Consider the following 84670-nt stretch of genomic DNA (forward strand, 5'->3'; position numbering starts at 1 on the left):
TTTGAAGACGGAGTGCAGGTTGTTGAACAATCGGACTGGAAGGCCGCTTGATGATATTTTGCTCATACACCAGAATTGACAATAACTCCCTTTGTGTTCAGGCACTTCATCTTCAATATCTTCGATATAGACAACGTCCGGGTTATCGGGATCTTTATTAACCCAGTAACCGCGTATGCCAAATTGCTCGCCTGAGTGAACTTCAGTACCTTTCGCTGCGTTGGTATGCATCCTTTATCCTTAAAAGAAATATTACCGTTTAAAGATAGTATAGTTTTCGCATTAATTCCTGGGTTGATTGGTTTCTATTGTCTGATTTCATTAGCCCTCGACTGCCTGTCAAAGCAGCCTTTCCATTGCATCCTGCTCGATTTGGGTTTACCGGATAAACCAGGCGAGAGTTGCTTCCTTTGATTCGTAGTAATCCCTTAAATGGCAATACACCGGTGATTGTTATTTCCGCACATGTGGATGAGGCGTTAGGTCAGCAATGTTTGGCTTTAGGGGCGAACCCCATTTATGTAAAAGCAGTACTTCCTGCGATGTTGCGGCGAATGGTGGAGAGTGCCTTGTTGCATTAATGAAGTTGGGCGATACCGGGCGTGACTGCATCTGTTTTTTTGTTAATGAAGAGTGGTGTTCATTATCGTTTTCTATTCATAAAATAAACAATATTTTCAATGAAATTTTATGATGAATAAGGGTTGCTCTGCGTTAAATAACGCCAAAGCCACGGGTCGGGTCTTCAATTTAAGGTTGGATCGGACTTTGGTATGTATTATCGTTATCTACAGCAAATATGTCATTAATCCACTCTCTCTTTATACGCAGATCAGTACATTTACGTAATAAATTAACGACCAACGAACAGGCATTATCATATTTAGTAAATAGCGATGCTGCACCTAACATGTCACTCTCAAGTGAATCAGCACATAGATCATCTATCTCAGCCGTTTTTAATAGTTTACCTTTAGCGCTTTGTTTGGCGATATCCTCGCCGGTAAATATTTCAATGTATAATTGGTAAGGGTTGAGGTTTGGGACGGGTTGGGGTTTTTGAAAATAACTAAAAATGTTAAAAAAGGAATAATAAGACAATGGAGGTGCTGGTACTGGTGGCCTTGCCGCTGTTACCTGAATTATTTTATCGGATCTTTCCAATGCTAGCACGGGTTCCAGAGTGCTATCCGATGTTAATAAGCGGACGATAGATTTTCCTGGAGCCACACCACTATCACCATGAACTTCAACTACACTTCTCATGAATTTACCTCATTTTAAGTTATCGCTTTTTTCTTATAGCTTAAGGCTGATATCCCTAAAACACTTATTCACACACAATAAAATATTGATAAACGACCTATCTGAAGTACTGTGTTGGAAGACGGCTGTTTTGAATCCTGAATTGCGCCATTGCGCCACGATGCTTTTATAACATTGATTAGAAAAGAAGGGGAGTAGGACACAACAGAAAATCAAATTTGGCGGAGAGGCAGGGATTCGAACCCTGGGAAGGTCGCCCTTCAACGGTTTTCAAGACCGCCGCTTTCAACCGCTCAGCCACCTCTCCGACAGGGCAGAATAGTATCTTAACAGTCTGCGCTTTGCAAACGATTTTTAACCCATTTTCAATTTGTATGTCTTTTCCTTTTTACAGTTCGCAAAATCCTTATAGATGAGTATAATGTGCCACATTTGCAAGGTTGTTGTGATATGGTTTCTTTGATAATAAGTCAGGCGCTTATTAGGTAAGAGAGCTATGTCGTGATGGATTAGAGCACTCATAGTTGACAGGTGTTTTTTTATGAAACAGATTCGAGCGTTATTCCTGATAGGGCTTTTGCTTTCTTTGACTGCTTGTGCCAAGTGGTGGAATAAAGATGATGACGATAACAGTCCTTTCCAGGGCATGACTGCCAAACAGTTGTTTACCGAAGCTCAGCAGGCGATGGCTAAAGAACAATACGAGAGTGCGGCTAAGCGTTTGGAAGCCCTCGAATCCATGTATCCCTTTAGTGATTATGCTGAAAAAGCACAGATGGATTTGATCTATGCCTATTACAAGAAGCAGGATTATCCTTCTGCGGCAGCTACAGCAGAGCGTTTTATCCATCTTTACCCACGAGCCAAAAATGTGGATTACGCGTATTATATGAAAGCATTGGCGAACTTCCAGCAAACACGAGGTACCTTTGCTAACTTCCTGCCACTGGATGAATCCTGGCGCGATCCTGGCACACAAAGCCAGGCTTATGCCGATTTTGCCATTTTGATTCAAAAATTCCCGAATAGCCGTTATAAGGCAAATGCTTTGCAGCGCATGATTTATTTGCGCAATATGTTTGCCCAGCGTGAATTAAATACTTCACGTTATTATTACGATCGGAAAATGTACGTCGCTGCTGCGGAGCGTGCTAGCTATTTAGTGAAAAACTATCCACAAGCACCGAGTGTGCAACAAGCCTTGATTCTTATTTATTATTCCAATAAAGCGTTAGGTTTGAAAAAAGCGGCTGATGATGCGCTGGCTGTTTATCAGTCCACTTATCACAAACAAATGCCGGAAACTGTTGTATAGGTTTTTAACGTCGTGAGCAAATTAGGGTGTCGCTATTGTTTATTTTTTATACTTTATTTGCTCCTTCCTTCCGCCCATGCCTTAACGATAGAAGATGCTCGCTTATTGCAGAAGGAGTATCAGCAATATAAAGCTTGGGTATTGGGCCGTAATTATTTTTTTGGTACTACCGTCAAACAAGACCGCATCAAGGCCCTTGCCTGGCAATTGATCTATGTTGAGCAATTGCCTGCTTCCTATCCTGAAAAAGAAAAGCTGCTCAGTTTCTACAGCCAGGGATTATCCGTTGGGCAAAAAGAAGCAGCCAGCAAACTCTCCGCTTTGTTGCGGGCGCAACATAATTTACTGCCTCCTTTTAACGAAGACGAATTGTATCGTGTGTATATTCTCCATGAGGAAAAAATTTCCTGGCGTACCCTACAGCCTGTGTTGCCGCCTGCGAAGGTATGGAACAATTTTAATGCCTGGTTAGATTGGCTGGCAAAGACCAATAATCCTGCGTTAGCAGCAACGCTTGAGCAACGTATGCGCGATTTAATCGCTGCCAAACAATTCCCCATTGTCTATGGGCAGGTTATCGCAAAGGGGCCTGAACCCCTGACTCTGGTTGATTCAGAACTGGAAATTCTGCCGGGTGGTTTTTTCATTGGCCATCCCGACAATAAGACGATTTCTTTTGCTTTACCCGGTTATAAGTCGGCGAGTTTTGGCATCAATACCCGTTATGAAATACAGGCGATTCCACCCATTATTTTAGAACCGGAAGGGGGGACTAAACCAACCGGCGTCGTAGGGCGGGTTTTACCTTGGGGTGGTGTTGAACTGTCGAATATGTTATTACAAAGGGTAGTTGGAGAGGGTAAAGCGAGCAAGGATCCCTGGTTCAGGCCAGCGATACCTTTAACGGTAACAAATGGTGGTGAATTTTATACCACTGGTTTAAGCCCGGGACGCTACGAGCTTTTCATCAATACTGCTGGATTAAGTACTTCAAAGCAATTTAGCGTGCGTGATGGGGAAATCCGGGGCTTGTCCTTGATTGATTTACGCCAGAAAGTGGCCCATTAAGCTGGGCTACCTTCTAGTTCTACTGCGGGACTGGGCGTTGTTTTTGTTTGCTCGCTTGTTGCATTGAGTCCTGCCAGCAAATCATTAGTCAGATGACGTAATTCTCCACTGAGCAAGGTAAGGGCTGCATCACGCTGTAGGTATTCTTCTTCCAGTTCTTGGATTTCGTTAAACTCATCGATAAGGTAATCAAGGCTTTTGAGGCGTTTGAAGGTTAAATCCTGAGTCAGAGTAAATTGAATGCGCTCATTCCATACCAGGGAAATTTCAGCAACACCTAATCCTTGTGCCAAAAGTGTCAAAATTTCCTCTGCAGGTAATTCATAGCCTTTACAATTGACTCGTTTCTTTTCATTATCGAGGGAAAACAAGAGGCAATCAGAGGCTAATTGAAATGAAGGCGGAAGAAGCTCTGGATTACTAAGCCATTGAGCGAAGCGCAAGGCTAAATTTTCATTGAGGGGCAGGGGCTCAAGGTGAAGGCCGGGTAGTGATTTCCGTAATAGGGCAGTCAATTGTGAGGCTTGGTTGTTGCTGGAGGAATTAATAATCAACCGATTAGACACGGTATCCAACATGGCAAATAATCTTTTTTGGACGCAGAATGATTTCGGCAATAATTCAAACTCCAAATCTTCGGCAAGTTGCGCTTTCTCAGCTCTTTTTATAGTCCGGCCTTGCTGTGTTTCGATCGTTTGAATGCGCTCATCTAACATGCGCTTAATGACCCCTCGCGGTAAAATCCGCTCTTCTTTACCAAGGCAAATCAAGGAACAACCAGCCACTTCTTGCACCAGTTCATCAGCGTAAGCTGGTAGCCAGCCATAAATAAAGCGTGCATGGGGAGGACAGGGTTTAAGGATTTCCTCGGCCATAGAGGTCATTAAATCGGTCTGTTCTTTGAATTCGTAGTGATAAATAAGTGCGTTGTTAAACCACATGATACATCCTCGATTAGCAAAAAAGGGATGCTAACATGTTTCCAAATTGTCTGCGATTACTTAAGGCTTATAAAATGAAATTGCTTTGGATTTATGACCTGGGAGAGGGGGCGGAACTCGCAATCTGGCAGTATCGAAGTTTTTCCATTCCCCCCGCAGGGTGGGAAACCCTATAATGGCTAATAATCAGTTTGACTTGCTATTCACTAGGGCGAATTCGGGGAAGTTGGGGCAGGAGAGTATTCCTCTGGGGAATGTTGTATAGTTTCCTTCCGCTTTTGCGCCAACACGGCATTGACTTTCCTTAGTTCATTGGCGAGGGCAGTCACTTCTTGCTGGATCCTTTCTAATTTCTTTTCACTTGCCTTGATGGCGAGAGTGAATGTTGTAATTTGAGCACTTAGTTCTGGCGGGTTGTGGATTTCCTGGTGTGAACGCAGGGTAGTAATTTCCCGGCGATAGTCAGCAAGGTTTCTTTCTTCTTGTGCTTCCCGCACTCCCAGTTGCACAAACTCAGGTTCATAACTGCGATTTAATTCTTCAAGTTCTTCAAGAGTCATTTGGTATAAGGTTTTATAGAGTTGGAGAGGGGGTAGTTGTGAAAAAAAGCGCATGATGTTTTCTCTGTAGTCTTGATTGAGCGATTATATTTCAAACTGATTTTCATATAAAGGATGTGATTTTGGTATTCACAATAGGTATTGTCTTTTTACAACATGCCTGGCAGCCACTAGAGTAGGCTCACCGGGCAAGGATAGAAATACAGTATTAGTTACGCAAAGTAGGCGAACTGGAGGAGGAGAGTTCCAAATGATCTGTCTCGACTCTTTTGCGTTTTAGAGCGAGGACTGAGTTGACGATGATTAATTCATCCATAGACGCTTTTTTTTCTTCTATTAAGTCACTTAGCTGCGTTTCGTTGTTTTTAATTCGTTCTTTAATCTTTTTAATTTCAATTGATACCTTTCCTTGCTGGCTATCAGCAACAGAAAAAACACCAAAAAAACCCAGCTGTAAATAACGTTCAGCACCATTGCCGGGAAGACTGGCAAATGCTTCTTTTCTTTTTTCTGCCTCGGCTATACTTTGGCGTTCAAGTGCATCATAGCGTTCTTGCAAAGCAACCAGTTGCTCCTGATCGCCCCTGATATCTTGTTCTGTTCTCTCTATTTTGTCTTCCAGTGCTTCAAAGTGGGGGCCATAGCTGTGATTTAATGCGACAAGTTCGTGGAGGAGCATATCATTTAAGAATTCAAAGAGTTCGTCAGTTTTTTTGTCGGGGTAAAAAGGCATTAATTTCTCTTATAAAAGGTCAATGAGGGCGAAAATAATATAATTTGTTAATAACAACAGCAAGAAATTTTTACCAGTAAGCGTTAAATGCGAGCACATAGGATGTAAAATCAACAGTCTCGCGTCCAGCTACGGTAAACCATGGGCCGGCAATGATGCCTACATTGGAAGAAAAATTATATTCTATAGCGGGTGCCAGGGTGATTTTATCAACAGCCCCATGGCCTATCGTGCCAGGCTTTCCCATCGCATCATTGCCTATAATGCCTCTAAATCGAGTTTTTTGCCGATTGGCAATATAAGTTTCCATCACTGCAACCCAGTTTTGGGTTAAGGTTAATTCTGCTGCTGCATCCAAACTCACCAGATCGCCGGGTCGAATGTTGCCATCTGTGTCAGGAGTCCCGCCATAGCTACTTAAACCTTGAATGGATACAGGACTGGCATAAACGTAGGCCAGACTTAAACGCGAACGAAAATAATGAACGTCAGTCAGGTGAAAGAGATGTTGAAAATTAAGGGAAAAAACGGTTTGGTAACTGCCTAAACCGGTTGCATCAACACCATTACTGGTGGGATCCAGCTTTTTATAATTTCCTGTTGGAATAATTTCTTGCACCAAAAGGCGCAGATCTGGGCGCCAGAGTTTATCTTTTTGTTCTATTAACTGTAAGCCCAAGCCAGCAGAGGTATCACCGATGCCAGTCGAATTGGCGCCTAACAAACGGTTATAGACATAAGGCAGACCAAATTGCACATCCATTCGATCGGTTATGCCATGAGTAAATATCGGGTTTAAAACCTGACTTTGGCCGGTTGGTACATGAATTAATTTCCAATGACGACTAAAAATGCCATCATTGATAGTATCGAAACCGTAGATTTCAAGGTTAGTATGGCCATTAGGCACCGTATGCCCAGCGGGAGCTAATAAAGGGCCAGTAAACCAAGGTCCTGCAGCAGAAACTTGGGCATGGGAGAATAGAAGGGCAAGCGTGCATATTATGAAAAATCTGCGCATAAAGTCCTCTACCTTGCGATACCACAACACAGTAGTGTAGATTAGCCGACTTTTAGTGTTTCGGAAATAGCCATGAAACCTGCTGTATATCTTCATAAAACTAAACAAAATGCGTTGTTACGCGGCCATCCCTGGGTTTTTCCCAAGGCAATCAGTAAAACAACTGGCAGATTGGTGACGGGTGATTTAGTGGATGTCTTCAGTGAGGAAAAGGAATTCCTGGCAACGGGTGTTTATAATGAACATTCGCTCTATCGTGTACGTGTTCTTGCGCAAGCCAGAGAAATGAGTGATAGCAATTCATTGGCGGCGATTGTCTTACAGCGCTTAAAGCAAGCTTTAACCATTCGGCAAAGCCTTAATTTACCTAACGAAATGACAACAGCTTACCGCTTGTTTAATAGCGAGGCCGATGGTTTGTCCGGGTTAACCATCGATCGTTTTAATCAGGTTTGTGTCGTAGCCAGTTCAGCCTATTGGGTTGAGGCAAATAAGGAGATGATTAAAAAGGCTCTGGGTGAACTTTTACCCAATGATAACATTGTTTGGCTGGCACAAAAAAAACCCCTGGCCCAAGATGGTTGGAAAGAAAACACGGAAGAACCAGCCGCAGAGACTGCGCAAGTGCTTGAAGCCGGTGTTATTTATCAGGTTGATTTTTCTCAGGCACAAAAGACAGGCCTTTTTCTTGATCAGCGTGAAAATCATCAGCGTATTGCAGCGTTGGCGAAAGGCAAGAAAGTATTGGATCTATATTCCTACACAGGCGGGTTTGTCTTACATGCGGCGAAAGCGGGAGCTAGTAAAGTAACGGCTGTCGATAGTTCTGCACAAGCGATTCTCCAGGCGAAACAAAATGCAGTATTGAATAATCTTGATACGATCGAATTCATTGAAGCAGATGCGCGTGATTATTTAACCCATGCAGGTGACTATGATTTGGTCATCCTTGATCCACCAAAACTGGTTCCCTCGCAGCAACATTTACAGCGTGCTAAAAACTATTATCGCTTTTTGCACCGGGAAGTATTCAAAGCCATGCGCTCTGGCGCTTTGCTGATGACCTGTAACTGTTCATCGGCCTTATCTACCCAGGAATTTTCTGCCTTGGTGAGTAGTCAAGCTGCGGCAGTAGGAAAACAAGCTCGTATCCTTGGCATTTTTGGGCCATCGAGTTGTCATCCTACTTTGGCAGCTTTTCCAGAGGGAAATTATTTAACGGCTATTTTGCTGGCCGTAGTCTGATACCTTCAGGACTTACACAAAACGTCGATCTCTTCGTTGAAAAAAGTTTTTAATTCGGTCATTTAGTCGTGTCTAAACTCCCTCATTAAAAACTTTTTTCGCCTCGACCTCGACGTTTTTCGTAAGTCCTGTATGCCGAGTTTGTAAACATTGTAATACGTCATAAAAACTAAGTTCACAGGCTTGCAGCAGGACTAACAAGTGAAACAATAAATCCGCTGTTTCGTTCATCAGTTCGTCCCGATTATTACTCACTGCCGCAATCACGGTTTCAACCGCTTCTTCACCTACTTTTTGTGCACAGCGAGAAATGCCTGTTGCCAATAATTGGTAGGTATAACTGCTTGTTGCTTTCTTGTCTGCGCGGTCTTGAATCAGGTGAATCAAGTTAGCTAAAAAACTCAGCAGCGCTGGTGTGGCTGGTTGAAAACAGGTAACAAAACCTAAATGACAGGCAGGGCCTGCAGGGAGTACCTGCACCAATAAGCTGTCGCCATCACAATCCGTAGCAATGGATTGTAGGATCATGGTGTTTCCTGAGGTTTCACCTTTACGCCACAAGCGTTGTTTGCTGCGGCTATAAAAAGTGACTTGCTTGGTGTCCAGGGTGATTTGTAAGGCTTCCTGATTCATATAACCCAGCATGAGGACCTCAGCCGTTTGGCTATTTTGAATAACGGCCGGAATAAGGCCATTCATTTTTTGCCAATTCAGATCCCCGATTTGTAAATCGTTCATAATCTTACCTCAATGTGATTGGCAGCGAGTTGTTGCTTGACGTCAGTGATACTTAAAATGTTATCGTGAAAAACACTGGCAGCCAACGCTCCGGCAACCTCTGTGAGCAGAAAAACCTGCACGAAATCAGCTGCTTTTCCGGCACCACCTGAAGCAATCAATGGCACTTTGCATAACTGGCGAATTTGCGCTAATTGCTTCAGATCATAGCCTTCACGTACGCCATCGGCTTGCATGCAATTCAAGACAATTTCACCGGCACCACGGTCTTGGACTTCCTGAACCCAGTCGCGTGTTTTGCGTCTTGAATTTTTACTTTTACTTTCATCGCCAGTGTATTGATAGACATAAAAATCATCTTCTACCCATTGACTATCAATACCAATCACGACGCATTGACTGCCAAATTCACTGCTTAGCTGATTAATTAAGTCGGGATTTTCCAAGGCTGGACTGTTGATTGACAGTTTATCTGCCCCGGCATGCAAAATAGCTTTTGCTGTTTCCATGTTGCGGATTCCGCCTGCCACAGTAAAAGGAATATTGATTGTTGCTGCAATTTGGTTAACCCAGTTGGGACAAACACTACGCTGATCACTACTTGCTGTAATATCATAAAAAACCAGTTCATCAGCACCTTGTTTGGAGTAGCGGGTAGCCAGAGGTAAAATATCACCAATAACCCGATGATTACGGAATTTAACCCCCTTCACAACTTTATTATCATGAACATCGAGACAGGGAATAATACGTTTACTTAACATTTTTTTGCCTCGCTAAATAAGCTGCAAGTTCAAAATCACTTTCATAAAGCATGCGTCCCAGGATGGCTGCTGTTACGCCCAGGGAAGATAAAAGAGCGAGGTCATCCACGTGGCGAATGCCACCGGATGCTTGCCAGTGGAGGGTTGGAAAGCGGTTAATCGCCTCGGAATAGAGCATAAAATTCGGGCCATTCATCATTCCATCGCAAGCAATATCGGTACATAAGATTGTTTTAATGCCCAATTTTTGGTAGTGATTGACCACGTCCCACAAATTATCATCGGTGGTCGTTTGCCAGCCATGAATAGCTGGCTTTGGCATCCCTTTGTCGGTGTGGACATCTAAGGCCAAAACAATTTTATGCGCACCTAACTGGTTGATAATTTCTGCTGTAAGTTCGGGATTGGTGATCGCGATACTTCCTAAAACCAGCTTATTGATCCCTGCATTAATACAAGCGGTTGCACTTTCAAGGCTGCGAATTCCGCCACCAACCTGGACAGTTAAGGTCGGTGTTTGCATGCTTTTTATGAGTTTCAATTGCTGGATTTTTCCCGTTTTGGCACCGTCCAGATCAACGATATGCAAATGAGCCGCACCTTGCAGGGCATAGTGTTGTGCCAGCGAGACGGGAGAGTAGTCGTAAACCGATACGTCTTCAAATTGTCCTTGGCGTAAGCGTACACAACGACCTTGTTGTAAATCAATCGCAGGAATAATTAGCATGGTTCCTCCAACTGTAAAAAATTGTTGAGTAGTTTCAGTCCGGCGTCTGCTGATTTTTCCGGGTGAAATTGCATCCCGTAAATATTTTTATACTGCACAATGGCTGTAAAATCCCGGCTATATTGGCAACGAGCCAAGGCATGCTCATCACTCAGCAACGCATAACTATGGACAAAATAGACATAATCGTCAGCAGCCAAGCCTTTTGCCAGCGGAGTAGTTTTCATCCAGTGTAATTTGTTCCATCCCATGTGGGGGATAGGATGTTCCTTTGTTGGCGATAAACGTTTGATGGCACCAGGAAGCACGTTTAAACAGGGCACATCACCTTCTTCACTGTGGGCAAACAGGAGTTGCATGCCAAGGCAAATCCCTAATAAAGGCTGAGTTAGCTGCTGTAAGACTTCAATTAATTGATAGTCACGTAAGGCACGCATAGCACTTGCTGCAGCACCGACTCCAGGCAAAATAACGTGACTTGCCTGGATGAGATCTTCTGCCTGGTGTGTTAATTGATAGTTATAGCCCAAGTGTTTAATCGCATTCGTTAATGAGCTCAGGTTATTCCCGGTAATATCAATCACAGCAATCATAAAACCCCCTTGGTGGAAGGCAAGTTATTATCACATCGCATACAGGCCTGGCGTAGCGTCCGACCCAGTCCTTTGAAGCAGGCTTCTATCATGTGGTGATGGTTTTGTCCCGCCACTTTGATGTGCAAAGTAGCGCCCAAGCTGCTGGCCAGGGAGTGAAAAAAATGCGGCACCATTTCAGTGGCCATGCCCCCAACAAATTCACGTGTAAATTCACCTTCAAAAACACAATAACTACGGCCGCAAAGATCCAAAGCAACTGTAGCCAGTGCTTCATCCATAGGTAGGGTAAAGCCATAGCGGGCAATGCCCCATTTATCACCTAAAGCCTGTTTAAGCGCTTCGCCCAAGGCGATAGCGGTATCTTCAATTAAATGATGTTCATCAACTTCAATATCGCCTTCAGCGTGTACTTGCAGACCAAAACCACCGTGCTTGGCAATTTGTTCCAGCATATGACTGAAAAAACCAATCGGTGTGTGGATCTTGTTTTCTAGCTCGGCATCCAGATTGACTCGCAATTCAATCGCTGTTTCTTTGGTTTGGCGTTGAATGGCTGCTGTTCTTTCCTGTTGTAAAATGGTCTGTACAACAGCTTTCCAACCGTGGTTTATCTGAATTGGTAAAAAGTCAATCCCTAGATTTTGAGCTAACTCTTTATCGGTTTGGCGATCGCCAATGACCCAAGATTGCTTTCGATCGATCGCATTTTGTTGTAAGAAGGTATCCAGTAAGCCCGTTTTCGGTTTGCGGCAATTGCACTGATCACTGTCTCTGTGAGGGCAGATAAACACGTCGCTAAAATAAATACCTTGTGTAGCGAATAAGGAGAGAATGAAATCATGACAGCGTTGAAAAGATTGCTGCGGAAAACGGTCAGTTCCCAAGCCATCCTGATTACTAACCATTACCAGACGAAAGCCAGCCTGTTGTAAAGAGAGGAGGGCGAAGATAACATCAGCACACAAGCGAATCTTCTCTAAGGCATCCACCTGGAAATCGTCAGGCTCTTCAACCAGAGTACCATCTCGATCAATAAAGAGAATTTTTTGCATTGTTATTCTCCCTTAAACGTGTTCAATGCCATTAACAGGCGTTGATTCTGGGATTCATCGCCTACACTAATACGTAAGTAGTTTTGCAGCAGAGGAGAGCCAGCAAAATGACGGACCGCAATGTCCTGTTCAGCAAACCAGGTAACCAGCCGGGATGCGTAGGTGCTGCGTACCAATATGAAATTGGTACGGCTTGGGTAGACAATGTCTATCCAGGGTGATTGTTTCAGTTCAGCCATTAATTGGGTACGGGCATTAAGTATTTGCTGTACATTCTGAGCGAACCACTGTTGATCAGTTAACGCTTTGTTAGCCAAAGCAAGCACCACACTGGATAAGGTATAGGGGGGCATAATATTTTTCAGGGCCTGGATAACCTGGGGTTGGGCAATCACAGTCCCCAGGCGTAATCCTGCCAGGCCATAGGCTTTTGATAGTGTACGCAGCACGATCAAATTATCAAAAGAAGCAAGCAAACTTGCAGCACTGGGACATTGAGCGAAATCAATATAGGCTTCATCAACCACCACCACCGCTTTATCTTTGAAGTGTTTACAGAGGTGTGAGACAGCGTCTAAATCCAACAAATTCGCTGTTGGGTTATTGGGCTGGCAGAGCATAATAATTTTGCAATCGGGTTTCCAGTGGGATAATAGTTTTTTGAGATCCAGACTAAAGCTGTTCTCTGCATACAATGGGCAATTAATTATCTCAGCCTGCTGTAGACGGGCATAAAAAGCGTACATGGGGAAAGTGGGCGGGCATTGTAAAATACTGTCTATTCCGGCACGTAGGAATAAACGCATTACCAGCTCAATCCCATCATCGCTGCCACGAGTCAAGACCATTTGCTCACTACGGATTTGATAGTGTTCAGCGAGTTGTTCCAGCACCAATTGTTGCTGTCGAAAATCCGGGTAATGATTTACAGGAATATCCATAAACGGTATTGGTGATTCGGGTGATTCATTGGCATGTAAGCGGCAATTCAACTCATCACCATTGGGGACATAAGCTTTCATAGTGACCAGATCAGGACGAATTAAATTTAAGACTGACATATCAAGACTCCAAGGTGTTTAACCGTAATTCAATGGCTTTGGCATGGGCGTCCAAGCCTTCAATGTGAGCAAGCGTTTGTGCTGCTTCCCCCAAGGTCCTCAGTCCTTCGGCTGTAATGGACTGTACGCTTAGCGTTTTTAGGAAATCGAGAGTACAAAGGCCGCTGTGATTTCTGGCATAACCATTGGTCGGTAAAACATGGTTAGATCCGCTTAGGTAATCGCCCATCGTTTCTGCAGCCCACGGACCGAGAAAAATAGTCCCTGCAGCGCTAATCTCTGGTACCCAATTAACAGCATCAATACGATTAATAATTAAATGTTCGGGTGCATAGCGATTAATGATATCCAGTTGTTCGCTACGTTCTTCGCACACGAGAATAATGCTATGTTGTAAAGCCTGCTTAATGATGGCCTGTCTTGATAAGGCAGCGAGTTGCTGGCTAATTGATTGATTGACTTTAGCAGCAAAATCCTCACTTTCACAGAGTAAAATCACCTGTGAATCGATACCATGCTCGGCTTGTGCCAATAAATCGGCGGCGACGAAATCAGGATTAGCCTGATCATCGGCCGAGATCATCACCTCGGATGGACCAGCAGGCATATCGATTGCGGCCCCGTAGGGGTCGGCAGCCACTTGCGCTTTTGCTTCTGTTACATAGCTATTACCTGGACCAAACAGTTTATCCATTTTGGCAATTGATTCGGTGCCATAAGCCATGGCTGCAATCGCCTGGGCACCGCCAATTTGATAAATCGTGTCAATATCACAGAGACGCGCCGCCACTAAAAGATGGGGATCAATTTCTCCGCGTGCGTTGGGTGGAGTACACAAGATTTTGATTGGGCAACCTGCAATTTTGGCTGGAATTGCTTGCATAAGTAAGGAAGAAACCAGGGGTGTACTATTTCCACCAGGTACATATAAACCTACTTTATTGATGGGTCTGTGAGTACGGGCAATAGAAATCCCTTTTGCGGTTACTACTTGTCTTGCTTGTGGCATCACTGCCTGGTGGTAAGTGGTAATAGTCTGTATTGCGGCTGTTAGAGCTCGCAATGCCTGTGCGCTAATTTCTGCTTTCTTAATGGTGTCACTTGCAACTTGCAAGGTACTTAATTCGACTCGATCAAATTCCCGCGTAAAAGCAAATAAAGCGTCATCCCCTCGTTGTTGTACGGTAGCAATAATGTCTTCGACCTGTTTGCGGCAGTGATTATTGATTCGTGGTCTTGTTAGTTGTTGTTGCTTTTCTTCCAGGGATAAATTTGGCCAATAATTGATAGTTAACATCTGAGTCACTCCAGCATTTTTTCAATGGGTAGTACCAGGATTGAGCTGGCACCCAGGGATTGAATCGTTTCCAGGGTATTCCAGAAAATACCTTCACTGGAAACAACATGTACGGCTACTTTGTCAGGACTGGCTGGCAAAGGCATAATGGTCGGTGATTCCGCACCGGGAAGCTGTTCACAGATACGCTCCAGAGCCATTTTGGGTGCATGAAAAAGAATGTATTTTCGTTCACTGGCTTGTTGGACAGCCTGGATCCGCCTTTGCAACATGGCAAATAAATCGTGGAAAGAAGGATCCATAGAGTGCTCGGCTTGAATAAAAACAGCCTGGCTATGCAGCACAATTTCAACTTCAACTAATTTATTATCTTCCAGGGTTTGACCAGAGGAGACCAGGTCACAAATGACATCGGCCATTCCCATACGGGGAGCTACTTCAACTGAACCTGACAAAACAAGACTTTCGGCACAGATTTGTTCTTTCGCTAAATATTGCGCTAACAGCAGGGGATAACTGGTAGCAATACGTTTACCATCCAAGCTGCCTGGACCATGATAGTCAAACGTTTCGGGTACCGCAATGGATAATCGGCAACGGCAATTCCCTAAGGTTAAAATGGTTTGATAGGATTTATTCGTTGCACTTAGAGCGGCTTCCAACAAAACATTCTCGCCAACAATGCCGCCATCACAGAGGCCGTCAAAAACGAGGGTGGGGATATCATCGTCACGGACAAAAAGCAGATCAATGGGAAAGTTATCAACGTGGGCAAGGAGACCATTCTCTTTAATACGAAATTTTAAACCACACTTCTGCAACAAACTTAGGGATTCTTGCGCCAAGCGCCCTTTTTTCTGCAAGGCTATACGTAAACGTTTTTTCACGACTGCTCCAAGCGTTCAGCAATTAAGGAATAGCCGCCACTGCCAAAACTTAGGCAACGGGCGACACGAGTTATCGTTGTTACACTGACTCCTGTCTGCTCATGAATACTGCGGTAGGGAACTCCTTGCCGCAACATCGGAACAACTTCCCAGCGATCCACCATGGCCTCAAGTTCAGCGGGTGTGCATAAATCCGTAAAGAAGGCTAAAGCCTCATCCGCATTGTTTAGCAGACTAATCGCATGCATGAGTTGATGAGTAGCTTGTTGTTTGTTGCTATGATGTGCTTTCATAATAATGTATTAGCGTAATATAACATTGTTACAGTGTATTGATTTCATTCTCCGCTGTCAAATAAATTTGACAGCACTGTGGGTTTGCGTTGAGATGTTGTTTTTCTGAGGGAGAAAGGAATGCTGTTAGAGAAAGAAACGTCCTGTGTTGTATTGATTGATGTGCAAGAAAAATTAACCCCCTTTGTTCAGGAAGCAGATGCATTGGTAGCGAGATGCCAATGGGTTATACACCTGGCGAAAGAATTGGGAATCCCTTTGTTAGTGAGTGAGCAATACCCTAGTGGCTTGGGTGCCACTGTCGAGCCATTACATTCCCTGCTTGCTCAAGGTGAATGTTTTGAAAAAGTACACTTTTCCTGTTTTCGCCAACCCGTTTTTAAGCAAAGCCTAAAAGCGCTTAATAAAAAGCAACTTGTTTTAATCGGTATCGAAGCCCATGTTTGCGTTTTGCAATCAGCAATGGAAATGAAGGCGGCTGGTTACGAAGTCTATATCGTAGTCGATGCTGTAAGCAGCAGAAGTCAACTTGATTATAACTATGGCCTTAGACGTATGGAGCAAGCCGGTATTCATTTGGTGACTTCAGAAATGGTATTTTTTGAATGGGTTGGCCAAGCTGGCACACCGCAATTCAAAGCCCTAAGCAAAGCCTATTTACAACAAAAGGATAAACAATGAATTTAGATAATCAAATCGCTGTTATTACCGGTGGTGCTTCGGGAATGGGTAAAGCCTGTGCGCAAGCATTAACTGCACGTGGTGTAAGGGTTGTTATCTGGGATAAACAGATAGAGGCTAGTACTGCCAAAGAATTTGCTTTTGCCGTGACTTGTGATGTGAGTTCCGCCGAGGATATTGAGCAGGCACTGCAAAAAACGATCGCCCAAATTGGTGTGCCAAGAATTTGCATCAATTGTGCTGGGATAGCACCTGCTAAACGGATGGTAGGTAAGGAAGGTGCAATGCCTTTAGCTGCTTTTAAGCAGGTGATTGATATTAATCTGGTAGGAACTTTCAATGTAATGCGAGTAGCCGCTACTGCTATGGCTGGTTTGGAACTTGAACCTGGCTCACAGGAACGAGGGGTCATTATTAATACGGCGTCCATTGCTGCTTTTGAAGGGCAAATTGGCCAGACTGCTTATAGTGCTTCCAAAGGCGGAGTTGTCGCAATGACCTTGCCTGCGGCACGAGAACTGGCGCAACATGCCATTCGCGTAAATACAATAGCGCCGGGTTTAATTGCGACTCCAATGCTGCTAAACATGCCGCAGGAAGTACAAGACAGCTTGGCAGCTACGGTAACTTTCCCTAAACGGTTAGGCAAGCCAGAGGAATTTGCGGCACTTGTGCTACATATTATTGAAAATTGTTTTATCAACGGTGAAGTCATTCGCTTCGATGGTGCTCTACGGATGCAAGCGCGTTAAGAGAATAAGTTCGACAAACCCTTTTTGGAAGCTTAGGTTTCTAAAAGAGGCTTCGTAAATTTAGCAAAAGCTGAACTTGCGAAGCTCTGGCGAGATTTCTTCGGCGTCAGCTGCTATAAAAATTAAATTAAAATTTATTCTTATTTGCTGTTAACACGAAAGTACGCTGGTTCTTATGATGAAGTAATCTGTTTTTGCAAGAGCAAGCCAGTAAGCCTCTAAGAGGCTTACTGAAGTATAATTAGCCGCGTCCTTGCCCTTTGGCATTGCTGGTAAAGGAAGGGTCTCTTTGGGTTAGTCCATTTGCTGTATCGGTTTCCCTACCAACGCTTAGAAGCGGTGCAAACATATTATAGATAGTGTTTACGTTGCTAGTCCCTGACAATGTTTCTTCTTGTACTCCTTGATCGTTTACTTCCCTCTCATCTGTGTCAGGTTCAGAAGTAAAGTTGAAGTCACTCGGAACTAAAGAAGCTAGTTGGCGCAAAGATTTCAAAGATTCCGTAATTTTATTAAATTGGCTAGAAAGCGCAGTCAAATTTTGAAGATCAACATCCAATTTTTTTATTTCCTCTATGTCTTTTACGGCATATTTATTTTCCATTTCTGCTATTTCGTCCAGTAATAGTTTCTGTTCATTTAACATTCGCTTATAGCTGGAGGGAGCCTTGCCTGACTTGAGAGGAAAACCGCGAATCTTTTTTTGTAATTCAGCTAATTCCGATTGTTTTGCAATCAGTGCTAAAGAATGCTGAAGAAATTCCATTGTCAGTTGTTTCAATTCGTCAAAGTCGTCAAACTTAACTCCGAAATACTCCAGGGCTTTATCGACATTGCTTAAGTTTTGTGAACTTGCTTTGGCGAATGCCATGCGTTGTCTATAGTCCAACTTCTTGTGGAAGTCATTGGCTGCTTTTTGTACTTTTTTCTGTAAAGCGATTACTTCTTTATCTTGACGAATTCTTTCCATAACCTCTGTGTCATGTTTATCCGTAAAAGCATCCAATTGACTTTTTAACTTTCTCTCGCTGGAGTTAGTAGGAGGTTCTATCCGTTGGAGTCTTTCGATGTTGGTTTGGTAGTATTCGATTGCTTTTACAATAGAGGTGTCTGTGCTGGAAGAGGGTTGCTCTGCTAAATAGAGTTCAAGGGTTGATATTAATTGCTTATAGAAAGCAATGGAGTCTATCGTTTTGTCGCGATTGGCAGTGAGTGCTTTTTTAAGTGGGTGATTATGTGTTGATAAGAGAGTATGGGCAATTGGTAAACCACTCTCATCGCTTCCAAAAAGAGAAGCACCATGCCTTATCAATACAGATAAACAATCAGCCATTCGGTTTTCTCTGATATCAGAGCCTAGACAGCAATGTACGGCAGAAGGATAAACGCTCCCTTGGAGAGTAACTTCCTGGTTATTAATATTAATGTCGCCATGTTTCAAAATAAAATCTAATAACTGATGATTTCCGGTCTCTAAAGCCATATCCAGGTAATTATCTAAAAGATAATAAAAAGATGGCATTTGCTCTGCTACTTTAAATTCACCTTTTATCACGAGTCGCGTAAATAATTTTTCCCCTTCGTTCTGTACTTGTTGCTGTAAATTTTTTAATTTGGTTAATGAATCCAGAGAGACGAGGGTTTTGCTGTCCTCTAATGTTAAAGAGAGTTCATTGATTCTTGCCAATAAATCAGCAAGTTTGGTGGCGTAGATCTCATCACTCTCTTTAGCCAACTTGTTAAATTCTGCAGCTATCCGCTGAACTTTTTTATCAAATGGGGAGGGGGTAACGCTTATTTGTTCCTTTTTGGAGGGTCTTTTTTTCCTCGGAGCTAATGGTTTCACCTCGCCAGAATGGCTCACTGTTTCTTTGCTGGTTTTTTCACCCTCTACAAGAGGTGAAGAGGGCTTTTCTGTGGCGGTCTCTAAGGGTTTATATCGTTCTGTAACCACCGTAATCATGCGCTGTGTAAATCGATAGATACTTTGATAATGATCATGCCTGACTAAAAGTGCCAGGCGTTTTGCTATTTCAGCACATTCCCTTAGTGTAGCAAGATAATTTTCATGATTATGAGCTATCGATGTGGATAATAGAGATGCCTCTCTATCCCATTCACTATATTGTGTTTCTAACGCTTTAACCGTATCAGTCAGTTGCTTCCTAATATTTTTAATCAGTGGTTTAGCATAAACACGGGCCAAATTAACAAAGTCTTCATTTAACTGCTCGCTTTCTAAGGGAATGAAACTGTTGTCAGTTTCATTCTGGATAGAAAACACAGGTTTTACTGTCATTTCATTTTGATCATTATAATAGACATGTAATTGATATCTTGTTCCATCTGGCCCTTTGAAATAGGCAGTGTAGTGATATTGACTGAGGAAAGGGTTTGCCTGGTTTTCGGTTTGGTAAACACTAACATGGTGATCGAGTAAAATATACTCGTCATCTTGAAGTACAACCGGGTGAGTATGTTCTAACTCAAAGCGGTAGTACAGGCGCCCCTCCTTAGTGGAGTCCAACTTGACAGACTGGCAATTAGGGAGAGAGGCTTCTGAGGTAGCAAGATAAAGATCAACGAAGTTAAAAAGAACATTTTTTGCCATAATCAGTCTTTTCCATGATAAAAAAAGAACAAATTATATGTTTTAAGTTAAAAGTGATCAATTAAAGATGATTTTTAATAAATTATTGTTGCTGTGAATGAAATTTAGGCCTCTTGATGTCTGCTTGTCGCTGTAGTGATTTGTACATCTCCATTGGCTGTGTAAAGGTTGGTTGCATTGACCTGACTTTTTCCTGTTAAGGCACCAATGATTTCTTGCCTCGTGTTGAGATTACTTGTAATCACTTGCCCATTAACGGCATTCAATTCGCGGCAGGAAAGCAATTTTTCAGCAAGTTGATTATTTAATTGTTGAATTTGATTGGCTTCTTCGACTGTGCATGATCGCAAAAGTGCTTGTAAAGCTAATTTAGGTTGATTGTCATGCAGATTCATTGCGAGCAATTCAATACGTTGCTTGGCGCTTTGTTCAAGCTGCTCGGAAAGCGCTTGTTTTTGTTCCGATAATGACTCTAAGGCATCGAATTGACGCTGGATGAGGACGTTTTTTTCTTCAGATAACAGAGCAATCAGTGAATCAAGCCATGTCAGTTCTTGCTGGAGTAAATCAACTAATTGGGCGGCTTTGGATTGAGTCATTTTTACGTCCTTATAATTCATATTAGGCAAGATTTACATAGAAGGTTGTTGCCCACTATTCAATCAGGCGCAGTGTTGATCAATTTACTTCAAGATCAGCCATCATTTTTTGAGCAATATTGTCGCTGCGGATGTGGTATTGTCCTGCTGCAAGTTCTTCTTTAAAAAAGGCTACTCGCTCTTGATCGATCTCTTGGGCATCGCGAATAAATTCTTTGAGCGCATCTATTTGTTTTAAGGTATCACTTCGACTAACAAGATTAGTTTCTTCGGCATGACTTTCTTTAGCAGCAGGCTGTGTACGCTGCTGCGGACGAGAGTCTGCCTCTAATCGTTTGAAATTGCCTGACTCATTAATTGGGTTGACCATAACATTACTCTCAATTGCACTCATGATTGTTATCGGCTCCTGTAGTGAAATCTTTAGTAATTTTCGTTTAATTTTTAACCTATATCATATTTTTAAACAGAAGTCACTATGATTTTAATAACATTTTTAAATGGCAACCCTAACCTGTTTTTTAGCCTGGATCTGCGCCTCAATAATTCGTTTGGAAGACAGATTTTTCACTTTAATAATGTCCCCTAAACTACCATCATTCAGGGCTATTCCTTCCATACTTACACTAAGCATTTCACCCACTGCCTGGATACTCACTTGCTCGCCTTTATGAATGATTACCGCTGTTTGTAAAATTGCAGGATTAAAAGCACTGCCCTGAATTAGATTTTGTTTACAAACAAGACCAATAATATCTTCCATTTTAGTAAAATAGCCTTGTTTTAGCTGACTGACATCCACAGTAGCGATTTCAATGTCATCTTTACCAATTTGGGCTCCTTTAAGTAAAGGACGTTTAGCGACGAGGATGGTTTTTTGTACACTTATTTTTATTGGTACATAGAGTGTCCAGTGTTTGTCAGGTTCTTGACACCTAATTCCCATGGTGGTGGCATTTAATATTGACGTTTGATAGGGGTTAAAGACTTCAAGTTTATCGGTATCACAAGCACGCAATTTTAATCTTGCGTCGATTTTACCAGTTGAGATATGGACATCTTTATGATCGGAAGCGCTTAAGGCATTAAGTATATGCTGGGTGATGCGTTCTTCAATGATGGTTAATGATTGGATGGCTTCTGCTTGTAATAAAGGGCTTGCAAAAATTAGTAAAAAAACTAGGATACTGCGTTTTAGCATGAATTGTTCTCATTTAGACGAATTCTGCTTTTAAGCAAATTACGGGCCAACTTTCAGGGGGAATGGTGAGTTTGCATTATAAACTGATAATGATTGTATTGTGTGGATGGTTTACAACGACGTTTTCCTGTGCGGAAAGCCATCATCCGCAAGCCTTTCTAAACTCCATCAAAGGCAGTAAGAATGAAGGTGAGCAAATCGTGGAGCATTTTTGTAGCAATTGTCATGCAGTAAAGCCTTTGATCCCTCTTGGTGCTCCTGGAATGAAACAGAAAGCGGATTGGGAGGCTCGTATTAAAGGTGGGCTAAAGCAACTAGTAGAACATACCGAAAACGGATTTAATGCCATGCCTCCTCGGGGCGGCTGTTTTGAATGTACTGATAAACAACTTACTTTAGCTATCTTGGCAATGCTTCCAGATGAGTTTGCAAAAGAGCTTTTAATTGATCGGAAAGTTTATAAAAAAAACAAATAGTTAAATTTTTTTATAAAAAAGACTAAATTTATTCAAAATTCTCCCGATAACATAAAAAAAAGAGGGAGGGTTCACCAATGAAAAAACAACTAATCATTGGACCGTTGTGTGTGTTGACGGCCGCCTGTTCCACGATGGGGGGGCGTGATTCAATTGTGGATGATGCGGGTTATACGCATTACACCATAAGTTACCTGTCTGATTCAAAAGGATCAAACTATTTCCCGGAAAAACGACCAGCGACGGGTAGAAAAGTCTTTATTTTTGACCCGAAAGCCACCGCTTGGGCTGCCTATGACGCGCAAGGAAATCGCGTTAAAACAGGAAGTGCCTCTGGTGGTAAAGACTATTGTGAAGACGTTGGTCGAGGATGCCGTACAGTCACAGGTACTTTCAGGGTATATTCCAAGAAAGGAGAGGAGTGTACTTCGAGCATTTACCCAATTGAAACGGGCGGTGGTGCGAGAATGCCTTATTGTATGCATTTCAATGGCGGTTATTCTATTCATGCTGCTTATGAAGTGCCTAACTATAATGCCAGCCATGGTTGTATAAGGGTTTTACCAGGCGCTGCAAAATGGTTGAATCAGGAGTTTATGGATGTTGGTTCAACAGTGATTGTGAAGCCCTATTGATAAAAGAGGGACAACCCGCTCTTAAAAGCGGGTTGTCGTTTAGTTATCTTGCGACAGGTATGTTTTTAGCAAATGATTGATTTGCTCAGGACTAGCCTGGCCTTTGGTTTGTTTCATCACTTGACCAACAAAAAACGCCAGTAATTTTTCTTTGCCAGCACGGTAATCTGCTGCTTGTTGAGGATATTCCTGGACGATTGTCTGAACAAGTGCTTCAAGCTGGTTGTTACCAACTTGCTCGTAACCTTCTTTCTTGATGATGTCTTCAACACTGTCTTCCCCCGTCCATAATTTGGCAAAAATTTCCTTGGCTATTTTGCCTGATATTTTTTGCCCATGAAGATGATTGAGCAAAGAGGACAGGGCTTCTGCAGAAACTGGTGGATTATCGAAATCAAGATTTGCTTCATTAAGAGCAGCTGCATAATTACCTTTAAGCCAATTAATAATGGTTTTTTCATCTGCATGACAGAGTTGTTTTACTGTGTGGAAAAAATGGTAGGTGGCTGGCGTGGAGAGTAAAAAATAAATATCATCAGGATGCAGTGATTTATTTTGTCTTAGCGTTTGTTTAATTTGTTCAGGCAAAGGGGGCATGCTTTGCTTCATTTCCGCCAGATTTTTAGCTGTTATGTGAATTGGTAATAAATCTGGATCAGGGAAATAACGGTAATCATTTTCATTTTCTTTTGATCTTAAAACTTGTGTAGTCTCTGTAGTTGGACAATAGAGTCGTGTTTCTTGTTGAACTGCTTGCCCACTCTCGAGTAAATCCTGATGTCTGGCTTGCTCGTAGGCGATTGCTTTCTCGATGAAGCGGAAAGAATTAAGATTTTTTAGTTCTGTGCGGATACCAAGCTTGTTTGAACCAGCAGGCTTGAGAGAAATATTCACATCGCAGCGAAAAGAGCCTTCCTGCATATTGCCGTCACAAATTCCCAGAAAGCGAACTAATTGATGCAGGGTCTTAAGGTAATTCACTGCTTCTTCCGCAGAGAAAAGACAGGGAGTAGTTACAATCTCCAGCAGCGGGATCCCAGCGCGATTCAGATCTATCCCGGTATACTGCAGGTGAGCGTCGTGCAGTGATTTACCTGCATCTTCCTCCAGATGAGCTCTGACGATAGTCACTTTTTTCGTACTCCCGTCATTCATTTCGACCAGGAGAGAACCATTACTAACAATAGGTCGTTGGAATTGGCTTATTTGATAACCTTTGGGTAAATCCGGGTAAAAGTAATTTTTTCGCTCAAAATAGGAGTGATCATTGATTTCAGCATTAATAGCCAAGCCGAACTGAATGGCCATTTCCACTGCTTTCTGGTTCAGCACAGGTAAAATGCCAGGTAAACCAGCATCTATAAAACAGGTTTGTGAATTAGGTTGCGCGCCAAAACGGGTTGCTGCACCTGAAAAAAGTTTTGACTGCGTTTTTAATTGCGCATGAACCTCAAGGCCAATAACAGTATCCCATGTCATAAATATCACCCTTTATAGGTTGGTCTGGCTTGGTGCCAGTTGGTGTCTTGTTGATAAAAATAAGCAAGATTAAGTAATTGTGCCTCGCTAAAATGGTTGCCGATTAATTGCATACCAATAGGTAAACCTTGACTGAACCCTGCAGGAATAGAAAGGGCAGGGAGACCAGCCAAATTCACTGCGACCGTAAATACATCGGCCAGATAGTTTTGTATAGGATCTGTTTGTTCACCCAGCTTAAATGCGCAAGTGGGTGTAGTAGGACCAAGTATGACATCAACCTGGCGTAAAACGTCTTGTAATTCATTTTGAATTAGACGCCTGATTTTTAGAGCCTGCAGGTAATAATCGTCAAAATAGCCTGAGGATAAGACATGGGTACCAGTAAGGATACGACGTTTAACTTCCATACCAAATCCTTCGCTTCGAGAGTTCGTAATTAACTCTTTTAAGGTATTCCCTTTACTGCTACGGTAGCCAAAGCGTATGCCATCATAGCGTGACAGATTAGAGGATGCTTCTGCGCAGGCAATGACATAATAGCAAGGCACCCATAAAGGTTGTAGGGTTAAATCAATTTGCACAATTTCTGCGCCTGCATATTGCAAGAGTTTTATTGCATCATGTATGGCTTGTTGAATATCAGATGCAACTTCTTTCTGGAAAAAACAGGAGGGTAAACCTATACGTAAGCCTTTGATGGGTTGGTTTAAGGCTGCGGAAAAATCAGGAATGTTGCAGGAGACCGACGTGGAATCGTTAGCATCGAAACCTGCCATGGCTTGTAAAACCAAGGCTAATTCTTCCGCACTGCTAGCCATTGGCCCGGCCTGATCCAGGCTTGAGGCATAAGCTACCATACCGAATCGGGAGACTAGGCCGTAGGTCGGTTTAATACCTGAAATACCACAAAAAGCAGCAGGTTGCCTGATAGAGCCACCCGTATCAGAGCCGGTTGCAAAGGGGATAAGTCGTGCCGCAACCGCCGCTGCGGAACCACCCGAAGAGCCGCCAGGTACTCGTTCAAGATCCCAGGGATTTCTTACTGCACCAAAATAACTGTTTTCATTGGTAGACCCCATGGCAAACTCATCCATATTGGTTTTACCTAAAACAACAACACCTTCGGCTTCCAGTTTTGAAACAATGGTGGCCTGATAGGGGGCATGAAAATTGGCCAGCATCTTTGAACCGCAGGTGGTGGGCAATGATTGCGTACAGAAGATATCTTTATGCGCCATTGGAATGCCAGTCAGTAACTTGGCTTTCCCGGCTTGTAATTGTTTATCCGCTTTAGCTGCACTGACCAGAGCAGATTCTTCATTAATACTAATAAAGCTATTGAGTTCTTTGTGTTGTCGAATCCGATTCAAATAATGTTGGGTTAACTCAGTGCTGGAGAATTCACGTCGTTGTAAACCAAGAATTAATTCACGTAAAGAATGCTTGTGCATAAACTTATTGTCCTGAGTCGATTACTTTGGGAACGAGATACAAATCATCCTCAAACAGTGGTGCAATTTCTGCTAATTGCTTACGGCAATCTTCCTCACTGATTGCATCCTCTCTCAGCCACTGGTGTAAATCAAAAGGATGAAAAAGGGGGGCTATGCCTGTTGTTTCGACTTGGCGTAACTGTTCGACAAAATCCATAATCGCACCAACTTCTTCAGCGAGTTGTGCGTGATTATCAGCCTCTGGATCGAGGTAAGCAAGGTGTGCAACATTTTCTAAATCAGTTTCTTTAAACATCATTTTTCCCACAAGAGTGAAAAAAAATTATACCCTGCTGCTCGCAAGATACAATCCCCTTCCTACTGAGTTTTCCTATAAAAAAAACCTGGTACCCGCTTTCAGTGATAACAGCCAGTTTACTTGGTTAGATGTGTCCACTTTTATCCTTAACTATATGATGCCTTTTCTTTTGCAGCAGTGAAGTTGCCTGATGATTTGGATTCCTCGTTATTTCTTGCAGAGGCTGGGTTTTAAAGTAGAATGGATGGAACCTATTATTGTTTTTTAATTGAGTGTATTAGCGATGTTACAGCAGGTAAAAACCACGGGTGGAATTCATATCGAGTATGAAGAGCATACTTTAGCCTATGAAAATGCTATTGAGCCTCTTCTCGAGCGGCTTGATACGCATCGAGGGGCATTATTTGCCTCGAGTTTTGAATACCCCGGTCGTTATACCTGTTGGGATATCGGTTTTTATAATCCGCCCCTGGCAGTCACTTGTAAAGTAGATGAAATTTGTTTGGACGCTTTGAACAAGCGCGGTGAAATTTTATTAGCGATGATTTTGCCTTTATTACAAGCAAGCAAGGAATTAATAATTTCTGAACAGTCCCTGCAATGTTGCAAACTCAAAGTGCAAGGAACGCAACAAATTTTTAGTGAGGAAGAGCGTAGTCATCAGCCTTCCATATTCACAGTATTACGTCAGTTAATCGCTTTTTTTAAATCGGATGAACCTTATTTAGGTTTGTATGGTGCTTTTGGTTATGATTTGATTTTTCAATTTGAAAAATTGCAGCAGCATAAAGAACGTTCCCCCGAACAGCGGGAAATGGTTTTGTATCTTCCTGATGAAATTTATGTAGTTAATCATCGCAAGGAAATTGCTTTTATTCGACGTTATGATTTTCAATACCAGGGAAAGTCTACTCAGTCTCTGCCGCGAGAAGGCGAATTTAAGTCTTATGAGCCCAGGTTTAAGCCGGAAAAAGAGTGTGATCATGCCCCTGGTGAATACGCTAAACTGGTTGAGATCGCCAAGGAACGTTTTGCTCGTGGTGATCTTTTTGAAGTGGTTCCCAGTCAAACTTTTTATGCCCATTGCTCGGAACAACCTTCGGCGATTTTTACCCGTATGCGTCGCATCAATCCATCGCCTTATGGTTTTTTCCTTAATCTGGGTAAAGATGAATATTTAGTTGGTGCTTCCCCTGAAATGTATGTTCGAGTACAAGGCAGACGTGTCGAAACCTGTCCGATTTCAGGCACTATCAAGCGCGGGGCTGACGCGATAGAGGATGCTCAGAATATCCAGCTTTTGTTGGATTCAGAGAAAGAAGCATCCGAACTGACAATGTGCACTGATGTTGATAGAAATGATAAGTCAAGAATTTGCGAAGCAGGGAGCGTTCGTGTAGTAGGACGTCGTCAAATCGAAATGTATTCCCGTTTGATTCATACGGTTGACCATGTGGAAGGAATTTTGCGGCCGGATTTTGATGCTGTGGATGCTTTTTTAACGCATATGTGGGTGGTTACTGTGACTGGGGCTCCCAAGTTATGGGCAATGAATTTCATTGAGCAATATGAAAAGTCACCACGTAGATGGTATGCCGGTGCCGTAGGTTGGTTGGGTTTTAATGGGAATTTAAATACAGGACTTGTATTAAGAACGATGCGTATTCAACAGGGAATAGCTGAAATTCGGGTAGGAGCAACTTTACTTTATGATTCAGAACCAAAGGCTGAAGAACAGGAAACAAGATTAAAAGCCTCTGCGTTTTTGGATATTTTGCAAAAGCCGCATGCTAAAGCCGGGCTGACTAGTTCAATACCGCAAAATGGGGTTGGCAAACGCGTATTGCTGGTTGATCATCAAGATTCTTTTGTTCATACCTTGGCGAATTATGTTCGTCAGACTGGGGCAGAAGTTTTGACTGTTCGCAGCGAATATGCTCAGGATTATTTGCAACAACAAGATTTTGATCTGGTCCTTCTTTCACCTGGTCCTGGAAAGCCGGTAGATTTTAAATTAGAGCAGACTATTACAACAGTACTTGAACGACAGATTCCTTTGTTTGGCGTCTGTTTGGGTTTGCAAGGCATAGTCGAATATTTTGGTGGTAAACTGGGGGTTTTGACTTACCCGATGCATGGCAAGGCCTCTGAAATTGATGTTAAGGATGAAACCGGATTATTTGCAGGTTTAGGTACTTCTTTTACTGCAGGAAGATATCATTCACTTTACGCAATACTGGAGCAGGTACCGGAACAATTACGGGTAACAGCCTTGAGCCGTGATGGTATCGTTATGGCTGTTTCTCATAAAACACTACCAGTGCATGCTGTGCAATTTCATCCGGAAACCATTCTGTCTATGCCTAATCAAGCTGGATTACGCATTATAGGGAATTTAATGAACATGGTGGAGAGCAATGCGCGATAAAGTTTTAGTCATTTATGCAACCGCTATCTTATTAGGAATTCTAACAGGTCTGGTTGGTTCTTTCTTTCAAATAGTGATTTCTTATGGCAATCAGTTAATTGAGGCGTTCTTCCGTGTCACTGCGGCTCAAGGCGTGCCGGTTTGGTTAATTTCGGCACTGGTTTCCATGATGTTGGTCTTTGTTGCCTGGTTTTTAGTAAGAGGTTTTGCACCAGAAGCATCCGGCAGTGGTGTGCAGGAAATCGAAGGAACTTTATTGCATGAGCGTGAAATTTTTTGGCGCCGATTATTGCCGGTGAAATTCATTGGTGGAGTGATGGCCATTTGTGCAAAAATGGTTGTGGGTCGCGAAGGGCCAACTATCCAAATGGGAGGGAATCTTGGCGCTATGTTGGGAGATTACTTGCGCCTTTCACGTGAGCGTTGTGATACATTGATTGCAGCTGGTGCTGCAGCGGGTTTGGCAACAGCTTTTAATGCGCCCTTGGCTGGTGTGCTTTTTGTCCTGGAAGAAATGCGCAGTCAATTTAATTTTTCGTTTACCAATTTTAAAACAGTAGCGATTTGTTGTGTAATAGCCACTATAACCTTGCATTGTATTATTGGTTCGCAACCAGCAATCGCGATGGATATTTTTACCTTACCCAGCCTGCAATCATTATGGTTCTTTTTCATTTTTGGTATCGTTGTGGGCTTCGTCGGCTTACTATTTAATATAGTCTTGATGAAGACGTTGTCTTTAACAGATGGATTAACATTTCGCACACGGATTGTTTACGTGCTGTTCATAGGGCTGTTTGTCGGTTATCTTGCTTATTCTTACCCGCAAACAGTAGGTGGCGGCTACGATATTATCGAACGCTCTCTAACCTTATCACCACCGTTCTCAGCATTATTAATATTATTTGTGATTAGGTTTTTTACCACCATGCTTTGCTATTCATCGAGTGTGCCGGGAGGTATTTTTGCTCCTATGCTTGCATTGGGGACCTTACTTGGTGTTGCTGCATCGTACCTGTTTGAAGCATTCAGCCATGATGCAACTATCCATCCAGGGATGTTTGCTGTAGCTGGAATGGGTGCGTTATTTTCTGCAGCCGTCCGTGCACCGATTACCGGTATTATTCTCGTGGTAGAAATGACGCAAAATTATTTATTGATATTACCATTAATGGTTTGTTGTCTGACTTCAACAACGGTAGTGCAATTGGCTGGTAATGAACCTATTTATACGCAGTTGTTACACCGCACCTTAAAGATGCAACGTAAGGACGGTTAATATTTCTACTATCTTGGCACTTATGGCTCGATTTTCTGCGCTTCGCTGCTCGAAAATCAAGCTATAAACTGGTAGCCCGTTTGCTTGCAAACGGGATTGATTTCAATCAATACGCACAATGATCTTGCCAAAGTGGGCGCTATTTAACATACGGGCATGGGCCGCTTCAATGTCTTCAAACTTGAATTCAGAATCGATTACGGGAACGATATGCTTATTAAGTAGTGCTGTAGGCCATTGTTGCTGAACTGCTCTCCATAACATGGCCTTTTCATAAATGGATTGGGAACGTAAAACAAAACCATGAATCTCTAGCCTTTTTCTCATGAGAAGTGCCAGATCACATTCGGCCTTATGGCCATCCATGCAAGAAATCTGGATTAATTTTCCTTGTGGCTTCAAGAGCCTTAAGTGTTTGGGAAAATAGCTTCCGCCTATAAAATCAACAATAACATCCACTGACTCAGGGCCAAGGACTGCCTCGAAATCTTCTTGATTATAATTAATAAGGGTTGATGCTCCCAAGTGCAAGGCTTTGTCCATTTTTTCTTGGCTACTGATGGTACTAATGACCTTGGCACCCAAATGTCTGGCCATTTGAATAGCAGTTGAAGAAATACCGCTACCGGCTGCATGAATTAATAGGGTTTGTCCTTGCTTTAATTGTCCAATTAGAAAGATAGTGGCATGTGCTGTCATTAACGATTCGGGGAGGGCTGCTGCATAACTAAAATCCCAGGGCTGTGGAATAATTGCAGCAAGATTTTGATGCACACAACAATATTCAGCATAACCTCCACCTGCTACTAGACCATAAACGCGATCACCTGTTTTAAATTTTTTTACAGCAGAACCTACTTCAACCACTTCCCCCGCAACTTCCAGCCCGGGAATAGTTGATTCACCCGGTGGTGGAGGATATTTGCCACGACGTTGTAGTAAATCAGCACGATTTAAAGCAGTTGCTTTTACCTGTATTAAAATCTGTTCTTTGTCGCAGATTGGCTTTGCTTCTTCTTTGATAAGCAAGCGGCTTTCAGGGCCTGGATTCTCTATGGTTACGCAGCGCATAAGTGACTTTCTTATTCTTATTGGCTAGTAGAAACAGTACTATAAAGCTTCTCAAAAACAGATTCTAGGGTCTGTTGGCATTTCTACTCTCCAGGCCCAAAAGCATTGATTTACGAGCAGCGAAGCGCAGGAAATCAATGCTTTTCGACTCAAGCTAGCGAAATGTCAACAAACCCTGGTTACTTACAATTTCTTAACTTATTAAGACTCGCAAAATGAAAAGTCTTCGTTATATACTTGCGGATTAGCTAGAAATTTGGTGGTTGATGGCAAAATATACGCAGCATAAGAAAGTAGCGTTGATGTTTATACTACCTCAACTGCTTATTACTCTGTTATTTTTTATCTGGCCTGCCTGCAGCGCGCTGATTCAATCAGTTTTTTTTAGTGATGCTTTCGGCTTGCATAACCGTTTTGCTGGCCTCGCTAATTTTTTTGATTTATTCAAAGATCCTGGCTACGGCAAAGCAGTTCTGGTAACCATAGTCATCGCTTTCTTTGTAACGCTACTGACAATGAGTTCGGGTTTGTTATTAGCAGTCCTTGTACAGAGCCGAAAAAAGAGTCAACGTATCTATAAAACCTTATTTCTTTGGCCTTATGCTGTTGCTCCTGCGGTAGCGGCCATATTATGGCGTTTTTTGTGTCAGCCTACGATTGGCTGGTTGGCGCATGGTTTACAAGCGTTAGGGATTAATTTTAATTATTTGATTAACGCCAAACAGGCTTTACTCGTTGTGGTATTGACAGCAAGCTGGCAACAATTGAGTTATAATTTTCTTTTCTTCTTTGCAGCGCTTAAGGCAATTCCCCCTACTTTGATTGAAGCGGCTATCATTGATGGTGCTTCAACCTGGCGGCGATTTTGGCAAATTGTTTTTCCTTTATTATCGCCAACCACTTTTTTCCTGCTAGTCATGAATTTGATCTATGCCTTCTTTGACACCTTTGGCATTATTGATGTGATGACTAATGGCGGGCCGGGCAGCAGTACCACAACCTTAATTTATAAAGTCTACAAAGATGGTTTTGTCGGTATGGATCCAGGTAGTTCATCAGCTCAATCGGTGATGCTCATGTTAATGGTTGTCGCTCTCACTCTGATCCAATTCCGTTACCTTGAAAAAAAGGTGCATTACGAATGAAAACATTAAATCGCCTGCTTATTCATGGGTTATTGTGTTTAGCAATCGCTGTTTTATTCATACCTTTATATCTGGCTTTGGTAGCAGCTAGTCACGAAGGGACTGCTATGATGCAGGCGCCTTTGCCTATTTGGCCTGGTACTGCTTTTTTTCACAACCTCAAAGCGGTGCTTACTGAGGGATTGGTAGTGACAGGCGGTCAACCAGTTTGGCAAATGTTGCTTAATAGTTTGTTAATGGCAATTTTAATTGCTGGAGGAAAAATTATTTTGGCTCTCGGCTCAGCCTTCGCACTGGTTTATTTCGAATTCCCTTTAAAGAAGCTATGCTTCGCATTAATTTTCTCCACTATGATGCTGCCTGTCGAAGTAAGGATAGTGCCAACTTTTCAAGTCATTGCTTCTTTTGCCTGGTTGAATACCTTTACCGGCCTAACTTTACCGCTAATGGCTTCTGCTACAGCTACTTTTTTGTTTAGACAGTTTTTTAAAACGATTCCTAAAGAGCTTATTGATGCAGCTAAACTTGACGGCGCGGGGCCCTTGAGATTTTTTTTAGATATTCTTTTGCCTTTATCCAAGACACAGATTGCTGCTTTGTTTATTATTCTTTTTGTATATGGCTGGAACCAATATCTTTGGCCGTTGGTAATTACCACAGATACGAATATGGCAACGATAGTGATGGGTATCCGTTATTTAGCCGGAGTGGCAGATCAGATCCCTCAATGGCATTACATTATGATGGTTGCCTTGATTGCTTTGTTACCACCTTGCCTGGTAGTACTTACCATGCAACGTTGGTTTGAAAAGGGGTTAACGCATTAATGGCAACAGTAAATTTAGTGGATGTCAGCAAATTCTATGGTCAACAGCCTATTCTCAATAAGGTGAGTTTAAGTATCGAGAAAGGAGAGTTTGTCGCTGTTGTTGGGCCTTCTGGTTGCGGCAAATCAACCTTGCTGCGTCTTGTTGCAGGTTTGGATACCGTCAGTACTGGCAGTATTCTTATTAATAATCAATGTGTTAATAAAATTCCTGCTTCCAAGCGTGATATGGCAATGGTTTTTCAAAACTACGCGCTTTATCCGCATATGACTGTTTACGATAATATGGCCTATGGCTTGAAAATGCGTGGGATGAAGAAGAATCAGATCCAGCAAAGAGTACACGAGGTTGCTGCAATGCTGCAGCTCTCGGATTATTTACTGCGTAAACCCCAGGCACTTTCCGGAGGGCAACGCCAACGCGTAGCAATGGGACGTGCTATTGTTCGTTCACCAGCTGTGTTTTTATTTGATGAACCTCTTTCTAACCTGGATGCAAAATTGCGGGCAGAAATGCGCTATGAAATTAAAAAACTGCATCATCAACTGCGCACTACCTGTTTATACGTAACGCATGATCAGACTGAAGCAATGACAATGGCGTCAAGGGTATTGGTTTTAAATAAAGGGCAGGTTGAGCAGATCGGTTCTCCGCAGATGCTGTACCAACAGCCGGCTTCACTTTTTGTGGCTAGCTTCACTGGGCATTACCCAATTAATTTTTTACCTGCAAAAATCGATCTCACGAGACAGAAAGTAGTCACGGAAATGGGTATTGAGCTATGCTTACCTGTATTGAAGGAATCTCTGACCTGTGGGACGGAGGTGGTAGTAGGAATAAGGCCTGAGCACTTAAATCTTACTGTCAGGAATAAACCTGGGGTAATTCCAGTAAAAATAGAATTTATTGATGATATGGGTGCCGACAAACTGATGCAAGTGATGAGTTACTGTGGAAAAGCCCGCTTTTCAGTAAAAATTTCTGCTGATACTGAGATAGTTGAGGAGCAACTTGCCTTGGAAGTTCTTGTAAATAAAGCTAATCTATTTCATCAAAAAACCGGATTGCGATTGGGAGGCTGGCATGACTGAGCAAAAGAAGACATTACGCGAAATTGATACCCCTTTCTATAATTATTGGCAAGCGCTCTATCTTTCTTTTTTTAGTAGCCGTCTTTATGTCGACGTGGGGAAACGATGGAAGGGGTTTGGCCTTCTTTACCTTTTGCTGCTGATGTTTATTGTTTCTATTCCCTTTGCCATGCGGGTTACATCTGATTTTAATCGTTTTATTAACGAAGAGATGATTCAACCACTTGAGCAGTTGCCCTCAATTTACATTCAAAATGGCAAAGTGTCATTCGATAAGCCGATGCCTTATATGGTAAAAAATAAATCCGGCCAGGTTGTTTTGATTGTTGATACGACAGGTAAGGTACAAACTATTGATAAGACTTATCCCCATTTGACGACCCTCATTACAAAAAATAAATTTATGTACCGCTTTCCTTCCCCACAATTCTTTTTTTCCAAAGAGCCTGTTGATTCAGAGAGCAGCCTTTTTGTACAAACAATCAGTGAACAAGTTAATGAGGTTTTCGATGGTAAGCGTTGGGTGAAATCTTCCGGGATTGAACGAGTTAAATATCTTTCTGCTGCGATTATCTATCCTATGGTGGCATTGATTTTCTTTGCCATGTACCTTGTTTTTTTTCTGGCCTTTGCTCTCATGGGACAATTTGTAGCAAAACTCTTTCTTAAATTATCACTTGGCTATAAGCAAGCCAGTCGATTATTGATAGTCAGCTCAACACCTCAAATTGTATTGTTGTTGTTTATGTTAACAATGGGTTGGTTATTTAATTGGTTTGGTATAGTCTTGCTTATCGTTTTATCTATTTATTTTACTTATGCGATTATTTCATTGAAACGAGAAAGCCATAAACTGGTGGTTTCGTGAAGGAATTGATTCATTTTGCTCATGGTAACGGATTTCCTGCGCTTTGTTATAAGCAATTATTGGACAAGTTAAAAGAGCAATATGATTGTTGTTACATCGATAGGATTGGCCATAACCCTCAATTTCCTGTCACCGAAAATTGGCATTATCTGGTTGAAGAAGTGATTGCCAGCATCAAGAACCAGGCCAGTCAACCTGTGATTGGCCTTGGACATTCTCTTGGCGGTGTATTGAGTCTCTTGGCAGCGATTGAGCAGCCGCAGTTATTCAAAGCGGTTATTATGGTGGATTCACCGCTTCTGGGGCCTTTTAAATCAAGCATGGTACGTCTTGCTAAAGCACTCGGGGTAATTGACAGGATAACCCCGGCTGGTCGTACGCGTGGCAGAAGGGAATATTGGCAAAATAGAGAGCAATTGTTGGCTTATTTGAAGGGCCGGGAATTGTTTCAAACTTTTACTGACGCTTGTTTGCAAGACTATATTGATTATGGCTTACAACAAACAGACCGAGGATATGTACTACGTTTTGATCGCCACATTGAATATTTGATTTATCGTACGATCCCGCATATCTTGCCTGCTTACGCTGGAAAAGCGAAAGTTCCTGTCGCTTTGATTTATGGAAATAAAAGTACTGTGGTGGACAGACTCGATGTACGCTATATGAAAAAACATTACCATATTTTATGTTGTAAGGTAGAGGGGACACATATGTTACCCATGGAGTATCCAACGCAACTGGCAACGCAAATTTCCACCTTACTTGATGCTATACTGAAATGACAGCATTTATTACATAAATAGGGTATTGGCAAATATTGCCTTACTCTGTTTTTTGCTGCACATTAGCTTGTTGTTGAAATTTTAATTGAAGGATTGTTTACTGAAAGGAGAAAACAGTGTTGCATAGTCTGATTGTTCTGGCGGTGGTTAGTGGGGCTCTTTTATTACTAGCCAGGCAAGCTTCCCTTGCTGTATGGGCTATAAGTTATGCTTTGTTTGCGTTATTGCTTGCACGCTATGGTTCCCCCGGTCTTGTAGCACAGTTCTTTTTATGGGCTGTTTTGGCAATATTTGTTCTTTGCGCAATCAAACCATTACGGAGAACATTGTTATCTCGCCGCATATTTGCTGTCGTCAGTAAAGCAATGCCAGCTATGTCTTCCACTGAACGCGAGGCCTTGGAAGCTGGTACAGTAAGTTGGGAGGGAGATTTATTTAGCGGTTCACCTGATTTTGATGCCTTGCTTCGGGCACCCGTTGTTAAATTAACAGCGGAAGAACAGTCTTTTATTGATGGTCCGGTCAATGAATTGTGCCGTATGATTGATGATTGGGATATTACCCATGTAAGAACGGATATGCCTCCTGAGATGTGGCAATTCATTAAAGAAAAAGGCTTCCTGGGGATGATTATACCCAAAAACTTTGGTGGCCTTGATTTCTCTGCAACGGCACAGATGACCATTTTAGCCAGAATCTATGGCCGCTCAGTGACTGTTGGCAGTACTATTTCCGTACCAAACTCATTAGGTCCTGCAGAATTATTATTGAAATATGGTACTCAGGAGCAAAAAGAATTTTATTTGCCGCGGTTAGCAGACGGCCGGGAAATTCCCTGTTTTGCGTTAACAGGTCCTAATGCAGGTTCTGATGCTGCATCTATCCCCGACAAGGGTATTGTTTGCCTTCACGAAGTTAATGGCCAAGAGGTTTTAGGAGTACGTTTAACCTGGAGTAAACGGTACATAACGCTTTGTCCGGTAGCAACCGTGATTGGTTTGGCATTCCGTCTCTTTGACCCTGATAATTTACTGGGTAAAGGAACTGATGTTGGTATTACTTGTGCCTTAATTCCTGCCAGTACACCCGGCGTTATAAAAGGACGTCGTCATTTCCCATTAAACACCGGATTTTTGAATGGACCGACCCAGGGAAAAGATGTTTTTGTACCGATTGATTGCCTCATTGGCGGTGCCGAAATGGCTGGTGCTGGCTGGCGCATGTTAATGGAGTGTTTAAGTGCTGGCAGAGCGATTTCTTTGCCTTCAAGCGCTGCGGGCGGATCACAAGCAGGGGCCCTGGTAAGTGGTGCCTACGCTAGAGTGCGTAAGCAATTTAACCAGGCAATTGCTAATTTTGAGGGCATAGAAGAGCCGTTAGCCCGTATTGCTGCTAATACTTATCTTATTGATGCCGGGTTAACCATGACTGCAGCAGCGATAGATAATGGCGCCAAACCTTCCGTTGCTGGTGCTATCTTGAAATACAATACGACAGAGAGAGCGCGTCAATTAGTGATGGATGCCATGGATATTCATGGCGGAAAGGGGATCTGTCTTGGACCTAATAATTACCTCGGTCGTGGTTACCAAAATGCACCTATCAGTATTACCGTTGAAGGTGCCAATATTTTAACTCGTAGTCTCATTATCTTTGGACAGGGGGCTATTCGCTGTCATCCTTATGTATTTCGCGAATTGGAAAGTGTACGGGAACATAATCTTGCTGCTTTTGATAGTGCTTTTTGGGGGCATGCAGGATTTGTACTGGCTAATTTAACCAAATCGCTAATTTTTGCATTCACTGATGCGCGTTTTACTGCTACACCAAGAAGCTCAGTAGGGCGGTATTATCAACTAGTACATCGCTATAGTACTAATTTAGCTTTCCTTGCTGATTTTTCGATGGTAGTAATGGGCGGGGAATTAAAGCGTAAAGAAAAAATTTCAGCGCGATTAGGTGATGTGCTTAGCAATTTATATTTAATTTCTGCGGTATTAAAGCGCTTTCATGATGATGGGGAACCTGAGGCTGATATCCCTTTGGTGGAGTGGAGTTGTCAACAGTTATTTCATGAATGTGAATTGGCAATTCATGGGGTAATAGCGAATTTCCCTGCGCGATGGGCACGAATTGTGTTGAAATTGTTGCTGCAACCTTTGGGTAGTCAGCGACACAGGCCTTCTGACAAATTGGGGAAAAAGTTGGCACATTTACTCACTGAACCCAATGAAGCGCGAACACGGTTAACCCGATTTGTATTTGTTGAGCCGCTGGATAATTGTCCTTTAGGGCGTTTGGAAGAAACTTTCCATAAAATATGCGCTGTTGAGGAGCTTGAGAGAAAAGTTGGTAAGGCAGTGAAAGAAGGAACACTGACTTCATTAACATTACTTGAACAAATTGATGAAGCTGAGCATGTCGGTATTTTGGATGCCAAGCAGGCAGCGCAACTTAGAGAAGCTGAGCAGGCAAGACAGCAAATTATTGCTGTTGACGATTTCAGCGACGACGAATTGCGTCGACAGCCAATAGATAATCTGTTTAATCAATCCAAGAAAAAAATCCCCACTCAGGATGGTCTAGCGACTGAAGTAGTTTGATGATGTAGTCATTGACGTGCATCCCACCCGTTTTTGGGATGCCGCCTCCAGAATACTAGCGTATTTTATTTCAGGTCTTCCTCCTGCGAGGGGAAGCAACAAAGCCTAAAGAGTTACAATCTGTTCTCTAACGGCAAGTATTATACCGGTTAAAATTATAATACCTCCAATAAGTTGCGCGATTCCGGGGACTATCCCTAAGATCAAATAAGAAAAGAAAATTGATGAGACTGGGACGAAGGATCCGGCTATAACATCATCCACTACTTTAATTCTTTGCATTCCTAAATCATTAAAGAGCATTCCCAGTGCCACAATGACATTGCCATAAAGTAGCATCCACTTCCAGAGAAAGGGAGAGAAAAGATCAGCGAAATGGGACCACCCAAACATCATCACAGCAATAAAAAAGAAAAAAACAGCCCCTAGTCCCATCCTTAGCGTATTAAAAATTCCCCCTGGAAGTACTTTAATTGCATGAAAACTGATTAACGTGGAGAGGCTGCTTGAGACAACGCCGAGTATCACGTAAATTTCCCCAAGGTGAGGCGTGGATGAGAGGTATACTGGTTTTTTGATAGACAGCCATTGTTGAAGTAAAACAATAGCAGCACACCCGCTCATTGTAATTGCTGAAGCGATAACCAATCGAATGGTTGGTTTTTCGCGAAAACAAAGCCATCCAGCAAACAAGGTCAAGGGGGGTTGAAGGGTCGAAAGAAGGATAACATTAATTACGTTTGTATACATAATGCCAAAGAAGAAAAAGGTTGGCGTAAAAAAACCCATCAGAAGGGCGCTCACAAGAATCCATAGCCATTCTATGGTGGTTAATTTTCTGAAATTAAACGCTTTAAAATTTTTATACTGCAGGATGAAGAGCGTTATTGCACCAATTAAACTTCCTGCAAATAATAAATTACAAAATGAGATCGGGTTATGGCCATGTATTGTATGATTTTGGCCAAGCTGGATAAGTTTGGCAATTACTGCTTCATCCGCACTGAAGATTATATAGCTGATGGCTATATAAATTATTCCCTTAGTCCTGGCAGTAACAGCCATCCTTTTACTCAACTAAATATAATTTAAATAAATTAGAGAGTATCTGAAACTGCATGAATCTAGCAAGAATCCGTTGAAAGTAGAAAATTTTTCTGCTTTTGTAATGAATGGAAAGAAAAACCAACGCTCACCTTGGTCAAACAGTTGGCGCAATTTAATTATTCAGGGTTAGGAAGAGAGTTGGGAACTTTACGTGCCCCTTATTGATCAAAGGAGCAGGCCATGAACTTTGTCCCGGGAAAGGAGTAGAATAAGCAAGCAGTAAAGACTAGTCGAAGCGTTTTCTACGCCTCATCAGGCATAGTAACGTTTAATTCCAGCACGGAATTATCACCCATACGTTCTAAATTCACACTGACTTGATCCCTGTTGATACGAATATATTTGGCAATGACTGCCAGAATTTCTTCTTGCAGTTTAGGCAAATAATCGGGTGTACTTCGCTGAGAGCGCTCATGTGAAATGATAATTTGCAGGCGCTCTTTAGCGACTGAAGCAGTACTGTTACGTTTTCTCAGATAGTTAAATAGGCTCATGCTGGTACGTCCTCCTTGTTTTTACCGAACAAGCGTCGCAATAGGCCTTTGCGCTCACTTTGAACAAAACGCATAGGTCTGTTTTCCCCCAGAAAGCGTGCTATTGCATCCTGGTAGGCAAGGCCAGCGTCACTGGCTTCATCAAGAATAACCGGTGTGCCCGTATTAGAGGCTTTAAGGACAGCTTTTGATTCAGGAATAACACCCATGAGAGGAATCGCGAGAATCTCTTTAACGTCTTCAACAGATAACATATCACCTTTTTCGACACGCTCGGGATCATAGCGAGTCAACAACAAATGTTCCTGAATCGGCGTGCTATTTTCAACGGCACGCTTGGTTTTACTGGCTAGAATACCCAAAATCCGATCGGAGTCACGTACCGATGATACTTCAGGATTTGTCACAACGATGGCATGATCAGCAAAATACATTGCCATATGGGCGCCTGTTTCGATACCAGCTGGTGAATCACAAATGATATAATCAAATTCATTGGCCAAATCGTTTAAAACTTTTTCAACACCTTCCAGTGTTAATGCGTCTTTATCGCGAGTTTGTGATGCTGGCAGAATAGATAAATGAGGTAGGCGCTTATCTTTTATCAATGCCTGGTTCAGACTTGCTTCTCCATTAATAACATTAATAAAATCATAGACAACTCGGCGTTCGCAGCCCATGATAATATCGAGATTTCTCAAGCCTATATCAAAATCGATAACAACTGTTTTATGGCCTCGCATGGCAAGACCGGAAGACAAAGCTGCGGAAGTAGTCGTTTTACCTACACCACCTTTACCTGATGTGACAACAATAATTTTAGCCAACGCTGAACCCTTCCTGTTAGTCGACCAGTTAAATAATTTAGCCCAGTTTACACGTTATTGATTGTTCAGTTCAAGCTCAATCATGGCTTAGAGAAAATTAATTTATACAAACAGTCGGGACAGGTTTTATAGTGCATTGTTCAAGACAAGAGAACTTCGATTTCATCCTTGTTTATAAAGGAAATTTAGTTATGGGTAAGAGATTTGTATCAATCATGTACAAGAGAATGATGGCTGCTTTTCATTAATCAGACAAGGCAGCCATTCTTAATCTTTTAAGCCGTTCAAACAGATACGCTGGAATCAGCTATTAATACCAACCATTAGAGCCACAACAAGTTGATGTATATTCACAAGGGCAACTGGTTGTACAGCTGAAAGTCCCGCATCCACAGCCAGATAGTAAAGCAAATGAGCCGACCACCGCTACTATGATTAACATTTTTTTCATGATGCATCCTTGCTAGTTTGGATATAAGTAAGTATAAGCACTGTTTTTATATTTAACAAATTGGTCTTTTTGTTGATATGTGGAGTGGTTTGGCCCATTATTTTATGGGCAGTTATTTATCATTTTCCAGAATGCTTGTATAATATCCGGTTAATTTAATTGTTGGAGTGTGGTATGTCTCTTTCTATTGCGCAACAAGCACTGACTTTCGATGATGTATTATTGATTCCCGCCCACTCAACAGTTCTGCCAAAAGAGGTTGCACTCAAAACCTTCCTCACCCGCGAAATCGAATTAAATATCCCTTTAATATCAGCCGCTATGGATACGGTGACGGAAGCCCGATTGGCGATTGCTATTGCCCAAGAAGGGGGGATAGGCATTATTCACAAAAATATGAGTATCGCTGATCAAGCCGAGGAAGTACGAAAAGTAAAGAAATTTGAAAGCGGGATGGTCAAGGATCCAGTCTCTGTCACACCTTCAGTGACGGTTGGTGAGTTGCTAGAGGTAATGACCAAGCATAATTTTTCCGGCGTTCCTGTTGTAGAGGGTGATTTATTGGTTGGCATTGTCACCTCCAGAGATATTCGATTTGAAACTAACTTGGGTTTACCGGTATCGGCCGTCATGACTCCACGCGAGCGTTTAGTCACAGTGAAAGAGGGGGCTGGACGCGAGGAAGTACGTAGTCTGTTGCACAAACACCGAATTGAGAAATTACTGGTTGTCAATGATGCGTTTAATTTACGTGGTCTGATTACTGTAAAAGATATTCAAAAAGCGAAAGAGAATCCTTTTGCTTGTAAAGATAGTTCCGAACAATTGCGGGTAGGGGCTGCAGTGGGTGTTGGTGAGGGGACCGATGAGCGGGTGGCTGCCTTGGTTGACGCTGGTGTTGATGTTCTTATTGTTGATACAGCCCATGGTCATTCCCAAGGTGTTTTAAATCGTGTGAAATGGATAAAGAAACATTTTCCCCAGGTTCAGGTCATTGGTGGAAATATCGCTACTGCCTCCGCTGCTCTTGATTTAGTTGCTGCTGGTGTGGATGCAGTTAAAGTGGGTATTGGCCCCGGGTCCATATGTACTACCCGGATTGTTACAGGAGTTGGTGTCCCACAAATTACTGCTATAGCGAATGTTGCAGCAGGACTTAAAGGTAAAGTGCCTCTTATAGCAGACGGTGGTATCCGCTTTTCCGGTGATATCTGTAAAGCGTTAGCAGCCGGTGCTTATACTGTCATGTTGGGAGGAATGTTTGCTGGTACGGAAGAATCTCCTGGCGAGATTGAGCTTTATCAGGGACGTACTTATAAAAATTATCGTGGCATGGGATCTATCGGAGCTATGGCACAGGCACAGGGATCAAGTGATCGTTATTTCCAGGACACTAGCCAAGGTGCTGAAAAATTGGTACCTGAAGGTATTGAAGGCCGCGTTGCTTATAAAGGCCCTGTACAAACCATTATTCATCAAATGATCGGTGGCTTGCGTTCATGCATGGGGTATACAGGTTGTAATACAATTGCTGAGTTGCATGAAAAGGCTGAATTTGTTCAAGTGACCAATGCGGGTATGCGTGAGTCACATGTACATGATGTAAGTATTACTAAACAGGCACCTAATTATCAGGTTGATAATTGATTATGATGAAAAATATAAAAAAGCGTCCGCTTATTATTCTTGATTTTGGTTCTCAGTATACGCAGTTGATAGCACGACGTGTGCGCGAAATAGGGGTGTATTGTGAAATTCATCCTTTTGATGTTGAAAAGAATGCGCTGGAGGCTTTGGAGCCTTGCGGTATTATTCTTTCTGGCGGTCCCTCTACAGTGACTCTTCATACGAACCCGCGTGCATCTGACTGGTTATTTACATCCGGGGTACCCTTGTTAGGTATTTGTTACGGCATGCAAACAATGGCAGTGCAACTGGGTGGCGAAGTGCAATCTTCGACTATTCGTGAATTTGGTTATGCTGAATTGCGCCTGCATGGGCATAGCCAATTATTGGATAATATTGAAGATCGAGCGACATCAGAAGGTGATGCTTTGTTGGATGTGTGGATGAGTCATGGGGACAAGGTGACGGCTCTTCCTCCTGGTTTTAAAGTTATTTGTGAAACACGGAATGCACCAATTGCTGGTATGGCGAATGAAGAAAAGCATTGGTATGGTTTGCAATTTCATCCTGAAGTGACTCACACTTTACAGGGCTTGCGTATTTTGCAGCGTTTTGTAGTCGATATTTGTAAGGCTGAAACCAATTGGACCGCTGATAATATTATTGAGCAAGCCATAACGACTGTTCGGCAGCAAGTTGGTGATCAGCACGTTTTATTAGGGCTTTCCGGCGGAGTGGATTCATCGGTAGTTGCTGCTTTATTGCATCGCGCTATCGGTAAGCAATTAGTCTGTGTTTTTGTTGATACCGGCTTGCTACGATTAAATGAAGCAGAGCAAGTTATGGCTATGTTTGGCCAACATATGGGAATACGGGTTATTGCTGTCAATGCAGAAAAAAGATTTTTAAAAGCCTTAGAGGGAGTTGATTGTCCTGAGAAAAAGCGAAAAATTATTGGACATACTTTTATTGAGGTTTTTGATGAAGAGGCACAACGCATACCTGAAGTGAAGTGGTTAGCTCAAGGCACTATTTATCCTGATGTTATCGAATCAGCTGCCACAAAAACGAATGGTGCAGCTGTCGTGATTAAGTCTCATCATAATGTGGGTGGGTTACCAGAAACGTTAAATTTACAGCTATTGGAACCGATCCGCGAATTGTTTAAAGACGAAGTACGCAAAATTGGGTTGGAATTGGGTTTACCCTACGAAATGGTTTACCGCCACCCGTTTCCTGGACCAGGGCTTGGCGTTCGGATTTTAGGTCAAGTTAAAAAAGAGTATGCGGATATTTTACGCCAGGCGGATGCTATTTACCTTGAAGAGTTGCATGCTGCTGATTTATACCACAAAGTTAGCCAAGCTTTCGCCGTTTTTTTACCAGTGAAAAGCGTTGGTGTAATGGGTGATGGTCGTCGCTATGATTATGTGATTTGTTTGCGCGCTGTTGAAACCATTGATTTCATGACTGCGCACTGGGCCCAATTGCCTTGGGATTTTCTAGCGCAGGTATCCAACCGTATTATCAATGAAGTTGTTGGTGTGTCACGTGTTACTTATGACATTTCTGGTAAACCACCCGCGACGATTGAATGGGAATAAATGATGCATTTTGGATGGCGCAGGCTTATGAGTTTGCGCTTAAAGCCAAAGAGCAGGGTGAGGTCCCTGTCGGAGCAGTTTTAGTTGCTGACGATAATGTTACTTTGTTAGGACAAGGATGGAATCAGGTCATTCAAACGAATGATCCTTGCGCCCATGCCGAGTTAATCGCTATCCGGGCCGCAGCAACTCGTCTTCATAACTACAGACTCTTAAACACGACGCTCTATGTTACCCTGGAACCTTGTTCGATGTGTGCTGGTGCTTTGATTCATGCCCGTATTGCGCGTCTGGTCTTTGCCACGCGTGATTTTAAGGCCGGCGCAGCAGGTTCCGTTTATAATTTATTACAAGGGTACCCACTGAATCATCAGGTGCAAATTGATGAAGGGATAATGCAACAGCCTTGTGCTACGCTATTGGCTGATTTTTTCAAAAACCGTCGTTAGTTAGAGCCGTAATCAGTATTTGTTTAAGTAAGTCCTTTTCTTCCTTATTCAAGGGATGGCCTCTCTCAGTGGATATAAAGAACATATCTTCTGCTCGTTCACCCGCAGTAGCAATTTTTGCATTGTGCAAATAAATACGTAGTTTTAGGAATACGCGACTGATATTGGCTAATAAACCAGGCCGATCAGCGGTGACTAAGAATAAACGGGTGTGTTGATGTTGATTATCTTCACTAAAGGTAATTTGTGGTTTTAGGTTAAAATGGGCTTGTGTGCGTGAAATCCTGCGGTGCGAGATAGTAGGTAGTTGGGTTTTATCAGCTAATTGACTCATTAATGCTTGTTGAATATCGGCAGTTCTGCGTTCATCGAAAAAAGCTTGATGATGTTCATCAAGAATAATGTAAGTATCGAGATCGTAATTATTTTCGCAGGTTAAAATAGCCGCTTCCTGAATCGTTGCATAATGATTGCTTAGTACGGTTGTCGTGATAGTAAATCGTTCATCCCGGTGTGGCATATAGATGAATACTTCCGTTCCACCTTCGCTATGATGCGGCATAATAAGTACAAGAGGAAATTGCTGGCAGTTAAGAATAGCGGCAGTGTGTCTGGCGATAACCTCAGGTGGTTCATGGAGAAAATACCTGCCTTTAAAATGTGACCATAATTCTTCAATTGCAGCCGATGAGACAGCTTCGCTTAGCAAAATAGCAAGCGCTTCTTGTTTGCGTTGGTTGATAAGAACAGTTTCATCCAGCTGGGTTTGCTCCTGTTGCATGGCTTGATGGGCTGCCCAGTATAATTCCCGTAATAAGGAGTCTTTCCAGGCATTCCACAGTGTCTGGTTAGTGGCGCAGATATCGGCTACAGTGAGTAGATAGAGGTAGTCAAGATAATCTGCCTTGGGGAGGCAACTACAAAACTGACGAATGGTTTTGGGATCATAAATATCCTGCCGTTGCGCTGTTTGCGACATTAATAAATGATTGCGTACCAACCAAACCAGTAAGTCTCTATCTTCCTCACATAATTTATGGCGTAGAGCAAATTGCTGCGCTTCTTCGGCTCCTAGTTCGGAGTGATCACCGCCACGTCCTTTAGCAATATCATGAAAGAGGGCAGATAAATATAAAATACCACGTTTCTTAATCGTAGCCATTAATTGTGCGGCTAAAGGAAATTGTTTGTTATAGTCGATTTTCAGAAAACGAGCTAAATTTCGAATTACGAAAAGTGTATGTTGATCAACAGTATAGATGTGGAATAAATCATATTGCATCTGTCCAGTTACTGCAGCAAAACAATCCAGATAATGGCCCAGGATCCCATATCGGTTCATGTGATGTAAGGCTTCATAAGGATTTTGTGCCGTATTGAAAATGGCAAGAAAACATTGCGTCGCCGCTTTGGAAGAGCGAAATTGTTTATTCATTAAATAAAGATGTTGGCGAATTAGTCGAATAGTGCTTGCTCGAACACCCTCAATGTCAGGGCGTTTGGCCATCCATAAGAATAATTCAAGTAAGGCTTGGGGTTTTTGGGCAAAGACTTTGGGGTGCCTTACTTCAATATAATTGTTTGAGAGCTGAAAAGCGCTGTCTAAACGAGTAATTAGTTGTTTTTGATGATGGACAATTGCTTCAGAAAACCATTGTACCAACATTTCATTAAGCTCACGGTTACGCTTTATAATTTTGAAATAGGCTTTCATAAATTGTTCAATGGCTAATGAGCTTGTATTGTCCTTGAAGCCAAAAAGTGTTGCTAATTTAACTTGATAATCAAATAGTAAGCGCTCTTCTCGCTTCTCAGCCAACATATGCAAAGCGAAGCGGACCCGCCATAAAAAATGTTGGCAGTAGATTAGTTCTTCATATTCTTTATCGGTAATAAAACCACTACTAATCCCATCTGCCAATTTCTTAATGCCAAAATGGCGTTTGCCAATACTTAATAAAGTATGTAAATCACGTAAGCCACCAGAACCATATTTGACATTGGGCTCCAGGTTATAGGCAGTTTCACCGTATTTCGCATAACGCTGTTGCTGCTCTTGTTGTTTGGCAAAAAAGTAATCGTGGCTCGACCACATATGCAGAGGATGGGTTTGATAGAGCAATTCTTCCATCAATGCACCACGGCCGCAAATTAAATACATATCAAGAATACTGGATATTACACTTAAATCTTTACTGGCTAGCTCAGCACAAGCTGCGACAGTAGTTATTTGATGGCTAATATCCAAACCAACATCCCAGCAATCCTGAATGAACGCCTGGGCACGTTGTGAATGTGTTTTGGTAATTTTTTCAGTGTGAAGCAACAGGAAATCAACATCAGAATACAGTTGTAACTCTCGACGTCCATAACTGCCTAAAGCCAAAAGACAAAATTTATTACCCAGGTGCAGGTGATTTTTTTGGAAAAGTGTACAAAGAACTTTATCAATAAAGGTGACTAATTTACGGGTGATGGTACTAATACTTCCTTTTTGGCAAAATTCCTCACACAGTTCATCCTTGAGCTGTTTGATGGATTGTTTTAAAACGCGATTATCGTTCTTCATTACGTAAAGTGAGAATTTCAACCCCGTCGTCAGTAACTAGCAAGGTATGCTCCCATTGGGCAGATAAGCTGTGATCTTTGGTAACCACAGTCCAGTTATCAGGTAGCAATCGAGTATGATGTTTTCCAATATTGACCATCGGTTCAATAGTAAATGTCATTCCAGGGCGTAACATTTCGCCAGTTCCTGGCGTACCATAGTGGAGAACTTGTGGATCTTCATGAAAAATACGCCCAATACCATGCCCACAGTATTCACGAACGACTGAGCAGCGATTTTTTTCAGCGTGTTGTTGAATCGCATGGCCAATGTCACCTAAACGCACGCCGGGTTTTACCATGTTAATTCCAATAAACAGGCATTCATGAGCAACAGCAACGACATGCTTGGCTTTGACAGAGGGATTACCAATAAAAAACATTTTACTGGTGTCACCGTGATAACCATCTTTAATCACTGTGATATCGATATTGATAATATCACCGTCTTTTAGAGCCTTTTTGCCTGGGATGCCATGACAGACCACATGGTTAATTGAAGTGCAAATTGATTTTGGAAAACCATTATAATTCAATGGTGCAGGAATGGCTTTCTGCTCATTGACAATATAATCATGACAGATTGAGTTGAGTTCATCTGTAGTAATTCCTTCTTGCACGTGGGGCCCTATCATTTCCAATACTTCACCTGCCAGTTTGCCAGCTACGCGCATTTTCTCAATTTCTTCAGGGGTCTTAATTGTTACTGCCATTGTTTAATCCACAAAAAATTTAATAGTAGCATAAGCTTATCTTTATCAACACTCACTGCAGCGAATTTCGAAAGAGGCCTATTTAATTATAAAGGGAAAATTAAGATTGGCGATCCCTTTTTCTGGGAATGAATGGATTAACCATTTTGAACAGAAACGGATTCACAACAATAGAAATAAAGGCACCGACAAGAATCAGGTCTTTAGCCTGCTGTGAAAGGATTCCCAGTTTGTAACCCAGTTCAGCAAGAATAAATGAAAATTCACCAATTTGGGCGAGACTTACCGAAATGGTAAGAGCCGTATAAAAAGGATAACGAAACAAAATAACAATGAGAAATGCTGCAATCGATTTCCCTAAAATGATTATCAAGGCAGTTATAAGCACCAGAAAAGGGTGTTCAACTAAAATGTCAGGGCGCAATAACATACCTACTGACACAAAGAACAAGACAGCAAAAGCATCGCGTAGAGGGAGTGTTTCCTGGGCTGCGCGATGACTTAAGGTGGATTCACCGAGAAACATACCGGCAAAAAAAGCACCTAGGGCAAAAGAAACGCCGAATAATTTAGCTGCCGCAAAGGCAACAACCAAGGCTACAGAAAGCACCGCCAGGCGAAATAGTTCGTTTGACCCTTTACTGGCAACGCTATAGAGCAAACGAGGGATATAGCGCTGACCAAAAATTAACATAAGAACAATAAAGCTGGCTGCTTTGAGTAGCGTTATCAAAAAGGCCATTGCTATTTCGTGGTTAAAGTAAGATGACGGGCTTGCACCTGTCTCATAACTGGATAGCGCAGCCATCGGCGGGATAAACACAAGGATAATTACAACTGCCAGGTCTTCAACAATTAACCAACCGACGGCTATGCGGCCATAAATTGTTTTCAGCAAATCCCATTCTTCTAAAGCACGCAATAACACCACAGTACTTGCAACTGATAAGGCAAGACCAAACACGAATCCTGCTACGAGCGGCCATCCCAGGAGGCAAGAAAATGCAGTTCCTAATAACGTTGCAATGACCATTTGTACAATGGCGCCAGGAATAGCGATTTTTTTGACAGATTGGAGATCCTTGACAGAAAAATGAAGTCCAACTCCAAACATCAGGAGGATAACGCCAATTTCAGCGAGCTCCGAAGCAAGCGCATAATTTGCAGTATAGCCGGGAGTTGATGGACCAATAGCAACACCAGCCAGAAGATAACCAACAATAGGAGAGATGCGTAAACGATAAGCCACATAACCAAATAAAAAAGCTAAACCAAAACCAGAGACTAAGATCGTAATGAGAGGGATATGAGAATCAAGCATAGTTTTTCCACCATACAACTGAATAAGCAATATAAAATAAACCCCCGCTATGCGGGGGTATATCAACTTAGTGACAAGCTTTAAAAAGTTGTTTGCGTTTTTCCATTTGTTGTTTCAATAATGATTGAAATTGGTTTTTTTGTTCAACAGTAAGGACATTATACATTTGGTTTCTGGCTTTAATTTTAGTTTTTATTCCCTTACCGAGAAGCTCCATTTTTTTATCAACCAAACTATCCAGTTGGGCTTCATCGACCTGGCCAGACTGAATGAGTGCATTGATTTGTCCACGAACATCGTCTAGTTGAGCCCAGGTATCTTTCGTATCTGATTTGAGTTGAGCTTTGATTGCTTTTATTTTCGCTTGTTGATCCGCATTAAGATTCAAAGCCTTAAGAATTTGCCCCATGCCGCCAACACAGCAATTACATCCTTGTGTTACTTGTGTTGAAGTGGAGGCCACTAAGGTTTGAGCCGCAAATAATGAAAAGGCGAGCGTTATTGCAGTGAATATTCTTTTAGTCATGATACTATCCTTAGTTAATTTTTTTTGAGTTACAGCAAGCAGTATAGACGTAGCCAATTATTTTTGCGTGTTTCTCGCTAAAATTAATTATTAAATAAAGTCAATTACATTTGCTGATAACCCCTGCTTGTGGTATAAATATGGCGCTTTTAACGACACACACGTTTCGTCACATACGGTTGGGTCCCACAAAAGGGTACCGTATGGGGGGCGTGGAGGCATAACCCTGGAGATTTATTAATGAATGTTAGTATGCGTGAATTACTCGAAGCGGGCGCTCACTTTGGGCATAGAACCCGTTTTTGGAACCCTAAAATGGCGGAGTTCATTTTTGGTTCGCGAAACAAGATCCATATCATCAACCTGGAAAAAACGCTGCCAATGCTGAATGATGTTACCAACTATGTTGGTCGTTTAGCTTCTAATAAAGCGAAAATTCTGTTTGTGGGCACTAAAAGAGCAGCTCAAGACAGTATTCGTGAGCATGCAAAGCGCTGTGGCATGCCCTATGTTGATCACCGTTGGTTAGGTGGTATGTTGACTAACTACAAAACAGTTCGTCAATCTATTTTCCGCTTGAAAGAGTTGAAAGAAATGCGTGATAAAGGCATCTTTGAATCAATGATCAAGAAAGAAGCCTTGATGCTAACTAGAGAGCTTGAAAAATTAGAGCGTGGTTTAGGCGGTATCGAAGATATGGGTGGATTGCCTGACGCATTGTTTGTTGTTGACGTTGGTTTTGAGCACATTGCTGTTGAAGAAGCTCGACGTTTAAAAATTCCTGTTATCGGTATTGTTGATACTAATAACTCCCCTGATAACATCGATTACGTTATTCCTGGTAATGATGATTCTATGCGAGCAGTTGATATCTATGTTCGTTGTATTGCAGATGCCATCCTCGATGCTAAGCGTGGTAACACAGTTGGTGGTGTGCCATCCGATGCTGAGTTTGTGGAGATTGCTGTTGCTGATAAAGAATCAGACAAAGCGGATGAGTAATTAATTTTGAATATAAAGGGGGGCGTTGCGTCGTTAACGTGCCCCCTTTTTGCTATGTGGAGGATTGAAATATGTCGATTAGTGCTGCATTAGTTATGCAATTACGTGAGCGTACTGGCGCTGGAATGATGGAATGCAAGAAATTCTTGATTGCTACTAACGGTGATATTGAGCTGGCAATTTCTGAAATGCGTAAAGCTGGACAGGCTAAAGCTGATAAGAAAGCAGATAGAGTTGCTGCAGAAGGGGTTATCGTTGTTGCTCGGGCAGCTGACGGCCGCTCTGCTGTTATGTTAGAAATTAATAGCGAAACTGACTTCGTAGCCCGTGATGAGAATTTCACTGGGTTTGCTGGTAAAGTTGCGGAAACAGCATTAAGCAGCGCAGCCAACGACATGACTGCTTTAGCAAATGAAACCTTAATCGGTGCTAGTAATACAGTTGAACAAGCACGACAAGAACTCGTAGCTAAAATCGGTGAGAATATCAAGTTGCGTCGCATGGAGAGAATGCAGTGTGATGGCGTTATTGGTTTCTACCTCCATGGTACTCGCATTGGTGTTATGGTCGCTCTTAAAAATGGTGATGAAGCGCTTGCAAAAGATATTGCCATGCATATTGCTGCCAGCCGTCCACTGGTAGTTAATCGTGATCAGGTTCCTGCAGAAGCGATCGAAAATGAGCGTGATATTTTCACAGCACAAGCACGCGAGAGTGGTAAGCCGCAAGACATCATTGACAAAATGATCGAAGGACGTATCAACAAGTTTATTGATGAAGTCAGTCTCTTAGGTCAGCCTTTTGTGAAAGATCCCAACAAGAAAGTGGGGCAATTGCTAAAAGAAAAAAATGCTGAAGTAATCTCTTTCATCCGCTTCGAAGTAGGTGAGGGTATAGAGAAGAAAGAAGATAATTTCGTAGAAGAAGTAATGGCTCAGGTTCGTGATTAATTATGAATGGTAATCAGCATCCGCAATTAAAATATAAACGCATTTTACTTAAGTACAGTGGTGAAGCGTTAATGGGACAAGCCCAATTTGGTATTGACCCGTCTGTTCTGGATCGTATCGCCAATGAAGTGGCTGAACTTATTCACATGGGTGTTGAAGTCGGCTTGGTAATTGGCGGTGGCAATTTATTTCGTGGTAAAGCCTTGTCTGAGGCTGGATTAGGCCGAGTTACCGGCGATCATATGGGTATGCTTGCCACTGTCATGAACGCCTTGGCCTTGAGGGATGCGTTGGAGCGTATTGATTTACCAGCGCGGATAATGTCGGCAATTCCTATGATGGGAATGGTTGACCCTTACCACCGCCGTAAAGCAATTACCCACTTACGCAATGGGCATGTCGTTATTTTTGCTGCGGGTACTGGAAATCCGTTTTTTACGACTGATTCTGCTGCCTGTTTACGTGCCATTGAAGTTGGAGCGGATGTCGTGTTAAAAGCGACAAAGGTAGACGGTATTTATTCGGATGATCCGATTAAAAATCCTCTGGCGACCCGTTATGATTACTTAACCTACAAAAAAGTATTGAGTGACGGATTACAGGTAATGGATTCCACTGCCATTTGCTTATGCCAGGATCACGGTATGCCTTTACAAGTATTTAACCTGACGGCTCCAAATGCGCTAAAGAAAATCGTCCTTGGTGAACGTGTTGGTACTATAGTAGGAGCAAACCATGATCAATGATATTAAACAAGACGCTGAAAAGCGGATGAAAAAAACCGTTGAGACTTTGCAACATGATTTGACTAAGATTCGGACTGGTCGTGCTAACGCCGGCTTATTGGATCATGTACAAGTCGATTACTACGGTACACTAACTCCTTTGAATCAAGTAGCGAATATTACGAGTAGTGATTCCCGGACTTTATTGGTAACACCTTGGGAAAAAGCGATGGTCGCAGCCATTGAAAAAGCGATTTTGACCTCTGATTTAGGCTTAAACCCAGCAACAGCAGGTAGTGCGATCCGCGTACCGATGCCTCCTTTGACTGAGGAGCGTCGTAAAGAATTGATTCGTGTTGTCAGAGCTGAGGGTGAGCAAGGTCGGGTAGCGATTCGTAATATACGCCGTGATGCAAATACCCACCTTAAAGAGCTTGTCAAAGAGAAAGAAATTTCTGAAGATGATGAGCGTCGAGCCGGAGAAATTATTCAGAAGCTCACTGATAAATACATCGCTGATGTTGACGCAGCACTTGTTGAAAAAGAAAAAGATTTAATGGAAATTTAATACATTTCTACTATCTTGGCGCTTATGCCTTGATTTTCTGCGCTTCGCTGCGATGCTCGAAAATCAAGGCATAAGCACTCAATCTAGCGAAATGTCGGTACTCTTATCTTGGCACTTATGCTTTCGGTAGATATTGAACCTACGTTCCGCAGCTTGTCCGCAGAATCCAGCTTCGACCTTCTTGCTACCTAGTTTTTCATCTCCGCTATACAACCCCATTTGCTATCCCAAGTCAAATGTTTAATTTTTTTACTCTGCTTAAGAAGATCTAGTAAAGAAGCCACTGTCTCGCTTTTGCAAGCTAATATGATCATGTTGGGGCAATTTTTAACTGGTAAAGCGACTGTAGCAGATAAAAATTGTTGTCGGATAAGTTGAAAAATTGGCCATTGTTCATGTCTGTTCGCTAAATTTACCGCAAGAATACCGCCAGGTAACAGGGAATGCTTACAATTAGCAAAAAACTGTTCCGTATTACATTGGGGTGGGAAGACTTCAGCACTGAATAAGTCAACAAGTAGATGTTGAAATTGCGGGGTAGCTTGTTGCAAAAAAATACTGGCATCCTGATGTACGATATGAACGTTTTTAAGGTTATTAATCATAAAAAATCGTTTCGCAATATCAATCACTTCACTATTGTTTTCTACCACTGTCAGTTGAGAGTCTACCAAGGAAGCTAACGCATGAGCCGCTCCGCCGCCCCCAAGACCTAGCATACAACAATCAGTTGGTTGTAATTGCACTGTTAAAATAAGCGATTTGATATACCTTAACGCTGGTCGCTGGGGAAAATATCTGTTTAAAACAGTTTGTAACGCAGTGCCATCAAATTTTAACCAACGAAAGAAAAGATTTTGAAAAACTCTGACGCCTGCTGATGAGCGATAAATACATCGTCCTGCGAAAGTTTTCCACATACCTTACTCAATTTTTTCGCGTTGAAAAGGATAAACTGCCCCCAGGTTTAAGAGACTGCTTAATTCATCCAGGGCTGATAAACACTCATCAATAAGCAAGGGATCACGCAAGTCGTTAGCTTGTAATTGAGTACGGTAATGGCGTTTAACCCAAACCTCAAGGCGGTCTAGTAGCGTATCATTTACTAAGACACCCTGGTGCATCGCTTGTAGCTCTAATTCGGTTAAAGGAACACGTAATCGCAGGCAAGCGGGGCCGCCTCCATTACGCATACTTTGCCTAAGATCAAGATAGTGCACAGCAGCGATAGGATTTGTATTATCCGCTAGTAACTCATCAATCAGTGCCTTAACCACAGTATTTTCCTGGCATTCACCAGGAGCAATCAAAATCATCCTGCTATTTTCTGGGGCATTAGGTAGGGTAATAAGTTGTGAGTTAAAGAGATAAGAGTCCACCGCTTCAGCGACACTGAGGCGATTACGGCTAACTTTCAGGATCTGAATTTCAAAGTCAGCTTTAGTTTGTAACTCATTCAGAAGCTCTGTTTGACCCCAAAAAGCATCTTCATGAATGAATAGCACCGATTCATTGGCGACAGCGATTACGTCATTATGAAAAACACCCTGATCAATTGCCAGTGGATTTTGGCAGGCAAAAATAACTTGATTGGGATTTAACAAATGCGATCGGGCAATTGCCTGTGAGGCTTCAAGTGTTTGCCGTGCCGGGTATTTTAAGGGACTGTTCGGTGAGCCAGAGTTTTTTGCTAATGCCTGTTTACCGTAAACAAATAGATTTATAGCGGCTTTATTATGCTTCGTGCATAGACGATTATGATTGGCTGCACCTTCATCACCTGTGATAGCACTTTTCGGTAGTACAGGGTGATGGTTAAAGTAAGTTTTATCATGAAAGAGCGTTTGCAACAAATAACTTGAAAAATCGGCTTCCTGATAGCGATGTAAATTACTAATTAAATTGGCTGCCGTAAAATGAACTCGCTTATCAGCAGTATCAATGCTTGCTGAAACAGTTGCGGCGTTAGCAGTCCACATACTGGAAGCAGAATAGCAAGCATTCAACAACTCAGGAGCGCTGCGATAAGCTTTTTCAATCTGTTGTGCAGCCGTACCGCTAAACCCCAATTGATACAATAATTGTAGATTAGGGCGTTGGTGCGGTGGCAATAGAGCCTGCTTGATGCCGGATTGATGCAATAAGCGCATTTTAGCAAGCCCCTGGAGTGCTGCTGCCTGAGGATTTGAGATACTCATTGCATTTGATGCCGAAGCAAGGTTACCTGCAGCAAGGCCTGCATAATTGTGGGTTGGACCAACCAAGCCATCCAAATTTAATTCATAGGTTTGCATAAACTTAGCTCAAATCGATGCCGGGCAATAGTTGCGCTGGCGTAGTTAAATGAGGTTGCTCCATACTGGCAATAGGATAAGCGCAATAATCTGTAGCAAAATAAGCGCTGGGACGATGGTTACCACTACGACCTATACCACCAAATGGAAGGCTGCTTGCAGCGCCAGTGGTTGGTCTATTCCAATTGATTAAGCCTGCACGTACCGTATGATAGAACTGCTCATAGTGTTCTGGATTGTCGCTTAACAAGCCTGCAACCAAGCCATAACGTGTTTGATTGGCAAGTGCCAAAGCGTCTTCAAAATTCTGATAACGATAAACCTGAACCAAGGGAGCAAAAATTTCTTCATCAACAACTGTATGAGCTTTTGTCATATCAATGATGCCGGGAGAAAGTAAACCTGTCTTTTCGGTAATTAAGGACATGTTTAACAAGGCAACACCGCCATTTGCAAGCAGTTTTTCCTGTGCCTGCAGATGCAGTAGGGCATGCTCGTGACTAATAACGGGCCCTAGGAAAGGCTCTGGCTTATCGGTAAATGCGCCAATACGAATTTTTTCACAAGCGTTTATAAAACGTGCAAGGATTTGATCACCCAATTGGTTATCTGCAATGAGTATTCGCCTCGCACAACTACACCGTTGGCCGGCAGTGATCATTGTGGAAACCAGCGTATGATAAATAGCAGCATTCACATCATTAACCTCATCGATGATGAGTGGATTATTGCCCCCCATCTCCAGTGCTAAGATAACCTCAGGTTTGTCACTAAAATGTTGGTGAATCTGTTGGCCTGTACGATAGCTGCCTGTAAAGTAAACGCCCTGGATGTCGGCTGAGAGGAGTTCTTTGCCGCAATCAGCATTGCCTTGCACACAATTAATGACACCTTGCGGCAAACCGCTTTCGTGCCAGCAGTGAATAATGAATTGTGCAACTGCTGGAGCCAACTCACTTGGTTTATAGATCACTGTATTTCCTGCTAATAGGGCGGGTACAATATGACCATTACTTAAATGGGCAGGAAAATTAAAGGCACCCAGAACAGCAACAACGCCATGTGGCTTATAACGCAGGCAGGCGTTTGCATCGGGCAGTGTGGTTTGTTTTTCTGCATTACGCTCTTGATAGGCTTGAATCGATAAATTAATTTTAGCGATAACAGCATTAACTTCGGTTAACGCTTCCCATAAAGGTTTCCCTGTTTCCAAGGAAATCAGGTAGGTAAGCTCATTACGTTTTTTTTCCACTTCCTTGGCAAAAAGCTGCAAATAGTTGGCTCTCGTAGAAACATCCATAGAGGACCAATAAGGCAAAGCGAGATGGGCTGCCTCACAGGCTTTTGCTATTTCTATAGGCGTTGCGCTAGTACCTTGCCAAATTACTGAATTATCTGCAGGATTCCTTGAGACAAAAGGTTTTCCTTCTCCTTGTACCCAATGGCCTCCAAAATAATGATTTGCCGTGCTGTCATTTTGTTGGCCTAAATTCATTTTTTCTGCTCACTATAAATAGTTGGTTCTTCAAGCTGTAAAGGGGCGATACGTATACAATCACCTCGCTTCACTTCCAAGAGTCGAGCGGTTTCCTTGCTGATAATACAGGATGCTTGCTCAGTATTGAAAATAGCTTGACTAACGGTGGCGCGAAAATCAAGTTTCGTATTTGCAAGTAAAAAACGTTTGCTACCAACTTCATCACTAATACTTTTAATAGTCATAATGCGACTGGCTGCAAGCGTGCGTATCTGGTTGCGTGGAGCCTCAATTGTGGGGCCTGCATCGAAAATGTCGACATAGCAGTGGTAGCGAAAGCCTTCATGTAACAAGATATTCATTGCTGGGACAGTAGATTGATGTGGTTTGCCAATAACTGCTTGTGCTTCTGGTGCAAGTAATTTGACATACAGTGGGTTTCTTGGCATTAAATCCGCAATAAATTGCTTGTTTGTCGAGATTGTTAAGCGATCAGCATCAGCAAAAGGCATATGAAAAAAATGCCTTCCTACATTATCCCAGAAAGGGGAGTGCCCCCATTCATCGGAGATGCCGCGCATTTCGGCAATGATGGTAGAGGCAAAGCGATTGGGATAGTGGGCAATAAAGAGAAAACGGGCTCGTGAAAGAAGCAAACCATTACTACTCTGTCTGTAAGCAGGCTCTAGAAACAAAGTACATATTTCACTGCGTCCCTGATTGTCATTAACCAGGCTCAGTACTTCATAATCACTGCGAATATTAAGAGAATGGCAGATTCGGGTGCGTTTAGATAACTTGTAGGAGTAGAAAGGGAGTTCATGTCCGGTTGCTGCTTCAATCGCCGAGGTTCCAATAACTTGCCCTTTTTCTGGTTCTTCCAATACAAATAAATAGTACTCACTTCTTGGCTTGTGGACCGTCTTCTCAAAGGAAGCACAAGACCAGGCAAGGCGTTTATGGAGAAGTTCTTTATCTTTTGGCAGTGTGGTCATGCCAATACCGCAATGTTCAGCAAGATGAAAAATAGCATCCAGATCAGTTTCTCGCGCACGGCGAAATAGCATCATCTTATTAATTCCTCAAGTCCACCACTTGCTAAATCAAGAAGTAACAGGGTACTAAGTGAAGCACGTTCAACAAGACTATCCAGTAAGACAAATTCATTGGGACTATGAATATTGCCTCCACGAACACCTAAGGTATCAATAACCGCTAAACCATGTTGCGCAAGATTGTTGCCATCACAACAGCCGCCACTATCTTGCCAGTCTATGGATAAACCAAGTTCTCGCCCAACCTGTTTGATGCGGTTAAATAGCCGTTCAGTCCCCTCACTAATTCGTTTAACTGGCCGGCCGAATTCGCCATGAAGGGTTAATGAATAATCGTCACGTTTCATTTTATTGATAAGCGTAGTGAGTTGCTGTCTTACCCATGCTTCATCGTCTGGTTGATTGATACGAACATCCAATTTGGTAACTGCCTTATCAGGTACGACATTCAATGCTTCGCCACCAGCAATTTTACCCACATTGATAGTAATACCATCCCGTTGTCCATTTAGTGCATGGATACCGGTAATTGCCTCAGCAAGATAACAAATAGCGTTTCGCCCCTCAAAGAAAGCACGACCAACATGCGCTGATCTACCGGTAGCAACGAGGGTCAATTTGCCGCTGCCGCGACGATTTTTAGCCAATGTACCCTTGGTATTCATGGCCGGTTCGTAAATCAATGCAGCCTGATAGTTAGCAGCAATTTCTGCCAAAAAAGGGCTTGAAGTAGGGGAGCCAATTTCTTCATCGGCATTAATCATTACATCCCACCCGAGTTCGGACGCTGTAGAACTTTCTTCAAAAGCAGCCAACGCATGTAACATTACGATAAGGCCCCCTTTCATATCAGCAACACCAGGGCCGTTTATTTCATTATCATTCAAGTAGGTTAGGTTTTGAAAAGGGTGATTTGCCGCATAGACTGTATCCATATGCCCACACAGTAGAACACGACGTTTTAATTCAGGTCGTTTACGAATGAAAAGGATATCTCCGCAATGTTGGACTATCGTGTCGCCCGTCATGTTGATGGTGGTTGTAGCAGGTGGTTTAGGCGTTTGTATTTTATCCCCGATAGGCATGAATGCAGTGCTTAACAACTGATGCATCTGTGCCAATCCTTGTAAATTTTCTGTACCAGAGTTGATGGCGCAGAATTGATGTAATTGCTCTATCATGACCTGCTTACGGCCACTCAAAGCGTGAACCAATTCCTTTGTTACTCGATCCATTACATTCACTCATACGCAAAGCTTATGACATTAGCTGAAATTCTCATGCTCCGCAATATAGTAGGCCTCTTCAAGGGGTGTATAGCAATGGATTAATGGATTTTTATTAACCTAAGTGGAACAAGAAGACTCTAAGAATAGGAAGAGGTGATTGAACTTTGTATAATGCTGATTTTGTTGGAGAAATCGTGTACTTTTTATTGGAAAAAATCCATCCGCAATGGCAAAGGATAGTTGCTCAGGCCCTTGAGCAGGTTGATAAAGATTATCTTTTGCAATTACAAAATAGTAGTCATTGGTTGCCGGGTATCAATACTTTGTTTGCTGCTTTTAGTCTCCCTCTTTGTGATACGAAGTATATTTTATTGGGTGAATCGCCTTATCCTCGTCCCGAATCAGCGAATGGTTATGCGTTTTGGGATAACTCGGTTCATAATTTGTGGAGCCAAACAGGACTTAGCAAAGAAGTGAACCGTGCAACTTCTCTGCGTAACTGGATAAAAATGTTATTGGTTGCCCGAGGTGATTTGCAACAGGATCGCTCACAAGCAGCTATTGCGAGGCTTGATAAATCGGATTATTGGCAAACAGCAGAACAGTTTTTTATCTCAATGATTAATAAAGGATTTTTACTTTTAAATGCTTCTTTGGTCTATAGTGAAGATAAGGTAAGGTTTCATGCAAAGCACTGGCGTCCTTTCATGCACAGTTTATTAACGCAACTTGCTCAATACAATCAATCTTTGCAGTTAATTTTATTCGGTCGTATTGCTGAAGAAATACCAGAGGCTAGTTTTTTTTCTTGCTTAATCGCAGAGCATCCTTACAATTTGAGTTTCATTTCCAATCCTATGGTATTGGATTTTTTTAAACCTTTGGACTTACTGAGTTGCCATGAATAGTAAATCGACGATAGATTCGCAAGAAATTGCCAAATTTGCTCAGCATGCTGCACGCTGGTGGGATAAAGATGGGCCGTTAAAAACGTTACATGATATAAATCCTGCACGCCTTGAATTCATAAATAACTATTGTGAGCTCAAACAAAGTACAATCCTTGATGTTGGTTGTGGTGGCGGTATTTTATGTGAAGGGATGGCTGTACAGGGTGCTAAAGTAACGGGCCTGGATGTTGAAGTAGAGGCAATCGAAGCTGCTAAAGCGCATGCCAAAGAAAGCAAATTGGTCATTGATTATATTTGTTGTCCTATCGAAGACTATGAGAGCCCAATGTTTGATGTGGTGACCTGCATGGAAATGCTGGAGCATGTGCAGGAGCCACAGTTAGTGATTGAGCATTGTGCTCGCTTGCTAAAGCCAGGGGGCTATCTTTTTTTATCTACCATCAACAGAACATTTAAAGCGTATACCACAGTGATTTTGGCAGCAGAATATTTATTAGGGTTATTGCCTAAGCAGACACATGATTTTGATAAATTTATTAAACCTAGCGAAATCGTTGCCATGATAAGAACAGCCGGTCTTGAATTTATTGGTATGAGTGGCTTGTCGTATAATCCATTAAGCCGCATAGCAGGATTAAAAGATTCAGTTGATGTTAACTATTTAGTATCTTGCTTCAAGCCTTGAGCTTTTTTATCCACGTAACGCTGTTGGTAACGTTGGTGGGCATATTTAGCTTGTTCCTCTGTAACGACATCTACTTCATTACCAAATAAGTCGACACGGGCTGTGTTGGCTTTTTGGCAGTTTAAGTAAGCAGGGGATGAACTGTAATAGCTAAGCGCTTCGCGTAAGGCTTTCTTACTGAAAGTGGGTGTATCCAAACGTTCGTAAAAATCGATAATGTCATCGAAGATACCAATTTGCAGTGGTTTGACTTGATTTCCCTTTTTAAAAAAAGCATTGGGGAAATGTTCTATTAACCAATCAATGATTTGCAATTTATCTTTTTTAACGCTTTCGTTTTGCCTATTCATTCTCACATACTCTGAAGCAACTAAATCCCGATTAAACTACCATAAATAGTAGCTTTAGCAAGGCAGTTTCGCGATTTAATCAGTAAAAATTCAATTTTTTGCTACTAAAGAGTAAAATAATTAGGCATAAAGAGGATTCAATTTGAGACACTTTAAGTTATCTTTTATCACTAGTCTGTCTTGCATTACTCCAAGATATTTCTCAATCTACAGCAAGAAAACGGTACATCACCAGGTGAAATTATCTCCATTTAAATGTAACTTTATGAATAGTAAAGATTTAATTTTATTTAGGAAAGAAAATGCTTCTTTTGAATGATAATTGGTTGTCTTGCACAACAGTAAGCTAATTGCTAAATTTTAAGCATGACTTCAACGGATTTGGGGTCGTCCAAAAGGAATTGTAATCATAGGGAAATGATGATCAGGGATGATTTTTTTTAGGACAGGATGTCCTGAAAGGATGATTGCAAAAAGCCAGGGCCTAAAAACCCTGGCTTTGTTATTTATACTGATGCGTAACCTGAATGAGAGAGGTAGTAGCTATCAGGATAGTAAGCAAACACTACTGAACCACCTTTAATTGTGTTAATCACTGGTTTCGCCAGGGTTTTAGCAATAGAAGGGCATCCCCAGCTTCGTCCTGCTCGTCCGGCCTTCTTAATGAAATCCGGTTCTACATACCAGGCACCATGGATTACCACACGTCTGTTAAATGCATTGTCATTGAAACCTCTTTCCAGTCCCTGGAGGTTTAATGAATAACCCTTGGAGCCCATGTAAGTATTACGGGTAACATAGGTACCTAGGCTGGTTTCTTTACTGGAAACTTTGTTAGAAAAATGGTGTGGGGTATCCATTCCTGAATTCTTACCATGTGCTACGTAAGTATTGTATAAAAGTCGTTCTTTGTTGAGATCAAAAATCCACATCCGTTGTTTGTTAGAAGGTAAAGAATAATCAATAACAGTTAAAACTGGCTTTTTAACTGCGCCTTTGTCGGCGGCTTTTTTATAAGCAGTCAGAGCAAGCTTAAGAACTCTTCTGTTAAGTTTAGGGGCTTTTTGACTTAGATGTTGAACGTGTTTGTTGACATCAAAGCCAGTTTTTATTCCATGGGGTGTAGTCCCCGTAGTAGCGGTAGTGGAAAAGAAAGCCGCAGAAAGTATGCTTAATATAGTACTCATATTACTCCTTTTTTCTTGTTAACTCGCCTTGAAACAAGGTCTACAGAAAGATGGTGATTATATTTACAACTAATGCAAATGTAAAATCACAAGGGGTATCCTTGCTCATTAGGGGTAAATATTAATCAATTCAGAGGGTTAACAAATGTTTAGACTAAATTAATTGGCTAATAGTACATTAAATAGTTCAAAATGTAAACTAACTACGCGAATTTACGCCTGGCTTGCGGTTCTAAATTAGACCAATTAGTGCGTAATTAGATCTGTTTTTGCTTGTCGAGTAAGCCTTTTTTGCCCCATTTGGGCTGTGATTTAGCCTGTTTTATTGTTGTGATTGCAACAGATGGATTTCAATTAGAAATATTCTGCATTATTATCCCTTGATATTTTTTGACCCGTTGGATTGGAGGCAATATGCTTGAACGCTACTCAGCACAATTTCCACAAGGTACTCGTGCGCAGATTAATAAAGCTTATCGGATTGACGAATTAACATTAATGACCGAGCTTATCGAGAAAGCAGCATTAGGTAGTGAGCAAGTTGTTGCTATTCGCAATACGGCAACCCACTTAGTTGAACAGGTTCGTTCCGAGCGTAAGAAAAGTACAGGGATTGATTCCTTTTTGACACAGTATTCTCTTAGTAGTGATGAAGGGATTGCACTGATGTGTTTGGCGGAAGCGTTATTGCGTGTACCCGACAACGCTACTATCGACAGTTTAATAAAAGACAAACTCACAACAGCTGACTGGAAGGCACACCGAGGCCAAAGTGATTCTTTTTTTGTTAATGCAACGACCTGGGCTTTGATGCTTACTGGTAAGGTTTTAACCCCGGAGCGTGCAGACTCAGTGTTAAGTAAGGCTTTATTCAAGTTAATTAACCGCAGCGGTGAAGGGGTTGTGCGTAAGGCTGTTGATAAAGCAATGCGTATTATGAGTAAACAATTTGTTACCGGTCGAACGATCAAGGAAGCATTATCTCGAGCGAAGAAAAAAGAAGCGATAGGGTATCGCTATTCCTATGATATGTTAGGCGAAGCCGCACTCACTGCTGTCGATGCGGAGCGCTATTTCACTGCTTATAAAGAAGCGATTGAAGCAATAGGGAATAGCGTGGATGAGCGTACGAATGTTTATCAGCGCGCAGGAATTTCAATAAAACTTTCTGCGTTACATCCGCGTTATCAAGAAGCAAAGCGTGCGCGGGTTATGGAGGAGTTATCTCCGAAGCTCTTGGCGCTTGCTCAATTGGCCAAACAATATGATATTGCGCTGACGATTGACGCGGAAGAGTCAGAACGACTTGATTTATCCCTTGATGTTATTGAACGTGTTTTTAGTGATGATAGCTTATATGGCTGGCATGGGTTTGGAATGGCGGTGCAATCCTATCAGAAACGGGCATTTTATTTGTTGGATTGGGTGGCTGCTCTGGCAAGAAGCAAACAACGACGAATGATGGTTCGTTTGATTAAGGGTGCTTATTGGGACAGTGAAATTAAGAAAACACAAATGCAAGGGTTTTCCGAGTACCCCGTATTTACCCGCAAAGTATTTACCGATGTTTCGTTTCAAGCCTGCGCTAAAAAATTATTGACAATGACAGATGCCATTTACCCGCAGTTTGCTACCCATAACGCCTATTCTGTTGCCATGATTTTAAATCTAGTGGGTGATTACCGTGATTTTGAATTTCAATGTCTGCACGGTATGGGTAACGAACTTTATGAGCAGGTTGTTCCAGCAAATCGTCTTGGTATACCATGCCGAATCTATGCGCCGGTTGGTAGTCACGAAGATTTATTACCCTATCTGGTTCGTCGTTTATTGGAAAATGGAGCAAATTCTTCTTTTGTAAATCGTATTGTTGATGAAAAAGCGCCAATCAGCACTTTGGTTGAAGATCCAGTAAGTAAGGCTAATCACTTGCTAAGTAAGCTAAACCAAAATATTCCTTTACCAGCGTCCATTTTCTTACCGGAAAGAAAAAATTCTGCCGGTTTTGATTTTTCTGATCGGGAATCAGTAGCAACCTTGCAACAGCTCTATATGAATATGGATTTGAGCCGTTGGCAGGCCAAACCAATTATAGCAGGCAGGCAGGGTGGTGAAGTTGATAGAAGTGTAACGTCACCACAAAATCCGGGACAATTGATTGGCAGGGTAAGTGACGCTACGTTACAGGATATCGATTGGGCTTTATCCCAGGGAGAACGGGCCTTCCCCGCGTGGAGTAATAGACCAGTTAGTGAACGAGCCGCTTGTCTTGAGCGGTTTGCCAATCTTTTAGAAGAGAATATGCCTGAATTGCTTGCCATGGCTTGTTTAGAGGCAGGTAAGACCTGGAGCGATGGTGTAGCGGAAGTGCGTGAGGCAGTAGATTTTTGTCGTTACTATGCCATGATGGCCGAAAAACTAATGGCTAAACCCGTACGCCTTCATGGCTATACAGGAGAGTTAAACGAGCTCAGCCTACATGGTCGGGGTGTTGTTTTATGCATTAGTCCATGGAATTTTCCTTTAGCTATCTTCACTGGCCAAGTTGTTGCCGCCCTGGTAACCGGAAATTGTGTGATTGCCAAACCGGCTGAACAAACATCTTTAATTGCTGCTTTTGCAGTAAATCTTATGCACCAAGCCGGTATTCCAGTTGATGTTGTACAATTATTACCAGGTAATGGTGAAGCAGTGGGAGCACCCCTTGTAGCGGATCGCCGGATAAAAGCGGTAATTTTTACTGGCTCAACACAAACAGCAGAAAATATTAATAAAATTTTAGCGGTTCGTGGTGGAGAAATTATTCCTTTGATTGCTGAGACAGGTGGCCAAAATGCCATGATTGTTGATTCGTCTGCTTTATTAGAACAAGTGGTTGTTGACACAATTGCGTCAGCTTTTGGCAGTGCGGGGCAGCGTTGTTCGGCTTTAAGGGTTTTATATGTGCAAGAAGAAGTCTATCCACGTGTACTCGAACTGCTCAAAGGGGCAATGGCTGAACTGCAAGTGGGTGATCCACGTTGGCTTGCTACGGATGTAGGACCTGTAATTGATAGTGAAGCTTTGGCCGGATTAAAAGCCCATGTGGTTGATATGCAACAGAATTATGAGATTATTTATCAATGCAAGCTGCCGGAAGAATGTGAAACAGGTTATTTCATGCCGCCTACGGCAATTGCTATTGATAATATAGCGGCTCTTAAAAAGGAAGTTTTTGGACCAGTACTCCATGTCATTAGTTATAAGCGTAAAGCGTTAGACACTGTTATCGAACAGATTAATAGTACTGGCTATGGTTTAACTTTGGGAATACATAGCAGAATCAGTCAAACTGTTGAATATATCCGACAACGAGTGCACGTTGGGAATTGTTATGTTAACCGTAACATGATCGGTGCTGTGGTTGGTCTGCAACCCTTTGGTGGTGAAGGCCTTTCTGGTACGGGACCCAAAGCAGGGGGGCCACATTATTTATTGCGTTTATGTCATGAGCGAACTTACACAGTAGATACCACTGCAGCAGGAGGTAATGCCAGTTTGATGTCAATTCCTGAAGGGATTTAGCTATTTATACTCATAAAAAGAAGGTCATTCCCGCGTAGGCGGGAATCCACATTGCAAAAAAGCGAGGTAGTCTGTTGGCTTGCAAACAGACTGTCTCTTTACCATTCGAGACATGAATCCTGTTTGCAAGGAAACGGGCTACTGCTGCTTGATATTCGGGCAGTCAGGCGCAGATATCAAGTCGTAAGCGTCAAGATAGTAGAAATGTAGGTAACCTCTAGTCGATATAATGGTTGGGATGGGTTTTATCAAAGGCCTCATCGTGTTTTTTAGCAAACCACCAAGGCAGTGCCACAAAGAGAAATAAACCGCCAAATAAAAACATCTCAAAAAAGAAAATATTATTAATTGGAATTTGTGTTGGTGGTACAAAACCTATAACCATTGCAACAAGACAACAAATAAGCCCAATACCAGCTACTAACCACATAACCAGGTTTCCTCCGGGTATTTTATAGCTGCGTGGTTGATCAGGTTTGCTGTAACGCAATTTTATTGCTGCAGCAAACATGAAAATATACACTAATAAAGCCATTTGGGCACTGAGATCACTCAGTAGCCAATAAGCAGCATTAATTGAATCCAGTAAGATGAATACAGAGCTTAAAAGAGTAAAAATAATACCCTGGGTAATTAAAATAGCTACAGGAGCTCCATAGCGGTTAACCTTGGCAAATAGTTGCGGTAGAGAACCATCCAGTGCAGATACCAGTAACCCTTTAGTTGGCCCAATAATCCATGCTGATACACCACTTAAGCCTCCGAGAATAATGAACACTGCAATCAAAGGAGTCATCCAGGGCATATGGTAAGAATCAAAGAATATGGCATAGGCATCAATCAAGCCGGAAACCACACTTAATTGATGATTAGGTACTACAAGAACAATCGCCAGGGAGCCGCCTACCAGGGTGGCGAAAATAAGGATAGCTGAATATAAAATGGCGCGAGGGTAATCGCGTTGGGGGTTTTTAACTTCTTCTGCATGTACAGCAGACATTTCCATCCCGAGTAAGCCAAATAATACCGCTGAAAAAAGGGATAAATTTCCTATCGAACTGAAATCCGGGAGCCAGGATGAGGGCATATCTGCAGTAAGCGGGCGGCCTTGAAAAAACCAAATGGCGCCTAAAATGCTGATACCCACCATAGGCAAAATCGTGCCAAGACTAGCACCAATAATACTAACGATACTCGATAGCCTCATACCAAAACAATTAAGTAAGGTAAAAAGCCAAAAAAGGCTCAAAACAGTAGTGAGAAGATAGGCTTTATTATTAGCAAGCTCGGGTGCAAAAAGATAGGATAAAGTCGCTGCTATAAAAGCGAGAATCGTTGGATACCAGACCACATTATAAATCCATTGCAGCCAAATGGTAATAAAGCCAGCACGACGACCAAATGCTTCACGTACCCAAACATAAAGGCCGCCTGTATTAGGATATGCTGTTGCTAATTCAGCGGCAACCAGCGCAATAGGAATAAAAAAAGTGATTGCCGCAACTAGATAATAAGCAACTAAAGGCAGGCCTAATTTGGCACTGATAGGAAGCGTGCGCAAACTATCAACTGCAATCACATTGATCATAACTAGAGAAAAAACCGACAGAACTTTTTTAGAAGAACGCATGCGGGGTCCTTAGTGGATGCAGCTAAGACAATTGGCGGTGTCTGATCATGCAGAATAATTAGGTAAATTTGTAAGCGGGGAAATTTAGCAGTTTACCTTTATAAAATCAATCTGCACAGCCTTTGGAAACCCATAAAAGGGCTAAGGGACTGTGAAATTTATAAGACTCCACAGTCCCTGAAAGATCAGATTAAATTGCGTAATACATACTGCAAGATTCCTCCATGACGGTAGTATTCCAATTCATTGGCTGTATCGATACGACAGAGTACCTCTACTTTGTTTTCACTACCATCTTGTCGTGCGATAACCATGGTTAGTTTTGCTCCAGGTTTTAGTGAATCATCAACAGCAATGCTGATGCGCTCGGAACCATTAAGTTGTAAAGTTTTTCTTGTTGTACCTTCAAGGAATTGCAGGGGCAGGACACCCATACCAATCAGGTTGGAACGGTGGATGCGTTCGAAACTCTCAGCAATTACTGCTTTAACACCCAGGAGGTTTGTCCCTTTTGCTGCCCAATCTCGTGATGAGCCTGTACCGTATTCCTTCCCAGCGATAACAACAAGCTGTTGATGTTCTTTTTGATACAGCATGGATGCATCATAGATTGACATGATTTTGTCTGAAGGGATATGGCGAGTAACACCGCCTTCAACCTCAGGGGTCATTTCATTGCGAATGCGTATATTGGCGAAAGTTCCTCGCATCATGACCTCATGATTGCCGCGGCGTGAGCCATAAGAATTAAAGTCAGACTCACTCACCCCCTTGGATTTCAGGTATAAGCCGGCAGGGGAGTTTGCTTTAATTGAGCCGGCAGGCGAAATATGATCAGTAGTAATCGAGTCGCCTAAAAGCGCCAAGACATAAGCTTTAGTTACTGGCTTAATTGCCTGTGGTTTGGCTGAAAGATTTTCAAAAAAGGGCGGATGCTGGATATAGGTAGAATTGGCATCCCAACTATAAGTAGATCCGCTGCTTGTTTTAATCGCTTGCCAGTGTTCATCACCTTGAAATACTTCAGCGTATTCCTTACGAAACATTGTACCAGATACTTGAGCAACTGCTGCTGCGACTTCCGCATTACTTGGCCAGATATCTTTGAGGAATACATCGTTGCCATCAGTATCTTGTCCCAGTGGATCCTGGCTTAGATCAATACACGTGGTACCGCTCAATGCATAAGCAACAACGAGCGGAGGTGATGCCAGCCAGTTGGCCCGCACTTGTGGATGAACTCTGCCTTCGAAGTTTCGATTACCAGAAAGAACAGAGCAGACTACGAGGTCGTTATCAGTCACACAATGGGCAATGTCATCAGGCAACGGACCTGAGTTGCCTATACAGGTAGTACAACCATAACCCACTAGATTGAAGCCAAGTTGATCTAAATAAGTTTGTAAACCGGCATGGCGCAAATAGTCAGTGACTACTTTTGAACCGGGAGCCAACGATGATTTGACCCAGGGTTTGCGTGAGAGGCCTTTTTCAATTGCCTTTTTAGCAACTAGGCCTGCAGCCATCAGTACGCTGGGATTAGAGGTATTGGTACAACTGGTTATAGCGGCAATCACAACATTACCATGATGCATTTCAAACGTATTGTTTTTGACTGGAAAGGCTTTTCCCTTTTCTTTTGCCTTGCCGACTTCTTCCAGAAAGACGTCAAATTCGTGACCTAAGGTTTTTAAATTAACTTTGTCTTGTGGGCGTTTCGGACCAGCTAAAGAGGGCTCAACGGTTGTTAAATCAAGATGGAGGGTATCAGTAAAAACTGGATCTTCTGCTTGACTGTCGTACCATAAACCTTGTGCTTTACAGTAGGTTTCAACCAAAGCAATGGTATGGGCATCACGTCCGGTTAATTCCATATAACGTAAGGTTTCTTTGTCTACTGGGAAAAAGCCGCAGGTCGCACCGTATTCAGGCGCCATATTAGAGATCGTGGCGCGATCAGCGAGAGGCAAATCAGTCAGGCCTGGGCCATAGAATTCAACGAATTTTCCTACTACCCCTTTTTTTCGCAGCATTTGGGTAACAGTTAGTACCAGATCGGTTGCTGTAATACCTTCTTTAAGCTTACCGGTTAATTTAAAGCCAACGACTTCAGGAATCAGCATAGAGACCGGTTGACCAAGCATAGCTGCCTCGGCTTCGATACCGCCCACTCCCCAGCCTAATACACCTAAGCCATTAATCATTGTGGTGTGTGAATCAGTACCGACGAGTGTATCGGGATAGGCATATAAATTTCCGTTATGCTTGCTAGACCAAACCGTTTTACCCAAATATTCCAGGTTGACTTGGTGACAGATACCAGTACCTGGGGGAACAACCTGAAAATTGGCAAAGGCTTTTTGGCCCCAGCGCAAAAACTCATAACGTTCTTTATTACGCTCAATTTCAATTTCTGTATTGATTCTAAGTGCATCTGGACTGGCAAATTTATCCACCATTACAGAATGGTCAATAACCAGATCAACAGGGGAAAGCGGGGATATTTTCTTGGCATCACCACCCATTTTTTCCAAAGCATCACGCATGGCAGCAAGATCAACGACAGCTGGAACACCGGTAAAGTCTTGCATTAACACTCTGGCAGGTCGATAAGCAATTTCATGGTGAGATGATTTTTTATCTAACCAGTCGGCAATTGCTTTAATGTCGTCTGTGGTTACTGTATGACCGTCTTCAAAACGGAGTAAATTTTCAAATAATACTTTAAGAGAGTAGGGTAAGCGGTTAATACCTTTAAAATGCTTTTTTTCTGCTTCTTTCAGGCTATAGTAGTGATAAGTTTTGCCATCTACTTGTAATTGGCTCTCAGTCGAGAGGCTGTCTTGACCCACTTGCATATACTGACTCCATTGAGTTCAAAACAGTAATGATAGCTGAAATTCAGCAAAGTTTCATGAGGCTATCGGGGGCTAATTAACTTTTCTTTATACGTAAAAAGTGGCACTGACCAAATCGTGCCACTTTTTGTTCCAAGGCCAATTTTTTCATACCGTAACAAGACGTGCTTGGGCATAGCTTCGTTTTAGCTGCCCATGAATGGCATACTTGCTTGCTGTCCATCAGCAGGGACTTTATCTTCTGTTGGAGCCACAGGATGGACTAAAGCGGTCACTGAGGCAAACAAGGCCCGTTCTTCCTGTTGAACTTCGAGTTTATTCGCGTTTGTTTCCGCAATAACATAAAAAAGGGTAGGCGCTAAAATGAAAATAGCAAGGCCTAGCAGAATGAGACTGCCCGTTAGATCAAAGGGCAAGGCAATTAAACTGCAAACAAGCATCGTAGTACTCATTTGGGTTAGCTTAGTCATCACATTGTCTATAAAAGTGTAAGAATATTGTCCTTTGTCGCCACCAATATGGTAATAATCGGGTGATTTATGGTAATTCCTTACCAAGGTTTGCTGCTCAGCTGGGGCATCGATACAGCCTGTCAATGTCTCGGCAAAAAGAAAATAAGAGCCAATCAATTTTTCTTTTGTTGTTTGGTTGTCGGCCTGTGCAATTTGTTGTTGGATAACAAGTTGTTTTTCCCGGATCTGGTTAATGACAGATTGCCAACTCATAGCGTATTGATAAGCCTGCAGTTTTTGAAAAGCCTCAACTAAAAGCTTTTGCGCATCGTCTTGAGTTTTTTGTGGTCTTGCTCTAAAAAAATATCCCATGAGTATCTCGCGATGAATTTTAACGCAAGCAGATTAACATGCTCAAACAATTGTCAAAATGAGCTGCTACCATAATTTACAGCCAGGTAATAACTTTTAACAAGTCCTTGACGTTAGAGGTAAAATAAAGGTGGTGGAAAAGAAAGTTATTATTTGAAAAAACTGGTATGTATTTTGCTAACTAATGTAAGATTACAGGGAGTTTGCCCATGGTTGATTTAATCCAGTTAGCCTCTATACAACCAACTGCCAAAGAGCTTGATTTGGCATGTGAAAATGATGCAATAGAGGGTGATAAAAGCTTGCAAGATAATACGGCATTTATCGCTATTTTAGAGCATTTATTGCTTGACGAAGTTAGTGCATCTGGCGTTATAAATCAAGAAAAAAATATTAACCAGCAAGAAAAGCCTGGTACTGAATCTCCTGAGCAGATGGAATTGATTAATACAACGGAATTTGGTGACAATGGTTACATCAATCAAACCATTGATGAAGAAAAATCTATTGAAACATCCAATAAAATAAACGAACAGAAAGACGAAATCGATTTAATAACCGTTGATAACCCACAATTAGCTTGGTTTAATGCCTCTTCTTTCGAAGCACCTGGGGTGAATTTGGAACTTTCCCTGGAGGAAGTAGCGGTCTCTGTTAATCAGCTTATACCAAGCAACCAACAAGCCTTGAAGGGACAGGAAATAGGAAAGCTTCCCTTAATAACACCTGAAAGAGGAAACGAGGTAACAGGGGAATCCACGGCAGTTAAATTGGATAAGCCAATCACACAAGAGTTGTCACTTGTAAAGCCAACGAGTGATTATTCAAGTAATACGACTCATTTACAGACTCTTTTTGAGCAAATTAGGAATTCAGAAAGTACTATTCCATCAGTAGTCTCCGAGAAAAATTTATTAGAGTCGGCCTCCGAAGACAATGAAATGTTCGTGATAGAACAACGAAGTGACAAAAATCTGGCAGCTATAATGCCTGCCTTGACTAATCATCCAAATATGCAGACCCCGACTACTGTAACAGTTCCAGCCAAGGTGATTGAATTGTCACAGAGTGTCGTGAATCCCGAGTGGGGAAACGAATTTAATCAGCAGATAATCTGGCTAGGCCAACAAAAAATTAAAAGTGCGACTATAAAATTAAATCCGCAGGAGCTAGGTCCATTGGAAGTCAGTATTAAAGTGGTTAAAGAAGCTGCTACTGTCAATATTACGACTCACTCAGCACCTGTCAGGGATTTGATTGAACAAGCCCTCCCGCGATTGCGGGATATGATGGCTGAACAAGGTATCAATTTGTCGCAGGTCAATATTGAGTCAAATAATAATCATAGACAACAATCCCCGCAGTACGATGAAAAAATACGGGTTGATCAGGAAGTCAATGATGAACAAGTACTTGCCACTACGTCATTAACAGCTAGAGTCAGTAAAAGGCTTATTGACTATTTTGCTTAAAAAATCATTCTTTAAATAATCAAATTTTAACGGAGGTTTAAGCATGTCGGCTTCCAGTGGATCTAAAAATTATTTTCTTGATTGGTTCCTACAGAATGGTAATTTTCTTGATAAGAAGCTGACTACAAAAGAATGGGATCAGAAGGCAAGCGAACCTGCTGTAAAAAAAGCGGTTGAAAACAATAAAAAAGCACGTGCAATATACAGTTATCTGGGTAGCAAAATCATCTTGCAACATGCAAGGCTGGTAGATTACATTTTAACGGAAGCCTTTAAAAAATTAAAGGCTTCCGACTTTGAAAATCCCTCTGGTTTTGCACAACCTGAAAAAGCAAGCCCAGAGGTTGCTAATTTTTTTAAGGTAAGGAATAAATTAGAAGATTTCATTCGTCAAAATGTCTCTCAGCATTCTAGTCAAGCCACCCAGCTTCAGGCTTTTCAACGATGGCTTACAACAGCAGAGATGTTGCGTCAACAAGGCTGTTATGAAGGCGTTAATGTGGTTGTTGGTGTGTTGATACAAATGGATATTAAATTAAAACTGGTGGCTCATTTACCGGAAATTTACCGAAATCAATTTTTAGAACTAGAAACACTCATTGCACCTTTAAAAGCCTTCCAAGTTCTACGTAAGGAGCTTGCGAATGGGCGAAAACCCTATCACGATCTACCCTGTATCTTAATGTTGATTAGAGATCTCACCGGGTTTAGTGAAGTGCTGGGAGAGAATCAGAGTGAAATTGAACCCAAGCATTCCTCTTTTCAACAACTTGCTGCCAAGGAAAAAATGATACAAGGTATTTTAAATACTCAGACAAGGCCATTACCCTGGTTTCCTAATGCCTTACGAGAGGTTTATGAAAAAGTTGTAGGAAAAAAAGATAGCGTTGTTTGTAACCCAGCCGCCATAGCAGAGGATGGAGAGCGTCCTGCTTTAAAGAGGGAGAGAGATGTTGTTAATTTATTAACATCCAATACTAAAGGCAACCCCTGGTTTTGGCAGTCCGTAGTTCCAGAGGAAAAGCCGGCCTTGGGGGAAGGGATGGTTCTTACCTGTTCCCCCGTAGTTTTTTGAGCCGCAATACTATTTATCAGGAAATTAATAACAACTTCTTACACAACGAACAACAGCCCCATAGCGATTAACATAACAGTTTTTTTGGCAACGTACACCATAATAAGGTCCCGAGCCACGCCAGTAAACAGGCCCTGGACGATAGTAATAACCAGGACGGTAATAGCTGCGACCATAGTAGTAATATCGCGGGTAGTTGCGATAAACTTGGAAATAGGCTAGTTCCATGTTCTTAGTTGCGCTTGGTTTTTGATTTTGGATTGGAGCTGCATGAGAATTTGACGTATAAGCTGCAGTTAAAAACAATAAAAAAGAGACTGCGAGTGTAGGCAGCAAGCCAATGTTTTTAACAGAATGGCTGTTCATGTTTACTGTCCTTAGTTCGTTAGGGCTATTTTAAATTATAGACAGTTCGGCAAATTTTAACCAATTGCTGTTTTAAACTCACAGTAGAGTTAATTCATCGTTTTCATGTATTAATAGGTGGTCAAATTGATTGATAGAAACTATACCCTTCGTTTAGCAATTTTAGGTCTTATCGCTGGTATGCCAATGGCGGTTGCAGCCACGGTTTTTTCACCTGTCTGCCCAAAAGAAATCGATATAATGGAAACCCTGATGAATGCTTATCCAGGTTGGAGTCAGGTTGTTAGTAAAGGGAGTTATTACCTTAACAGCATTGCTTTTTATGCAGGTGACCCTAAGGATTTAGCGAATCTGAAACCCGATTTTGCCAACAAGGGAATGGCTAAATGGTCTTTCTCCCCCAATGATAATATTTATATTGTGTGCGGCTATAATCAGACGGCTATACAACTTACCCAAGCCTTACCTGCAAACATTACTCGTTGTGAAGTAACCTTTGATCAAACGATTATGAGTGAGAAAGGCTTTATCCCTAAAAAAGTAACTTGCTACCATGAAAAGTAGCGTTTCGCTATTCACTAAGCGAGATAAGTAATATTCACCAGAAATCCATTGGTATATAGATGATCCAGGGTCAAGCCGGTACTCATCGTTTGTCCAGGAGCTTGGCCAAGTTGGCTTTTTCCCCAATCCGCAAATTCGTAGCCAATGCCAATTTGAGGTTAATACTTTTTGTACGCCAGCCCCAAGATTATAAGTGAATGTTGTTTTGGTATGAGATACAAAATCGGGCGTTGGTAGTGCCTCAAAAATTGTTGGCATGTTAGTAAAACGGTAAGCTTCGTTAAATCCAACACCTATACTGCCGCTAATCCAGGGGATAACAGCATAATCTCTATCGAGCAAAATCTTGCCTTTCAGGGCGATATGAGAATGTTTTAAGCGGTAGTTGTAAATATAATTATTAAATTGGGGGTCGGCATCATCCCATATATACCCTGATAATTTTGCATTACCTGTAGTGACTACAGCAAGGCCCATTTGGCTTTGGAGTTGATTCTCATGCAGTGGTTTTTGTATTCCTACAAAAAGTTCACCTTCTGCTAAAGCATCTCTTGTCTCATTTTTTACATAGGATTTTTCAATCTGGGGCGCGAGAAAAAAAGTTTGTGTTCTTCCGCCATTTTCCCATACAGGGCCGCTACTTACACTTGCAACAAAAGATGAATAAATAGTGGAGGATAGATTGTTAAAGAGAGGTATATTATTAGTTGCGTGAACTTCTTGCATTCCCAGTCTTGTACAGAGTATTAACACTACACTCAATTTACTGTTGTTTAACTTCATAAATACTCCTGTAATCATCTATCCGATTGACTATTCATTCTACAAAGCATTATCGAATTACACAAGAAGGAATCACTATTAAATCAAGGAGTTGTAAAATAATTGGCTTGTCCTTTTCATAAAAATCAACCTAAGTGAGGGCTCAAATTTGCCTCAAAAAATGCGATAGAAACGTTTAATCATTTAGCCTAATAACAGCATGAAAAAAGTTCTTAAACTTAAGAGAATAATGAGGGTACCAACAGTAATCATCAGGATCTTCGCTGGTATAATACGAATCATATAAGCGGAAATAGGAGCTGCAAGTGCACCACCTAAAATTAGACCAATAATAACTGGCCAGTGTTTGAGTCCAATAGTAGAAAAAAAAGTGGCGGAGATACTGGTTGTTACCAGGAATTCAGCTAAATTAACCGAACCGATTGTATAACGGGGGGGTTCACCCTGAGCGAGTAAGGCTGAGTTGACAATCGAGCCCCAACCACCGCCACCTGCTGCGTCCAGGAAGCCGCCGGCAAAGCCTAGTGGGATAAGACGGTGAATTTTTTGCGCTGGTTTTTCACGCCGCAGTAATTTATAGAGGATATAGTTCCTGAGTCTTTCTGATAAACTGCTTTGCTGAAAGGCTTTGTAGATGATGTAAATACCCATAACAAACAGATAAATCATCAGAAAAGGTTTAATAAGTTGTTCCGGAGCTCTGGTTAGCAGATGGGCGCCAGCAATACCTCCCAGGATGCCTGGGATAACAAGCCTGCGAAACAGGTTATGATCGATGTTTTTAAACATCATGTGTGAGAGCCCCGAAACAGCGGTAGTAACTATTTCTGCAGTGTGGACGCCGGCACTTGCCATTGAAGGCGCTACACCAAAGGCCATGAGCGCGGTCATGCTGATGAGTCCGTAACCCATACCAAGTCCGCCATCAATCAATTGGGCTCCAAAGCCAATTAATCCAAAGAGCAAGTATTCATTCATTGATATTAATATTATTTTTTTATATTAGAATAATACGCTTTAATAATATTTTTTAAATGAGGAAATTAAATATTTTAAAAAAATGATACTAACCAATTCCCATTTTTTTATAGGCTTTACTTAAACGAAATAAAAAAGTGAGTACCATCTTCCAAATAATCAGTGATGGCTTTTGGCCAATAAACGATTAATGTAGGCGATCGCTAAAGCGGAAAGCACTAAAGTCAAGTGAATGACAACTTGCCACATGACTGTATTACTCGTTTGTTTAGTCGGATCGATGAATGTACGCAACAAATGGATTGAGGAAATCCCAATCAGTGCGAGTGCCAGTTTAATTTTCATGGCACCAGCATCTAACTCGTCAAGCCATTCAGGTTGATCCGGATGATTATGTAGATTCAGTTTGGATACGAAGGTTTCATAGCCGCCCATAACAACCATAATGAGTAGATTAGCTATCATAACCACATCAATTAAATCCAGGACACCCAACATGATTTGAATATCATTAAAGCCATTGATGTGGATAACCAGATGAAATAATTCTTTGATAAAACGATAAACATAGGCGATTAAAATAAGCATGAGGCCAAAATACAAAGGGGTTTGCAGCCAGCGTCCCACAAAAATTAGACGACTAATATTTTCTTTTAATTTATTCATGCTAAATCGTTCGCTGTTGAGAAATTCAATTATCTGATCAATTCAGGGGTTGCAGTGTACTGTAATTTTTGAAAATAGAATAGGCAGTCAGATTTCTTTAATAGCACATTTTTTTTCTCCTTGATGGCGAATCAGGGCCTTTTGAAAGATAGGCAGTCAAACGAAGCGATAATTTCCAGCTATAGTTTATTTAGAGGTGGCATTCTTTCAGGGAGAAATTAATGGCCAGGAGGATATTGACAATTTTTGGGTTATTGACAGTCTTTGCATTGATAAATTCCGCGAGTGTATGGGCTTCCTCACCACCAATACAACCACCAGGTGCCAGTTCACCACAATCTTATAATCCAGGTACGGGGAGCGATTTGTATACTATTGGTAATCATGGCGGGAGTTTTGACACTACGCCGGTAGATCACACTGGTACTGAGAATGATATTCACTACGAGTACAATCATGTGCAATCAAAAGAGTATCAAGGTAAACAACCTATCCACAAAGGATTTTGACGCGTGGATGAAGTGAACTTCTGAACTTCAATCACCTACTTGCAGTCAGCAAAGTAAAAATATAAGAAACCCTCGTTAATTTGTTGCTAATTTCTACAAGAAGCGATAAAAATGATTAAGGAATCTTATTAGAGCCAACCATGCCAATCTATTATAATGATAAGCTGTTGACCAAGTTCAAGAATAAGAAAGGCGGTAAAAACCACCTTGAGGTAGACGGTTTTTATCGTGATCCAGATGGGAATGAGTTTTTCATTAAAAAGCCCAAAGATCGTAAAGAGTTATTTACTGAGTTATTCGCTGGCCTGTTGCTGAAGGAATTCATAAGGCGCGAATTGATTGATGAAATTTATCGTGATTCTTTTATTTGTGCAGACTTTATTAAATTTGAAGATGGGAGTTATGGCCTTATTCAGCCAAAAGTTGTATTCAAAGAATTATTTAAAATCATTGGTACTGGCTATCGTGATGGTTCAGATCGGGATCCTTTGTGGGAAATGTTTTGCGGGCCTCAGTACTATATATTACTGACGCAACTAAGACAGCATTTTGGTCTTGCTGTCATTCTGATGTTTTCTTTGCTTTTAGGGGATAACAGTGTTCATAGTGGTAATGTCGTTTGTTTGGAAGTGATTGCTGCTCTTGCGATTGATTTTATACAATTTGCACGTATTGATTGGGGTGCTGCCTTTCGTTATTTTGGACATAAAAAGAATAATGAGGATCTTTTAAACCCGTTTGAATATCAGGGATGGTTCAATCCAAAAGGCTATACAAAGGGTTATTTTTTAAATTACAAGAAAATCAAAGGGTTATTTCCAGCTATCGCCGAACAGGCAAAGAGCTTTCTGGCTCGAGTAGATGAAGCAAGATTTGCCGATATGGTTGCCTGTGCATTGCAACAAATGCCTGTTGATCTAGTGGATCATGAGACCAGAACAGAGCTGACTGCGTATCTTTGTATAGAATCGTTTAATGCAGTAATTTTGGGCAAAGAAGGTAATTCTCAACAATTTTCTCGTGATTTAGCGGAAATATTACATACCCGATTAACAAAAATGACAGGCTTACGGGATTTTGCAGTTGCTTCTGCTGAGTCAAGCTTATCGCAAATTATGTTTGTGGAGAGTACACCCAAAGCGATAGCTTTACCGGTAAATCTGGTTACTCCTTTTGCTGAACAGATGAAAATTTGGTTTAGTATCCTTTCTGCATCTGATGAAAAAAGCATTTTCGATTTTAATACCGTAGAATTAGCCAAATTAGTTAAACAGTTTAATGGTTTTTCTAACAGTCTATTACGGCAAGCTGAAATCTTAACTGGGGTATTATCAACGGCTAATAGAGAAGGCTCTATACCTTCTCATAGAACTGGTCATTTTCTCCGTTGTTTATTTACCATGGAAGATGATTTAACACCTCGCTTCATTTCCTACACAGAAAAGCGCAGTCCTGATGTACAGCCCTATTGGCAGGCTATTGAAATGGTCTTAACGTATAGCTTTAATGTGGTTGTTCTCATAAAGGTACTGCAAAACACTCAAAATTCAGCTGAACTCGGTAAAGCATCTGCCATTCATTTCCTTTTTGGTGCTTTGAAGGACTCTTTAGAATCTTTTGGTATTGCTTACCAAGGTTTAATGCAGGAATTACAAGATACATTATTGTCTATGCCTGGAAGACAACTTGCCAAATGTTGTCTGGATGAAGCGAATTTTGCCCGCACCAGTCTGTTAATTGGATTCGTACTTAAAAACCAAACGCTATGGCTGCGAATGAACCAAGCGTTTGATGAGGGACATGAAGAGTTCAATCAGGACAAAGTCGCGCGTGAAATTGTCAGATTGCGACAAGTTCACGAGGATTATAGTTTATTCTTAACCTTGGCAGGAGAGTTGCCACTAATAAATGCATTTGATACGAAGGGGGTGATTGTTAATAAAGTCTCAGGACTCTTTGAAAAATTACCCGAATCCTTGCAAATAGAACTGGCACCTACCCTAACCAGAATTCAACTTGAATTTAATGAATGGCAACGACGACTTAGTGTTGAGCTGGAGAGTCTTGATACGTTGAGTGAAGAATGCGATTCATCTTCGGGAACAAGCAACAAAATAGAGACAGAGGTAATAAGTAGTGTTGAGAGCGTAGTGAATCCCTCTTCCAAACAAGCAGATGAAACTGTCGCAAACAAGCTGCTTTTTTTCCTTCCGGCTAAGATTACTCATTTCTCAAGAATGGTTAATGAATCGTTCATTAAAAATGAAGGGGTATCTACACCAGGCAGTTGTCTATAAAGATTAGAGCAATGGCGTTAATTTATGGCTTTGCTAGCTTCAGGGTGCGCAGAGTTACATCGTGTCGGTGCCTCTGTATTAAGTTTTCGAGACGTTGAAGGGGACAAGCCATTGGATTAAGAGCTTCTCGATAAAGCTTTGTCCGCATCGCGATAGCCCGTAGCGATTCGCTTTTGGATGGTGTTAGGCGAAAAATCAAAAGGGGCATTTACAGTTTCGGGATCGGTATTTTCAATATAAAGTATATTCTCAATATACTTGTAGTTTATAAGACGTTGATAGCCTGGTAGTTGTTTGATAGGGCTATTGGCTGGGATGACTTTTTCAATTTCATCCATTGCTTCGATGTATTCATTGATTTTTTCAGTTAACTCTTTATTAAATCTGATCTTATTAGAAAATTGAATTTCAAAAATTCTGTCAAAAACGTCGAGCATATTGTCAGGTATTTTGCCTTGGCTGGGAAAAAGATTGATGACAATAATCTGTTTTTCTACTGCAGGATTTGGATCAAGGCATTCCAAAACAGGGGATAGAGGGGTATTTTCAAATAAACCCCCATCCCAATAATGTTTGCCTTTAATAGTTGTCATTGGAAAACCAGGAGGCAAGCTTCCGCTGGCCAAGACATGCATGGGGGTTATTCCCGTACGTTCCTTGCCTTGATTTGTGAATGTTTTTACTTTTCCTGTTGCAACATCTGTTGCTGTAAGAATTAGCCGAGTGGCAGCATGATTCACTTTTTTAAAATCAATGTATTTGTCTAATAATTGCTGTAGAGGCTGAGTAAAATAAAAACTCGTCCAATTAGCCAGGTTCCAATAGTCTGTGCGCAGATGGAAAAAAGATTGATTACCAAACAAGGCCAGATAAGAGGTTAGTTTCTCACTAAAGGGAAAGGGAAAAACAGAGAGCTCTTCCCACATTGCTTCGAGGGTCGAAATTGGTTCCTCTCTGGCACCGACCAATGCTATGGCATTGATGGCACCAATAGAAACCCCTGAAATAATATCTGGTGAGAATTGATGATTCTCGTAGAGGCGTTTTAAAGCACCAAATTCATAGGCTCCTAATGCCCCGCCGCCTTGCAATACTAATCCCTGTTTGTTTCATGGATATCCATATTCGATATAGCTAAATCTAATCTTGAGTATAGATTAAGTGTGGGCGCATCGCATTGGTTATAGGGAGCATGGTGGGGTACATGGTTAGGGGAAAATAGCCCCTTGATTTTTACCATGATTGGTTTCCATATCATACTGGGTATCCCAGGCATTATGTTTACTGATGATCTCATTTGCCTTCATGTTAAGCTCCGTTTTCAAAACATTACAATTCGGCATCGCTGGCGTATTAAGCAAGGCCTGCTCAATTTCCATAGCGGCTCGTTTGCCATTATTTCCATGGCCTTCTTCATGTTTGATCAAATTGTTCAGATAATTATTCCATTTGTTTTGTAAATAAGGGGTGCTGGAGTTTTGATTGCTCCATGCTGGAAGAATGCTTGTTACATTGGCTGAGACTGTAACATTTTTCACATAACAGGGATTTTGCGAGGGATGATTATAATGCCAGTTATAATTCCAGGTAACATACCAAATGGTCTGCGCATCGTAGTGATGACCTTTAATAACAGGACCTAACTCACCCATTTGCTCGCGTAAGGTTTGTTCTGTGTTGCCGCTGATTTGATAGTAATTTTTTACCTCATTAATGGTATAGCTGGCAAAAGCCGTATTACTGAAAAAAAATAACAAGAAAGAAGAAAAAAAAAGACGTTTCATGGTTAAGCTCCTGAAATATCAGGTAATCAAGCATTGACGAATGTTACTACTATAACAAAGATCAATGATCGCAGGTCAAATATCTCTAGCAATTTACCAGAATGTTTATTTTATTTTGACATTTCAGTCTAAATTAGACTAAAATATCTTTTTTGGTTGTAAAAATTATTCTATGAAAAAAGCAATTAAAGCCTTCCTACCCACCGCTGAAGCAATTCAACGACTCTTATATCCTTATGCGGAGGTAGTTATACACGATATAAAAGACAATCGAATTGTGGCAATTTATCATCCATTTTCTAAAAGAAGAGTAGGGGATTCTTCCTTGTTAAGTGAAGAGGAAGAGATGGCAACCTTGTCAGATTGTATTGGACCTTATGAAAAAATAAATTGGGATAGACGTAAGCTTAAATCAGTAAGCAGTATTATTCGTGATGAAAAAAATCAGGCTGTTGGTATGTTATGTATCAACCTTGATATTTCCAAATTAGAAAGAATGCAGGCAGTGATGGGAGAGTTTCTTGGTTGCGAGCAATTAATACCACAACCAAATCCTTTATTTAAAGAAGACTGGCAAGAGCGTATTAATCATTACATTCATAATTATCTAGCAGAACATCATTTAACTCTTGAAATGTTAAAACGGCAAGAAAAGAAAGAACTCATTGAGCATCTGCAGCAAGTCGGTGCTTTTACTGCCAAACATGCTGCAACCTACATCGCCCAAATTCTCCATATTTCACGGGCTACCGTTTATAACTATTTGTCTGATCACTAAGGGGTAAGGATCCGTTATGTTCGATATTAAAAATGAAATACTACAGGCAGAAAAGAGAATACAGACTCATGTGCGTGAAACACCGCTGGATTATTCTGTTGCATTGAGCAGAATGACTAATACCAATACTTACTTAAAGTGCGAAAATCTACAATACACTGGTTCTTTCAAAATACGGGGCGCATTCAATAAATTACTTTCTTTAAATTCATCAGAACGACAGCAGGGGCTGGTTACAGCTTCGTCTGGAAATCATGGGGCTGCGGTTGCTTTTGGTCTTAAAAAATTACATCTTCCCGGCATGGTTTTTGTTCCAGAAAATATTCCTTCAACTAAGATAGAGAATATTCGTAATTATGATGCTGCCCTGGAGTTTTATGCAACCGACTGCATGCAAACAGAAATGTATGCCCGTCATTATGCCGAGCAACACAACATGATTTATATTTCGCCTTACAATGATCCGCAAATTATCGCTGGTCAAGGGACAATTGCCGCGGAATTAGCTCGGCAACTGGATCCGATCGATGTGGTTTTGGTCCCTATCGGCGGCGGTGGGCTAATAGCTGGGATTGCAGGTTATCTGAAAGCCGTTTCTGCAAAAACAAAAATTTATGGTTGTTTACCCAAGAATTCACCTGTTATGGCTGAATCCATAAAAGCAGGACAAATCATAGATCTGGAAACGAGGGCAACCCTTTCTGATGCAACAGCTGGTGGGATTGAACCAGATGCCATCACCTTTGAGCTTTGCGAAAAACTGGTTGATGACTACATTCTGGTATCTGAAGAAGAAATTAAAGACGCAATCATTACTCTCATCAAAACACAGCATCTTCTAATTGAGGGCGCGGCGGCGGTAGCACTGGCTGCCCTTATAAAAAGCGCTGAACAATTTCATGCTAAAAATGTAGTGGTTATTCTGAGTGGTGGAAATATCAGCCTGGAGATCTTGAGGAAGTTACTTGATTAATACTATGAAAATCATTGAGTTGGCTGAGATAAAAGAATTACTTCATGAGGTGAACCTGATTCCCAAACTGGAAGAAGGCTTTGTTGCTTATTCCCTGGGGAATACAGTGATACCGCCTGTGGGGGAGTTATGTTTTACTAATCCCCCTGGCGATGTACATATTAAATACGGCTATATCAACGGTGATGAATTTTATGTAGTAAAAATAGCGTCAGGATTTTATGAAAATCCTAAATTAAACCTTCCCTCCAGCCAGGGTTTGATGTTGCTCTTTAACCAAAAAACCGGGGAGTTGCAGGCCATTCTCCTTGATGAAGGGTATTTAACCGATTTGCGAACAGCAGTTGCGGGTGCAATTGTTGCCAAATACCTTGCTCCTCGTACTGTGAATAGAATCGGAATTGTTGGTACGGGAACGCAAGCGAGGTTACAGCTTTATTTTTTGCAACAAATTGTTTCTTGTAAAGATGTCACTGTATGGGGGAGGAGTTGGGCTAAATTGTTAGCGTTTCAAAATCAAATGCAAAATGAAAACTGTCGAATAGAAATCACTCAATCGATGGATATGTTAACAGATAGCTGTAATCTCATTGTCACAACGACACCTTCTTCTGCTCCAATCCTTTTTGCAAATCAAATTAGAGAAGGTACTCATATTACAGCGATTGGCGCAGATACAGCGTTAAAACAAGAATTGGATGAAAATATCTTTTCTGTAGCAGAGCTAATTATTACCGACAGTATCACGCAGAGTATTGAGCGTGGGGATACAGCGCATGCCTTACGTAAAAAAATTATTGCTAAAACACAATTGATTGAGTTAGGAACCATTATTGGCGGCCTGAAAAAAGGACGCACTAGTGATAAGCAAATTACTGTTGCTGATTTAACAGGCCTGGCAGTACAGGATCTACAGATTGCGAAGGCTGTTTACGAAAAAGCTGGTTAAAAATTCAGATTAGATAAATTACTTTCTGCTTTGGCTGGAAGTATATAAAGCGCCAAATAAGTTAATAATTGAAAACCACCCTGCACCATATGGTTCTCCTCCAGATCGAATTTCATGACCAACTGGTCAGTGAGGAAAAAAACCAGCCAGTAGCTCAGTGAGATAATAAACGCTATATCTGCCCTATGTCTCCAACATGGCGTTGATTGATTCAAACTAAGACAGACCCAGCCAAAGGCCAGGGTAGACAGTAACGACCAAAGCAAAATTCCAGCGAAGCAAAGTGGAGGAACCCAAACAGGTGGATTGTACATCTTTAATGATTCAACAAGAAAAGGATAGTTCGTATCTGGTGCCCAGCTTTTTTGTAATAAACCAAGGTGAGCCAAGAGGCCTACGATATCTGTCCAGAGCGCTATTAGCCACCAAATAGTCCAAAAAACAATGATTATTTTTTTAAAAAATTCTGTGTTGATTTTTTGTAAAAGCATAATCGTCAAGCCAACTAGGCTCAATCACCATTTAAATTGAATACAATAAAAAAATCCGTAAACTGTTATTTTTCACAATTTCAAGGGAATAGTAGTCAAAT

General features: G+C 41.8%; 81 protein-coding genes and 1 tRNA gene. 34 read left to right on the plus strand and 48 right to left on the minus strand.

Annotated features, from left to right (window positions below; all coding sequences use genetic code 11):
• The coding region (locus Lfee_RS04570) for a hypothetical protein (RefSeq protein WP_156413360.1) at nucleotides 1-231 on the minus strand (231 nt) is incomplete at its 3' end.
• Between the two features lie 170 nt (nucleotides 232-401).
• Here Lfee_RS04570 and Lfee_RS17595 point away from each other — a divergent pair.
• Nucleotides 402-581: a response regulator gene (locus tag Lfee_RS17595; RefSeq protein WP_058444345.1), complete on the plus strand. Its 180-nt coding sequence runs from the start codon at nucleotides 402-404 to the stop codon at nucleotides 579-581.
• 169 nt (nucleotides 582-750) lie between these two features.
• Here Lfee_RS17595 and Lfee_RS04585 read toward each other — a convergent pair whose 3' ends face one another.
• Both Lfee_RS04585 and Lfee_RS04590 read right to left on the minus strand, forming a co-directional pair.
• Nucleotides 751-1266, minus strand: coding sequence for a hypothetical protein (locus tag Lfee_RS04585; RefSeq protein WP_058444347.1), 516 nt, complete (start codon nucleotides 1264-1266; stop codon nucleotides 751-753).
• A 219-nt stretch (nucleotides 1267-1485) separates the two neighbouring features.
• A tRNA-Ser gene (locus tag Lfee_RS04590) sits at nucleotides 1486-1573 on the minus strand.
• Nucleotides 1574-1807: 234 nt separating this feature from the next.
• On the opposite strand from Lfee_RS04590, the gene Lfee_RS04595 reads away from it, so the two are divergent.
• On the plus strand, nucleotides 1808-2581 hold the full coding sequence (locus Lfee_RS04595) for an outer membrane protein assembly factor BamD (RefSeq protein ID WP_058444349.1): 774 nt from the start codon (nucleotides 1808-1810) through the stop codon (nucleotides 2579-2581).
• 12 nt (nucleotides 2582-2593) lie between these two features.
• A complete protein-coding gene (locus Lfee_RS04600; RefSeq protein ID WP_058444351.1) occupies nucleotides 2594-3649 on the plus strand; it encodes a hypothetical protein in 1056 nt (351 codons plus the stop codon).
• Here Lfee_RS04600 and Lfee_RS04605 read toward each other — a convergent pair.
• From Lfee_RS04605 to Lfee_RS04620, 4 genes are all read right to left on the minus strand, one after another.
• Nucleotides 3646-4590: a recombination-associated protein RdgC gene (locus tag Lfee_RS04605; RefSeq protein ID WP_058444353.1), complete on the minus strand. Its 945-nt coding sequence runs from the start codon at nucleotides 4588-4590 to the stop codon at nucleotides 3646-3648. The two genes, Lfee_RS04600 and Lfee_RS04605, sit on opposite strands and share 4 nt — an antisense overlap.
• Nucleotides 4591-4796: 206 nt before the next feature.
• Nucleotides 4797-5204: a hypothetical protein gene (locus tag Lfee_RS04610; RefSeq protein WP_058444355.1), complete on the minus strand. Its 408-nt coding sequence runs from the start codon at nucleotides 5202-5204 to the stop codon at nucleotides 4797-4799.
• 154 nt (nucleotides 5205-5358) lie between these two features.
• Nucleotides 5359-5883 (minus strand): hypothetical protein, encoded by a 525-nt coding sequence (locus Lfee_RS04615; RefSeq protein WP_058444356.1) that lies wholly within the window; start codon nucleotides 5881-5883, stop codon nucleotides 5359-5361.
• Nucleotides 5884-5953: 70 nt separating this feature from the next.
• Nucleotides 5954-6904, minus strand: a complete 951-nt coding sequence (locus tag Lfee_RS04620; protein WP_058444358.1) for a hypothetical protein — start codon at nucleotides 6902-6904, stop codon at nucleotides 5954-5956.
• Nucleotides 6905-6976: 72 nt separating this feature from the next.
• Here Lfee_RS04620 and Lfee_RS04625 point away from each other — a divergent pair, with 72 nt between their 5' ends.
• Complete coding sequence (locus tag Lfee_RS04625; RefSeq protein WP_058444360.1) at nucleotides 6977-8149, plus strand: class I SAM-dependent rRNA methyltransferase; 1173 nt, start codon at nucleotides 6977-6979, stop codon at nucleotides 8147-8149.
• Nucleotides 8150-8221: 72 nt separating this feature from the next.
• Here Lfee_RS04625 and hisIE read toward each other — a convergent pair whose 3' ends face one another.
• From hisIE to Lfee_RS04670, 9 genes are read right to left on the minus strand one after another with little or no spacing between them, the layout of a single operon-like run.
• The gene (gene hisIE, locus Lfee_RS04630; RefSeq protein ID WP_058444362.1) at nucleotides 8222-8887 is read right to left on the minus strand and encodes a bifunctional phosphoribosyl-AMP cyclohydrolase/phosphoribosyl-ATP diphosphatase HisIE; all 666 of its coding nucleotides are present in this window, start codon (nucleotides 8885-8887) and stop codon (nucleotides 8222-8224) included.
• On the minus strand, nucleotides 8884-9651 hold the full coding sequence (gene hisF, locus Lfee_RS04635) for an imidazole glycerol phosphate synthase subunit HisF (protein ID WP_058444364.1): 768 nt from the start codon (nucleotides 9649-9651) through the stop codon (nucleotides 8884-8886). The genes hisIE and hisF overlap by 4 nt, the downstream gene beginning before the upstream one ends.
• Nucleotides 9641-10378: a 1-(5-phosphoribosyl)-5-[(5-phosphoribosylamino)methylideneamino]imidazole-4-carboxamide isomerase gene (gene hisA / locus Lfee_RS04640; RefSeq protein ID WP_058444366.1), complete on the minus strand. Its 738-nt coding sequence runs from the start codon at nucleotides 10376-10378 to the stop codon at nucleotides 9641-9643. Before hisA ends, hisF begins: the two co-directional genes overlap by 11 nt.
• Nucleotides 10372-10971, minus strand: a complete 600-nt coding sequence (gene hisH / locus Lfee_RS04645; protein WP_058444368.1) for an imidazole glycerol phosphate synthase subunit HisH — start codon at nucleotides 10969-10971, stop codon at nucleotides 10372-10374. The genes hisA and hisH overlap by 7 nt, the downstream gene beginning before the upstream one ends.
• Nucleotides 10968-12026 (minus strand): bifunctional histidinol-phosphatase/imidazoleglycerol-phosphate dehydratase HisB, encoded by a 1059-nt coding sequence (hisB, locus tag Lfee_RS04650; RefSeq protein WP_058444370.1) that lies wholly within the window; start codon nucleotides 12024-12026, stop codon nucleotides 10968-10970. The genes hisH and hisB overlap by 4 nt, the downstream gene beginning before the upstream one ends.
• 2 nt (nucleotides 12027-12028) lie before the next feature.
• Nucleotides 12029-13087 carry a histidinol-phosphate transaminase gene (gene hisC, locus Lfee_RS04655; protein ID WP_058444372.1) on the minus strand — a complete coding sequence of 353 codons (1059 nt, stop codon included), beginning with the start codon at nucleotides 13085-13087 and terminating at the stop codon, nucleotides 12029-12031.
• A 1-nt stretch (nucleotide 13088) separates the two neighbouring features.
• The gene (gene hisD / locus Lfee_RS04660; RefSeq protein ID WP_058444373.1) at nucleotides 13089-14384 is read right to left on the minus strand and encodes a histidinol dehydrogenase; all 1296 of its coding nucleotides are present in this window, start codon (nucleotides 14382-14384) and stop codon (nucleotides 13089-13091) included.
• Nucleotides 14385-14389: 5 nt separating this feature from the next.
• Nucleotides 14390-15271, minus strand: coding sequence for an ATP phosphoribosyltransferase (gene hisG, locus Lfee_RS04665; protein ID WP_058444375.1), 882 nt, complete (start codon nucleotides 15269-15271; stop codon nucleotides 14390-14392).
• Nucleotides 15268-15564, minus strand: coding sequence for a YerC/YecD family TrpR-related protein (locus Lfee_RS04670; RefSeq protein WP_058444378.1), 297 nt, complete (start codon nucleotides 15562-15564; stop codon nucleotides 15268-15270). Before Lfee_RS04670 ends, hisG begins: the two co-directional genes overlap by 4 nt.
• Before the next feature lie 120 nt (nucleotides 15565-15684).
• On the opposite strand from Lfee_RS04670, the gene Lfee_RS04675 reads away from it, so the two are divergent.
• Nucleotides 15685-16245 (plus strand): hydrolase, encoded by a 561-nt coding sequence (locus Lfee_RS04675; RefSeq protein WP_058444380.1) that lies wholly within the window; start codon nucleotides 15685-15687, stop codon nucleotides 16243-16245.
• Nucleotides 16242-16997 carry an SDR family NAD(P)-dependent oxidoreductase gene (locus tag Lfee_RS04680; protein WP_058444382.1) on the plus strand — a complete coding sequence of 252 codons (756 nt, stop codon included), beginning with the start codon at nucleotides 16242-16244 and terminating at the stop codon, nucleotides 16995-16997. The genes Lfee_RS04675 and Lfee_RS04680 overlap by 4 nt, the downstream gene beginning before the upstream one ends.
• Nucleotides 16998-17238: 241 nt before the next feature.
• On the opposite strand, the gene Lfee_RS04685 is transcribed toward Lfee_RS04680, so the two are convergent.
• From Lfee_RS04685 to flgA, 4 genes are all read right to left on the minus strand, one after another.
• On the minus strand, nucleotides 17239-19608 hold the full coding sequence (locus tag Lfee_RS04685) for a hypothetical protein (RefSeq protein ID WP_058444384.1): 2370 nt from the start codon (nucleotides 19606-19608) through the stop codon (nucleotides 17239-17241).
• A gap of 104 nt (nucleotides 19609-19712) precedes the next feature.
• On the minus strand, nucleotides 19713-20207 hold the full coding sequence (locus Lfee_RS04690; RefSeq protein WP_064088304.1) for a flagella synthesis protein FlgN: 495 nt from the start codon (nucleotides 20205-20207) through the stop codon (nucleotides 19713-19715).
• 79 nt (nucleotides 20208-20286) lie between these two features.
• Nucleotides 20287-20601 (minus strand): flagellar biosynthesis anti-sigma factor FlgM, encoded by a 315-nt coding sequence (gene flgM / locus Lfee_RS04695; protein WP_058444386.1) that lies wholly within the window; start codon nucleotides 20599-20601, stop codon nucleotides 20287-20289.
• Between the two features lie 102 nt (nucleotides 20602-20703).
• The gene (gene flgA, locus Lfee_RS04700) at nucleotides 20704-21408 is read right to left on the minus strand and encodes a flagellar basal body P-ring formation chaperone FlgA (RefSeq protein ID WP_058444388.1); all 705 of its coding nucleotides are present in this window, start codon (nucleotides 21406-21408) and stop codon (nucleotides 20704-20706) included.
• A gap of 89 nt (nucleotides 21409-21497) precedes the next feature.
• Between flgA and Lfee_RS04705 the strand changes: the two genes are divergently transcribed.
• Both Lfee_RS04705 and Lfee_RS04710 read left to right on the plus strand, forming a co-directional pair.
• The gene (locus Lfee_RS04705) at nucleotides 21498-21884 is read left to right on the plus strand and encodes a c-type cytochrome (protein WP_058444491.1); all 387 of its coding nucleotides are present in this window, start codon (nucleotides 21498-21500) and stop codon (nucleotides 21882-21884) included.
• Between the two features lie 77 nt (nucleotides 21885-21961).
• The gene (locus Lfee_RS04710; protein ID WP_058444390.1) at nucleotides 21962-22519 is read left to right on the plus strand and encodes a L,D-transpeptidase; all 558 of its coding nucleotides are present in this window, start codon (nucleotides 21962-21964) and stop codon (nucleotides 22517-22519) included.
• Nucleotides 22520-22558: 39 nt separating this feature from the next.
• Here the strand turns inward: Lfee_RS04710 and gatB are convergent, their stop codons facing one another.
• Genes gatB through gatC form a run of 3 tightly spaced genes read right to left on the minus strand, consistent with a single transcriptional unit; the run spans nucleotide 22559 to nucleotide 25753 of the window.
• Nucleotides 22559-23998: an Asp-tRNA(Asn)/Glu-tRNA(Gln) amidotransferase subunit GatB gene (gene gatB / locus Lfee_RS04715; RefSeq protein WP_058444392.1), complete on the minus strand. Its 1440-nt coding sequence runs from the start codon at nucleotides 23996-23998 to the stop codon at nucleotides 22559-22561.
• Between the two features lie 5 nt (nucleotides 23999-24003).
• Nucleotides 24004-25452 (minus strand): Asp-tRNA(Asn)/Glu-tRNA(Gln) amidotransferase subunit GatA, encoded by a 1449-nt coding sequence (gatA, locus tag Lfee_RS04720; protein ID WP_058444394.1) that lies wholly within the window; start codon nucleotides 25450-25452, stop codon nucleotides 24004-24006.
• Nucleotides 25453-25456: 4 nt separating this feature from the next.
• On the minus strand, nucleotides 25457-25753 hold the full coding sequence (gene gatC / locus Lfee_RS04725; protein ID WP_058444396.1) for an Asp-tRNA(Asn)/Glu-tRNA(Gln) amidotransferase subunit GatC: 297 nt from the start codon (nucleotides 25751-25753) through the stop codon (nucleotides 25457-25459).
• Nucleotides 25754-26036: 283 nt separating this feature from the next.
• Between gatC and Lfee_RS04730 the strand changes: the two genes are divergently transcribed.
• Complete coding sequence (locus Lfee_RS04730) at nucleotides 26037-28181, plus strand: anthranilate synthase component I (protein ID WP_058444397.1); 2145 nt, start codon at nucleotides 26037-26039, stop codon at nucleotides 28179-28181.
• On the plus strand, nucleotides 28171-29460 hold the full coding sequence (gene clcA / locus Lfee_RS04735; RefSeq protein WP_058444399.1) for a H(+)/Cl(-) exchange transporter ClcA: 1290 nt from the start codon (nucleotides 28171-28173) through the stop codon (nucleotides 29458-29460). Before Lfee_RS04730 ends, clcA begins: the two co-directional genes overlap by 11 nt.
• 102 nt (nucleotides 29461-29562) lie before the next feature.
• Here clcA and Lfee_RS04740 read toward each other — a convergent pair whose 3' ends face one another.
• Nucleotides 29563-30531 (minus strand): NAD(P)H-quinone oxidoreductase, encoded by a 969-nt coding sequence (locus Lfee_RS04740; RefSeq protein ID WP_058444401.1) that lies wholly within the window; start codon nucleotides 30529-30531, stop codon nucleotides 29563-29565.
• A 266-nt stretch (nucleotides 30532-30797) separates the two neighbouring features.
• On the opposite strand from Lfee_RS04740, the gene ugpA reads away from it, so the two are divergent.
• From ugpA to Lfee_RS04770, 6 genes are all read left to right on the plus strand, one after another.
• Nucleotides 30798-31676 carry a sn-glycerol-3-phosphate ABC transporter permease UgpA gene (gene ugpA, locus Lfee_RS04745; protein ID WP_058444403.1) on the plus strand — a complete coding sequence of 293 codons (879 nt, stop codon included), beginning with the start codon at nucleotides 30798-30800 and terminating at the stop codon, nucleotides 31674-31676.
• A complete protein-coding gene (gene ugpE, locus Lfee_RS04750; RefSeq protein WP_058444405.1) occupies nucleotides 31673-32503 on the plus strand; it encodes a sn-glycerol-3-phosphate ABC transporter permease UgpE in 831 nt (276 codons plus the stop codon). The genes ugpA and ugpE overlap by 4 nt, the downstream gene beginning before the upstream one ends.
• Nucleotides 32503-33594, plus strand: a complete 1092-nt coding sequence (locus Lfee_RS04755; RefSeq protein ID WP_058444407.1) for an ABC transporter ATP-binding protein — start codon at nucleotides 32503-32505, stop codon at nucleotides 33592-33594. Before ugpE ends, Lfee_RS04755 begins: the two co-directional genes overlap by 1 nt.
• On the plus strand, nucleotides 33587-34462 hold the full coding sequence (locus Lfee_RS04760) for a DUF1189 family protein (protein WP_058444409.1): 876 nt from the start codon (nucleotides 33587-33589) through the stop codon (nucleotides 34460-34462). Before Lfee_RS04755 ends, Lfee_RS04760 begins: the two co-directional genes overlap by 8 nt.
• Nucleotides 34459-35247 (plus strand): alpha/beta fold hydrolase, encoded by a 789-nt coding sequence (locus tag Lfee_RS04765; RefSeq protein ID WP_058444411.1) that lies wholly within the window; start codon nucleotides 34459-34461, stop codon nucleotides 35245-35247. The genes Lfee_RS04760 and Lfee_RS04765 overlap by 4 nt, the downstream gene beginning before the upstream one ends.
• A gap of 119 nt (nucleotides 35248-35366) precedes the next feature.
• The gene (locus Lfee_RS04770) at nucleotides 35367-37850 is read left to right on the plus strand and encodes an acyl-CoA dehydrogenase (protein WP_370446968.1); all 2484 of its coding nucleotides are present in this window, start codon (nucleotides 35367-35369) and stop codon (nucleotides 37848-37850) included.
• A gap of 105 nt (nucleotides 37851-37955) precedes the next feature.
• Here the strand turns inward: Lfee_RS04770 and Lfee_RS04775 are convergent, their stop codons facing one another.
• The 3 genes from Lfee_RS04775 to minD form a co-directional block, all read right to left on the minus strand.
• Nucleotides 37956-38915: a DMT family transporter gene (locus tag Lfee_RS04775; protein WP_058444415.1), complete on the minus strand. Its 960-nt coding sequence runs from the start codon at nucleotides 38913-38915 to the stop codon at nucleotides 37956-37958.
• A 284-nt stretch (nucleotides 38916-39199) separates the two neighbouring features.
• The gene (minE, locus tag Lfee_RS04780; protein WP_058444417.1) at nucleotides 39200-39451 is read right to left on the minus strand and encodes a cell division topological specificity factor MinE; all 252 of its coding nucleotides are present in this window, start codon (nucleotides 39449-39451) and stop codon (nucleotides 39200-39202) included.
• Nucleotides 39448-40278 (minus strand): septum site-determining protein MinD, encoded by an 831-nt coding sequence (minD, locus tag Lfee_RS04785; RefSeq protein WP_058444419.1) that lies wholly within the window; start codon nucleotides 40276-40278, stop codon nucleotides 39448-39450. The genes minE and minD overlap by 4 nt, the downstream gene beginning before the upstream one ends.
• A gap of 625 nt (nucleotides 40279-40903) precedes the next feature.
• Between minD and guaB the strand changes: the two genes are divergently transcribed.
• Genes guaB through tadA form a run of 3 tightly spaced genes read left to right on the plus strand, consistent with a single transcriptional unit; the run spans nucleotide 40904 to nucleotide 44408 of the window.
• Nucleotides 40904-42376, plus strand: a complete 1473-nt coding sequence (gene guaB, locus Lfee_RS04790) for an IMP dehydrogenase (RefSeq protein ID WP_058444421.1) — start codon at nucleotides 40904-40906, stop codon at nucleotides 42374-42376.
• Nucleotides 42377-42381: 5 nt separating this feature from the next.
• Complete coding sequence (gene guaA, locus Lfee_RS04795) at nucleotides 42382-43959, plus strand: glutamine-hydrolyzing GMP synthase (RefSeq protein ID WP_058444493.1); 1578 nt, start codon at nucleotides 42382-42384, stop codon at nucleotides 43957-43959.
• Nucleotides 43950-44408: a tRNA adenosine(34) deaminase TadA gene (gene tadA, locus Lfee_RS04800; protein WP_238584863.1), complete on the plus strand. Its 459-nt coding sequence runs from the start codon at nucleotides 43950-43952 to the stop codon at nucleotides 44406-44408. The genes guaA and tadA overlap by 10 nt, the downstream gene beginning before the upstream one ends.
• On the opposite strand, the gene glnD is transcribed toward tadA, so the two are convergent.
• The 4 genes from glnD to Lfee_RS04820 form a co-directional block, all read right to left on the minus strand.
• Nucleotides 44392-46977 carry a [protein-PII] uridylyltransferase gene (gene glnD, locus Lfee_RS04805; RefSeq protein WP_058444423.1) on the minus strand — a complete coding sequence of 862 codons (2586 nt, stop codon included), beginning with the start codon at nucleotides 46975-46977 and terminating at the stop codon, nucleotides 44392-44394. The genes tadA and glnD overlap by 17 nt on opposite strands.
• The gene (map, locus tag Lfee_RS04810) at nucleotides 46964-47728 is read right to left on the minus strand and encodes a type I methionyl aminopeptidase (RefSeq protein ID WP_058444424.1); all 765 of its coding nucleotides are present in this window, start codon (nucleotides 47726-47728) and stop codon (nucleotides 46964-46966) included. Before map ends, glnD begins: the two co-directional genes overlap by 14 nt.
• 100 nt (nucleotides 47729-47828) lie before the next feature.
• The gene (locus Lfee_RS04815) at nucleotides 47829-49049 is read right to left on the minus strand and encodes a cation:proton antiporter domain-containing protein (protein WP_058444426.1); all 1221 of its coding nucleotides are present in this window, start codon (nucleotides 49047-49049) and stop codon (nucleotides 47829-47831) included.
• Nucleotides 49050-49116: 67 nt separating this feature from the next.
• On the minus strand, nucleotides 49117-49575 hold the full coding sequence (locus Lfee_RS04820) for a Spy/CpxP family protein refolding chaperone (protein ID WP_058444428.1): 459 nt from the start codon (nucleotides 49573-49575) through the stop codon (nucleotides 49117-49119).
• A 240-nt stretch (nucleotides 49576-49815) separates the two neighbouring features.
• On the opposite strand from Lfee_RS04820, the gene rpsB reads away from it, so the two are divergent.
• From rpsB to frr, 4 genes are all read left to right on the plus strand, one after another.
• Nucleotides 49816-50577, plus strand: coding sequence for a 30S ribosomal protein S2 (gene rpsB / locus Lfee_RS04825; RefSeq protein ID WP_058444430.1), 762 nt, complete (start codon nucleotides 49816-49818; stop codon nucleotides 50575-50577).
• A 71-nt stretch (nucleotides 50578-50648) separates the two neighbouring features.
• On the plus strand, nucleotides 50649-51527 hold the full coding sequence (gene tsf / locus Lfee_RS04830; protein ID WP_058444432.1) for a translation elongation factor Ts: 879 nt from the start codon (nucleotides 50649-50651) through the stop codon (nucleotides 51525-51527).
• Nucleotides 51528-51529: 2 nt separating this feature from the next.
• Nucleotides 51530-52273, plus strand: coding sequence for a UMP kinase (pyrH, locus tag Lfee_RS04835; RefSeq protein WP_058444440.1), 744 nt, complete (start codon nucleotides 51530-51532; stop codon nucleotides 52271-52273).
• Nucleotides 52263-52820 carry a ribosome recycling factor gene (gene frr / locus Lfee_RS04840; protein ID WP_058444442.1) on the plus strand — a complete coding sequence of 186 codons (558 nt, stop codon included), beginning with the start codon at nucleotides 52263-52265 and terminating at the stop codon, nucleotides 52818-52820. Before pyrH ends, frr begins: the two co-directional genes overlap by 11 nt.
• A gap of 188 nt (nucleotides 52821-53008) precedes the next feature.
• Here the strand turns inward: frr and Lfee_RS04845 are convergent, their stop codons facing one another.
• Genes Lfee_RS04845 through Lfee_RS04865 form a run of 5 tightly spaced genes read right to left on the minus strand, consistent with a single transcriptional unit; the run spans nucleotide 53009 to nucleotide 58881 of the window.
• Complete coding sequence (locus Lfee_RS04845; RefSeq protein WP_058444444.1) at nucleotides 53009-53740, minus strand: spermidine synthase; 732 nt, start codon at nucleotides 53738-53740, stop codon at nucleotides 53009-53011.
• 3 nt (nucleotides 53741-53743) lie between these two features.
• The gene (gene astB / locus Lfee_RS04850) at nucleotides 53744-55114 is read right to left on the minus strand and encodes an N-succinylarginine dihydrolase (RefSeq protein WP_058444446.1); all 1371 of its coding nucleotides are present in this window, start codon (nucleotides 55112-55114) and stop codon (nucleotides 53744-53746) included.
• Between the two features lie 4 nt (nucleotides 55115-55118).
• Nucleotides 55119-56609 carry a succinylglutamate-semialdehyde dehydrogenase gene (gene astD / locus Lfee_RS04855; RefSeq protein ID WP_058444448.1) on the minus strand — a complete coding sequence of 497 codons (1491 nt, stop codon included), beginning with the start codon at nucleotides 56607-56609 and terminating at the stop codon, nucleotides 55119-55121.
• A complete protein-coding gene (locus Lfee_RS04860) occupies nucleotides 56606-57661 on the minus strand; it encodes an arginine N-succinyltransferase (RefSeq protein ID WP_058444450.1) in 1056 nt (351 codons plus the stop codon). The genes astD and Lfee_RS04860 overlap by 4 nt, the downstream gene beginning before the upstream one ends.
• A complete protein-coding gene (locus tag Lfee_RS04865) occupies nucleotides 57658-58881 on the minus strand; it encodes a hydrolase (RefSeq protein WP_082646574.1) in 1224 nt (407 codons plus the stop codon). The genes Lfee_RS04860 and Lfee_RS04865 overlap by 4 nt, the downstream gene beginning before the upstream one ends.
• A gap of 188 nt (nucleotides 58882-59069) precedes the next feature.
• On the opposite strand from Lfee_RS04865, the gene Lfee_RS04870 reads away from it, so the two are divergent.
• Nucleotides 59070-59783 carry a uracil-DNA glycosylase family protein gene (locus tag Lfee_RS04870; RefSeq protein WP_370446966.1) on the plus strand — a complete coding sequence of 238 codons (714 nt, stop codon included), beginning with the start codon at nucleotides 59070-59072 and terminating at the stop codon, nucleotides 59781-59783.
• Nucleotides 59776-60471 carry a bifunctional 2-polyprenyl-6-hydroxyphenol methylase/3-demethylubiquinol 3-O-methyltransferase UbiG gene (ubiG, locus tag Lfee_RS04875; protein WP_058444452.1) on the plus strand — a complete coding sequence of 232 codons (696 nt, stop codon included), beginning with the start codon at nucleotides 59776-59778 and terminating at the stop codon, nucleotides 60469-60471. Before Lfee_RS04870 ends, ubiG begins: the two co-directional genes overlap by 8 nt.
• On the opposite strand, the gene Lfee_RS04880 is transcribed toward ubiG, so the two are convergent.
• Together Lfee_RS04880 and Lfee_RS04885 are read right to left on the minus strand one after the other, a co-directional pair.
• Nucleotides 60444-60821, minus strand: coding sequence for a ProQ/FINO family protein (locus tag Lfee_RS04880; RefSeq protein ID WP_058444454.1), 378 nt, complete (start codon nucleotides 60819-60821; stop codon nucleotides 60444-60446). The genes ubiG and Lfee_RS04880 overlap by 28 nt on opposite strands.
• A gap of 506 nt (nucleotides 60822-61327) precedes the next feature.
• Nucleotides 61328-62008, minus strand: coding sequence for a murein L,D-transpeptidase catalytic domain family protein (locus Lfee_RS04885; protein WP_058444456.1), 681 nt, complete (start codon nucleotides 62006-62008; stop codon nucleotides 61328-61330).
• Nucleotides 62009-62422: 414 nt separating this feature from the next.
• Here Lfee_RS04885 and putA point away from each other — a divergent pair, with 414 nt between their 5' ends.
• Nucleotides 62423-65572 (plus strand): bifunctional proline dehydrogenase/L-glutamate gamma-semialdehyde dehydrogenase PutA, encoded by a 3150-nt coding sequence (gene putA / locus Lfee_RS04890; protein WP_058444458.1) that lies wholly within the window; start codon nucleotides 62423-62425, stop codon nucleotides 65570-65572.
• 217 nt (nucleotides 65573-65789) lie between these two features.
• Here the strand turns inward: putA and Lfee_RS04895 are convergent, their stop codons facing one another.
• From Lfee_RS04895 to Lfee_RS04905, 3 genes are all read right to left on the minus strand, one after another.
• Entirely contained in the window at nucleotides 65790-67202 is a 1413-nt protein-coding gene (locus Lfee_RS04895) for an APC family permease (RefSeq protein ID WP_058444460.1), read from the minus strand.
• Between the two features lie 185 nt (nucleotides 67203-67387).
• Nucleotides 67388-70060 carry an aconitate hydratase AcnA gene (acnA, locus tag Lfee_RS04900; RefSeq protein WP_058444462.1) on the minus strand — a complete coding sequence of 891 codons (2673 nt, stop codon included), beginning with the start codon at nucleotides 70058-70060 and terminating at the stop codon, nucleotides 67388-67390.
• A gap of 185 nt (nucleotides 70061-70245) precedes the next feature.
• Nucleotides 70246-70884 carry a lpg1689 family Dot/Icm T4SS effector gene (locus Lfee_RS04905; RefSeq protein ID WP_058444463.1) on the minus strand — a complete coding sequence of 213 codons (639 nt, stop codon included), beginning with the start codon at nucleotides 70882-70884 and terminating at the stop codon, nucleotides 70246-70248.
• Between the two features lie 209 nt (nucleotides 70885-71093).
• Here Lfee_RS04905 and Lfee_RS04910 point away from each other — a divergent pair, with 209 nt between their 5' ends.
• Both Lfee_RS04910 and Lfee_RS04915 read left to right on the plus strand, forming a co-directional pair.
• Nucleotides 71094-72356, plus strand: a complete 1263-nt coding sequence (locus Lfee_RS04910; RefSeq protein WP_058444465.1) for a flagellar hook-length control protein FliK — start codon at nucleotides 71094-71096, stop codon at nucleotides 72354-72356.
• A 43-nt stretch (nucleotides 72357-72399) separates the two neighbouring features.
• Complete coding sequence (locus Lfee_RS04915) at nucleotides 72400-73431, plus strand: RasGEF domain-containing protein (RefSeq protein ID WP_058444467.1); 1032 nt, start codon at nucleotides 72400-72402, stop codon at nucleotides 73429-73431.
• Between the two features lie 24 nt (nucleotides 73432-73455).
• Here the strand turns inward: Lfee_RS04915 and Lfee_RS04920 are convergent, their stop codons facing one another.
• Nucleotides 73456-73797, minus strand: coding sequence for a hypothetical protein (locus tag Lfee_RS04920; RefSeq protein WP_058444469.1), 342 nt, complete (start codon nucleotides 73795-73797; stop codon nucleotides 73456-73458).
• 126 nt (nucleotides 73798-73923) lie between these two features.
• On the opposite strand from Lfee_RS04920, the gene Lfee_RS16650 reads away from it, so the two are divergent.
• Nucleotides 73924-74361, plus strand: a complete 438-nt coding sequence (locus Lfee_RS16650; protein ID WP_082646575.1) for an STY0301 family protein — start codon at nucleotides 73924-73926, stop codon at nucleotides 74359-74361.
• On the opposite strand, the gene Lfee_RS04925 is transcribed toward Lfee_RS16650, so the two are convergent.
• The 3 genes from Lfee_RS04925 to Lfee_RS04935 form a co-directional block, all read right to left on the minus strand.
• Entirely contained in the window at nucleotides 74260-75144 is an 885-nt protein-coding gene (locus tag Lfee_RS04925; RefSeq protein WP_058444471.1) for a hypothetical protein, read from the minus strand. The genes Lfee_RS16650 and Lfee_RS04925 overlap by 102 nt on opposite strands.
• Nucleotides 75145-75327: 183 nt before the next feature.
• The gene (locus Lfee_RS04930; protein WP_064088305.1) at nucleotides 75328-76122 is read right to left on the minus strand and encodes a sulfite exporter TauE/SafE family protein; all 795 of its coding nucleotides are present in this window, start codon (nucleotides 76120-76122) and stop codon (nucleotides 75328-75330) included.
• A 159-nt stretch (nucleotides 76123-76281) separates the two neighbouring features.
• The gene (locus tag Lfee_RS04935) at nucleotides 76282-76788 is read right to left on the minus strand and encodes a TIGR00645 family protein (protein WP_058444475.1); all 507 of its coding nucleotides are present in this window, start codon (nucleotides 76786-76788) and stop codon (nucleotides 76282-76284) included.
• 221 nt (nucleotides 76789-77009) lie between these two features.
• On the opposite strand from Lfee_RS04935, the gene Lfee_RS04940 reads away from it, so the two are divergent.
• Together Lfee_RS04940 and Lfee_RS04945 are read left to right on the plus strand one after the other, a co-directional pair.
• Complete coding sequence (locus tag Lfee_RS04940) at nucleotides 77010-77297, plus strand: hypothetical protein (RefSeq protein ID WP_058444477.1); 288 nt, start codon at nucleotides 77010-77012, stop codon at nucleotides 77295-77297.
• 140 nt (nucleotides 77298-77437) lie between these two features.
• On the plus strand, nucleotides 77438-79594 hold the full coding sequence (locus tag Lfee_RS04945; RefSeq protein ID WP_058444479.1) for a LepB GTPase-activating domain-containing protein: 2157 nt from the start codon (nucleotides 77438-77440) through the stop codon (nucleotides 79592-79594).
• A gap of 116 nt (nucleotides 79595-79710) precedes the next feature.
• Here the strand turns inward: Lfee_RS04945 and Lfee_RS04950 are convergent, their stop codons facing one another.
• On the minus strand, nucleotides 79711-80685 hold the full coding sequence (locus Lfee_RS04950; RefSeq protein ID WP_058444481.1) for a patatin-like phospholipase family protein: 975 nt from the start codon (nucleotides 80683-80685) through the stop codon (nucleotides 79711-79713).
• Nucleotides 80686-80802: 117 nt separating this feature from the next.
• Nucleotides 80803-81378 carry a DUF922 domain-containing Zn-dependent protease gene (locus Lfee_RS04955; RefSeq protein WP_064088306.1) on the minus strand — a complete coding sequence of 192 codons (576 nt, stop codon included), beginning with the start codon at nucleotides 81376-81378 and terminating at the stop codon, nucleotides 80803-80805.
• A 172-nt stretch (nucleotides 81379-81550) separates the two neighbouring features.
• Here Lfee_RS04955 and Lfee_RS04960 point away from each other — a divergent pair, with 172 nt between their 5' ends.
• The 3 genes from Lfee_RS04960 to Lfee_RS04970 are packed head-to-tail and all read left to right on the plus strand — an operon-like array spanning nucleotide 81551 to nucleotide 84078.
• Nucleotides 81551-82156: a helix-turn-helix transcriptional regulator gene (locus tag Lfee_RS04960; RefSeq protein ID WP_058444483.1), complete on the plus strand. Its 606-nt coding sequence runs from the start codon at nucleotides 81551-81553 to the stop codon at nucleotides 82154-82156.
• A gap of 16 nt (nucleotides 82157-82172) precedes the next feature.
• Complete coding sequence (locus Lfee_RS04965; protein ID WP_058444485.1) at nucleotides 82173-83129, plus strand: threonine/serine dehydratase; 957 nt, start codon at nucleotides 82173-82175, stop codon at nucleotides 83127-83129.
• Nucleotides 83122-84078, plus strand: coding sequence for a Rossmann-fold NAD(P)-binding domain-containing protein (locus Lfee_RS04970; RefSeq protein WP_202972485.1), 957 nt, complete (start codon nucleotides 83122-83124; stop codon nucleotides 84076-84078). Before Lfee_RS04965 ends, Lfee_RS04970 begins: the two co-directional genes overlap by 8 nt.
• On the opposite strand, the gene Lfee_RS04975 is transcribed toward Lfee_RS04970, so the two are convergent.
• A complete protein-coding gene (locus Lfee_RS04975) occupies nucleotides 84075-84569 on the minus strand; it encodes a hypothetical protein (protein WP_058444488.1) in 495 nt (164 codons plus the stop codon). The two genes, Lfee_RS04970 and Lfee_RS04975, sit on opposite strands and share 4 nt — an antisense overlap.
• Nucleotides 84570-84670 lie beyond the last annotated feature (101 nt).

Origin of the sequence: Legionella feeleii (assembly GCF_001467625.1) — a bacterium.
GTDB classification, from domain to species: domain Bacteria; phylum Pseudomonadota; class Gammaproteobacteria; order Legionellales; family Legionellaceae; genus Tatlockia; species Tatlockia feeleii.

Excerpts from the sequence above, each read along its gene's own strand:
- putA (WP_058444458.1), top strand. The coding sequence starts at position 62,423 with ATGCTTGAACGCTACTCAGCACAATTTCCACAAGGTACTCGTGCGCAG.
- Lfee_RS04755 (WP_058444407.1), top strand. The coding sequence starts at position 32,503 with ATGGCAACAGTAAATTTAGTGGATGTCAGCAAATTCTATGGTCAACAG.
- Lfee_RS04895 (WP_058444460.1), bottom strand. The coding sequence starts at position 67,202 with ATGCGTTCTTCTAAAAAAGTTCTGTCGGTTTTTTCTCTAGTTATGATC.
- Lfee_RS04670 (WP_058444378.1), bottom strand. The coding sequence starts at position 15,564 with ATGAAAGCACATCATAGCAACAAACAACAAGCTACTCATCAACTCATG.
- clcA (WP_058444399.1), top strand. The coding sequence starts at position 28,171 with ATGCGCGATAAAGTTTTAGTCATTTATGCAACCGCTATCTTATTAGGA.
- astB (WP_058444446.1), bottom strand. The coding sequence starts at position 55,114 with ATGCAAACCTATGAATTAAATTTGGATGGCTTGGTTGGTCCAACCCAC.
- Lfee_RS04610 (WP_058444355.1), bottom strand. The coding sequence starts at position 5,204 with ATGCGCTTTTTTTCACAACTACCCCCTCTCCAACTCTATAAAACCTTA.
- gatB (WP_058444392.1), bottom strand. The coding sequence starts at position 23,998 with ATGACATGGGATACTGTTATTGGCCTTGAGGTTCATGCGCAATTAAAA.
- Lfee_RS04930 (WP_064088305.1), bottom strand. The coding sequence starts at position 76,122 with ATGAATGAATACTTGCTCTTTGGATTAATTGGCTTTGGAGCCCAATTG.
- Lfee_RS04880 (WP_058444454.1), bottom strand. The coding sequence starts at position 60,821 with ATGAATAGGCAAAACGAAAGCGTTAAAAAAGATAAATTGCAAATCATT.
- Lfee_RS04710 (WP_058444390.1), top strand. The coding sequence starts at position 21,962 with ATGAAAAAACAACTAATCATTGGACCGTTGTGTGTGTTGACGGCCGCC.
- hisC (WP_058444372.1), bottom strand. The coding sequence starts at position 13,087 with ATGTCAGTCTTAAATTTAATTCGTCCTGATCTGGTCACTATGAAAGCT.
- Lfee_RS04675 (WP_058444380.1), top strand. The coding sequence starts at position 15,685 with ATGCTGTTAGAGAAAGAAACGTCCTGTGTTGTATTGATTGATGTGCAA.
- flgM (WP_058444386.1), bottom strand. The coding sequence starts at position 20,601 with ATGAGTGCAATTGAGAGTAATGTTATGGTCAACCCAATTAATGAGTCA.
- Lfee_RS04615 (WP_058444356.1), bottom strand. The coding sequence starts at position 5,883 with ATGCCTTTTTACCCCGACAAAAAAACTGACGAACTCTTTGAATTCTTA.
- tadA (WP_238584863.1), top strand. The coding sequence starts at position 43,950 with ATGGGAATAAATGATGCATTTTGGATGGCGCAGGCTTATGAGTTTGCG.
- Lfee_RS04690 (WP_064088304.1), bottom strand. The coding sequence starts at position 20,207 with ATGACTCAATCCAAAGCCGCCCAATTAGTTGATTTACTCCAGCAAGAA.
- rpsB (WP_058444430.1), top strand. The coding sequence starts at position 49,816 with ATGAATGTTAGTATGCGTGAATTACTCGAAGCGGGCGCTCACTTTGGG.
- Lfee_RS04680 (WP_058444382.1), top strand. The coding sequence starts at position 16,242 with ATGAATTTAGATAATCAAATCGCTGTTATTACCGGTGGTGCTTCGGGA.
- gatA (WP_058444394.1), bottom strand. The coding sequence starts at position 25,452 with ATGCACAAGCATTCTTTACGTGAATTAATTCTTGGTTTACAACGACGT.
- Lfee_RS04625 (WP_058444360.1), top strand. The coding sequence starts at position 6,977 with ATGAAACCTGCTGTATATCTTCATAAAACTAAACAAAATGCGTTGTTA.
- Lfee_RS04960 (WP_058444483.1), top strand. The coding sequence starts at position 81,551 with ATGAAAAAAGCAATTAAAGCCTTCCTACCCACCGCTGAAGCAATTCAA.
- map (WP_058444424.1), bottom strand. The coding sequence starts at position 47,728 with ATGGCAGTAACAATTAAGACCCCTGAAGAAATTGAGAAAATGCGCGTA.
- ubiG (WP_058444452.1), top strand. The coding sequence starts at position 59,776 with ATGAATAGTAAATCGACGATAGATTCGCAAGAAATTGCCAAATTTGCT.
- Lfee_RS04740 (WP_058444401.1), bottom strand. The coding sequence starts at position 30,531 with ATGCGCTGCGTAACCATAGAGAATCCAGGCCCTGAAAGCCGCTTGCTT.
- Lfee_RS04965 (WP_058444485.1), top strand. The coding sequence starts at position 82,173 with ATGTTCGATATTAAAAATGAAATACTACAGGCAGAAAAGAGAATACAG.
- Lfee_RS04585 (WP_058444347.1), bottom strand. The coding sequence starts at position 1,266 with ATGAGAAGTGTAGTTGAAGTTCATGGTGATAGTGGTGTGGCTCCAGGA.
- Lfee_RS04760 (WP_058444409.1), top strand. The coding sequence starts at position 33,587 with ATGACTGAGCAAAAGAAGACATTACGCGAAATTGATACCCCTTTCTAT.
- hisH (WP_058444368.1), bottom strand. The coding sequence starts at position 10,971 with ATGATTGCTGTGATTGATATTACCGGGAATAACCTGAGCTCATTAACG.
- Lfee_RS04705 (WP_058444491.1), top strand. The coding sequence starts at position 21,498 with ATGATTGTATTGTGTGGATGGTTTACAACGACGTTTTCCTGTGCGGAA.
- Lfee_RS04620 (WP_058444358.1), bottom strand. The coding sequence starts at position 6,904 with ATGCGCAGATTTTTCATAATATGCACGCTTGCCCTTCTATTCTCCCAT.
- frr (WP_058444442.1), top strand. The coding sequence starts at position 52,263 with ATGATCAATGATATTAAACAAGACGCTGAAAAGCGGATGAAAAAAACC.
- Lfee_RS04920 (WP_058444469.1), bottom strand. The coding sequence starts at position 73,797 with ATGAACAGCCATTCTGTTAAAAACATTGGCTTGCTGCCTACACTCGCA.
- tsf (WP_058444432.1), top strand. The coding sequence starts at position 50,649 with ATGTCGATTAGTGCTGCATTAGTTATGCAATTACGTGAGCGTACTGGC.
- Lfee_RS04865 (WP_082646574.1), bottom strand. The coding sequence starts at position 58,881 with ATGGATCGAGTAACAAAGGAATTGGTTCACGCTTTGAGTGGCCGTAAG.
- ugpE (WP_058444405.1), top strand. The coding sequence starts at position 31,673 with ATGAAAACATTAAATCGCCTGCTTATTCATGGGTTATTGTGTTTAGCA.
- flgA (WP_058444388.1), bottom strand. The coding sequence starts at position 21,408 with ATGCTAAAACGCAGTATCCTAGTTTTTTTACTAATTTTTGCAAGCCCT.
- minE (WP_058444417.1), bottom strand. The coding sequence starts at position 39,451 with ATGAGCCTATTTAACTATCTGAGAAAACGTAACAGTACTGCTTCAGTC.
- Lfee_RS04885 (WP_058444456.1), bottom strand. The coding sequence starts at position 62,008 with ATGAGTACTATATTAAGCATACTTTCTGCGGCTTTCTTTTCCACTACC.
- Lfee_RS04925 (WP_058444471.1), bottom strand. The coding sequence starts at position 75,144 with ATGAAGTTAAACAACAGTAAATTGAGTGTAGTGTTAATACTCTGTACA.
- hisD (WP_058444373.1), bottom strand. The coding sequence starts at position 14,384 with ATGTTAACTATCAATTATTGGCCAAATTTATCCCTGGAAGAAAAGCAA.
- hisA (WP_058444366.1), bottom strand. The coding sequence starts at position 10,378 with ATGCTAATTATTCCTGCGATTGATTTACAACAAGGTCGTTGTGTACGC.
- Lfee_RS04820 (WP_058444428.1), bottom strand. The coding sequence starts at position 49,575 with ATGACTAAAAGAATATTCACTGCAATAACGCTCGCCTTTTCATTATTT.
- Lfee_RS04595 (WP_058444349.1), top strand. The coding sequence starts at position 1,808 with ATGAAACAGATTCGAGCGTTATTCCTGATAGGGCTTTTGCTTTCTTTG.
- Lfee_RS04940 (WP_058444477.1), top strand. The coding sequence starts at position 77,010 with ATGGCCAGGAGGATATTGACAATTTTTGGGTTATTGACAGTCTTTGCA.
- Lfee_RS04845 (WP_058444444.1), bottom strand. The coding sequence starts at position 53,740 with ATGTGGAAAACTTTCGCAGGACGATGTATTTATCGCTCATCAGCAGGC.
- Lfee_RS04685 (WP_058444384.1), bottom strand. The coding sequence starts at position 19,608 with ATGGCAAAAAATGTTCTTTTTAACTTCGTTGATCTTTATCTTGCTACC.
- Lfee_RS04915 (WP_058444467.1), top strand. The coding sequence starts at position 72,400 with ATGTCGGCTTCCAGTGGATCTAAAAATTATTTTCTTGATTGGTTCCTA.
- acnA (WP_058444462.1), bottom strand. The coding sequence starts at position 70,060 with ATGCAAGTGGGTCAAGACAGCCTCTCGACTGAGAGCCAATTACAAGTA.
- Lfee_RS04935 (WP_058444475.1), bottom strand. The coding sequence starts at position 76,788 with ATGAATAAATTAAAAGAAAATATTAGTCGTCTAATTTTTGTGGGACGC.
- Lfee_RS04815 (WP_058444426.1), bottom strand. The coding sequence starts at position 49,049 with ATGCTTGATTCTCATATCCCTCTCATTACGATCTTAGTCTCTGGTTTT.
- Lfee_RS04910 (WP_058444465.1), top strand. The coding sequence starts at position 71,094 with ATGGTTGATTTAATCCAGTTAGCCTCTATACAACCAACTGCCAAAGAG.
- Lfee_RS04975 (WP_058444488.1), bottom strand. The coding sequence starts at position 84,569 with ATGCTTTTACAAAAAATCAACACAGAATTTTTTAAAAAAATAATCATT.
- ugpA (WP_058444403.1), top strand. The coding sequence starts at position 30,798 with ATGGCAAAATATACGCAGCATAAGAAAGTAGCGTTGATGTTTATACTA.
- Lfee_RS04730 (WP_058444397.1), top strand. The coding sequence starts at position 26,037 with ATGTTACAGCAGGTAAAAACCACGGGTGGAATTCATATCGAGTATGAA.
- gatC (WP_058444396.1), bottom strand. The coding sequence starts at position 25,753 with ATGATGTTTAAAGAAACTGATTTAGAAAATGTTGCACACCTTGCTTAC.
- astD (WP_058444448.1), bottom strand. The coding sequence starts at position 56,609 with ATGAATTTAGGCCAACAAAATGACAGCACGGCAAATCATTATTTTGGA.
- hisB (WP_058444370.1), bottom strand. The coding sequence starts at position 12,026 with ATGCAAAAAATTCTCTTTATTGATCGAGATGGTACTCTGGTTGAAGAG.
- hisIE (WP_058444362.1), bottom strand. The coding sequence starts at position 8,887 with ATGAACGATTTACAAATCGGGGATCTGAATTGGCAAAAAATGAATGGC.
- Lfee_RS04605 (WP_058444353.1), bottom strand. The coding sequence starts at position 4,590 with ATGTGGTTTAACAACGCACTTATTTATCACTACGAATTCAAAGAACAG.
- guaB (WP_058444421.1), top strand. The coding sequence starts at position 40,904 with ATGTCTCTTTCTATTGCGCAACAAGCACTGACTTTCGATGATGTATTA.
- Lfee_RS04955 (WP_064088306.1), bottom strand. The coding sequence starts at position 81,378 with ATGAAACGTCTTTTTTTTTCTTCTTTCTTGTTATTTTTTTTCAGTAAT.
- Lfee_RS04905 (WP_058444463.1), bottom strand. The coding sequence starts at position 70,884 with ATGGGATATTTTTTTAGAGCAAGACCACAAAAAACTCAAGACGATGCG.
- hisF (WP_058444364.1), bottom strand. The coding sequence starts at position 9,651 with ATGTTAAGTAAACGTATTATTCCCTGTCTCGATGTTCATGATAATAAA.
- pyrH (WP_058444440.1), top strand. The coding sequence starts at position 51,530 with ATGAATGGTAATCAGCATCCGCAATTAAAATATAAACGCATTTTACTT.
- guaA (WP_058444493.1), top strand. The coding sequence starts at position 42,382 with ATGAAAAATATAAAAAAGCGTCCGCTTATTATTCTTGATTTTGGTTCT.
- Lfee_RS04945 (WP_058444479.1), top strand. The coding sequence starts at position 77,438 with ATGCCAATCTATTATAATGATAAGCTGTTGACCAAGTTCAAGAATAAG.
- Lfee_RS04860 (WP_058444450.1), bottom strand. The coding sequence starts at position 57,661 with ATGATGCTATTTCGCCGTGCGCGAGAAACTGATCTGGATGCTATTTTT.
- Lfee_RS04775 (WP_058444415.1), bottom strand. The coding sequence starts at position 38,915 with ATGGCTGTTACTGCCAGGACTAAGGGAATAATTTATATAGCCATCAGC.
- glnD (WP_058444423.1), bottom strand. The coding sequence starts at position 46,977 with ATGAAGAACGATAATCGCGTTTTAAAACAATCCATCAAACAGCTCAAG.